Source organism: Jiulongibacter sediminis, assembly GCF_001306455.1.
In the GTDB taxonomy this organism is placed as follows: Bacteria; Bacteroidota; Bacteroidia; order Cytophagales; family Spirosomataceae; genus Jiulongibacter; species Jiulongibacter sediminis.
On sequence record NZ_LGTQ01000005.1, the window covers coordinates 172,808 to 288,150 of the forward strand.

Genomic DNA, 115,343 nt, shown 5'->3' on the forward strand with positions numbered 1-115,343 from the left:
CATCATAGAACCCATCAGTGCCTTTTGGTGACCAAAACTCTTGAGCCGTAAAAGACTCACCATTGGGCTTTCTAACAGAGTCTTTTTGGTTATTGCCTTGGTATGCAGTGAATTGACTTACAAAAAGGCTATATTTTTCATCGCCGGCTATTCCGAATTTGTCAATGCCATGAAATCGAAGAACAAAACCCACCAGCATCAAAAACAGTAAAGCCAGATATTGATTTTTTTGACAGAGGAGGTTCATTCAGGAGAGGTCTTCTTGGAGGCTTTTGATTAAGATGCAGGCAAAGCTAATCACATTTTGAGAATGGTAAACTCTACGCGTCGGTTTTTCTGACGAAGCTCTGGGGTGGCATTGCTGGAGACTGGCCGCATGGGCCCCCATGATTTGGTTTCTATTCTTGTCTCATCAATCTGACCACGTTTTACCATATAATCCCTGACAGCGTTCACCCGGTTTTCTGCCAACTGCACGTTTAGTGTAAAGTCTCCCTGATTATCGGTGTATCCCTCCAAAAGTATCTCCATATCAGGGTACTGTTTCATAAGCTTGATCAATTTGTCGACTTCGGCAAAAGACTCCGGCCGGATATCATAAAGACCCTGATCAAAGTTTACATTTTTCAGGATCATATTATAACCCGCCTTGAGAGGTATCATCTCAAAGTCTTTAATAATTTCTTTGTAATCAGTAATAGCCGCGAGGTCAAGTGAATCTTCTATTTCCATGTAACCATCTTTGTCAAGATCAAAATCATAAACGCTGCCTGCCGGTATCATTGCGGAATATTCGCCGGTTTCACGATTGAATTTGAGGTCAATATTTGACTTGCTTATGCTGTCATTTCGAGCGACAATTTGCAAAGGCAAATTCACTCCATCACCTGTAGAGGCATCAAAAATACGGCCTTTGACAATGACCATTGCCTCCGGCTTAATTGACTCAAATAGTTCAATTTTGAAAATGTCTTCTCCTCCGATTGAATTGTCTTTTGAGCTTAGATAGGCGTAATCTCCGGAAGCCGGTATTGAAAAATAACCATCCCATTTTGAGGAGTTAATCTGTGGGCCAAGATTTAGTGGTTCTGACCAGTTTGTCCAGGTATCGTCAAGTCTTCGACTAACAAAAATATCTGCTTCCCCATAGCCCGGATGTCCTTTGCTATTGAAATACAGTGTTTTCATATCCGCCGAAAGAAATGGTGATCCTTCATTATCGGCGGTATTGATTACATTACCCATGTTTACCGGAGTGGAGTAACTTCCATTGGCTTCCAGAAAGCTGACATATAGGTCTTTGCCACCAAATGTCTGACTTCTCTGCAAACCCATAATTAAAACTTTTTCGTCATGGCTGATGGCGTATTCGGTGCGGATTTCAGTAAGATTGGTTATAGGATTTCGCTCGCCGATAGCCTGAAAATTATTGATTTCAACTTTCTCGGGCATACTCCAACTATTGCCTGAGAAACGGGTTTTTGAGAGACCTGCCAATAATTTGCCGCTGGGGTGATAAACGTTTAGAATGAAGAGCGAATTGCCATCGGCTGAGGCGGTGGCAGCGGCATTATCTAATTCATTATTGATCGGTTTTCCTATGTTTTCAGGCCTGTTCCAATGACCTGTATCGTTCAATTTTGAAAACCAGATGTCTTGCCCAACAGGACCGTCGTCATTTTTTTTTGTTTTCAGGTTTTCGGGATGATCGAGACGTGTAAAGTATAGCGTTTGCCCATCTGGAGTAATAATGGGAGCAACCTCACCGTAAGCAGAATTGACTATATCGCCAAGGTTTTGCTTTTTCAAACCCTTTGGTATGTCGTTGGCCAAATTTATTTCGAACTCAATAGGTTTATCTGAATCAGAAATGGCGATGGCATCATATTGTTTTAACCCCTTTGAGATTCTGTGATTAATTAAAAGCTTGATCGCATTAATTTTTTCTGCCGGCGGTTCATCTACATTAACTCGCCAAAACCTCTTTCTGGCATTGGGGACATTACCTTTACTTTGATAAAGCAGGTACTCCTGACCTGCTTCGTCATAGCCAAAAATACGGGCTACAGCACCGGGGTTCCAGTTCTCTATGACTGCAACTTGCCTTATGTTAATTGCTTTTTCAAAACCTACCTTGACGTAATCTTCACCAAAATCAGACCCGTTAGGTTGCCATGCACAAGGGGTTTCTGTCATTTGTGGATAAATACTCGGTTTGCCAAGAAGTTGAATAGCCCGGTTTTTAGGACTGTAGAATTGATCAGTATGCTCAGAGGAAACCTCAAGAACCTTGTCTGCCCATAATACCTCTTGTGCAAATGTGGCAGGTATGACCAGTAAGAGGAAGATTATTTTTTTTAGCATTTTTCCTGTGGGCAAAAAACAACGATAGACACAAAAGTAAAAAAAGGATGTCAATCGATTTTCAATAAAATAGACGTAAAACTCTTAAGATTGTTACACTTTTATCAGAAAACCTTCGTGAAACTCGGTGATGATGGATTTGTAAACGGGTTTTCTGAAATTTTAACGTTTAAAATAGCTTTTGTGTGACTTACACGGGACCTTTTAAAAGTTGGTTGTAAAAAAGACAGTTTTTTGTTGATTGCTCGTTAATTTCATTGTTGATCAGCCAGTTTGACCTTGAGAATACTGTTTCTTCTATGTTTTTGCTTTCCTGCGTTTTCGCAGGTGTCGCTTCAGCTAAAATCTGAGGTGTACAGCTTTGAGGCTGAGGATTATTACATTGCGGCTGTTCAAGACGAACGTGTTTCTCAATATTTTCTGGGTAAGGTGTTTTTAAGAAATCAATCTTTGACTGATCTACTGATTGACGGTGGGACTGAAAATGCTTTCCTCAATAATACCCGCCAAGGTTTCAGGCAAAATCGCAATGGCGTTCCTTTAATTATTAAAATTGAGGTGCTGGCCTTCAGCGAAAAAAGAAATAGCAATGGGCTCATTGATGGCTACTCAGAAATGAAGCTAAAGGTTTTTGGTGTGCTGGAGCAAGATACCCTTGAACTCTGTTCGCCACGAAGTAGCAACAGGTATAATCGCTCTTTGGGTACTGCTCATGAGCTGGCTTATGAGCCTCTATTGAGACAAATGTGGGTCTCCTGTATCGAATACTTGAATGGCTATGTTGCAAATTCTGTCAATCGCCTTGAGCTTTTCAATACCGGTTCTGAAATCATTATTGAGCCTTTTTCTACTCAAAATAGAGGTGATACCGTTCATTATTTTTCCCGGAAGGTAACCTGGAATGATTTCAAAGGAAGACCGCCGATGGCCTCAAAATTTGCTGCTGCCATTTTTCCGAGTATTGGAATTGGCACCAAACTAACGATCCGTAATCGTAAACTTGTAGCGATTATTAAGCCTCAGGTGTTTATGATTCCCAGCCAAAGCTGGGTTAAATCGGGGAGTTTGAATTCTTCAGCTTTAAGACATGAGCAACTCCATTTTGATATCACTAAAGTTGTGATGGACAGGCTTATTGAAAAGTTAAAAAAGATTGAAGCAAATACTATGGATGATCTCAGTAGTATGATTCAGTATGAATATTTACAATCTTTCAGAGAGATGAATAAGCTTCAGCAACAGTATGATGATGAGTCAAGGCATAATCTTGACAGGGCGGGTCAGGCGAAATGGGAGGAGAAAGTTCAGAATTGGCTTAGAGAGGGCTCCTGACATTTAATCAATCAAATAATTTTCATGACAAAAGCTGATCAGGTGAGCTACGCCATTGACATCAAATCGCTTAAAAAGTGGAGCAATTCTCTTTTCAATTGCTGAAATAGTTACATTTTGCTCCGCGGCAATCTGCTTATAACTTTTACCTTGAGCCAATAGGCCAACGGTTTCCTTTTCTTTTAATGAAATGGTTAGGTTACTGAAAAGGTCTTTGTTGAGTTTATCTTCAAAATTATCCTTTTTTGGGCCATAGGTAGAATACTGCATTACCTTTCCGAATTTCAGATTTCGGTTGATCATTGAGCGGCAAATGATTTCTGTTATTTTTCCATCAAGTGTCTTAAAGACATTGACATTGGCCACCAGAGGAACCTCCCGTCCGTCTTTATGATATTTTTTGAGTTGCATGGAGTAACCGTGAAGTTCCAGATCCTCTGATTGAATTGCAATGTATTGCAAAGCCTGCTGATTAAGCTCATTAGTGAAACTTGCAAATTCTTCAGTGGTTATGGCAATGTAGAGGTGCATGTTCATTTCCTCATTACCATACCCCAAAACCTCGGGCCACCCGTCAGCGTAAACAATCCGATCTTCGATGAAAGAATAGATAAAAATAGCTTCCTCCGGGAATCGGAAAAATTTCTTGCTCAGCTCCTTATTTCGGGGACTTCTGGAATCCGCGGTTAAATCGGTAAGAATGGTGGAAAGGCTGCTGGAGTAGTTATTAATTCTTTGCTGCATTCAAACGTAGTGGTTTTGTATAGCTAATCTATAGATTAAAACTGAGGAAATCCACAGTTGTTTTACGTTATGATCAGTGCCTACCTTTGAGGCACAATCCAGAAACACCTCTTCAATGTTTCCAGAGTAGCCTTCCTGCTTACTTTACACAACGACTTTTTCCTTCATCTTTATAGCCATGAGACTCTCATCCGACGGTTGTCGGTATTCCTGAAAAGGAATTTTTAAGAGGTTAGGTATTCTATTGTTTTCAATTTCATCCATATGTGTATCAATGCCATAAACCAGTTTATCACGGTTTAGTGTCATATACGTACCAAAAAGCCTATCCCAAATCGAGAAAATATTGCCGTAGTTTGAATTTGTATACGGCAAAACATAATGATGATGTACCTTATGCATATCCGGCGAAATGATCACATAGCTAATCAATTTATCAAGCCATTTAGGAAGTGAAATATTGGCATGATTAAACTGAGAAAGTAACACAGAAATACTCTGGTACATAAAAACGAGCCACATGGGCGTACCTACTAGCAATACTCCGAGAGTCGTGAAAGCGAATCTGAAAACACTTTCTCCGGGGTGATGTCTGTTAGCAGATGTGGTGTCAATCCAGGTGTCTGTATGATGAATTAGATGGAAACGCCACATCCATTTTACCTTGTGCTCGGCCCAGTGTACAAGATAGGCTCCAATGAGGTCAAGCAAAAGCAAACCTATCAGAGCATAAGCCCAAAGTGGTAATTCAGGAATCCATTGAAGAATACCGAAATCATTCTCGACAGTCCAGTCAGCTGTTTTGAGAAGGATAAAGGCTAAAGCAAAATTGATGACGATTGTGGTTAGCGTAAAAAAGATATTCAGGCCCGCGTGCTGCCATTTTTTGTATTTAAAAGTAAACAGAGGTACAGCACTCTCAATAAGCCAAAAGAGGGTTATTCCCCCGACTAAAATTAGACTTCGATGCGAAGAAGGAATAGTTTCAAAATAAGAAATAATGCTTTCCATAGATCATATTACTTTGCTAGTAAATATAAGGAAAGTAAGATAAAATATAAGTTGCTATAGCTTATCAAACTCAAAACGATCATAAATAGCCTCCAGGTATCTAGGGAGCACATATTCAAGATTTTTTCGGGCTTTGAGGCTATCATGGAAAAGAATTATGGAACCGGGTTCAGTGGCCTTCAGAGTTTCTTCCAGACATTTTTCGGGCGAAATGCTTTGATCGTAATCCTTGGAAAGGGCAGTCCACATAATGATGTCAAACTCAGTTGTAAGTTCGCTGATAACTTTTCTCCTGATTCTGCCATAAGGAGGCCTGAATAACTTTTTTGTGGTCTTCGAGTGATTTAACTGGATCACTTCGTCGCAACCTTTAACTTCTTTTAAATAAAGGTCATTGGTGGTTTGCCAGCCATTGACATGATGCATAGTATGATTACCTACAGAATGGCCTTCTGAAATTACTCTTTGAAATATATCAGGATGTTTCTTAATGTTATCCCCGATACAGAAAAAGGTGGCTTTGATCTTAAAATCGTTTAATGTCTTAAGTACAAAGTCTGTCACCTCGGGGATAGGACCATCATCAAAAGTCAGGCAAACTTTTTCCGTTTTCTTCCAGGTGAGATCGGGGTAAAGCTTCTGAAGAATTAAAGGTGTTTTGTGTGGTATCATTTGAGCTTTCTGTTTTTCCAGGTGTAGGTTTTTTTATCAAGCGAACTTAGCCCAAAAAACAAAACATAAAAAGGGTAGATCACCTGGAGGAACGGCACCAGAATAAGGTTTGAGGCACTTTTGAAAAATAACAACAGGCCTCCAAGAAAAAGGAATTCAGGCCATAATTTTATAAAAGCCAGATAAAAGTTACCGGTAACAAAGGCATAAACTAAGGCGGTATTACAAAGAAAGATAAAAGCTGCCATGGCTTTAGGGGCAAATGAAGTGTAATGAGACCATTTGCCCGCCCAGCGTTTTCGTTGATAATAAAAACTTTTAAGATCAGACAGTGCATTGGTGAGAACAATGGCTTCTTTTGATTTCAGGTAATGCACTCTTCCTTTGAACTCTTTTGCCATTTTGTGCATCAGAAATTCATCATCACCACTGGCAATGTGTTCGTTTCCTTCGAAACCTCGTACTTCCTTAAAGGCACTCTTTTGGTAGGCAATATTAGCTCCACTGCACATATTAGGGTAGCCCATTTTGATAGATACGGCACCGGAAACTATAAGACTGGCAAATTCAATTTGCTGCAAACGAACCCATATTCTTTGAAAGAAAGTCAACTCATTATGAGGGCTGAGAAAGTAAACAGGGCTGCTCAAAAACACCGGCTGTTTCGCCTCAAAATAATTTGAGATACTCATTAACCAGTTTGCACCCACACGACAATCACCATCAGTACAGACAATGATTTCGCCCGAAGCCATTTTCATCGTTTCAGTGATCGCTCGTTTTTTTGGTGAGGTGTTTTGATAGCGAGGAGGTAATTGGTTTATTTTTAGGTCTATAGATAATGTGCTTTGCAGCTTTTTGACGATTTCTACAGTATTATCGGTGCTATCGTCATCTGCAATAATGACTTCAAAAAGCCATTTGTTGAGAGTCTGAGAATTGAGGTCTTTGAGTAAATTCTCAATATTTGCAGCCTCGTTTCTGACAGGAATGATAACGGTCAGTCTTCGACGTTTTTCAATGAAATTGAGCGGTCTGAAATCTGGCCAGGCCCACCATTGGTACAGCAAAACAAAGCAAAAGGTGCCATAAAGTGCGATCAGTAATGTTGCGAAATAGCTCAATTTTGCCTGTTTTGAAATCAAATTTAGTGAATGCGGCCGGTTTGGTACACTTTAAAAAGCCTTACCTTTATGCTGATGTCAAAAACGGAGAAAATTATTTTAGGAATTGACCCCGGAACCCGCATTATGGGCTATGGTTTGGTCGGTGTTACGGGGAATCAACTTCGGATAGTTCAATATGGAGTATTGAGATTGGAGAAGCTCGGCTCTCATGAGCTAAAGCTTAAGAAAATCTATGAACGAATCAGCGGAATTGTTGAGGAGTTTTTGCCTGACGAAATGGCCATAGAGGCCCCTTTTTATGCTAAGAATGTGCAATCCATGTTAAAATTGGGTCGGGCTCAAGGGGTGGCTATGGCGGCCGCTTTGGCGAGGGAAGTGCCTATTGTGGAATATCTGCCAAAAAAGGTAAAACAAAGCGTAACCGGAAACGGAAATGCCAGTAAAGAGCAAGTAGCATATATGCTGGAGCGGCTTTTCAATCAAACTCTGGATGGAAAGTTTAACGATGCCACCGATGCTTTAGGAGTGGCTGTTTGCCATTATATGCATGGAAAAACCAAGGCTCTCACAGGTAATAATAGTGGAAAATCAGGATGGGCAGCTTTCGTGAGCGAAAATAAGGACAGAATTGTTTGAGAGGGAAAGCTTAAGACCTAATAAGATTACTCAAATTGTTGAATTTCCAGGTTTCACGAGCCCAGATACTCCTTCTTCCGTTCAACCTTTAACCTTTCTCCAAAAAAGAATTAAAGCTGCTTCAAACCCGAAATTTTCGCTTCAGGATTTTCTGCTCCAAAAACATAGCTTCCCGCCACTAAAACATCGGCTCCGGCTCCTACGAGTTGTTTGCCTGTTTCCTGATTGACTCCACCATCTATCTCAATAAGCGTATTCAAACCCTTCGTCTGAATCATAGCTTTGAGTTTTCTGACTTTCTCCAAGGTTTGAGGAATAAACTTCTGACCTCCATAACCAGGATTGACTGACATTAGGAGTACCATGTAACAGTCGGCAAGAACATCTTCCAAAACAGACACCGGAGTGGAGGGATTGAGAACAACACCTGCTTTGCAGCCCGCTTCTTTAATCTGGGCTAGAGTACGGTGCAAATGAATACTGGCTTCCTGATGCACGGTAATGATTTCGGCACCCAGTTTAGCAAACTCCTCGATATATCGCTCGGGCTGAACAATCATCAGATGAACATCCAGTGGTTTTTGAGCATGTTTAGCAATAGCCTGAATTACAGGCATCCCGAAAGAGATATTAGGAACAAACACACCATCCATCACATCAATATGAAACCAGTCCGCTTCTGAGGCATTGACCATTTCAATATCACGTTGAAGGTTCGCAAAATCGGCTGCTAATAATGAAGGGGATATGACAGGCATGTATTTTCTGATGTTTTGTGCAAAAATAGGAATTTGCGAGGCAATTAAACTTCGGAAAGCTCAAAAGTCTTAAGTGAAAGGCAAGAGATTATTATTTCTCAAAATTGTTTTTTAGTTCTGACTCTGCACATTGAGCTTAGACAATTCTGTTTTAAACAGGGTAATAGCCAATTGCAGGCAGTTTCCGGCCATTTGATAGAATGAAATTTCCCATATACACAGAAAACTATACCATCCACACAATTCTCCGGTATGCTCTGAAATCGTTTTCTATGTTTGAAGCGTGTTAAAACCACAACCCGAAAAAATACCTAAGGCATTCTCAGTATTTGTAGCCATTGAAATACCGAAATAGTGCTCTAAAAAATAAAAGTGTCCGTTGTGATCTTTGTCAAACATTAAACATTCAATAGCATGAAAACTTCAACATCTACAGCCAATACCATCACTTTTGACTATGGAAAAAGAAAAGTAGCCTATAAAAACATTAACTATTTTAAGAGTGAATTCGGTAACTACACTAAAATCCACCTGGCAGAGAATAAAAACTTTCTTACCGCCTTTACCTTAAAACATTATGTGCAACAGCTGGAAGAAACTGATTCTTTCGTTGTGCCTCGCAAGGGCCTGATGGTGAATAAAGAATATGTCAAAAAACTGGATAATAGTTCTGATGGCGTGTTTGTGATTCTGAAAAACGGCGAACGATATAAAGTAAGTCGCAGACGTATGCAGGAGATGGTAAGGATGTTTGCCTGAGAAACCGATTATTGTTGAAATCGAAATGACTAATTGGCTTTTTTAGCTTGACAGTCATTGCATATGACCTTTGCTCTCAATAGTTTTGACAAAACTATTAGACAATGACCTCTTCCGAAAGAATCAATCAGCTTACTGATCAACTCAATCATTATAATCAGAAATACTATCAGGAGGCTATTTCTGAAATCTCTGATCAGGAGTTTGATCTACTTTTAAAAGAGCTTGAAAAGCTTGAAAATGAGCATCCCGATCTCAAAAGAGAGGATTCACCAACACATCGCGTAGGAGGAACCATTACTAAGGAGTTTCCAACTGTTGTTCATAAATACCCCATGCTCTCGCTGTCAAACACTTACAGTGAAGAGGAATTGCTCGAATGGGATGAACGCATCAAAAAAGTCCTGACCGACAGGCCCTACGAGTATATCTGTGAAATAAAATTTGACGGGATTTCACTTTCGATGACCTATGAAGACGGTTATTTGAGAAAGGGGGTAACCCGTGGAGATGGAACACAGGGCGATGATATTACCACCAACGTAAAAACCATCAGAAGTCTTCCTTTAAAAACTTCAAAACAAGCAGAGAAGTTGGGTTTAGGGGCTCAATTTGAGATCAGGGGCGAAGGTTTTATGCCGACCAAAGTTTTTGAGAGAATCAATGAAGATTTAATTGCTGAAGGCAAAGAGCCACTGGCGAATCCCCGAAACTCTGCAGCCGGAACTTTCAAAATGCAGGATTCTGCTGTCGTAGCTTCGCGAGATTTGGATTGTTATGTTTATCAATACTTAAGTGAAGACGATCATTTCAAAACCCATGAAGAGAGCCTGCTGGCATTGAAAAAAGCGGGTTTCAATGTCTCTGACTCATGGAAAAAAGTTTCAACAATTGAGGAGGCGATTTCCTATATCAATGAGTGGTCTGATAAACGCCATAGTTTACCTTGTGCCACTGATGGCATCGTGATCAAAATCAATGATTATGCACAGCGTGAAGAACTTGGTTTTACCGCCAAAAGCCCAAGGTGGGCCATTGCTTACAAATACAAGGCCGAGTCTAAATCCACCAAATTACTCGGAGTGACTTATCAGGTAGGTCGTACCGGAGCTGTGACTCCTGTAGCCGAGCTTGAGCCGGTAATTCTTTCTATGACCACCGTCAAACGTGCCACGCTTCACAATGCAGATGAAATTGAACGACTTGGTATTTCCATCGGTGACTATGTTTTTGTGGAGAAGGCTGGTGAGATTATTCCTAAAATTACCGCGGTAGATGAGCAACGGTCATCAAACGAACTGTTCAGGCAGAAAGTGGAGTTCGTTAAAAACTGCCCGGCATGCCATACTGAATTGATCAGAAATGAAGGTGAGGCTGCTTGGGTTTGCCCCAATGAAAAGGGCTGTCCACCTCAAATTAAGGGAAGAATAGAGCATTTTATTCAGCGGAAAGCCCTTGATATCGATAGTCTGGGTGAGGGTAAAATTGAGATTTTGATTGAGAATGGTCTCATAGAGGATGCAGCTGATTTGTACAGTCTCACTTTTGACCAACTCTTAGGTCTTGAAAAAGTACATGTTGACGAACTGACAGGCAAAGCCCGTAAAGTTTCTTTCAAAGAAAAGACGGTTGAGAATATCTTAAAAGGTATTGAAGCCTCAAAAAATCAGCCTTTTTCCAAAGTTCTTTTTGGTATCGGGATTCGTTTTGTAGGTCAAACTACCGGAGAGAAACTGGCTGATTATTTCATGAACATTGAGACCTTGCAGAACGCCACTTTTGAGCAGTTAATTGCTGTGCCGGATGTTGGTGAAAAAGTAGCTCAAAGTATAATCGACTTCTTCAAGGATGAAGACAACCTCAGGTTCATTGAAAAACTTAAAGTTGCCGGTTTACAGTTGGAAGCCCAAAATGTGGTGAAGGAAGTGGAAGGCAATGCCCTCGAAGGGATGACTCTACTTTATACGGGTACGTTCAAAAATTACAGTCGCGAAGAACTTGAACAAAAAATTGCGGCCAATGGGGGGAAATTTGTGAAGAGCTTATCCAAAAAATTGACTTACCTCATTGTTGGAGAATCCGCAGGCCCGTCAAAACTGGCTAAAGCTGAAAAATTAGGTGTAAAAATGATTTCAGAGGAGGAGTTTGAGGCATTGGTGTCTGCGTAATTCCGTCGGATTTCTTATATTAGACTCAGCTTCAATCCTTAATTCCGTTTTCCATGAAAACCCTTAACCTTCTATGGCTTGGCGTAGCCTTAGCCTTTTCTAATGTTTCAATAGCCCAAGACCTTCCTTCAGGCACTCAATTTCAGTTGGATGTGCAACAACTGAAAACACAGTTTAATACTGCTGAAACCGGCTCTTTTTTTTCTATGAATCTCCCTTTGCCTGACGGTTCCCTGGTTCCGTATAAGATGAAAAGCAGCCATATCATGGAAAGTCAGCCCGAAGAAATCATTACTCTGACCGGAGAAACTGCAGACGGGCTTTCCCTGATTAGATTAAGCATTACACCAACTGGTTTGACGGGAATTATCAGATCTAATAACGCTTATTTTCTTATTGAACCGATAGATAAAAAGACCGACACTTTTGTTCTTTATAATATTAATGATTCCGGTCGTGGTGAATGCAACGCGGAGGAACCCGAACCACAAAAGTTTACCAATGAAAATGGGAAAATATTAAGTACGGGGGCTTTTCCAATAGGAAGCCAGATGCGAAGTTACAGGTTCGCAGGAGCTGCCACGGGAGAGATGACCTCAGCATTGGGATCACAGACAGCAGCTAGGGATAAAATTATTGCCATCATGAATGCGACAAATCTCATTTATGAGGTAGAAGCTTCCACCCAGTTTTCTTTGATAGCAAAAACGACAGACCTTAGTCTAATATTTACAAATGCTGCTACTGATCCATTTTCAGTAAATCCTAATTTTGGTTCAGCCAATGATTCTCAGAATGGTTTTGATTCCATGAACCCCGGAGTTCTTTCTTATAACGAATATGACATGGGGCATACATTTAATGTTATAAGCTCAGGTGGAGCACGAGGAACTGGAGGTGGATCCCCGTGTGTAGATAATTCCAAATCTGCAGGCTGGACAGAGTTTAACTCTGCCGCATCTCTTGGACTAATTGTCGGTATTTTTGCTCATGAAGTAGGGCACCAGTTCAATGCCTGGCATACCTATAATGCAATCGGAGGTTCCAGTTCAAGTCCCACATTTTGTACCTCGGGCTGGAGTAGCACTACAGCCGTAGAACCTGGAAGTGGATCTACCCTCATGGCTTATGGAAATAATTGTTCAAACAATTCCAGTGGCACACTGTCAAGTTATGTTCTTACAAGCCCAAACAATGAATCTTACTTTCATGTGAAAAGTCTTGATCAAATTTTTACAAAAATGAGTGGAGTGAGCAACTGTTTCACAACCTCAGCTACTGGCAATACGCCACCTGTAGCCACGGTAGGATCTAATGCCACAATTCCTAAAGGGACACCCTTTCGACTTACCGGATCTGGCTCAGACAATGATGCTGCTGCCAACCTTAGCTACGCATGGGAGCAAATTGACGTCGCCACCTCGAATGACCAGGGAGCATTAGGAAGTAGTATAAACGGGACGGGAGGTTACCCTGCTGTAAACAGTGCTGCCTCTGCACCGCTTTTCAGAAGTAAGATAAGTAGCAGCCCATCGAGGGTTTTTCCTGATATAAATTTCATTCTGAATAATGCTAATAATCCTGCGGATAATGAAGGTGAAGATTTGCCGCAAGTCGCCAGAACCATGAATTTCCGGTTCACTGTTCGTGACAATCAGCCTTCTGGTGGTGGTCTTGACTCCGAAGCTTTGGTGGTGACTGTCAGCAATACGGGTCCTTTTGAGATAACTAGTCATAGTACCACTTCAACCATAGCAGCCGGAAGCTCTTTTGCGGTCGCATGGGCTGTAAACGGTACTCAAGCTTTGTCAGCAAATGTTAAAATTTCCATGTCTGTTGATGGTTATGATTATCCAATAGAACTATTGGCATCTACACCTAATGACGGTTCGGCCTCAGTCACAATTCCAGGTAATTTTCCAGCCACTACCAAAGCAAGAATTAAGATCTCCAGCCTCGGAGGAAATGGTTATGAATGGTTTGATGTCAATAATGCAAATTTGACGATTACTTCAGCCTGCTCTGCCGTTACCAATTTTATTTGTCCTCCTAATGCTTTAACGAGTACTTCAGGAAATGGAGCTTTGAATATGGGGCTGGGTAATTTTACCGGAGATAAACTGAATTCTCCTCTAACAAATGGATTTCCGGGACCGTCAAGTAAAGGAATGTATGTCTATACGGATCAGACTAAAACAGCTTGCCATCTGGCCTGGTCATTAAATGCTATTGTTGTCAAAATTCGTGTGGCTACTACCGGAGAGTATACCATTGGGGCAGGAACAACTGGCTCATCTTCGGCTTCAACTACTGTATCTTCCATTTATAACTCATCAACGTTTTCTTGTTCTTCTTTTTTAGGTTCAAACGGTTCTGGGGCGGTTAGCTGGTCCGGTTCTTATTCGTTAACATTGAATGCCTGTACAGACTACTGGGTTGCTTTTTACAGGGTATTTGGTGATGAGACTGCTCTAAATGCTACCATAAGTGGACCGGGAGAAATTTATAATGTAGGAAACACTCCCGCTGGCTTCAGCTATACTTATGTAGCCTTTAATAATAGTACTGGAAAAGCCGCGGCCATTTCGTCGACTTCTAACTTTACCAGTCTGGGGGGCGGCAACTTTTCAATAAAAGGCCTTCTTTATGAAAATGCTTTTAACCCAGCTACTTATAATGGTAATTCCGAGTCCAAATTTTATCAGTCGGGTTCTTGTATGCTTTTCAGTTCAAATACAAAACCAGTCACGGTGATTGCCCCTCCTTGTCCGACAAGCACTTCACTAGTGAGTGCTTCCAATGATATTTCATCAGGTACTTTGGTCTATCAAACCAGTAATTCCACCGCCCCTGGTCTCATTCAGGCAACGAATCAAATCACTGGTGGAAATGTAACCTACGATGCCGGTATGAAGGTGGAAATGAATCCTGGATTTAAAGTAGAAAATGCAGTTTTCGAAGCAAAGATTGGTGGCTGTAATTAATTGGTCTGTGTGTCAAAATTGAAGTCTGCCTCCTTTAAAAAGTGCAATTAATTGCCGTATTTTGCAGCCTGTTTTCAAAGGAAAGGAAATCTATGAGTACAAAACTAAAAGGAGTAGGAGCTGCATTAATCACGCCATTTAATGAAGACCTGAGTATTGATTTTGATGGCCTCAAAAAGGTCATCGATTTTATTTCAAACGAAGGTTGTGATTACTTGGTGGTTAATGGTACCACGGGAGAATCGGCAACGACAACAGCTGCTGAAAAGGCTGAGCTTCTGGCTTTTGTTAAGGCCAATAATCCCAAAAACCTTCCTTTAGTTTATGGTGCCGGTGGGAATAATACGGCCGCCGTTATTGAGCACATTAAGAATACCGACTTTGAGGGTGTAGAAGCTCTATTAAGTGTTTGCCCGTATTATAATAAGCCACCTCAGGCGGGCCTAATAGCCCACTTTGAAGCCATTGCGGATGCTTCTCCGGTTCCTGTGATTCTATATAACGTACCAGGAAGAACGGTCACTTCGTTGTCTTTGGAGACCATTCTTCATCTGGCAAAACACCCGAATATTATCGCCTTAAAAGATGCTACCAGCTCCCTGGAGCAGGCAATGACATTAACCTATTCTGTGCCAAAAGACTTTATCCTGCTTTCAGGCGATGATAATTTGGTAACACCTCAGGTTTCTATGGGCTATCAGGGTGTAATTTCCGTGATTGCCAACGGCTTCCCGAAAGAGTTTCATGAGATGACCTGGGCAGCTCTGAATGGAGACTTTGAAAAGGCAGCGGCCTATCAAAGACGCTTCCTCATTTTTGATGATCTGTTGTACAGAGAGTCAAACCCAGTTGGTATCAAGAAAGTCTGTGCAATCAGAGGACTATGCGATGCCCGCTTGCGACTACCATTAGTAGAAGCTTCAAAAGGCTTGGGTGAACTACTAGAAAAAGCTATGAAAGACGAAGGCTTCCTGGCATAATATGCGATTTCTCCTGCCATTTATGCTTCTGACTGGCTTTTGGGCAAAGGCCCAAAGTCTTGATGAACGAATGGTACTTGATATAAATACCAACCGGAATACGGCCTTCGACGAATTCAATTTTCATTTGAGTCAATCCGCTGATTACGTGGCTGTGGCTACACCGGCTTCACTTTTGTTAGTTGGTTTTATTCGTGATGATCAAACCTTGAAACGTAGAGGTCTTGAATCTGCCATAGCTGTTCTGGGTTCCTACGGAGCCGGTTATATCATGAAAAACAGCATCAAGCTTGAGCGTCCTTTTATCACTAATTCCTTAATAATTCCAGTTAGAAGAAAGGATGGATACTCTATGCCATCCGGCAGTGCAGCTGTTGCCTTTGCTTCCGCCACTTCACTGACCCATACTTTCCCGAAATGGTATGTAGCTGTGCCTTCATTTGGCTATGCCGGAGCCGTGGCTTATGCCCGGGTACGCTCTGGTGAGCATTATCCTTCTGATGCTTTGGTTGGGGCAGTTATTGGGACTGGCTCCGTGTGGATCAGCCATAAATTGATGAAGCTGATTAATAAGAATTAGGCTATCCGCTGGGGCCTATCCTCCCAGAGTAAAACATCCACTTCCACTTCATTCCCGGCCTGTGATTTTTCAAAGTGGGTATCAATGACTTTCCCGCCTAAATTCAGATAGAATTGTTTTGAGGCTTTGTTTTCTGAAAGAACACTAAGGTAGAGCGATTGTTCAGGTCGCTGTGATTTTACCCAATCAAAACTTTGTTGCATGAGCTGAAGGCCAAGTCCCCGTCCATGAAAGTCACTTCGGACGTGGAGATTATCCAGCAAAGCTCCGTTTTGAGGGTCATGATCTAGAAAGGTGCACGCAAAAGCCACAAGCTCATTGTTTTCCTCAACAAGGATAACCTTTCTCAGTGAATTACCTTTTGAGAATCGCTCTTTCCAGACGTTTAAGCGGTCTTTTTCAATGGCTTTACCAAAATAATCCTCATCGAAAATGCCACTGTAGTGCTCTCGCCAGCTTCGGGTATGCAGAGCTGCAATGCTGGTAAAATCACCGGAAAGAGCATCTCTGAAGATCATTTGAAAAGAATTTAATCTAGAATACGTGGACCGCTCTGATTGATTTTTGAGACAAAAAGATTGGTGTCAATTTCACCCTGATTGAAAACCTTTTTCATCGCCTGTCCGACTTTTTCGGCCGTTTCTTTGCCCTCGCTAAAAGCAAAAATTGATGGACCCGCACCTGAAATACTGGCTCCCAAAGCTCCGTTAGAGATCGCCGTTTCCTTTACTTCATTGAAATAAGGAATCAGGATAGAGCGGTTGGGCTCAATCAGATAGTCGGTCATCGAGCGACCTATTAAAGGATAATCATCGGTCATTAATCCAACCACTAAGCCAGCCACATTACCCGTTTGAGCGATGATTTTTTTGAGGATAGCCTCCTGCTTTAAGATGATGCGGGCGTCTTTGGTATTGACCTCAATATCAGGGTGTACAATGGAAACGTAAAGGTTCTCAGGCGTATTGATTTTGACAAAATCAAGTGGTTCATAACTTCGGATGATCACAAAACCACCAAGTAGGGCTGGGGCCACGTTATCGGCATGAGCCGCACCACAGGCTACACGCTCGCCTTCCATGCTAAACGGAAGAAGCTCACCTGTGGCCATTGGTTCGCCCAATAATTTATTGGCTCCAAAAACACCGGCTACCGAGCTGGCTGAACTACTGCCCAAGCCGCTACCAAGAGGCATTTTCTTATGGAGTTTGATGTCAAAACCCTGCTTAATTCCAAGTTTTTCTAAATATCGAAGAATAGGAACGCTTACGGTGTTTTTCTCAGGATCTTTGGTCAGTTTGCCCTCATCTCCGGTAATTTCGGTGATAACGATTTGGTCGTCATCTCTTTTGGTGAGAACTACCTCATCACCGGGATTATCAACGGCCAGGCCGAAAATATCAAAACCGCAGGCGACGTTCGCTACAGTAGCAGGGGCAAATATTCTTATACTTTCGGCCAAGTTTTTATTTCTTTTTGAATACAATTTATTTCAGCATGGAGCTCAGGCTGATGATATCAGCAAAGACGCCCATGGCTGTTACCTCAGCACCAGCTCCCGGTCCTTTTACCACCAAAGGATTTGTTCTGTAACGCTCTGTTGTAAAAGCAATAATGTTCTCAGAACCAGCCAGATTGAAGAATGGGTGAGCTCTGCCGATGGCCTCAAGACCAATCGATGCTTTTCCGTCTTTTAAACGGGCAATGTACCTCAATACCTCACCACGTTCTTTGGCTTCATTGATCAGGCTCTCAAAACGACTGTTATCTTTTGCCAGCTCGACATAAAAATCCTCCACAGAAGCGGCTTTGACACTGTCGTCATTCAATAATGGCTCGATTTTTACATCCTCCGGCTCCAGTTTTAAACCGGACTCGCGGGCGAGAATCAAAATCTTACGAGCCACGTCCATTCCACTCAAATCTTCACGCGGGTCAGGTTCGGTAAAGCCTTGAGCTTTTGCTTCCTTAACTACGTCTACAAAGCTTTGACCAGCTTCAAAATTATTGAAAATAAAGGCCAACGTGCCTGAAAGTACAGCCTCTATCTGATGAATTTCATCACCGCTGTTAATCAATCCCTGAAGCGTATTGATAATCGGTAAGCCGGCTCCCACGTTGGTTTCGTAGAGAAACTGAACGTTATGTCTTCGGGCTGTGGTCTTCAGTTCATCATAAGCCTCCTGTGTGCTGCTATTTGCAACTTTATTTGGGGTAATGATGGAGATGTTGCTTTGCAGAATGCCTTTATAATGCTGTACGATGTCTTTATTGGCTGTAGAGTCAATGAAAACAGAGTTGGCGAGGTTGAGTTCTTTAACATCTGAGATAAATTCGCTCAGGTTGGCCTTTTCACCTTTCACTAATTCCTCTTTCCACGAGCCTAGCTCAATACCTTCTTCGTTAATCACCATCTGGCGACTGTTGATGAGGCCGGTAATTTTGATATTGAGATTATTATTGGCTTTGAGATAGGCTGACTGCTTATTGATTTGACTCAAAAGCGTTTTGCCGATCAGGCCCGTCGGTCCAACAATAAATACATTAAGGGTAAAGCCATCGACCTCAAAGAAGCGTTCGTGAATAGCATTTAGGGCCTTGCTGATATCTTTTTTGCTGATCACCACAGAGATATTCAGCTCAGAAGAGCCCTGTGCCACGGCAACTACATTGATGCCGTTTCTTCCGAGAACAGAGAATAGTTTCCCTGAAGTGCCTGAACTTGATTTCATGCCTTCGCCTACAACAGCAATGATGGAAAGGTGCTCCTGAACTACGACTTTATCGATGTCACCGGCGGCGATTTCCTGCTCAAAACCTTCTTCGATTAAATCTTTCACCCGCTCAGCGTCCGTCGGGTTAATGGCAAAACAAATGGAATGCTCAGATGAAGCCTGAGAGATCAGGATCACAGAAATATGGTTTGCAGCCAACAGGCTGAAAAGTTTCGCCGAAACACCGGCAACGCCAATCATTCCATTCCCTTGCAAATTCACAAGGCTGATATCATCAATAGATGAAATGCCGGTTATAGAGTACGCCGTGCTGCCACTGTGTGATGAAACTGTAGTGCCGGGGTGCTCAGCATTGAACGTATTTAAAACTTTGACCGGAATCTGCTTTTGAAAAGCCGGTGTAAGGGAAGGTGGATAAATCACCTTTGCCCCGAAATGCGAAAGCTCCATCGCCTCGGCATAGGAAATCTGAGGAATGGTAAAGGCTTTTTTGACTTTTCTTGGGTCAGAAGTCATCATTCCGTTTACATCTGTCCAGATTTCTATAAGATCTGCGTTTAAAGCAGCTCCAATAATGGAAGCCGTATAGTCTGAACCACCTCTTCCTAATGTTGTAGTAACGCCAAGATCGTTTGTAGCTACAAAACCCGTTACACAAAGAACTCCGGAGTTCTCATTCGCCATTTTTTGAATGTTGGCGTCTGTAACCTCGAAATTGACGTTTGCGTTATTGAAATTGCTGTCTGTTTTAATGACCTCACGGGCATCAATAAAGCTGGCCTCTGTGCCTCTGGCATTCAGCGTCGCCGAAATGATGGTGGTGGAGAGTCTTTCTCCAAAACTCAAAAGCAGGTCCATCGTTCGCGGAGAAATGTCTCTGATCAGCGAGATTCCTCTCAACAAATCTTCAATTTCGTTGAAAATGACCTTGATTTTGGCGATCAAGCTGCTTTGTTGTTTTACTCCTATGAGTCCACGAATGGCATTGAAATGCCTTTCTTCTACAGAATGAAGGTGCTCTGAATACTCAGTATCGCCACTGGCCGCCATTTTGCCTATTTCAATGAAACGGTTGGTTACTCCACCCATAGCCGAGAAAACCACAGCCATACTGTGCCCTTCTTTTACATTGTTTTGGATGATCTCAATGACCTGGTTGATGCTTTCAACCGTACCGACAGAAGTGCCGCCAAATTTTAAAACCTTCATTCTTAGCGTTTAGAATATATATGAGCTTTAAAAGAATCATGCCATTTTGGGTAGCTGATTCACATTTTTAGCCCTGAAAAGCAAACGGCTGCAAATATAGGAATTATAGGTCTTCTGCTTTGCTAATCTTTTGAATTATCATGCTTTTTAGATGCTTTGCAAAACGCTTTTAAGTCGCATTTGTATTATTCAATATCTAATTCGATATTTGTTGAACTAATTAATGCTTTCCTTAAAATGATAACGACTACATTCAAAGCCTTGAATGATGACACCCGACGCTCTATTATGGAGCTTTTGAAGCAAGGCGAAAAATCTGCCGGCGATATTGCCGGGGAGTTTAACATCTCGAAACCAAGTATTTCTCATCACCTTGATCTGCTCAAGCAGGCCAATCTTATCAAAGCTAAAAAGAAGGGACAGTACATCTATTATTCTCTGCATACCCGCTCTTTAGAAGAGGTTTTCAGATGGTTTGTTCAGTTTAAGCCTGATGAAAGGGTGCACTTGAGAAAACCTAAAATCAGATTAGTGGCTTCCTGATTAATTAAGCCCTTTCGGTTCTGGAAGGGCTTTTTTTTGGTTTAGAAAGGATATCCTATACCCAAATTGAAGTTAAGCCGGTAAGGGTTATTTACCGTATTACCTTCAGCGTTTGTTATTTGTCGTTTAAAACGGAACTCATCGAGGACAAAACGGTCACCTTCATCTCTTGAAGGGTCCATGACTTTTATACCCCAGTCAAATCTGAACTGGAAATAGGAGAGGTCGTACCGGATACCAAAACCGGTACCCACTGCAAATTCTTTGTAGAAGCGTTTGAAATCAAAATTAGCCTTATCAAACTTCGCAGGAGTATTGATTTGATGCCATTTCCAGATGTTACCTGCATCCACAAAAGCTGCCAGTTGTATATCCCCGAAGAAACGGGCTACTTTCTTACGGACTTCAAGGCTTCCTTCCAGTAAGATATCTCCAGCCTGAGGAATAATGTTTCCACTTGCTGTATCCGGAAAAGCTGAGCCAACCCCCAAAGCTCTGGGTGACCAGGCTCTAACTGAGTTACTACCTCCTACAAAAAAGTTCTTTTCATAGGGCAAGGATTTGTTTCCGTAGGGGTTGGCTACGCCAAAATTCAGGCGATATGCGAGACTGCTGCTTGGAGCCAGATTAACGTATCTGCGGTAGTCCACATTAAGCTTGATAAACCTGAAATACTTTCTGACGGTATCGGGTGAATTGAAGTCAGACCGTAAAGGAAACAGCTTCTCGATAAAACCAATCTGATCCTTATTTTGAGAAAGATTAAGCAAGGTTCCGCCGGATTCGATACTGATTCTCAGGAACTTTGAGCTTCCGTAGGGTTCCTGTAAATTTTGGTCGTTATAAACGTAAGATCCGTTGATGCTGCTTACAAATTGTGGGTCAAAAGTGGTTTTGATATTATTTCCCAGATTGGCTTGGTTGACCAATTCATCATAGAAACTTTTGCCGGCCGGGTCATTCAGGTTGTAGTTGGTATTAATCAGGTTAGCGTCAAGTGGAGAAAAAATGATGGTGGTATGTCTGGAAGGCTGCCAGCGGTAAGTGCTGGTTAATCTGAAGTTTAATCGATTACCCCAAAAGGGCTCAGAATAATTAAATCCGGCTCCGAATTGAGATCTTGGGTTTTTCAGTTTGAGTTTCTCAATGTCTTTACCGAAAAAACTGATATTCGGATAAGTTACACTCAGGTTAGTGCCTATTTCCCAGCTACCTCTCACGTCTGTTGTACCCAAGGGGGAAGGCTGCCCTTCTCTGAAAATTCGGCCGCTAGCCTCAAAAAGTTCAAGTCTTTTCGTCCAGTTTCTGGCTGTCAATGTTACCGGTACACCAAAGCCTAGGAAGCTGGAGCCACTGTTATAAACGTGGTTTAAACCAGGACCGGTGCTAAAGGAGTACTTTGGCATTTGAGGGGCGAAATACTCAAGTGTTACTTCATCGTCGTTGATCGGGAAAACCTGTGAGCTCGCGAAAGAGAACTGATTTAAAAGTCCGATTTGCCTTTGTGTTTCAGAAACTGAACTGACGTCATAAAGCTCGCCCGGGCGGGTGGTGACTTTATTATCCAGGAGTCTTTCATTGAGGCTTTTATTCAGCGTAATATACTTAACGCCATTGATGACAGTGGTATCCGCGGAAACATTGACGTCTGTATTATAAGGGTCAAATCCTTTGAAAATAACCTCACTAACCCGATAGCTTTTGTGTCTCGCATTCCCCGGCGGGTTTAAAACCATTATTCTCAGGTTTCCGTGTTTTTCCTCTTCGAACTTCTGCAAATCATAAGAATGATTGAAAGCTTCATGCTCGATATATTGACTTAAAAACTCAAAGTATCCGTTTTCCTTGGCTAAAAGTTCAAGTCGGGCTTTTTCGGCCTGAACTTTACGAATATCAAAAAGATCTCCGGTTTTTATTCTTCTTTCATCCTTATGGGCTGTAATAAGGCTGTCCAGTTTTCGGTCGGGGATGTCGTAAAAAACGGTATCTATTCTATAGCCCCGGCCTTCTTTTATTTCATAGGTTAATTTATATTTTTCAGTCGTGATCAGAGTGTCCAGATCATAAGCAACTGAGGCATCTCTATATCCGATATCTTTGAGGTAACGCTCAATTCGCCCTGAGGTTTCTTTCATGTCCTCCTCACTGAGAACCGTTTGAGGTTCGCCTATATTTCTCCAAAACCATCCGTTTTCCTTTTCAATATTCTCTTCAAGTCTGCTCGTTTTGCGTTTAAGCTTAGTTTTCGCCCTTTCAGTTTTTTGATTTCCGGTATATTCTGTCGGGTATTGGGCTAATTGACGTTCGGCATTGAGTAATTTCTGAGCTTGTTTTGTAGAATCATAGGTATTCAAACCAAAATTGTACATCCAAACCCTTGGAGTGAATTGTATAAATGGAAGATTTAGCGGCTTGCTGTTTGGTCGCTGTTCTAAGGGTATAAGGTCAGCCAAATCTTCGCTATGAATGGCCGAGTTGCCACTGAAATCTTGTTCTGCTAAAAGGTATTCGTTTTCTTTGAGCTGAATCTGGCGACTGCAGGAAAAGGCTGTGATGCTAAAGGCCAGCAGCAATATGTAGTTGATAGATGTTTTCAATACCTCCTGATAGAAAAAGAAAGCTTTATTTTGATAACGTTAAAGTGCTAAAAAAGTGATTGGCCTTAGTAAACAAAAGCAAAAATACATTCAATCATTGCATAATAAAAAATACCGTAATCAATATGGTGTTTTTCTGGTCGAGGGGCAAAAATCGATCCACGAGCTTCTGAATTCTGATTTTGAGATCGATGAGGCTTTCCTGACAGCAGAAGCCTCGGAAAGTTTAGGCTTAAAGTTGAATGTAACAATCTGTAAAGCAGATGAAATATCAAAGGTGAGCTCCTTCAGGTCAAATAGCTTTGGCGTATTAGTGGTCAAAATGAAAGAAAATATACCTCCTGACCTCAATGTCAAAGGCTGGATACTTGTCTTAGACCAAATCAATGATCCCGGAAATCTTGGTACAATTATTAGAACAGCCGATTGGTATGGTGTTAAGCATATTGTGTGTTCAGAAAACACGGTGGAGTTTTATAATCCAAAAGTAATCAGCTCTACCATGGGTTCGTTCAGTCGAATTACTCCTTATTATGCAGATATTTCTTCATTTTTGGAGCAATGCAGTTTGCCTGTTTACGGAGCCTACCTGAACGGTGAAAACGTGCACAGGCATCAATTTCCGGAATCGGGTGTGTTAGTGATAGGTTCTGAATCGCATGGTATTGATCGGCAACTGGAAAGCCTGATCACTCGAAAAATAACAATACCTTCTTTCGGAAAAGCAGAATCACTTAATGCCGGCGTGGCCACGGCCATTTTACTTGATAATATTAGTAGAGGCTGATCATGGGCTGAGTCGCTCTCTTATCCAGTAATTTTCTTTCTTCGTATAAATCAAACGGTCATGAAGACGACTTGGTCGACCCTGCCAAAACTCTATGCTCTCAGGCAATAACCTGTAACCGCCCCAATAAGGTGGTTTCGGAATAGGGTTGACTTCCCTGAATTTCTCCTCCAGTAGTGCATTTTTTTCTTCCAGAACCGCTCTTGAATGTATAACCGAGCTTTGATTACTCACCCAGGCTCCGATTTGGCTACCTCGGGGGCGACTATTGAAATATTGGATAGACTCTTCTTCCGATACTTTTTCAATTTGGCCTTCAATCCTCACCTGACGTTCCATATGATCCCAAAAGAAAGTTATAGCAGCCACGGGGTTTTGAGCCATTTCTTCACCTTTATGGCTGAGATAATTGGAGAAAAATACAAACCCCGCGTCATCAAGACCCTTTAAAAGGAGAATTCTGGCAGATGGCTTTTGATTTTTAATGGTTGAAAGTGTAAAAGCATTGGGTTCTTTTACCTCGCTTTCTTTGGCCTCTTGCATCCATTGATGAAATAGAGCAAATGGCTCCATTCCCGCTTCAGATTCCAGAAGTTGTCCTTTGGTGTAATTGACCCTCATCCCAGAGAGTTGTTCATCTTTATTCTTCATTCCAACCATTTCTGTCATTTCGGCGTATTATTAATAAATTGCAGCCCAAATATAGAACCAAGATTCTGGTGAAAACAACTCCGGTGGGTCGGAGCCGATTTTTTTCGGATTGATTAAAACTTAAGAAATGAACGTAAACGAAGAGAACAAAGACGAGCTGGCTAATATGCCTGAAGAGACAAAAGGTAAAGAAGGCGTGATTAATGAGGCTGTAAATGGTGGAGAAAACCAGGCTGTAGAAGAAAAGGCAGAAGAGCCGTCAGTTGAGAAAAAAGAAGAGGAGGTGCCTAAAGAAAAAGAAGCTACTCCGGAACCGGAGGTTATAGAAGGGGAGGAAACAGAAGAATCTGTCCTTGTTGAAGCTTTCTCAGAAGAACCAACAAAGGTTGAATCTGTAGTGGAAAAAGAGCCGGAAGTTGCTTCCGTAGAATCTGCTGAAGAAGATAAAGGTAAAGAAGAAGCTTCCGGTGAGGATATTGAGGAACTGGAAGATGATACTGCAGAGCATTTCTCTTCGGATGACATAGATGTTGACGGTTACGATAAAAAGGACTTTGTAGCTTTGGCAGAACGCATGGCCGATGCTATCAAAAAATCAACCGTCAATATTAATGACGTTCGTAATATTGACGCAGTATATAAGGATATCAGAAGTGCCTATGATGAAATTCACGGTTCAGAGGTAGACGAGGCCAAAGAAGCCTATATCAAAGCCAACGGTTCTGACGATGGTTTCGCTTACAAAAACGATAATTACGATATTCGTTTCGAGTCTTTGATGATTCAGATCAGAGATGAAAGACGTGATTTCTACAAAAAGTATGACGCTCTTCGCGAGGATTATTTTGAGCGAAAAACCAAATTACTTGATCGCCTCAGAGAGGTTGTAGATCAGGAAGAAAAAGGAGGCTCAAAAGAAAACTGGGAAGCATTTAAGGCCATACAGAATGAGTGGCGTGATGCCGGCAATGTGAGCTCACCGCATAATGGAGCCCTTTGGTCTGCTTATAATGCTTTGCTTGATCGTTATTTTGACATCAGAAGTATTCAGAATGAACTGAAAGAGCTTGACAGAAAGAAAAACCTGGAAGTTCGGGAAGGTTTTGTAGAGAAGGTTGAGGAGATTGCCAAAAGCCTGGCAAATCAGGAGCTGACTGGTTCTATCATGAAAATGGCCAATGAGCACCTGAATGAGTACAAACATACCGGACCGGGGCCAAGAGCTGAGCAGGAGAAGCTCTGGGAGCGAATGAAGGCTGCGTTTGATGTCATTTATGATAAAAAAAGAGCTCAGGATACTGAGGGGCAGAAGCTCATGGAGGAAATTTATACCGCTAAAGCCTCGCTGGTTGAAAAACTAAAGCCTTATGTTGAATTCGCGAGTGACCGGATTAATGACTGGAACGCCAAAACCAAGGAGGTTCTTGAGATTCAGGAACAATGGAATAAGCTGAAAGGCCCGATGCCTCGTGATAAAGCAAAAGATACAAGTAAGGCTTTTTGGGGAGCTTTGAAGGGTTTCTTTAAAGCTAAGTCGAACTTCTTTAACGAACTTGAAGCAGAGCGGAAGGTTAACCTTGAGGCCAAAGAGAAGTTATGTAAAGAGGTGGAAGATCTTGTAAAAGAGGGTGACGTTTCCGCCGATAATACCAACCGGGTGATTCAGCTTCAAAAGGAATGGAAAGGCGTTGGTCATGTACCTCAAAAGCAAAAAGACAGTATTTACAAAAGATTTAAAAAAGCTTGTGATGCATTTTTTGATCTGAAAAGAGCCGGAAGTGCCGAGCAGCAGAAAGAATACGAGGAAAACCTCAAGGCTAAACAAGATTTGTGTGCGTCTATAGAGAAAGAGGTCAAAGAAAAGGATACAGACTTATCTAAACTGCCGGAGTACAAAAAGCAATTTAATGAGATCGGATTTGTGCCCAGAAAGGACATGAAGAAGATTCAGAAACGTTTTGTAGATGCCATCAACTCTTATGTGGTAAATACGACTGAAATCGATAAAGACGAAAAAGATAAACTGCTTTTGAAAAATGAAGTTGATGTTACCCTTAAAACCGGTGGTAATCCGAAAGCGATGCATCGTCAGGAAAATGATTTGAGAAGAAAGCTGAAATCCCTTGAAGATGAAATCAATCAGCTGAAAACAAACATTGAGTTCTTTGGTCGTTCAAAAGGTGCAGAGAAAATCAAAGCTGAATATGAGAAGAAAATCAGTAAAGCTGAGGATGAGGCGGTTAAGATCAAGGATAAGATTGATCTGATTAGAGCTGCCACAGAATGAAGAGAAAGCTGTGGATAACTCGCATTAATTTTTTTAAGTAAAAGGTTTGCATTGTTATTCTGAGCTTATACTTTTGCATCACAATTTCAAAACGGCATCAAAATTGTAGTTTGAAACTGTGAAAAAGCCTCCTTAGCTCAGCTGGTAGAGCAACTGACTTGTAATCAGTAGGTCGTTGGTTCGATCCCGACAGGAGGCTCTTAAAAATGAAGGAGTTACAGAAATGTAACTCCTTTTTGTTGTGCCCGTTGCGTAACAAATTGCGTAACAAAAGACTCAATACCAAAACTTGTGGAGAGGTCATTATTCGGAGAGGTTTGAAAAAGCCTAAATAGGTAAAAATCAATAGTTCTAGGACCGCGGAAATGAGGTCTGAATGCATTGATTTTGGTATTGAATAACCTCAAAGGATCCTTTGTACTAAAGTAAATCAAGATGGTCTAATAGTGGATTTAGATGGTCCTTGCTGACGTATTTGGGATTTTTGGGTCCCGCTGTCTCTGCTGTCTCATTTTGATTTCAATTCTTCCTCTTTTTGAGTCTTTCAGGTCTGTCTTATTCGTGTTCCTCATCAGAATTCTTTAACCTTGTGTTACCAATATTTTTCTGGCCTTAAGCCTTTCGATTTATTAATAACCTTACCCTATGAAATTTGTTAGATTTCTGACTCTATTTATCAGTTTCAGCTTTTTTACTCGGGTTCAGGCCCAGCAATGGGAGACCTTAGACCTTTCTACCAGCTGTACCAAAAGACACGAGGCCTCTTTGGTTTCTGTGGGCGATAAAGTGTTTTTGCTCGGTGGCCGGGGTATTAAACCGGTAGAAATTCTGGATACAAAAACCCAAACCTGGACCAAAGGGGCTGATACGCCTATAGAATTCCACCACTTTCAGGCCGTGGCCTATGATAATGAAATCTACGTGGCTGCGGCGTTTACGGGGACTCAATTGTTTCCTCATGAGACGCCTATTGAGCATATGTACATTTATAATGTTGATTCAGATACCTGGCGAGAAGGTCCGTCTTTACCTAAAGATCGCCTGAGAGGGGCTGCCGGCTGTGTGGTGTATGATGATAAATTATACTTTGTTGGCGGAGCTTTGGATGGCCATTGGGACGGGCACGTTACCTGGGTGGATGTCTTTAATCCGGAAACCCAAAGCTGGCAAAAGCTTGCCGATGCTCCTAATGCCCGGGATCATGTAAGTATTGGGGTAATTGATGGTAAAATCTACGTGGCGGGCGGCAGACGTACTTCCGGAAAAATCGGGAAGTTTCTGGATTTAACAGAAGCCGTGGTGGACGTCTATGATATAGCAAACAATAGCTGGGAAACCTTGCCTGCGAGCTCAAATATCCCTACCCAAAGAGCAGGTGCATCTGCTGTGGTGATGGATCAGCAATTGCTCATTATCGGTGGCGAAAGTGGTGTTCAAAAGCAAGCTCATAATGAAGTGGAAGCCTTTGATCCTGAAACAGGGCAATGGAAGAAATTGTCTAGTCTGAACCGTGGACGACATGGCACCGGGGCGGCTCTCATCAACGGTAAAATATACACAGCAGCCGGTTGCGGAAACAGCGGAGGAACTCCTGAGCTGGATTCGGTGGAGGTGTACGAATAAAAGGTTCTGCCAAAGAAACTTTGATTTGTCGTATCCCAACCCCTTTAACCCTATGAAATTGAAAATACAACTGACTATCTTTTTTGCCTTTGTATATACCTCTCTGACTTTTGCTCAGCAGGTTGATCCACCCGGCCTTGAGTTTGTTTGTGAACTCAAAGTCACCACCGACCCTACCATGATAGTCGGTCAAACGACTCATGGCGAGAGACGTATTATTCCTATCACTGGCGGAACGTTTGAAGGACCAAACATGAAAGGCGATGTGCTTGCCGGCGGTGCTGATTATCAGTTTGTCAATGAAACCGGAAGCCGAACAGAGATAGAAGCCATTTACAGTATCAAGACCGATGATGGCGTTTTGATTCATATCCGTAATGTAGGTCTGGTTTATCGTAACCCTGAAGTGATGGCTGCCTTGAAGGCCGGTGAGCCCATCGATTGGTCAAAAGTCTATTTCAGAGCTGCACCGAAATTTGAGGCACCGGCCGATAGTCGATACGATTGGCTTAATAATGCTCTTTTCGTTTGCAAAGGTATCCCTACCGGGCAGGGTTATGTTAGAATCGTTGTCTGGAAAGTATTATGAAATACGTCCTTCTACTTGTTTCCGCACTGCTGTTTTCCTTTATCACCTTTACGGAGGTGGATTGGATAGAGGCGGGTTCCGGTGAAACGCTTCCTGTTGCTTTTGAAATTGAGAATCCCGGCGGGAAATTGGGCTTTGTCAATGCTTTGGGAGAGTTGGAAACGAAAAAACATCCTTTCTTTGAGCCTCTGGGAACCAACGGCCGTGCCTGTGTCACCTGCCATCAGCCGAAAAACGGTATGAGTCTTTCGGTAGAAACGTTGAACGAGCGATGGGAACAAACACAAGGCAAAGATCCCGTTTTTGCTGCCATTGATGGTTCTGATAATCCCAAGTTGCCTCAACATTTGAGAGAATCGCATTCACTTTTACTCAACCGAGGCCTTTTCCGTGTGGCTTTGCCCTGGCCGGTCAAAGAAGATCAGGGTCTGCCGGTAGAGCCTGAATTTACCATTGAAGTGGTCTCTGATCCCACAGGAGTTAACCTTGATCCTGATTTGGGACTGTATAGCTCCAATCCGAAAATATCAGTTTATAGAAGACCCCGACCGGTGGCTAACATGACCTACGTGATGTCGCCAGACCCCCGCTTTAATATCAAAACAGGTATTTTAGCCGCCACCGACCCTGAAACCGGAAAGACCGTAGGCATGAACATGCTGGCGGATAGTCGCTTTTACACGCAAAAAGAGCAGGCTTTGGATGCCTATTTCGGGCATATGGAAGGAGTGAATGGCCTCACTCCAGAGGAGTTAAATCAGCTCGTTGATTTTGAAAATAACCTGTTTATGGCTCAAAGCCATGATCGTTGGGGCAATCCGTTGGTGGTCAATGGTAAACCCGAAGGTCTTGGTCCTTTAGCCATGAAAAATAGTCCTGTCCATATTTTGGGCAACAGATCTGAGAGCCCCATTTTCCATTATTTTAATGAATGGCTGACGGATTCAGAGCAAACTAAAGACTTAACGGAAGAACAAAAGGAATTCAGACGCTCAGTGGCTCGTGGTAATGATATTTTTATGTTCCGTGAATTCTGGATCAGGGATGTGACGCATATCAACAGTATCGGACTGGCGAATCCTATTCGACGCAGCTGTTCCACCTGCCACAATGGTCAGATGACTGGCATGGACATTGCCCCCGGCTGGGTGGATTTGGGCACCACCAATTATCCCACCTGGACGGATAATGTGATGGCCATGGAGGAGTCGGAATTGCCGGTTTTTAAATGTACTTGTAAAGAAGACGCCCCGGCCCACCCATATTTGGGCAGGGTGATTTACACCACTGATCCCGGTCGGGCCCTGGCTACGGGCAAATGCACTGATATCGGTGCCATCACCATGCAGCAGTTCAGGGGACTTTCGGCCCGTGCCCCGTATTTTGTGAACGGCTCGGCAGCTACTTTACTGGAGCTGGTTGACTATTACGACCGCCGTTTTGATATGAAACTAAAGGAGCAGGAGAAAACGGATTTGGTCAATTTTTTAAGTGTATTATGAGACAGACATTACTTCTTATTCTCAGCCTCCTTGTCTGTGGTTCTGTTTTTGCTCAGCAAACACCACCTGAAAATCGTCGTGTTTTTGTGGCTTGTCCGGTTGTCAAAGATTCGGAAACTTTGCCCTGTTGGCTGGCTGAATATGAGGGAGAGACTTATTATTTGGGACAACAGGGTCGAACTTCTTCCGTGTTTTACCCACCACAGCTGAAACACAAAGTGCTGGTGGAAGGGACGGTTAATGAAGATCTTCAATACTGCGGAGGTCTTTTTCTCGAGGACGTCGTGATCTCCGTTTTACCCGAATTGAGCTTGGAATGCAATACCATTTTGCCCGCAACACCCGGAGTGAAACCACCGCCGCCATTGCCTAGAGCCTTACGACCACAATTTGAGGACAGCACCCGGCATTTTAGTATTTACATGGATTTTGATAGCGATTTTCTGACCTATCACCGTTCAGGAATCATTGACGAGGCCGACCGAATTGCAAAGATTTACGGACTGAAGAAAGTCAAAATCAGGATTTCAAAAGGGGCAGTATTGCTCTCTAATGCTGAGGTGATGATTGAGAAAGATATTACCCTAAAAAGACGAGCAGATAAACTCAAAACCATTTTTGAGCAATTGGGCTATCAGCCGGAAGTCCATACTATAGCTGAAGCCATAAAACCTGATGGACGGGCTGATCACCTTAATCGCCGAATTGATATTGAATTAATAAATTAACGACCTTTCCCTTCTTTCCCTTCGACAGGCTCAGGGAACGAAGGAAGCATAAGCTATGAAACACTTTTTATCCCTTTTCTTTCTGTTGCTAATCGGGCAGGCTGAAGCTCAGCAAATCTACCGTCTGTATAACGGACCGGCTCCCGGCAGCGAAAACTGGAATTTTGAGGAGCAGCGAAATCTCGACAAGGACGGTAGCCTGCTTTCATATACCGATGTGGTGAATCCTGAGATACAGGTTTATTTGCCGAAGGCAGAAAAGAGTACCGGTACGGCCGTGGTGGTGCTTCCCGGTGGAGGAATGCGACAGCTTTTTGTGGGGCGTGGTTTTATGCATATTGCTGATTGGCTCAATGAAAAAGGTATCGCTGTCATCTTTTTGAAATATAGGCTGAACAGCGATAAAATTCCCGGAGAGTTCAATGACCCGCCGTTTTCAATGGAGAATATGCCTCGGGTAAAGGTGCATGAATTTGAAAAATTCAAAAAAGGCAATGCCAATCCCGCTCCCGGTGAAAAAGGAGATATGGTGGCGACGATGGCGGGCGATGATCTCAAAAAGGCGATACAAATGATCCGTGAAAATTCGGTCGACTGGCATATCGACCCTGAGAAAGTAGGTGTTATGGGTTTTTCTGCCGGCGGTGGCGTTATTCTCAATTCCATAACCCGACCAGAGCATCTGCCTGATTTTATCGCTTCCATTTACGGCCCGGCCTTGAATGAAGTGGTGGTGCCTCAGCCCACCATGCCGCTTTTTATTGCGGTAGAGGCAGGCCACATGAATGTGGCCGCAGGCTGCTTGGGCTTATTTAAAGAATGGAAAGCCGCCGGTGGCTCCGCCGAGCTGCACATCTATGCCGAAGGCGGCGGCCCGTTCCCTTTTGAAGGAAATGAAAATACCTCAGATAGCTGGAAAGATTCTTTTTTACTTTGGCTTACTCACCTTGGATTTTGAATCGATGAAAAAAATATTAGTCTCCTTCTTTTTTAGTTTATCCATTGCTGTTTCAGCTCAGACTGAATTGACCGTTGAAAACGGAGGTCAGGGAGCTCACAAAGCCATCATTACTTCTGATGAAAATCTCAAAGGTCATACCATCTACCGACCGGCAGAAATGAGTTCGTCAGCACCTCTACCCATCGTTTTGTTTGGAAATGGCGGCTGCATGAACAATTCAGAAGGTTATCAGAACTACCTGAATGAGATTGCCTCTCAGGGCTATTTGGTACTTGCTGTGGGGCCATTTGAGTATTTTCTGGATGATTCGCTGACCTCTGTGCGTGAGTTTACCAAGACCGAAAAGCTAATTGAGGCTCTGGACTGGGCTATCAAAGAAAATGGAACTTCAGGCAGTGCTTATTATCAGAAACTAGATACCAAAAACGTGGCTACCATGGGTCATTCTTGCGGAGGACTTCAGGCCATTGAGGCGTCTTTTGACCTACGAGTGAAAACAACCATTGTATTGAACAGCGGCATTTTGGCCAGCCCGCCACCGGAGCAATTAAGAGCCACGTTGCCTGCTCTGAGCATGGATGATCTTCAAAAGATAAAAGTGCCCGCCCTGTATCTGATTGGTGGCGAAAAAGACATCGCCTACCCAAATGCAGAGGAGAATTTTAAACTTGTAAATCATATTCCTATGGTTTTGGCCAATTACCCTGATGGTCATGGCGGCACTTATCGCGAATCACATGGTGGTGAGTTTGTTTTACCAACTATTGCCTGGTTGAACTGGCAGTTAAAAGGCCAAACTGAATCTAAAATTTACTTTGTAGGAGAGGATTGTGGTTTGTGTCAAAGAAAAGACTGGGAGGTGAAGACTAAGGGTTTGTAGTAGGGGCGAGGGTTCACCGGCCGCAGGGTCTGTGACCAAGCCACGAGGCTGCTAAGGCTTTCTGATAATTTCAGCCAATTAGAGTGCTCTAAGAAGGTTCCACCAGCGTTGCCGCGAAAGCCAGGTTTTGCCCGGTGGAGGAAGTATCGCATATAGGATTTAAGTTATAAGAACTCCTTTTTGCAGGATTAATCTCAGCGAGTAAAACTCGCTTATCGCCCCTGCAAAGGTGGAACCTTTGCAGAGCAGATGAAGACGAAGGGTTTATAGTAGAGGAAGGGTTTACCGCCCCCAGGGTTTGTGACCAAGCCGCGATGCCGCCAGGCTTCTTGATTATCTCAGCCAATAAAAGTGCTCTACGAAGGTTCCACCTTAGTTACTGCGATACCCGGGTTTCACCTGGAGGAGGATTGTCACACAGAATTGAGGGCAAGGGCAGATTTTTAGAGGACTGATCTCAGCGAGTAAAACTCGCCTGACGCTCCTGCAAAATTGGAACCATTGCAGAGCGGATTGTAAAGGAAATGGATCACTATGGAAGGCTAATATACTTTGGTACAGATTACTTGCCGCAATCAGCATTTTTATTCATTTACACTCCAAAAATCCTGAGCAAAGTCACATCTTCCTTTGACCAACTCCCTGTTCATTCTCAGATGGTTTTCTCAGCTTAGTCAACCTAAAGGCTATATCAATGAAAACCACTATAAAAATTGGAGTACTGGCACTCCTGACCATTTCCATTCAAAGCTGTTCTCTTTTCAATTTCGAAAAAGACCCTAAGACTGCAGAACCTGTTACAGGCGAATTAGTTACAGGAGCTCAAGTCGGTTTGTTAGACCTCACACTTCCCGCCACTGGAAAGGTAACTATAGGTAGTCAGGGTTCTTCGGTTTCCTTAGAAGGTATGAGTATTCGGCAAAGTGGCCCTGCTCCCTCTCAAATCAGCATTTCTGCTGCAGAAATCACCTCGCACAGTTTTGGAGAACTTATAAATCCTGTCAGTGCCCTGATCAGTATTCATGCCGTGCCACAGAATACAGACTCGCCTACCTTTTATGAAATCGTAATTCCAATTTCAGAACCCGTGGCAGATGATGAATTCATGATGGCGTTTTATTATTCGCCTGAAACGGGGAAACTGGAAGGCATACCTACGACACGCTACCGTACTGATGAACTTACCATATCTACTTCTCATTTCAGTGATATGTTTATTTCCAAAGTAAAACTGGCTTTACTTCCTGATAAAATCTTCACCGGGTTCAAACCCGAAGTAGATGGCTGGCCTTTTGTCAACTGGGGCACAGCATATAATCCCGAAGGCATCTGTGCAGGTATGTCCCTAACTGCCATGTATGCTTTTGGCACAAAAGGTGGTGGACTTTACGCCAAAGCTGATAATGACCAGAACCCGGGAAACTCTACTCCAGAGTTTTGGCAAGATGACGTCAATGGAATCATTTTCTCAAATGCTGCCCAAAACTTATACGCCCGGTTTTTCTATCAGTGGTATTCCGATTTTTGGTTAGAGGGGCTGGATGATGCCATTACTTATCGTTGTTTCGCCTACAGTATGGCTGTAACAGCTGAGCCACAATATGTAGGTATAGGTCAAAGCGGAGGCACCGGCGGCCATGCCATGGTGGTATATGCCATTGACGAAAACCAACTATTTGTTTACGATCCAAACTACCCGGCACACACCGCCAGAATCATCAATTTCAAAGCAAATACTACCGGAAGTTTTGACCCCTATAACAGCGGATCAGACGCAGAGGCCATTGCAAACGGTTATGGTGCAGCCTATGATATCATTACCTATGCTTCAAAAACCGCTATTCTGCCCTATGATCAGCTGGAACAATACTACGGCTACTATCTCAGCGGCAATTTGCATGTCAATGATTACGCCAATAAGACCCTGGAGCTGGTAATTAAGAATGAAAAGGACGTGGAACTAGTGAGAAGCAAAGAACAGAAGATAGTAGTCAATGCAAAGAATATCAAACTTGCTTATAACACTACTCCAAATTTCTCGGGAAGACTGGGAGCCTACTATTATGACTCTGATTTTAAGAGAATTACAGATGGAAACGTGACACTAGATGAAAACAAGGAAACCATCATAGGTGTGAATGTGGTGGGTAAGCTAACGGGTGAGTCTGGGTACGACTGGCTGGGATTTAAGTGGTTCTCGCTGGAATACTCAGAATTAGACCCCAATCTTTTTGGTACCTGGTATTTTGGGGAAGGTGATACTTATCAAAGCTGGACTTTCAATGAAAACGGAACTGCAAAACAAGTAGTAGCTGGCAACTCATACGACTGGAACTGGATCATAGAAGAAGGTCAAATCAAACTGTTTCTTCCAAACGCCAAACCAGCCTATTACACTTACAAAATTGAAAACGGAAAGCTCTATCTCTGGGTGGATAGTTTGAACGTATGGTCATTGCCGTTTACGAAGGCTTGATGATTTTTGAATTAATTTCTTACTAGAATAAATAGGACTTGATTTAAAAAAGTCATTATGTAAAAAACATCAAACAGAGACTAAACTGACGGCTGCCAGGAATTCCTGAGAATTCCAGCAAAGTACTATGCTTTACGAAGGTTCCACCGTCGTAGCTGCGATAGCCGAGTTCCACCCGGCGGCGGAAGTTTTATATTGAATTGAGACAGCAAGAACTACCTATTACAGAAAAGATCTCAGCGAGTAAAACTCTCCTGACGCCCCTGTAAAGGTGGAACCTTTGCAGGGCAGAATTAAGAATGATCACCCGAGGCCGGCATTTTTATTTCCTTTCCAAACCTTACAATACAATGCCATAAATATTTCAACATCTGCAAATCATCATGCTCTTTACTCATTTGCTTTGATGCTTTGCCGATTAAATAAGCATTCAGCTTCCCATACATGCCAAACTTACTGGCGTATGTGGGGACTTCTGGACCTCTGAAGTTATTTGGGAATTCAGCAACCTCTAATTCCAATCCAGAATTCCATATGAGCCCGATAGCATATTTATCACACAGATTTTCTATTTGAATGGCGATATCCGTTCCCCAATAGGAATAATCAACCACAAGGCTATCAATATCTCTATCGAGAGATATATCCCCATGAACCTGTGCCTCAATATAAAAATCAAGGTTTTGTGATCTTTTCCTGAAGTGTTTTTTGTCCTTTGCCTGAGGAAGGATTCTGTTCACTAATTGCAAGAAATCATTGACATTGGTATCCGTCTCTCCTAAAGCCGATCCCCGTATAAACAAGTCCTTTTATAATGAGGCATTTATTAATTCAAAGCTGTCAATCGTTCCTAATTCCTGAGGTAAATCGTAGGTGTCTCCATAGGAAAAAGTGGCTCTTTTCTTTACTTCCGGTCTGACTAAAAAATAACACGAACCAAATCTTGGTGAAGGTCCATCTTCTCTCAATGTTAAATTTAGAGAACCATATTTCGGACGCTCCGAAGGCTTTGCGAATTGATAAGCTTCTTTGAAAATTTCCTTTTCCCAGTTATCACGGTGACCTCCTGTAAAAGCAGAAACACTGCCTGAAGAAATACTCGTCTCAAACTGGTTTTTGTATATGTCGGATTGTAACATACCCTCAATAACGTTGGTGTCTTTGGAGAAAATGCGGTCAGGATGAAAATGCAAAGCAATTTGTGAGTACTCAATCACATTTTTACGATACGCTTCGAAAACGCCCTTGTCAATATTCGATTGACTCAGAATCATTTCTGTCATATCCATGTACTTATCCTTTCTCTCATGGATATATTCAGTGACCTTACTGATTGCACTATATTGTGATTCCGTTAATTTCATTGGTCTGGCCTTCTCAGGTGCGTTTTTAGCTTACTTCATCCGGTTCCAAGCTTTAAGTTCATGCCTGTTTCTCTGTCTAAAAGGAGTAGAATCATTCAATTTAAAACGAAAATTCTTTTCAATCACAATCCTGGCGGTTATCGGGATCAGGTTTTGCAGCGTTCGGCACCTAAGCCGGGAATGAAAGAAATGATTAGAAGGCTAAAGTCCCCAATTCCTCAACTATGAATTCAAATTCGGGGAATTTGCGTTTGATATTGCCGAAATGAAACGTGAATTCCACGATTTCGTATTTGATATCGGCGAATTTGAATTCAAATTCCATGATTTGGCGTTTGATATTGCCGAAATGAAACGTGAATTCCACGATTTCGTATTTGATATCGACGAATTTGAATTTAAAATCCAGGAATTTGAATTTGTTTTCCCCGAATTGAAACGCAAACTCTACGATCTCGGATTTGAGATTGGCGATTTCGGACTTGAGTCCATGCCCAGTGCTCTACGAAGGTTTCACCTTCGTTGTGGCAGTTTCCGGGTTTCACCCGGAGGAATGAAAATCAGCGGAGTATATCATTAACTGATTTTCAAAAGTATAGTTGAAAGCGGCTAAAGCTTGCCCAAGACCCCTGCAAAGGTGGAACCTTTGCAGAGCGTCTGGTCAAATGATTAAGGAGAGCTGGAAGAACGACTGTAAATAAGAAGCGTGGAAAGTATCTTCAGATTAAACTTATTAACTTCATTGAAATTCACTTTGAAACTTAATGAAAACGAAAAGAAATGACCCCTGTCCATGCGGCTCTGGTAAGAAATTTAAAAAATGTTGCATTGATAAGGTGACACAGGAAAAATCACCTAGCAATCATTTTGACAATTACGATCCTGTTTCAGTACTTACTGGGATGGCTGCAATAACTCTTGTTCCACAAAATCAGGATAAAATTGTTAGAGTTGAAGGAGCTATGAATGATGCTTTGAAAGATCGTAAACGTGGTTCAAAACAGATTTTCGCTACGGAAATCTCAAAAATACTAAAGGGTCACTATCCTTTAAACTCCAAGGAGGATCCAGCTGAAAACTGTTTTATCGACTTGATTACTTTTTATGGTGGTGATTATTTAATCTTTCCAGGTATAACAGAATATGGAAGCTTTGTGCTGCAACAAGTATTGCAGGTAATTTTCCTAGGTCAAGATTTTGACGATTTTCCAGAGTTCAAAGACTTTGTTTCTAAGGTGACTCAATTTATACTGGAATGTTCTAATGAGATTGCAAGGCAAAACGGAATTGCGAGATATGAGTTTATTCAATCAGATTCAACAGAATTGATAGTCCCGGATAATGACTCCCTGAATAAAACTCGGGATTATCTAAAACTCTCAAACTTAAACCTTCCATCCTTTAGTAATACCTCGCCCATTATTCCAGAAATTCTAGACCGATTTAGCTTTAGTTTAGATGAGAAGAATCAAGAAAACATTTTTGTTGATAGACCTTTCATTGAAATTGAAGGCGAGTATTATTTAATCTCTCCGACGAACTTAAGCTACTCTCTGACAAATTATATATGGAAATATGCAGATGAATTTGGCCTTAATCATAGGCTCTTAAAACTCTATAATTTACACTGTTGGAGGGATGTTCAAAAAGCATTGAGAAAGATGGGGTTTCTCAAAGGAGATGCCCGAGGTGTAAATATTGGAGATGATCAACTGGCAAGTTTCTTTCAATTTGATAGTGACAAGTTCGCTTATATTTATCTTGAAACTGAAGGAAACAATAAAGTTGAACACATAGCCAAATTTCGGGGAAAACTATCAACAAAAGATAATACTGAACAACTTAAGATATTTGAAATCGCCATAATTCCAGTATATGGCCAAGATAAGTTTAATCTCATTGAGAAAAGTGAAGCTGATATTCAACTGAGTATTCCATTACCTGAACTACTTATTCTAAATTCTTTGAAGCTGGCAGACGCTCTTGACTTATGGAAATTTGCGAGTTTGAAAATGTCAATGCTTTTAAATGGTTTTATGTTTAATTCAGTCTCTTTTCTAGACGAGTACAAAACATATGTGGATAACGATCACAGTTTCTATTCCGGTGACTATCCAATCAATGGATTGATCATTGCTCCTGGTACCGCAGTGGACTGGCGAATTAATTACAGGCAGTTAAAAGATGAACATTCTGAATATTACAATCTTGATGGGAAGATAGTAATCGTAAATGTTCGAAGAAAGAATAGATCTGAGAAGGTATACTTTGCACTTGGCTTTAAATATCTACTACTAGTACCAAATTTTAACCAACCTGTGTGGGTACAAGCTGAGGATAAAACTTATCCAAAAGAAGTCAGCTCAATTGCCCACGGTTTAACTGATACGATAGCATTTTGGTTAACTGAATTGGCTCCTTTCCTATCTGAAAAACTAGCGTTAATAGAAGATAGACCATTAAACTTCTTCTTCAAAGTTGAAGATTGGAAGCTATTTATAGGAGATATTGAAAAAATAAGTAGAGATGAGCTAGCGGCTAAAGATTTTAAACCAAGCGTTACCGAAGATTCAGTTACATTAACAATTCCTTTCCAATTCGTCCACTATGCTTACGGACCTGATAATTTAGGAGAAGCAAAATTGGTCGAGGTACTATTAGTCTCAATAATTAAATTGATGAGTATAAATGGAAATGATGTTAAACTCGATATCACTTCAATTGTTCGTAAAGTAGCTCCTCCAGGACAAAAGAAAATATTCACTACTTCATTTGGGAGTGAGAATTTATTAAGAGATCCAACAAATGTTACTGGTTTAAGGTTATTACAGAGTTTTGACATTAATAACATTTTAGACAAGCTTACTGATCTATTGGGTGAAAATTGCCCTCCAATTGGAGAAATTGAAAACAAAAATGAAAAACTAAGTCTTTTAAATAATGTAGTTCAAACAGCTCTTTTACCCTTGTTAAGAGAGCGAATTAAGGTTTTTGACTATAGCGTTTTGCTAAGAAAACTAATTCGGTTCAACGAGGCTGTTCTTTTAAGGAGAAATCAAATTGCCTTTGAGATACCCACGAAATTAGCATGTGGTTTCATGGATTCGGAATCTGAGAAGGAGCTGGAAGAGTTATTAGGGAACATTGACAAAACGGCAATTGCTCTTAGGTGTCTGATTGAGCATTTGGCTGCGGAGCCTCATTCAGGATATCGAAACCCTTCGATGACCGACATAGATGAATTGATCGCTATTATGAATCAAATTACTGAATGGTCGTCATTATTAGATCAGGTTCATTTCGACTTTTACAAGGAAAATATTGGCATACTTCCTTCAAAACGAATAGGAACTAGTAAAGAATTCCAAAAGCTAACTTTGCAATATAGAAAGATAAAGTCTCAAGAGAGAGTCAATGATGCATTGGATAATTTTCAACATTCTTTTCCAATGTTTCAAAATACTAAAAGTAATCCTCTTCCCAATGGGTTGGATTTAGCTTTTGAATACGATTATAACATATCCTTTACAAAACTATGCCTAATAATTGATGGATTTGTCGAAATCGGTTTAGCTCAAAATTCTGGTTATTGCGAATTTGACAAAACCGATTTGTATGAAAATTTGAAGAAACATGATTCAGCAATTTCTGAAAACGAAATCAATTTTGCTTTAGAATATTTGAGCTTAACTCAAAGGGGGACTGTCGACCGACTTCCAAAAGATCATAAGTTCTATGATATTATGCCTTGGAGATTTAATAGGCGACTTTCATTACTAAGAAAGCCGTTGATTCAAGTTGAAAATCCTGTTAACTCGGATGTAACTTTTTTCTGGGGAACCAAGCAATTGCTGACTAGCCGACTTTATTATCAAGAACAGTTCGAAACAAATAGATTTCGAACCATTACAAACGGGAAAATGAGCAAATACTTAGGCAAATTAGTGAAACAAAGGGATAAAAGGTTATTAAAAAATATAACTAGTATACTTAATCAAAAGCAACATTTAATAATTGATACAGAAGTTCCAATTGATGAACATTCACCTCTATATTCAAAAATTACTAAAGGCGACATTGACGTACTAGTCATTGATAATCAAAATAAAGTGATTTTAAGTTTGGAGTGTAAAAGCATCGCAGAGTCAAGAAACATTATGGAAATGGTCGGCGAGTACAATAAGTTTTATGATGGAGATCACTACATAGAAAAGCATCTCAAAAGAGATACCTGGATAAAGGAAAATCTAAAAACAATTGGAGATAACTACAAAGTTGATCTTGAAGGTTATTCTGTTCAGTCCATAATGATTACAAGTGAACAGATGTTCACTCCAATACTAAAAGGGAATCAAATAGAAATTCCGTTTTGTACTCTACTTGATATTAAGAACCGAGGTTACTCTGTGCTTTTGGAAATAGCAAATAAAGTAATCCATTAAGAAGCTCAATTTACATATTGTTACTCTTGCCCATCAATGTCCCTTCTCTACAAGGATTGACCCACAAAGTCCCCGCGTCTTTGGCGGTTATACAAATATCAGCAACCCAAAACTCACCACTTCATCGGCATCTCATAAATCCGTTTACCTGTGGCGGCATAGATGGCATTGGCCAGGGCCGGGGCGAAAGGCGGTACCGGTGGCTCACCTACCCCGGTGGGTTTGGCGGTGCTTTCCATGATGTGTACGTGAATGTTTTTCGGGGATTCCGGCATGCGGATGATTTCGTAGCCGTCGAAATTATTCTGTACTACACGGCCTTCCTTAAACGTAATGGCACTTTTCAGAGCAAAACTGGCCGCAAACTGTGCCCCACCTTCAAACTGCGATTTAATACGGTCGGTATTGACACCTGTGCCGCAATCCAAAGCATAATAGACATTCGGAATCTCCACGCTACTTCCATTCACTTTGACCTCAACGATGCAGGCCACATAAGTCAGGAAGCTTTTGTGAGCGGCAAAACCCAGAGCTGAGCCGGAAGGCAGTTTTCGGCCCCAATTGGCGTCTTCCGCTACTTTTTTGATCACCGCTTTCATACGGGCTGTTTCCCAGGGGTAATCTTCAATGCTTTCGCCGTAGTTAGGATAACCGCCGTCGGTGATTTCTTCCGCAAAGGTCAGATTCTGGTCTTCGCCTAAAAGGTCCAGAATGTTTTGCACAGGATCCATTCCTCTGGCTTCAGCGACTTCATCCAGCATAGTGCAGATGGCATAGGCCTGAGGGATATTCCGTACCGAACGCAGCCAACCGACCCGCAGGTGCGATTTGGCATCATGCGTTTCTATCTGAATGGCCGGTACCTGATAAGCGAAATCAATGGCTCCCAACATCATTTCACCTACACTTGGCTGTAGTACGGAAGTATCGGTAGTTGCCGAAATGGAAGGGTAGGCAATATGATGATTCCAGCCGGAAAGCTTGTTTTGGCTGTCAATGGTTGCCACCACCCGCTGCACACTCAAGGCGTGGAAATAATCATGATGAATATCGTCTTCACGGGTCCAGGTGACTTTGACCGGGTAACCGGATTCCTTGGCCAACAGAGCGGCTTCCACAATGAAATCGGGTTTTGATTTACGGCCAAAACCACCGCCTAATAGGGTGACATGGATGGTGATATTGCCTTTTTCCATACCCAATTCTTCTGCCAAAACATCTCTGGCTCCCTGAGGATTTTGGGTGGGTGCCCATACTTCACATTTGCCGTCTTTCACTACAGCGAGTGCCGCCGGTGGCTCCATGGTGGCGTGGGCCAAATGCGGGGCTACATAAGTATGTTCTATTACTTTTTTGGCTGAGGCTTTGGCCTGAGTAAAATTACCTCTGACGCGGCGGTCTGTTCCTTTCTTTTTAACGGATTCCTTTAATTCTGCTATTTGTTGATCAGAGTCGTATGTGGCATTGGGGCCTAAGTCCCATTCCACTTCCAGGGCTTCGCGACCTTTTATGGCCGCCCATGTATTTTCAGCGATAACGGCCACGCCACTAAGCGGTTTGCTCAATGTGGCCGGCAAACCGGGCCCTTTAATTTCAATCACCTCCAGAACCCCTGGAATAGCTTTCGCTTTTTCGGCATCAAAAGAAACTACCGAGCCACCAACTACGGGGCAACGCTTCACAACTGCGATTTTCATTCCTTCCACTGCGGCGTCAATACCATACACGGCCTTACCCGAGGCGATGTTATGACCGTCAACAATTGGTGTCGCTTTACCGATCAGCTCAAAATCTTCTACTGCTTTGAGTTGAATTTCAGAGGCTTCAGGAACTTCCAATTTTGAGGCATCTTCTACCAGTTCGCCAAAGCTTATGGATTTGCCACTGGCGGTGTGTAAAACCTCACTTTTTGCCGTGCTGCATTCGTCTTCGTTGACCTTCCATTTGGCGGCTGCTGCACGCACCAGCATTTGTCTGGCTGTAGCACCGGCTTCGCGGAAAGGTTTATAAAACATACGAATAGAGTACGAACCGTCCGTGTTTTGATCTCCGTATTTTTCGTCCGCCAAAGCCTGTTCGATATTCACTTTCTCCCAGTCGGCTCCTAATTCATCCGCTAAAACGAGTGGGAGGGAGGTTCTGATTCCCTGACCCATTTCGGTACGGTGGGCCATGATAGTGACTATGCCGTCGGTACCTATTGTGAGATAGACGTTGGGCTCAAATAAGGCCGTTTTGGCTCCTTTGGAATCGCAGCTCCAGAAACTAACTCCCAGAGCCAGTCCGCCTGAAAGTAAACTTCCGGCTTTGAGGAAATCCCGGCGGCTGGGCTTAAAAACATCGGCTTTTATCTCCTGAATATTATCTTTTGCGTATTTCATGGGTTGAAGATTAATCGTTGGATACACTTAAAATGGCAGATTTGATACGGGTATAGGTGCCGCATCGGCAAAGGTTACCCTGCATGGCTTTTTCCACTTCTGTTTCTGAAGGTTTCGGATTTTGTTTCAGCAGGGCTGCTGCGTTCATGATCTGGCCGGTCTGGCAATAACCGCATTGCGGTACTCCATGTTCCTGCCAGGCCTTTTGCAAGGGATGGTCCCCGTTTTCGGAAAGACCTTCTATGGTGGTGATTGCCTGACTTCCAACGGCGGAAACAGGAAAACTACAAGAGCGAATAGCAGCACCTTCCAAATGGACTGTGCAGGCTCCGCAGAGGCCAGCTCCGCAGCCAAATTTAGTGCCTCTTAATTCAAGAAGGTCTCTCAGTACCCAAAGTAAGGGCATGTCTTCCGGGGCATTGGTTGTATAAGACTTGCCGTTGATCTTTAATGTATATTCAGCCATTGACAATGAAATTTGAATAACGAATTTAGGGAAAATAGTCCTGAAATTGATTTCGGTAGGAGAAACTACTTTTCTGTTGATTTCAAGGTTCAATTGTACACGATTCGCTATGCTTAAAGAAAATGACCACCTCTTCGGTTCTGAAAAAGAGGTGGTCAGCTCAAAAGGTTATTCGTATACGATGTTGATTACACCAACTTCATCTTCACCGGATCCCAGTTTATGATCTCTTTAGTAAAGTAACTCTCATTACAAGCCAAAGCAGGGGCTGCTGCTCTGAAACCGAACTCGGCATCTTCTGTGACAGGCTTACCATCTCTGATAGCATCAAAGAAATTGGTAAAGTGATCTAAATGATCGCTGTAACCTTGAGGAGCCTTGAAAACGATATCTTCCTTTGTTGGTCTTTTCCGTTGGGCGGTAGTCCATTTCGCGTCGTATTCCTTCTGCATTTTCTCCCGCATGTCTTTTGAGAAAGTAAACAGTGAATCATAGCCACCGAAACCAGGAGCTTCAGGCATCAGGCTGTGTTTCACCGTAATGTCATTTCCGATCACGTCAATGGTTCCTTCAGAACCCACCAGTCGAATCACTTCCTGACCACCTGTACCGCTGATGAAGTTCACCTGGAGTGTCAACTGATAAGCTTGGTGTTCAGGGCTGTCCGGATATTGCATCACACCAGACATCACATCAGGTAGGTTTCGACCGTCTTTCCAATAACTGAATTGACCGGTACTGTAAATGCTTTCAGGTCCTTTAGAACCTGTAATTAAATGCGAACCACTGAGGAGATGAATGAAAAGATCGCCGGCTACTCCGGTACCTACTTCTTTGAAAGCTCTCCACCAGAAGAATTTTTTGGCGTCAAAGGCCATCCTCTCTGTAGCCTCTATGAACATATCCCAGTTGGTGGTCAAAGCACTGGCGTCATCCGGGATGGTATATTCCCAGGCACCAATGGAGCTTTGACGGTCATAAACCGCATTTACCATATTGAGGTCACCAATCTCTCCGGCGGCTAAAAGTTCTTTTGCCTTAGCATAGCCAATACTACTCACCCGCTGACTACCTACCTGAAAAACCTTACCTGATTTTTTGGCGGCTTCCATCACCGGATAACCCTCTTCAATTTTATACACCATTGGCTTCTCGCAGTACACGTGTTTGCCTTTGGCCAAAGCGTCAATGGCGATTCTGGCATGCCAAACGTCTGTGGTACAAATGAGAACAGCGTCAATATCTGGCCTGTCCAGTAGGTCTTTATAGTTTGTAGTTACAAACAAGTCATTGCCATGTTCTTCCTTTGCATTTTGAATACGACCGGTATACAAATCACAAATGCCGGCCAGTTCAACTCCAGGAACTCTGAGAGCGGTTCTCAGGTCAAAGTGCCCCTGAACGCCATAACCTATGACACCGATTCTAACGGTATCGTTTGAACTGAAACCTTTTTCGTAGCGAAGAATTCTTTCTTCTGCTTTGGCTTGATTTGCGAATGAACTTAACGGAGAAGCGGCTGCCACCAGACTTGTGGCACCAATCTGCTGTAAAAACTTACGTCTTGAATTCGAGTTATTATTTTTCATTATGATTATAAAATTCAGGTTGAACTATTAATTAATGGAGTAGCTCACAAAAGCTACTTTCTTGCTGTCAGCACTCCAGGATGGAACATTAAACGTTCCCTGGCCACCGTAAAATACAGGAGTTAAATCAGTGATTACTTTTGACTCAAGATTCATCAAACGGAGCTTGACTTGTTTCCCAAACGGGTGCGACTGTTTTTCATCGGATACATAAGCAATGTAGGCAATCCACTTTCCATCCGGTGATGGGTGTGGAAACCAGTTGGAGTTTTCGTCGTTCGTTAATTGTATTGGGTCAGAACCATCGGCATTCATACGCCAGATTTGCATGTGGCCTGTTCTGTACGAATGGAAATAAATGTATTTTCCATCCGGAGAATAATCAGGACCATCATCCAGGCCTTCTGTATCTGTCAATCTTTTTTCCTGGCCTCCATCTATGCTGATGGAATAGACATCGTAGTTTCCGTTTCGCTCACCGCAATAGGCCAGCGTTTTGCTGTCGGGGGTCCAGCCATGCCAGAAAGACATGACCTCTGAAGTGACCTGTTTGGGTACACCTCCATTGATTGGCATCACATAGACCTTAGATTTGTAAGGCTTTGGTGATGGATCATTTCTGTCCACATTGCTGATGGCCAGCCATTTCAGATCTGGTGAAATACCGTGGTCGTTATTATTATAAATGGCGAAATCTGAATTGATAACACTTACATCTTTTGTCTTCAGGTCAAATTTGTAAAGCTTACCATAGCTATTCAGAATCAGGTAATTATCCGGGTGCCAGTTAGGAGCTTCAAAGTGTTTACCCACGGAATATATTGTTTCAACATGCCCATCCGTAATATCCACGGTGTGGAAGTAGTTGGTGGTATCTTTTTTAGGTTCAGGGCGATTATAAAAGTGTGCCGAACGACCAACTATTTTCCATTCACCACCGATTTTTTCTATCAACTGAACCTCACGAGAAAGTGTTTCTTTCCCTTCTTTGCTGATAGAAACCTCGTCATGACTTACCCAGGCCGTATTGCCACTGAAGCTCATATCGTGATTTGAATGCACTGAAAAACCACCATTTCCCATGATATTGGCAGGTGGATTCTGCATAAAAGAAGAGGGGATGATACTTGTTGTTCCGTCCGCTGAAGTATTGATAATTCGACCCTTTGGTCTGGCTGCCCAGCAGTCTTTAAAGGCTTGAACGTCCCCTTTTCTCCAGGCTGTTCCTTCTTTTTCCAATAAATGAATAATAGCCAATGAGTCCTGGCTAAAGGCGACCTGGTTGAAGAATAACAGCAGGCCAAAGGCGAGTAATTTTTTCACAATAGTCAAAAGGTTTAATTTTTATTTCCGCACAAATGAAAGCAGAATATCTATTATCTCAAAAAAAGATAATAAAATATTTTTAAACTTAATATTGATATAGTGCAAACATGGCAATTTTAAAATTCCATTTGCAAATCCTAAGTTTGCGGCTGTTATAAAAGGTATTTTTCATTTGTATGAGTGATTTCGGGACCCATAATTACATAGCCAACTTGTCTATCGACTGTGTCATTTTTGGCTATGAAGAGCAGGAATTAAAAGTGTTGATCGCCAAATGCATTTACGGAGATAATTTATGGAATCTTCCCGGTGGGCATATTCTTCGAACCGAAAGCATTGAAGCTGCTGCCAGCCGTATTCTGGAACAAAGAACCGGCTTAAAGGATATTTACCTGGAGCAGTTCAGGGTCTTTGGACATGAAAACCGTATTCTTGAAAGTAAGTATCGGGATATTCTGCACGCCCATTTAACTAATAAATATGACGAATCTACAGCCAACTGGATCACCGATCGATTCGTCTGCATCGGGTTTTACGCTCTGGTGGATATCAGTAAGGTAAATCCACAGAAAGGAGAACTGGATGAAAAGCTTGAGTTGCGAGGCATAAAGGATATTCCGGAAATGCTGCATGACCACCAGGAGATTCTGAATTATGCTTTAGAGGCACTTCGTCAGAATCTTGATCAAAAGCTCATAGGTTTTAATCTACTCCCTGAAACCTTTACGATGAAGGAAGTACAGGAGCTCTATGAGGCCGTTTATGACAGGGAATTTCCCATGAATAATTTTCAGCGAAAAATGCTTCAGCTGGGTATTCTGGAGCGGTTGGAGAAGAAATTTACAGGGGCGTCAAATAAGGCTCCGTACTTGTATCGATTTAAGAAGTAGAATTCTAACTAATCTTTTTCAAGACCTTTGCAGGCACTCCACCCACCACGGTATTAAAGGGTACATCTTTGTTCACTAATGCTCCGGCAGCCACAATGGAATTTTCACCAACGGTAACGCCGGGTAGAATAGTAGCACCGGCACCTATCCATGCATTTTTCTTAATAGTCACTTTACCGGGAACCAACGTTTTACGATCGGCTACTGAAACCGGGTGATTTTCTGAGGTAATGTTCACCCGAGGACCTATCATCACTTCATCCTCAATTTCAATACCGCCCAAATCCAGAAAGCTGCAGGCGTGATTGATAAATACATTTTTGCCGAGCTTGATATTTAGACCAATGTTGGTGTAAAACGGAATAAAAACAGTGGTGCTGTCGTCGACTTTTTCTCCGATAATTTGCCCCAAAAAGTCACGTGCTTCCTCCACACTTGTCGATGAATTTAATTTAGCCGAAAGCTCCATTGTTCGCTTCACGGCTGCACCGATATGTGCGTATTCGGGGTCGTTCATTGGAATTGCTTCCCCAAGGGTCATTCTTTTAAAGATATTGGCTTTGTCTTCGGTCATAAAGAAAAGTTTGGTTATTGATACTGTAGATCAAATTTAGGGGAAAACCCTGTTAATATCCGGAGTAACCTTAAAAGGGGGGCAGAAACCAGCTGACAGTAAAAAAATAAAGGCTCAACAATGTTGAGCCGATATCCTGACAAATTGAAACTTTACTACTATATCTTTACTAACTATCCGATTTATTATCGGATTGAGGCCGTTAAATGACCATTTAGAAATACCATTTTGTTTTGATTTACGTGAACGATAATACGTTCAGGCTTTGACTCAACGTCCATTTCAAGAGCCAAAGATTCTTCGCCAAACGCATTCACGAAATAATACACATTATTAATTTTAGCAGCGGCCAGTCCATCTGAAAAACCATCTACAGAATCGTAGATAATCGGTACCGCTACATCTCCTTTGTCATTAATAAAACCGAACTTATCACCGAGTTTTACCAAGGCCATACCTTCATTAAAGTCTCCCACATGATCATATATTGGGGTAATCACTTCATTTCCGTTTTCATCCATAAAGCCCCATAGGTTGTTTCTTTGGAAAGCAAAAAGGTTATTGCTTGAAGTCATTAGTCTTTGGAAACCTTCCACTTTAACTCTACCCTTAGAGTTGATAATTCCAAATTTCCCATCAAGACTAAAAAGTGCATGACCATTTTTAAATTCTGAAATATTGTCAAAGCCTTTTTTTGTAATCTTTTGTCCTTCAATATCTATCATGTAAGCTTTACCTTCTGATCTGACTGTGGCAATTCCTTCGCTAAAGTTTGAAGCAAAATCATATTGGAAATCAATAACCTGTTCTCCTTTATCATTGATATAGCCCCACTTACCATCCAAACTTACAGGTGCCACTCCTTCAGTGAAGTTCAATCCAAAATCGTATTTTGGTTCTACAACCACATTACCACTTTTATCGATATAACCCGTTTTGTTATTCTTTTTGATGGCGGCATAGTCACCTTCAAATCCCAAGGCAAAATCAAAATTTGCTCCTATTACCTCTTTACCCTCTTTATTTAGATAACCGAACTTATTATCCTTTCTAAATAGTGCAAGGTCGCCCTGAAAGTTCTCTATGTGATCATATTGAGGTCTGACAAGTACGTTGCCGTTGTGTTTAATGATACCAAACTTATTATCAGCCTTCACTACGGCATAACCGTCTTTAAAGTCTGAAGCTGATTGGTATTTACAAGCTACCACCAACAAGCCCTCTTTGTTTAGGAAACCATATTGGCTGTTGATTTTAATCTTTACCAGTCCTTCGTTAAATGAATACCTGGCATTGAATGTTGAGAGTGGCAAAACTGAAGGGTTTGCCGCTTGTACGAACATAGCAGACAGTAAAAAGAAAACTGTGGCTATTGTTTTTGTTTGCTGGGTTATGATTTTATTCATGAGCTTTTGTTTTACGCAAATGGTATCCCAAAAGCTGTGCCATAAAATTTATTGAACGGTACTTTTCAAGAAAAAAAGCTGAAAATTTTGACAAAAATCATTTTTCGAGGGATGAAAAGATTTTAGCTACGATACCATTCGATGATTTGCTGGTGGTGTTTTTGTAAAGTTTAGTATCTACTAGCATCTATTGTGCCAAACTTTCCTGGTACTGCATTTCATAGAGGTTAGCATAATGCCCATTCTGACGGAGAAGCTCGTCGTGCGACCCACTTTCTACAATACGTCCGGCGTTGACTACCAGTATCTTATCTGCTTTTTGGATAGTGCTCAATCGGTGAGCAATAACTATTGCAGTACGGCCTTTCATTAATTTTGAAATGGCGTTTTGTATCAATTCCTCAGATTCGGTGTCTACAGAGGACGTGGCTTCATCAAGAACAATAATATTGGGGTTTTGCACCATAGCACGTACAAAAGAGATCAATTGACGCTGACCAACAGAAAGAGTAGAGCCACGCTCCATAACATTATAGTCGTAGTTGCCCGGTAATTGCATAATGAAATTATGAACTCCCACCATTTTTGCCGCCTCGGCAATTTGCTCGTCAGAAATAGAAGTATCACCTAAAGTGATATTATTCCTTATGGTATCAGAAAAGAGGAAAACATCCTGCAAAACCATGCCGATCTGTTGACGAAGATGATACTTGTCAAAGTCTTTGATATCAATACCATCGATAAGGATATTACCTTTATTTATTTCATAGAAGCGGGTGAGGAGGTTTATGATTGAGCTTTTTCCGGCTCCGGTGGCTCCAACAAAGGCTATGGTTTCTCCTTCTTTCACCTTAAAAGAAATGTCCTTTAAAACATAGTTGTCATCAATATATGCGAAAGAAACGTCCTGAAATTCCACAGCTCCTTTAACAATGTCTTTTCGTGTTCCCTTATTTTCAATGGTTTCGTCACTATCCAGTACTTTAATGATACGGTCTGTGCTTACAATACCCATTTGTAGTGTGTTCACACGGTCAGCGATCATTCTGATAGGCCTGAAAAACTGATTAATGAACATGATGAATGCGGTGATGGTACCGAAAGTCACATCCATTTCAGGGTTAATGATCTGTTTTGCACCATACCATACTACCAAACCTGTACCTAAGGCAGAGATGACTTCAGCCACCGGGTAATAGATGGAGTAATAAAGAATAGATCGAATATTAGCCTGACGATGCTTTTTATTGATTTCAACGAACTTCTTATAGGATATATCTTCAGAATTGAAAATCTGAACCAGACTCATTCCTGTGATTTGTTCCTGAACAAAACTGTTAAGGTTTGAAACGGCGTTTCGTACATGATTAAACGACTTTTTAATTTTCTCTTTGAAAACATAGGTCGCAAAAAGCATCAGCGGAATTGTACTCAAACTGATTAGCGATAGCCTCCAGTCGGTATAAAACATCACCGAAATGATAAGAACCAGTTGAAGAATATCTCCGGCAATAGCGGCAAAGCCCGAACTGAAAACATTGGAGAGCGTCTCAATATCAGAAATCGTTCTCGTAACTAACCTGCCTATGGGAGTTTGATCAAAATAAGAGAGTTTAAGTCCCATTATTTTCTCATACAACTGAATCCTGATATCACGAATGATGCTCTGCCCCAGCCATCCAGCCAGGTAGGTATTAAAAAAGGCGAGGAGGGAGGACGCGAAAAGCAGACCGATCATAATCAACAGCATTCGGGTCAAACCCTGCTGATCGCCCTGACTTATTGGCGTGTCAATGGTATACTTAATTAGGAGGGGTAATGCGGGCGAAAGACCTGCACTTATCAGGATTATCACTACCAGAAGAGTGAATTTACCCTTATACGGACTAATAAAGGTGATCAGGCGTTTCAAAACCGCCCGGTCAAAGATCTTACCGCTAACCTTTTCTTCTTTCAATGTAAACTGATTAACCCTTTTAAAACCCGAACTTAGAAAAAAATGTTCTCTGAACTGTCAATTGATGACAAGAGTATTGTTTTCGAAGATTATTCTTTCAGCCTGAAACCTTTCCCGGCTTCTTCGATAAAACCCAGCCCGTAAGCAAATAGCTGAATAAAACAGGCCGGAACACTCAAAATAGCTACCCAGATTGATTTGCTTAATCGTAATGAGTCAATGAACAATAAGGTAAAATAAGCCAGAAGCATGAGAAAGCTAATATTGAACAATGGCATGTAAAATACATAGGTAAACGGAACACTCATTATAAAGAGTGTAAACACCATCGGGAAAGTATGTACTAGCTTTAGCTGCTCCGGGAAAAAACGAGTGATATTTATTCTGGCCCTGCCAAAAAAGTGAAGCTGTTTGAAAAACTGCAGAAAGGAGGTTCGTCTTTTATGATAAATGAAAGCATCTTCAATAAAACCGACATTGAATCCAGCTTTAATTATTCGATGACTAAACTCAATATCTTCACCGAGTCTCGTGATCTTGTATCCACCAACGGTTTCCCAAACTTTTCTACTTAAGCCGAAATTAAAGCTCCGGGGTGTGTATTTACCACCCATATTTTTCTTTTTCCCGCGAATCCCTCCTGTGGTAAAAACCGAAGTCATTGCGTAATTGACTGCCTTTTGGATAGCGGTGAAATCTACATGAGCTTTATCCGGCCCACCGAAGGCATCCCATTTGTATTCATGGATGGCCTGAGCAACAGCCTCAAAATAGGTTTCAGGTAAAATGGCGTCTGAGTCAAGCTGAACAAAGTAGTCTGAGTTGGCTTTCTCAAAACCAAAGTTTCTGGAAAAACCCTGACCGCTGTTTTCTTTGAAATAATAATGAATGTCTAAAGTACCCCGGTATTTGGCACAAACTTCATCACACTTTTGTGTAGAGCCATCTTCAATAATGATGACTTCAAAGTCTTTAAAAGTTTGTGCTGCCAAACTTTCAAGAAGTTCGTCAACCTCATCCGGCCGGTTGTAAACAGGGGTTATGACACTGTATTTCGGCATCTTATTGAATTTCCGCCAAACTTTCCCGGTTTGCTTTCAAAATGGCTTTGATATGTTTCTTTTTTAAAGCGGTAGAAAGGAAAAGACTTTCGAATTGAGAAGGAGCCAGATAAATACCTCTTTTTAACATCGCCTGAAAGTACTTTCCGAAAAGTTCAGTATTCGTGCTTTTCGCTGTTTCCAGATCTTTCACCTTTTGATTGGTGAAGAAAAGGCTGTACATAGAGCCTACATGATTCATGGTATAAACAAGGCCGAGTTCAGTGAGGGAGTCCTTAATCCCTGAGACGATTTCCTCACCCGTTTCTTCCAGCTTTTTGTACAAGTTGGGGTTTTCCTGAATATGTTTGAGCATAGCATAACCAGCTGCCATAGCCATAGGATTACCAGATAAGGTGCCCGCCTGATAAACCGGCCCTGCCGGACTCACAAATTCCATGATCTCGGCTTTTCCACCGTAAGCACCAACGGGCATCCCGCCACCAATAATTTTACCGAGAGTGGTCATGTCAGGAGTGATGCCAAAACGCTCCTGAGCACCACCAGGTGCTAATCTGAAACCAGTCATGACCTCATCAAAAATGAGGACTATTTTTTCCTGATCACAGATATCGCGAAGTCCCTGAAGGTAGCCATCTTCAGGAAGTACACAGCCCATATTACCAACTACCGGTTCAAGAATGATAGCCGCAATTTCACCTTTATTGGCTTCGACAAGCTTTCTGACCGCTTCAAGGTCATTATATGGAGCTAAAAGTGTATCTTTTGCCGTTCCTTTTGTAACGCCCGGGCTGTCAGGTTCCCCCATTGTAATTGCTCCGCTACCGGCAGAAATCAGGAAAGAGTCGCCATGGCCGTGATAACATCCTTCAAATTTGATGATTTTGTCTCTTCCGGTATAGCCTCTGGCTACTCTGATGGCAGACATGGTTGCTTCAGTTCCTGAATTCACCATGCGTACTTTTTCTACAGAAGGAACCATCTCTGTGATGATTTTGGCCATATCTACCTCAAGGGCAGTTGGGGCTCCAAAGGAAAATGAGTTTTTGAGAGTTTTTCTTACCTGCTTCTCCACAGGCTCAAAGGCATGACCCAGTATCATTGGACCCCATGAATTGATCATGTCGATGTACTGATTGTCATCTTCATCAATCAAATAGGCACCTTTGGCTTTTTTGATAAATAATGGATTTCCGCCAACGGCTTTAAATGCACGTACCGGCGAGTTTACTCCACCCGGAATATAGTTTTGAGCCTTTGCAAATAACTTTGCACTCTTCTTTCCCACAGTATTTATTGATTTACGATTTCAAACAAACCGTGATTGTACTTCACGATCGGTACACTTTTATTTTCAGAACTTTTATTAGAGTAGTCAAACCCTGAAAGCAGAAGGTCATCCATTCGCGGGCTTTCATCCATGTTTAACCTGAAAATTTCCTTTCCATCTTTCATCATACGGCCATAAAACTTCACAAAATCATAGCCCAGATAAGTGTAGTATGATGGAAGAGCTTTCATTTTAGCGATGTAGGCCTTCTTGAACTCTTTCAAATTCGGACTCTGAGGATCAGCAAACTCCGGATAAACCAAATAAAGCTCTCTTCTTAGATTACTTCTGCTTATTGTTTCGAGATTGAACGAAGAGGCTGTAGAAAGAATAACATTATTGATATTTTTCTGAGCCAGTGCCCGCATCATGGTTGTGCCAAAACCTGAATTTCCGGCAATGAAGACATGACCCAGATCCTCTATTTCCTTGATATTTTCAACGTCTGTAAATCTTCCGGATTGTTCAACAGTGAAACCCCGGGCTTTTGCCGTTGCTTCATAAACACTAGCCATTAGCGAATCATTGCGACTGCCATCATGAAAGATGCTAACCGTCTTTGGCCTTTCAAGGCTCTCTACAAAATCAAGTGAAGCTTCAGCAATTGTTTTATTTGAAGGTTGCAACAGGAAACGAGCGTCAGAGTCGGCTAATAAAGCACTGTTATTTGAAATAGGGTGAACCTGGTAGATTTTGTTTTTCTCGGCAAAACTTTCAATGACTCTGTTTGGTCTGCCATATAAAGGGCCTACCAGAATATCGAGTTTCTTAAAATCAGGGTCTTTGAGATAGTTTTCTGCACTTTCGGCAGTGCGATCAACGTCGAAACCAGAAACTCGTACACGTATGTTTTCATCATTTAGCTCTTTCTCGGCCATTTTCATGCCGCTGTAAAGATCAAAAACGTAGCGTTTTGTAGAGGCAGCTTCCGAAACCTTGAAGTCATTAAGGTCAAACGGCAAAAGAAGTCCGATGTCCGTTACTTCATCATCGTAGGCTCGAACAAAGTCTTTCTCTACGGCAGCATTTTTCTTTTCATCTGTTTTGAGATTAAACCGGTTAGTCAGTAAATCAGAGAGTTCAAGATCGCTTCTGGTGTTATAAGAGCGTTTCTGAATATTTTTTACCAACGTCTCCGCAATCAATCTATCCGCCGGGAATTGCTCATTGAGTTCTTTAAGCAAGGTTACATTCTCCATACCCGGAATATACTTTTGCTTTAGCTTTTGAACATCCTCCGAAAGCCCTGATGACGTTATTCTTTCAAGGTATGAAAGACCTTCTCCAAAGTAGTTATCAACGAAATTGGCATAGCCGTATAAGTAGTATGCGTCGTCTATTTTCTCCCATGTTTCAAATCTTGCAAAAAGGTCTCTTAGCGTAGCTCTTGCCTGATAGCTCTTATTTTGATCAATAGAAGCAAGTGCAAAATAGTAAAGAGCGTATGGGCTTACGGCGTTATTGTAAGTTCGTGAAGTAAGTGGTGTGAAAAGGTCAATTGCTTTGTCAGAGTTGCCTGATGCATAAGCCTGTACTCCTTCTTTGTATCTGAGCAAATAGTCTTCTTCTGTAAGCTGGCCAATGGCCGAAAAACTCACCAAAAAAGCAAGCACATAAGTAAATCGCATAGATGCCGTGTAATGTGAAACTGTAAAAAAACAAAAATGTTCTGTGTCAATCAAACACAGAACATCTTTTGTTATCTCTTTTTCTTCTTCTCTTTCAGTTCCTTGGCCTTTTGACGGTTGGCCTCTTCCTGAGCCTGAAGTTGTTTTTCCAGATAGCTCGAGAACTTATTTTTCTTTTTCGGTTTACTGGCGTAATTCCGTTTGTTTTCATCCAGTACCTTCCTGATTTTGTCTTCGTCCACAAATCGTCTTACAATCAACTGTTGAGCAATAGTAACAAGGTTAGAAACCAGGTAATAGAAACTCAAAGCGGCAGGGAAGCTATTCAAAACAAAAAAGAAGACCAATGGGAAGATGTATGACAACTTCTTCATGTCAATTGGCCCCGGCTGAGAAGGTGTGATCTGATTGTTATAATAGGTAAACGCCAAACTTGAGAGGGTCATCAAAACCACAAACAAACTCAGGTGATTTCCAATTACCGGAAGGTCAAACCCCCAGCTGATGGGTGCATCATATGTTGAAAGGTCACTTGCCCATAAGAAGCTTTTCTGACGGAACATCTCCATATTCGGGAACAGGAAGAAGACCGACATCAAAATTGGCATCTGAAGAAGCATTGGGACACAGCCACTCAGCGGACTAACCCCGACCTGCTTGTACAGGTTCATGGTCTCCTGCTGCTGTTTTACCTGATCGTCACCTACTTTCTCTTTAATCTCTGCAATTTCAGGAGCCAGAATTCTCATTTTGGCTGAGCTCACGTAAGATTTATAAAGCAGAGGTGTTAAGGTTGTTTTTATCAATAACACAACCGCGATAATCAGGAAACCGTAGTTGGAGAAGAATTTCTCAAGCCAGTTAAATAGCGGTACAAAAACAAAACGGTTAATTGGCTTTACAATATCATAACCCAAATAAAGGTTTTTGTGAAAGTCCGGAGCCACATCTTTGAGCTCTTTCATTTCATTCGGGCCAAAATAGAACTTCAGGCTGTTAGCACTTTGCATTGGTAACTGAGCCGTAACAATCGCATCCTTAACAATGGTTGTGTCGTTTTGAGGAGTATTCAGAACCAACGCCAGATTTTGAAAAGCCTGATTTTCACTGATCAAACCGGTTGTAAAGTATTTCTGCTTAAACGTAAACCAGTTTACATTGTCTTCTGCTGTCTCTTCAATATCACCTGTGCTTCCTAAACCATAATCTTCAAAATCTCCATCCGTTTCGTAGAAGTTGATCTGAGCAGCTTTTCGGTTTTCTTCGAGATCATTTTCAAGCTTTTTTAGTTTGTTTTCCCATTTAACATTGATCGGCTGATTTTGAATAGAACGGGATGTGCCATTGAAATTCAGATCATAATCCAATGCAAAGCCTTCATCTGCAAGCGTGTAGGTTTGCTCTATGCTTTCTCCATTTGCTAAAGTCAGGTTGAAAACAGCTGACTTGTTATCGTTTGAGTTTACTTGAAAATAAAGATCTGTCAGGTTTAGAGGACCGGTTGGTGTCTGAACTTCCAGGTCCAGTTTTGAACTATTTTCATCTATCAGAACCAACGCAGACTCTTCATTATTGATGAAGTTGTCGTATGTCTTATGATCCTTCAGTTCTACTCTTTTGATGGCACCGCCTTTTGAAGACAATGTTACGAAGAGGTCCTTGTTTTCAAGGACAATTTCTTTGTCTTCGCCACTCACTGCACCTGAGAAATCTCCAAATTTGGCCTTGATGGCTGCAGTATCTAAAACAGCCTGAGCAGGAGTTGAAGCGGCTTGTGCTGAAGCTTCTACAGCCTGCTCGGTAACAGCGGTTTCGGTTACAGGCTCAGGAGTGGTAGGGGGGTAAAAGTACATGTACCCACCATACATTAGAAAGAGCAAAACGAATCCTATGATGTAATTTTTATCGAATTTTTCCATTTAGGAGGTTTGTTGTAACAAATTTTCGTGCAAAAGTCGTAAAAAACTTTGAGCTGGCAGAAGTAAAAAGTGATTAAGTGAAGTCAGGCTTGATAATCGGTAAGGGCATCCGGCACCAGAGCAAAGCTATCTTGTTAAAGTACAAAAAGAGAGGCTTCAAATTTAAATAGCATCCGGCATTGGTCCCAGATTTACCCAGCCACCATCCACAATAATGTTTTGCCCGGTGATTTGGTCAGCACCCTCAGAAAGAAGAAAAAGTGCGGCAGCAGCTATATCAGTGGTTCGGGAAATTCGCCGTGTAGGAATGATGCGATCCCAGCCTTCTTCATAGTCTGGCTGGCTCATGGTTCTTTCAGTGGCGGTGGCACCAGGCGAAATGCAGTTTACGTTGATGCCTTTGGGGGCTAATTGAGTCCCCAATGATTTAGCCATAAAAGCAATCGCAGCTTTGGTCATTCCATAGGCTTCGAGTTCATCATGCGGCTTTTGACCTGTGGTGCTGGAGAGTAGAATGATTTTTCCTCTTTTCTTTTGCTCAATAAGAGCTTTGGCAACTCGCTGACATAAAAAGAAGGTTCCTTTGATGTTGAGGTTTATCAACTTCTGAAAAGCGTCCTCCTGATATTCCAGAAAAGGTCCAAAAGTGGTGATTCCGGCATTTGCAATAGCAAAGTCTAAAGTACCGAACGTCTCAAAAGCAGTATCAATTAATTGGTCAATAAGTTTTAAGTCTCCCGCATCACCGGGTATAAAAACACAATGATCACCCAACTGTCGCTGAGCCTGTTGACCCAGATTAGAGTCAACATCATTTAATACCACACGGGCTCCTTTCTCTATCAACTCTTTAGCCATCTCAAAACCAATGCCTTGGGCAGCACCTGTTATTATGACAGATTTATTTTCAAAATTCATTGTACCAGCCACTTCATCATTTCTTCTAAAACCCTCACATAGTCCTCATTTTCATAGGCTCCTGAGTCATGGCCTAAAGCAGAATAAAAGGTCTTTCCCTTACCAATTTCTTTAAACCATATATTAGGGTGTTCAGGGCCCATACCAAAACCCTTATTCTTTATCCAAAGCATATTTCCGCTGGGGTCAATAGCTTCACCATCCATTTGAAACAAGACAGTAAAACCAGCCTTCTCAGGTGTTTCATTAAAAACGTACCATTCGTCGTCGTGGTTGATGGACTTCGGTAAATTCTGAGTGACAAATGTACTATCTGTAATATTTTGCAATTGGAGAGTCGCTTCCTGAATATGATTTTCTATTGGGTGATGTGAAAAATCGGCTCCGATGAGGTTTTGTGTGTACCAATCCCAGTGATGAGAACCGTCACCGGCGGCATGAAGCCCCATAAAACTTCCTCCATTTTCAATATAGTGCTGAAAATCAGACCTCTGTTGATTAGTCAAAACTTTACCACTGACATTGTTCCAGATGACGAGATCAAACTCTTTTAGCTGTTTTTCATTGAAAATGCCCCCTTCATCAAACTGATATAAAAACCAATTGTTTTGCTCAGCAATCTTCTCAAAGGCTGGCTTGGCAGCTTCTATTCCTTCGGAATGCACAAAGGCATTAGCTTTTGAAAAGAGCAATATTCTTTTTTGATTTTCAGGGAATTCAATTGTCGGAGCTTTTTCCTCAAAATAGGGAAACCCGTTTTTGACCTTGTACATGAAAACAGCAAATGCTGCTGCAAAAAGAATAATAAGGGAAGCCAGTACTGCGACTATTCTTTTTAACCATTTCCTTTTCTTTTTTCGCGGTCTGTGACTCATTAGAGGTGTTTTATATAGGGTGCGAGGCAACTTACAAAATTTAGAGGAATTAATAATTTTGTGCCGCTGTTTTACTTCAAATTCGAAAAAATGACAAAGATAAAATCGACGACCGTTCTCGGTATCATACATAACGGCAAGGTAGCTCTTGGAGCCGACGGGCAGGCGACCATGGGCAATACCGTGGCGAAATCAAATGTAAGAAAGGTAAGAAAACTGGCAGGAGGTAAAATTCTGGCTGGTTTTGCAGGTAGCACAGCTGATGCGTTTACCCTAATTGAGAAATTTGAAGAAAAGCTGGGTGCATATGGTGGTAATATGAAAAGGGCGGCAATTGAGTTGGCCAAGGATTGGCGTACAGATCGCTATCTCAGAAAGCTTGAGGCAATGATGGTTGTGGCCAATGCTGATGAAATGCTGGTGATTTCCGGTACCGGCGATGTATTGGAGCCAGATCATCAGATTGCAGCCATAGGTTCAGGAAGTATGTATGCCCAGAGTGCGGCTGTTGCTTTAAAAAAGCATGCGAAAGAAATGTCAGCCAAAGAAATGGTGGAAGAAGGCCTACACATTGCGGCTGACATCTGTATCTATACAAACCACAATCTAGTGATTGAGACGCTGGATTAAGCAAGGTATTTCATGGCGAAATTCAAGAGTTTTTTCACCTTCGGAGTGTAAGGGGGATAGAAAATGGAACTGGGGTTAAAGTGATTCTTAATCACAGGTTTCAAATGACTGAATTCCAGAAAGCCTTCATAACCGCCACTAACACCAATTCCTGAATTATTAATGCCACCAAAAGGCACGCCATGATAAATGAACTGGATGCCAAAATCATTATGAACTATCGGCCCTGAGCTCGTTTTTTGCTCCAGGGCCTTTTTTGTGGCTGAAGAACCACCAAACATATAGATCGCCAAAGGTTTTTCACCCTGATTTATGAGGTTGATGGCTTCATCAAAATTTTCATACGTCAAAACCGGTAATACCGGCCCGAAAATCTCTTCTTCCATCAGGGGCATATTTAAGTTAATATCGGTCAGTATAGTAGGAGGGATAAAGCAATCTGATTGTTCTCTTTTAGAACCATAAACTATGCTGGCACCTTCTTGTACACTTTTGTCAATCAGGTCATCAATTCGCTCAAAATGCTTTTCATTGATGATTCTGCAGAAGTCACTATTGTTTCGGTAATCCGTTCCCGAAAGGTTTTCAAAGGCCTCTTTCAGAGTCTGAATAAACGGTTCTTTCAGGTCTTCTTTGACCAAAATATAGTCAGGGGCAATACAGGTTTGTCCTGCATTGAGAAATTTTCCAAAAGCAATTTTTTTTGCAGCCGCTTTAAGATTCACACCACTATCCACCACACATGGCGATTTACCCCCCAACTCTAAAGTCACTGAAGCCAAATGTTCAGAGGCTGCTTTCATAACCAGTTTTCCTACAGTGGGGCTGCCGGTAAAGAATACATGATTGAAAGGGAGTTTTTGCAAGGCAATGGCCATTTCTGCTCCTCCAGTAAAAACGCAAACTTCATCTTCGGGGAACAATTCTTCAATCATTCTGTGGAGCAGGTCAGAGGTGTTGGGCGTGAGCTCTGATGGCTTGATGATGGCCGTACAACCTGCGGAAATTGCTGCCATAAGAGGTTTGAGAGCCAATAATAAAGGGTAGTTCCAAGGCGAAATGATAAGGGCATTACCTTTCGGCTGAGCCAGTAACTTGTTGGATGTTCCAAGAAATAGAAGAGGTACACTTACGGATTTGGGAGCCATCCAGGCTTTCAGATTTTTAATGATAAACCTGGCTTCGCTGATTACGGGCATGATCTCGCTGATCTTTACCTCGGTTTCGCTCTTTCTGAAATCCTTATATAGTGCCTCAGCGATGCCTGATTGATTCTTTTCGACCCAACTTTTTATGGCTTTGATTTTTGAAATCCTTTCAGAAGCTTTAGAACTTCTTAGTTCCAGCGACTTAGCCTTTTGTTTCTCAAAAACAGAATTGAAGTCAGGGTTATTTGAGGGCATAGGTTTTGTTGATGTTTTCTTCTGCAATTTAAATTTTTCTGTTTGGGATTCTCTAATTTTAGGTCGCTTAACCGACCTGCTTATCAGTACTCTTGCCGAAAATATTGAATTCCTGAGGAAACTCGATGACCTGACACAAAAAGAGCTTGGCACTGAACTGGGAATGACCCGGGCGGCCATCGACTCCTATGAAGGTGGCAGAGCTATTCCTCCGTACAGCAAGCTGAAAATCATTGCGGAATACTTCGGGAGAAAGGTGGAGGAACTCACAGAAAAGAAACTTTGGCTGCAAAGTACGGATCAGCAGGAAATCTGGAAGGACAGGTCTGAAGAGGAAACTTTTGAACAGCCAATTTCTGAAATGGTCGTTTCATCATTAGGTAAAATTCCCATTCTGAGCGGAAAGCAGTTTGAACAGTTCTCTAGCCCAGATTTTGATGTCAGTAGTGAAGCGAAAGACTTTTTGTCGATTCCGGTGAATAGGCAATTTGCAGGTGAATTAGTGGCTTTTGAAGCAACAAAAGATTTTCCTATTGCGGGTTCACTCCTTGTTGCAGAGAAGCTTCCAAATATTCAGGAAGTTGTGGATAGTGATTGTTATTTGTTGGTCACAAAAGGGGGGCTAATTTACAGGCGAGTCTACAATCAACTAAGAACCAGAGGGGTTCTTGTACTTACGCCCGAGGTTGCGGACTTGGCAACAATTGATTTACCCACTCTTGAGATTCATAGCGTTTGGAAACCTCAGGCCGTGATTTCATATCAGGCTCCTGAGATGAAGCCGGATCCTTCAGAAGCTAAAAGGTTAGTTAATCAATTGAAAGCAGAGATAGACCGGCTGGGGTAAAAACTTATGGTATCAAACGACTTCAAATTTTATTTAGGTGGCCAGAAGTCGCTGGAGAAACTCAAATCTTCGGAACGATCAATTAATAAAAGCTGGTTCATATTATTCTTCAAAAAATGGATAAGCGAACCGAGTCAAAAATTCTTTATCAATCAAGATATTGTTTGACTTTGGAGGGTTGTATAAGGTAGCTCTTACCGAGCTCATACCAGAGTCCATCTCCCAGATTTATATAAAGACCCGTTTTTTTCGGAGTTTTCTGTAAGGCCTGGTCAGGCCTGAATTCTCCTGAGAAAATATCTTTTAAAAAGGGATTTAACTCTTCCCATTTTTTTGAAGATGATTCTTTGCCAACATTCTTATGGAAGGTTCTGTTTTTAAAAGAGGCCTCAAAGTTTATTTCCTGATGCTCTTGCTTATCAATTCTTAATACGGTGATCAGTAGGGGAGCCTCAGTTTCAGTAGCTTCAAAAATGGCCTGTTGTAATTCTTGGGTAAATTGTAAGGCATCTTCCTCATTCGCAGGATAGCCGGTTTTACCTTCATGAGCGATATTCCAGTAAAATTCTTCTTCCTCCAGCGTTTCCTTTGAAGTTAAAGTAAGCTTCTTTGAAAAGTTCTTAAAATGAGATAACCAATTTTTGCCAAGTTTCCCATTCCATTGAAGATCGTCGTTCTCAGTAAAGCCTTCCTGGAAAATCTCATCGGGTTCCAGTTCCTCCCGGCCCAGATAGGTGATTTCAAAATTGACTTTTAGCTCGTTTTCCTCTTCTTTCAGTTGAATCTCAATGGCGTGTGCGTAGGGTGCGGGGGTTAATTCATTCGTCTGAAACTGAATATGCATGAGCTGTTTTGAGTTTGTCTGTTTTGCCGGTAATGGTCAGTTTAAATTCCTTTAGGAAAATAACTTCTTTTGGAGCCTCAAATTTAGCCATTTTGCTTTTTAAAGTGCTGACAATGGTTGGGTCTTTTTGGCTGGTCTCAATGAATAAAACCAGTTTTTCGCCCAACTTGTTATCAGGTAAACCAATACAGAAGAAGGGTATTTTGAGTTTTAAAATTTTATCAATCCTTTGCTCGATTTCGTCAAGGTGAAGTTTAACCCCGCCGCTATTAATTACTCTGTCTGCCCGGCCTTTCAAAAGAAACTGATCGTTATTGACGATTTCAGCTAAGTCATTTGTGATTAACCAATTTTGATCAGTGCATTCATTTTTGACGCATAACTTTCCCTCTTCATCAAGTTTAATTTTTGTGCCTTGAAGTACTCTGAAATAATCATCGGGTTGGTCTCCGTTCAGCCTTTTTATGGCAAAATGAGTGATCGTTTCGGTCATTCCAAAGGTAGCATAGACCGGAGATGAAATCTCTTTTATTTGCTTTTCCAGTTGTGCTGAAACGGCAGCACCACCAATAATGATACTTCCGGCCATAGCCAAAAGATTATACCCCCGTGAATCTTCCAGTAAATTCTGCAATTGCAGGGGTACAAATGCCATAAAACACCTACCCCTTTTTTGGTCAATCATATAGCCGAAAGAGCCAAGGTTATCACTCAGGTTTCCATCCGGTTTAACAATCAGGAGTTCTGCTCTCAATTCCAAAGCTCTGATAATCATTAGTTTGCCCGCTATGAAATGAACGGATAGATTACATAAAAAAAAGCTTTCCTCGTTAAGAGAAAAAGCTTTTTGACTTTGATGAACTGAAGCTAAAATTTGCTTTCGGCTCAGTGAAATTGCTTTCGGTGTACCAGTAGAGCCGGAGGTTTTAACTGTTAAATGGTCAACCCCACCTTGCCATTCAAGAATGAATTCTTTGACTTCATGAAAATAGGTGTCATTGGGCTGCGAATTGATGATGTCACCCTCCTGGCTTACAAAAATCATTTATGAGAAAATTCTGATCGTATTGGCGGTTTCGTCAAAAGAAGTGTTGTACTTCTTTAGGGCTGAAGTGGCCGGACCATTGGTCACTGCACCTGTGTTTGAAAATTCGGAACCATGGTTAGGGCAACGAAAATCATTAGTATTCGCACGATAGTTTACCGTTGTACCCTGATGGGTGCAGGAAGAGCTAACTGCGATGAAGGTGTCATTCAAGGTCCTTGCCACAATAATGTTTCTTGAGCTTACCACCAAAAAGCCACCTTGCGTTTTCAACGAGCTATTGGCAGCGGCATTCAGGTCAAGAGTGAAGTCAACTCCTGTTGAACCTCCGGGATTAGGATTAGGATCAGGAATTTCTCCTTCACTACAGCTTTGCAGGCAATTCATCAGCATGATAGCCCCAAAGCCAATACCCATTTGCTTCATGAAGTCCTTTCTATCAATCGTGCTCTTTTCTGATTTTTCTTTAGTTAACTCTGCCATTTTTAAGTCGTTTTGAATGATTGTTTTGCAATATATGTTTCAGATACGTTAAAACAGAGGCGATGGTGGCAAACCCCGCCGAAAAAGATGATTTTTTGTAAACAGGTGTCTGAAAAAGATAAATTCTCTCATTTCAGAATCTGATTTGGATAATAAATCCTCATTAAAGAGTTTTGAATCATGAATTCTGAAGAGTTTAAAGAAAACCCAATTGACGATTTTAAGGCCGCTGAAAATCCGGGTCTTATGGAGTACGCTCATACTGCCGGAGGTGCGGTAATCAGGCCTGAAGATATGGGTAAGGTCAAAGGTAAAGCCCAAATGGCCATGCGTCAGCAGACTTTTGATCAGTTGGAGAAGATTTACCGTCAAATGGAGTTTCTTAACAAACAGGCTGAAGGCATCAAAAGCCGTATAGAAGTTTCAGAACGCATTTATAATGCTCAGATGAGTTTTGAACCTGTCATAAATCATCACTACTATCTATATGAACGAAAGGATGGAACTGACATGCTCTCAATGGTTTCCCCGGAAGAATGGGGACGGAAAATTCCTTTTAACCGATTCTTAGCCAAAGTCTTCCTTTTAGCTGACCACACCTGGAAAGTTGACTTTGTGGAGGTGGAAAGAGAGAGTATTGAAATCTAAAACCTTCGCACTTAGAGTACTTTTTGTTTTCAAAAACTCCTGTAAAGGGTTCTAGTCCTTCATCAACTTTAATTAAACTGAATTTCAGAATTGCATTTGTCATGATGAACTAACGGAATTCAATTTAACGGTCAAAAAATACCTATTTACATTATGTTATGCCTCTCGTGGGATACGGAACTTTGTTTAGTTCATTCATTGAAACAAGATTCAATGGAAGCTATCTCAAAAGCTCCGAATTTAAATTGTTAAACATCAGGCAATTATCCCATGAAAATTAAATTAGTACTTCTGCTTTTCAGCTTTTCGTTTCTCGATTCTAATGCACAGGAATTTTTAGACGTTGCCGGGGGCAATGCTTCAATTGTAAACACAGGAACCACAAAGCTTGAGATATTGTCAAAAAGTCCTTCTGGCTCCGCAGGGGTTGGTTTTGGCGATGATAATACTGTCAAAGCAGTAACAGGCTATAGCGGGGGAGATGATTTGTTCAAGATTAATCACACTCCTGAATTGACTTCGAATCACCTTACCATTGATAATTCCGGGATGATCGGATTGAATTCTGTACCGGCTAATGCCCGGTTATTTATCAAACACAATTCTACTTCAGGTTTATCCGGGTCGGCACATTTAGAGCTTCAGGAGACAGGTCCTTCTGACTTTGCCAGATTAAAATTTACAAACGAGGGAAATACAGCCCAATGGACAATGGCCGCCCGAAGTGAGGATGGAAGTGCCTTGCTGAACTTTTTCTATAACGATGGGACAGACTTCGCAAATATTCTTTCTTTAGATGGAGATCTCTTTAGGGTTGGGATAAGACAAACAGAGCCCGAAGCCTATTTACACATCAGGCAGGTGGATGCCAATGTAGATGCCCTTATCCTGGAAAACGATGACCAGACAGGAGGAGAAAAGTGGGGTTTGCGAATAGAGGACGACGATTTGGAATTCAGGTTTGAGGGTGACTTAAGGGCCTATATTTCTTCAGCTACAGGGGCATACACGGCGGTTCCGCCTGTTAGTTCCGCTTCAAATTTAAGAAAAGCCAGTGGTACTTCTGAAGATGAAATTATGAATACGATATCTCAATTTGATCTCAGAAATCCTGAGGATTTAAAAGAGATGGAAACTGTTTTGCCGGGGCTTTTCCACCAGGCAGAGGGGTCTGAGAATTTGTTACTTGATTACTCACAGTTAAACGTAATCTCATTATCGGCTCTGAAAAAACAGAAAGCTCTTTATGAAAAGCAGTCGGAACAGCTCATCGAAATAGACCAAAAGACAAAGAGTCTTGAAAGCAGGTTGGCTAAGCTAGAAGAAACCCTAAATAGAAATTAATCATGAAGAAGTTTAAAAGTCTATTGCTTTGTCTTTTTGTAATGAGTCATCTCAGTGCTCAAAACTATTTGGAGATCGTTGGCGACTCTAAAATCACCAATGAAAGTATGGCTTTGTTATCCATTCTTTCAACCGGGACAGATGAAAACTCCAGAATTGAAACGGGCAGTGATCTTACCTATAAAGCTGGTATTGCTTATAACGGAGTTAATGACGTTGTCATACTAAGAGGTAAGCTCGGCGAAGGCGGTTTAATGATGAATCAAAACGGTAAAATCGGGATTAATGAGGTGCCGGGTGATGCCCGATTATTTATAAAGCAAAACTCCACCTCAGGTTATTCCGGGTTTTCGCAGTTACATCTTGAAGAGGCATTCGCTGGTGGTGAATCATTTATTAAAATGAAAAATGAAGGTAGTTCGGATGCATGGGGAATCACCGCCAATGCAGGTGTTGTGACAGGAAAGTTTAAATTAACCAAGTTTGACGCAACTCAATCAGTTGATTTAATAACTCTGGACGGTGATACATTCAGAGCAGGAATTCATAATACCTCACCTGAAGCTTATCTACATCTTAAACAGCAATTTGCGGGTATAGATGCGATGGCCTTTGAAGAACCCGCCAGTCAGGGCTCTGATAAATGGAGCTTTAGGATTGGTGATAATGACATTCTAATATATTTCAACGGAGGTATCAGAGGAGGTTTTGATTCTGCTACAGGCAATTATAATAATTTCCCTCCATCAAGTTCGGTTCCGGAAAAAAATAAAGGACGGCTGGTTCAGGTAGCCAACATTTGTGAACTGGAACCCATGCTTTTTGCCACAAAAAGAGGCATGACGTTTTCATATGATCTAAGTTCCGTTTCAGAATCAAATTCTTTGGTCACCTATAAAAATGGGAGACCAGGTTATCTACCAAATGAGGTAGCTCGTGCGACTGCTGAAGCCTGGAGTAAACTTCAGAACGAGATTCTTCAACGAGCAGAAGAGATCGAGAATAAAAGACAAACGCTTCTGCTTCTGGAGGAAAGAGTTACCAAACTTGAAAAGCAAACCCATTAGGTTTATTAGCCCAATACAAAAAGGTTCTCTTTTATAAGTTTGATGGCGATGGCCAAAAGGATCAAACCAAAAACCTTTTGTAAGACCTCAATACTAGCAGCACTGATTTTCTTTTCGAGCCATTTCGAAGATTTTAAAACAGCGTAGACCAAAACAAGGTTAATTAAAATACCAATGATAATGCTCTCCACATGATAGGCAGCCTTTAAAGAAAGGAGGGAGGTCATAGTACCGGCACCGGCAATAATAGGAAAAGCCAGCGGAACAATAGAGCTGCTTCTGGCCCCCGTGGTGGGGTTATGTTTGAAGATTTCTCTACCCAGTATCATCTCAAAGCCCATCAGTAAAAGAATAATAGCACCAGCAACTGCAAAAGAGCTAACATCAACACCAAATAAAGCCAGAATCTGGGTTCCCAGATAGAGGTAACCAAACATCAGTAAACCTGATACAAGGGTAGTGCGTTCTGCATGAATTTCTCCGGTTTTCTTCCTGATATTCAATATGATAGGTATAGATCCCAGAATATCAATGATAGAAAATAGAATTAGGGAAACGGAGAGGATTTCTTTAGGATCTAATTTCATGAGCAGTTTGTTTTATGAAGTTTTTTAATTGTTCGGTTTCTTCATCGGTGATGGCCGGGAAGTTGGCTATTCGGAAAGAATTTTCTTTCCATTCTCCGTAACCGTTGCCGAGTAAAATACCGTGTTCGTTTGCTTTATTTTTGAGTTTGCTGAGTTGAGCAGGATTAATTTCAAAAGCCAACACTGACTGCGACCGGCAAAGTTCATTTTTGACTAACGAAAAATAGCCTTCTTTCTCGAAGAAAGCATAGAGATCTGCCGCTCTTTGCTTAAGCTTTTGATCAATATGCTCAATCGTCTCAACTTCCTTAGATATTCCATTCAGAAGGAAAATATTGAGAATGTTTGGCGTGTAGTTTGTTTGGTACTTTTTAAAGTTCTCGCGAATGAAGTTCAGGCTGTTATAGTGGTTCCTTTCATTCACTTTTTCGGCTTCCTTAAGTCCTTTTGGCGAACATATCAATATACCCATTCCTGAGGGCAAACCGAGTCCTTTCTGTACCGAGGCCAACCAGAAATCACCTTCTGTGAAGTCAATTTTCTGAGCACCTAATGATGAGGTTATGTCAAAGCACCTTAAACTTTTTGAAGGTAAAACCTCAATAAACTGATTTTGAATTACTGTACCATTACTGGTTTCGTTTTGAACTGCACAGTAAAAGTTAGCGTCAGGATCAAGTTCTACCTTTTCTATGGTCTCATCCAGTTTATATCTGGAACCTCTGATAACGGTTGAGGCTTCTGCCGCCGGATTTGTGACCGTATATTTAAACCATTTTTTACCAAAGGCTCCGTTGTATAAAAATTGTACTCTTCCACCAATGACCGACTGAGCCAAAATCTCCCAGGCCTCAGTTGCCGAGGAGGTGAAAAAGACCTCATATTCATACGGGATGCCCTGCTTTTCTTTAAAGATCTCAATCGTTTCTTTGAGCAAATCCATGAAAGCCGGACTACGGTGATTCATTTGAAGAATCCCCGAATCAAAAGCCTCATTCAGGTATTTTTTTACCTGAGGGTATATTTTTGATGGGCCCGGATAAAAAGTAATCATACAGCTCTAAATTCTCCGCAAAGGTCTTAAAATTCTATGGATAGCCCTTGGGTTTCACCTTAAAATAAGTTTATAGTTTGATGATACAACCTTTCTGCTAATCATCTCATTTTGAGAGGGTAAATTGTTGAATCTGATTACAGGATTATGCGAAAACTCTACCTATTTCTTTTATTCTTGCCGTTCATTGAGGCCTGTGAGACTTCTGCCGGTCTTGCTGATGAGACCGTCGAGGCTTATGTACCGGTCTATAAATCCTATGAAGAAATGAGTCAGGTTAGGCTTGATCCTTCCAAAAAGCTTGAAAAATCCGGTAAAATATACATCTACAAAACCGCACTTTTGATTAGTGAGCCGGGTCAGGGTGTTCATATTTTCGATAACCGGGATTCCCGAAAACCAAAACGCCTGAATTTCATTGCTGTGCCCGGGAACAGGGATATGGAGTTAAAGGATAATATTCTTTATGTAGACAATGGGCTGGATTTAGTAACTATTGATATTTCTGACATTGAAAATATGAAAGTGTTGAACCGAACCAAAGATGTTTTCCCGTATCCGATGTACCCTGATAGGGAAGGGGTAAAATTTGTGTGCCCTGATCCGTCAAAGGGATATGTGGTTGATTGGGTTTTGGATAATGTTGAGGATCCTAAATGTTACAGATAATGAAGAAGTTAGCTTTACTTTTTGTCGCTATTTCAGCGTGGTCCTGTACAGGCGATGTGGGTTTTGCAAATTCTGATTCCGGTTTTGAATCGGGAGCTCCGGGTAACACCGGCAGAGGTGGAAGTCTGGCAAGGTTTACGATCATTGATGACTTTCTTTACACGGTAAATGGAAATGATCTGAAGTTTTTTCAGCTGAACGGAGCTGAAACTCTACCTAAAGGGTCGATTACGCTGAATGCCTTTGCTGAAACTATCTTTCCTTTCCGAAATCATCTACTGATTGGTACCCGAACGGGGATGCATATTTATGGTTTGGAGAATCCTGAAAATCCAAATTATGTATCACAATATCAGCATTTCGCCAGTTGTGATCCGGTAGTGGCTCAAGGCAATCATGCCTACGTAACTTTGAGAAACGGAACACCATGCATGTGGGGGCAGAATCAACTTGATATTCTGGATATCAGCTCTTTTTCAAACCCGATTCATCGTAACTCGGTACAGATGCAAAATCCGCAAGGGCTGGCCGCTGATGGGGACAAACTTTATGTGTGTGAAGGGCAAAACGGGATGGCAATTTTTGATATTACTGATCCTGAGTTTCCACAGCTTGAAGATTATAAAACGGACGTAAAGCCCTTTGATGTTATTGCTTTTGGCAATAAACTTATTCTTACCGGAGAAAATGGAATAAGCCAGTACGCAACTAATGAAACGGATCAGTTACAACTTTTAAGTACCATACAATTAGGTGAATAAATTTGTCTTCTTTCTGTTGTTTGTTCTTGCTCAATTCACTTTTGCTCAGCAGGATACCACTTCTTTTAAATTGTTAAAAGTAAGTCCTTTACATGTGTTTGATCTCGACAACGGGATAAGTCTGGCGTTTGAAAATTCAAAGGACGGAATCAGGTCATTTCAGCTGGAGGCAGGGTATGGCCATTCTGACGCGAATCTTTGGTTGGCTATGGATGATTTCGCAGACTATGAACAGTTCGGAGGGTATCAGCTTTTCAGGGTACGGGCCGAGTGGCGAAAGTATTTCAAAAAGCCCGACACCACGCCACCGAGTGGATTGTACTACGCTTTTGATTTTTTAGGGAAACATGTCTTCAAAAATGAAGATTTCAATGTTGGCAGGCAGCCTATTGCCGGTCAACCCCAATATTTTGAAAAAGTTGAGGGAAAGGTGAAAAAGACAGTAGGTGGTTTCCATTTCAAAATTGGTAATCAAATACCGCTGAACTCCGGGTACTCAGCCAAAACCGATTGGTACCTTGACCTTTTTGCAGGCCTCGGTTTCAGAGTTGTTTACAATTCTTTTACCTACCCTTTTGAGGAGGCTTCTGACCAAATCAACACCTTCAATGTTAGAAGCCTGGGTACTATTATCACCCGAAAAGATCGACCTGTTCCGGTTGTTAGTGGAGCCTTTGGTCTCAAAATTGGGAAGGTCTTGTAGCCAGTACTTTACTTAGTCTTTCTCCCCTCTTAATTATCTATTTTACTCTTTTGGCACGGTCATTGAATCTTAATTGATTAGTCAGAGCTCACTACTCTGATCAGGAGTTAACTCTCCGGATCAAGGATGCCGGTTTTTCTGGTTCAAGGATCTTTTCAAGAAGTAAAAGATAGGTGATTAAAAACGATCAAAAGATATATAGTCCGCTAGCGGTAACTTATAGCCTTCCATTATGGAGGGTTTTGGCGTTTGTATTCGTCCTTTTTGCTCAAAACAGCTTTTCGCAAAACGTTCAGAGAGAGCTTGTAGAAAACGGAGACTTTGATAGCAATAACACTTACAGGGGTTACAATTCAGATGTACCGACCAACTATTCAAACGGCGGTAGTGGCGGTAGTCATGAGATAACCAGCAATCCAAACAATGAGTGGAACTGGGCACCCAATTTTGGGGACCATACTCCGGGAAACAATATGATGATCGTGGACGGTGCCAGCTGGGCCGGTCATCGAATTTGGTACAATAACTTTTATCTGGAAGCCGGGCGAACCTATACTTTTTCGGTATGGGTTCGTGACTTTTGGGGTGGTTCTAATGCCGGTGAGTTATACTGGTCGGTAGGTGGTTCTCAAGTCGGAACAACTGTTAAAGCTGTTGATGGTGTATGGACACAATTGGAAGTAACTTTTGTTGCCACAACCACTGGTTTTCAAACGATCGCGATTCATAACAATCAGGGAGGAAATTCAGGCAATGACTTTGCCATTGACGATGTCTCTATTATCGAAGAAATTTCGCCAACCTGTTCAGGCAATTTTTACGATACCGGTGGGCCCTTCAATGATTATTCGCCCAATGAAGACTATTACGTGACCTACTGTGCTCCCTATGGTCAACGCATTCGGTTTACTTTTAATAGTTTTAATACACAAAACAGAGATCGTCTTGAGATTTTTGACGGCATTGATCAAAATGCTGATAGGATAGCCAGAATTGATAAAAATCATGATGGCGACGTTTATACTTCCTCAGACAATTGTTTGACTTTCAGATTTAGATCAAACAGTAATGGAGAAGGCAGCGGCTGGAATGCCACAATCTCCTGTGTAGATGATAATGAATGTGAAGATCTGAGTCAGCTCGTTATAAATGATTTAGGTGGTGGAGCTGATATTGACATTACCGCAGGGGCAACAATTTATTCCAATCAGTTGCCAACTTCCTGGAATCTGGAGGCTATCGTGAATGGTTTGAGCGGCTCTGATGATAATAATGGTGTAAGTGTAACCTTCGATATTACCGGAGACGCAAATACATCAAATACTGAAAACACCCAACCTTACCGTAGCCCGAATGACAACAACCCTTACAACTGGGGGGAAGGAACCTATTACATTACAACCACGCTCTATGAAGACAACGGAGCTGGTGGGAAAGTCTGTGGTTTGCTTGAGACCGAACTAATCATTAACGAATGTAATCTGGTTGGTTTAAATCCAACCTCTAACGGGCCATTATGTGCCGGGGCAACTTTGAATTTTACCTCAGGAACTCTTCCCGGAGGATCTACCTACAGTTGGGTAGGACCAAATGGGTTTACAAGTTCAAATGAGACGCCTTCAATTCCGAATGTAACCACATCGGCTACAGGAATCTATACGGTTACAGCCGAGTATGATGGCTGCACGGCCACAGCTACTGTGGCGGTTCTTGTTGAGCAGGTTCCTCAGGCTATCGTCGGCCTGACTGAGGCTACCTGTGGATTAAATGATGGTGCAATCACCTTTACTTTTCCGGACGTAAGTGGGAGAAGCGGACTTGAGTTTAGTTTAAACGGAGGGAGTTCTTACTTGGCTCAGGTTCCTGATAACAGTGGTTCTGTTACCTATTCAGGTCAGGCACCGGGTACCTATTCACTTTGGGTTCGATGGGATAACGATGAATGTCCGGTCTATCTGGGTGATTATACCATTCTGCAATCAAGAGGTACGATGAATGTGACCGGTGACCTTGGGATTTGTATTGGAGAAAGTACAACGTTGACGGCCACGCTTCAAAATGGAGTTTCGCCGGTAAATTATTCATGGGGAAGTGGTTTAGGGACAGGTGCTTCAAAAACTGTAACTCCTAACATGAGTACGGTGTACAATGTAACCGCCACAGATGCCAGCGGTTGTTCAGCAACAGCCACGGTTCAGGTGGTGGTTCATAATTTACCAGTAGTTTTCCCGTCCAGTAACAGTCCGGTTTGTGGTGGAGGTACTTTAAATCTGACCTCAAACAGTGGTTTTGTCTCTTATTTGTGGACAGATCCATTAAACAATACCTATACGGTGAAGGATCCGACGATCTCACCGGTAAACGTTACCTATTCGGGGTCGTATAAAGTTGAAGTTGTGGATGTAAACGGTTGTGTCAACTCAGATTCGACCAATGTGACCGTAACATCCACCATGAACCCTACGGCTTCCAATACCGGACCATTCTGTGAGGGACAGACCATCAATTTAAATGCAACGGGTGGCAATAGTTACGGCTGGGTCGGCCCTGATGCTTTTTCTTCTTCCGGAGCCTCAGTTTCAGCCGGTCTGGCGACCATCTCAAAGTCAGGTGTCTATACTGTGACCGCGACGCAATCCGGATCAGGATGTTCGGCGACAGCCACCACAAATGTCATTGTGCTGAGCTCTTCCATAACGGCTTCAAATGACGGCCCTGAATGTAGCGGAGGAAGTGTACAGTTATCAGTAAGCGGAGGTGGTACCACCTTTACCTGGGCAGGACCAAACGGCTTCAGCTCTACTCAGCAAAATCCACTGATCAGTAATATTAACTCAAATAAGGAAGGGACATATACGGTGACCAGTAATGTTACCTCTTCTTGTCCTGTTTCAGCAACTACGGAAATAACGGTTTTCAGTTTGCCGAATGCATCTGTAATGGACACGGTAAAAGTTTGCACAGGTGACGATGCCAATCTTACGGCTTCCGGAGGTATCTCTTACCAATGGGTGGGGCCTGGTGGGTTCAGCGAGACCAATACCAGCGGAAATATTACCGTAACTAATGTTACGAATGCCAAATCAGGTATATATACAGTTACTGTTTTCAATGCCGCCGGATGTTCTGCCACAGCAACCATTTCGCTTACACTGGCCTTGCCGGCTCTCACAGTAAGTTCAAATTCGCCGGTTTGCGTCGGGAATTCCATTCAATTGAATTCAAGTGGGGGAATTAGCTATTCATGGCTGGGGCCGGGAGGGTTCTCGTCCGGAACAGCCAACACAACAATTTCGAGTGCTACTACAGCCAATGAAGGCTTTTACACACTCACTGTGGCCAACTCGCTGGGTTGTACGGCTACATCTACGGTAGAAGTCAATATTCTGACCAGTTCACCTACGATCACAGGTACACCTGAAATTTGTGCCGGCGATACCCTGAAACTGGCTGGTGAAAACTGGATAGATTATTCGTGGACAGGCCCGAATGGTTTCTCTTCAACATTAGAAGAACCATTTATTGCCGATGCTTCCACAGCAGCTGATGGTACCTACTCGGTAACCGTCTCAAAGCCAGGCGGATGTACGGCTACGGCTACTTTTGCGGTTATTGTGAATCCTTTGCCCACGATTACAATATCGGGTTCATCAACCCTTTGTCAGTTTGATGACCTTTCATTAACAGCCACGGGTGGAATTTCATATACATGGACAGGACCTGAGGCATTTTCATCTTCTTCCTCAGGAGCATCCGTGAGTTCTATTGATACCTTGGAGCAGGGGTATTATGTAGTTGAAGTGACTGATGCAGAGGGTTGTGTAAATAAAGATTCCGTGAATGTTGTGGTCAATTATACCTTGGCAGAAGCAACAGGTAGCGAGATTGTTTGTTACGGTTCTACCATAAGTCTGGCTTCTAATACTGGTCAGAGTTACAGCTGGTCAGGCCCCAATGGTTTTAGTTCAACCGCTCAGACGGCTTCAATTTCGAATGTCGGGACGGTTAATTCCGGTGATTATATACTTGAAATAACTGGTACTAATTCCTGTGTCAACAGAGATACACTTTCGGTTGTGGTATCTGAGCCTAATGCTCAGATTGTAGCTGATTCAATTTATTGCGATCAGGAGTCGGTGGTTCTTGGTGGTCTTGGAGGTAACAGCTTTCAATGGTCGGGTCCTGCAGGTTTTAGTTCAACACTCCAAAACCCGGCAATAGCCAAAATTATTCCTTCAAGATCAGGGTATTATTACCTTACAGTGACGGATTCAGCCTCTTGTGTGGATACAGATACCCTGTATATCACCATCAGAAACCTGCCCAATATCTCTGCATCTTCAAGCAATAATCCCGTTTGTTTGAATGAAACGTTGAATTTGAGTGCTTCCGGAGGAATCTCCTATTTATGGTCTGGTCCAGATGGTTATGCCTCTGGTGATCAAAACGCCACTTTACCCAATATTCAGAATATTCATGCCGGCATGTTCTATGTACAGGGGACAGATGCTTACGGTTGTCAGAATATTGACAGCGTAGATGTAACTGTGAATCCTCTTCCAACAGTTATTGCTTTTGCAACTAATAATGATGTCTGTGTTGAAGATGTGATTGACCTTACGGCCTCCGGAGCTCAGTCATATTCCTGGCTATCGCCTGACGGAGCTACAAAGACTGGTTCAACCTGGGGGCGTAATAACGTTACGCCGGCCATGTCCGGAAGTTACCTTGTAACAGGTACAAGTAGTCTGGGCTGTACTAATACGGCCACCACTTTTGTAACGGTTCACCCGTTCCCTGATCCACCAGCTGCTGCTGATGTCAATATCTGCGGTGCCGGAACGGCTACTCTTACAGCGTCAGGCTGTGTAGGGACGATCAATTGGTACGCCACCAATAACACCAATACAGTTTTAGCAACTGGAAACACTTATACCACGCCGTATATGAACATCGGTGATGTGGAATATTATTATGCTGACTGCATCATTTACACCTGTGAAAGCCAGACCCGTTCCGAAGTCAGAGTAGAAGCTTTACAGCCTCCTTTTAATGTACAGGCGTCCACTACGGGTATCCATTGTGCTTATACAACGGCTATTCTTTTTGGTAGTGCGGATAATGCTGTGGCTTACCGATGGGATGGCCCGAATGGTTTTACCAGTAATGCCCAGTCTCCCAAATTTGTAACATCACCGAGCTCGGATGGAATTTACACACTCACAGCCACTGCAGCGAACGGATGTACAGAAACGGCCACAACTGAATTGGTCATCAATACCGATTGTGGTAGTATTTGTGGAACCTGGTTGGGTCTGTTACCGACTAATCCAAGTAATTGTGGTGCTACTGACGGTTATATTCTGGCTCAGGATTATGGTAACGGGAGGTTTGAAGTTAGTATCGATGGCATCAACTGGATACGAAGTACCCACAGTACTTCAACAGGTAGAATTAATAATCTTGGTGTAGGTTCTCATTTGGTTTTTGTGAAAGATCGGAGTAGCCAGAATATTTGTAGAACAGTCATTATCACTCTTACCTCAAACGGGGGTAACTTCTTTACAGGAAGTAGTGTTACCGCGGCATCCGAATGTTTTGCCTTCGATGGTTCCATTACGCTACAAGGTGTTGCGGAGACAGATGAAGTGAGCTGGATTGGTCTGCAAGACAGGGAATATGTTCCTGTTTCTTCTCTTTCTCCCGCAAATACCATCGACAGCCTCCAGCCAGGCTCCTACTATGTTCGTGTGAAGCGATATAACAGTGCATTTTGTTATAAAGAGCAGGTTATTACCGTTCCAAATTCCGGGACTCCGTGTCAAATTTCTACCTTCTGTGAGGTAGGTCCTGAAGGAAATAAGTTTGTGAATGGTGATTTTGGTTCAGGTGTTGATGTTCAGGGCCCGCCGCTGCCGGAGGAGCAAACAGGTTATGGATATGTATTCATGAACTGTAACTCTCCGAACGACGGATTTTATACTATTGTCAATGAACTGGATTGTAATGGAAGTTCAAACCCGGGTGGAGGTATTTTCGGAGGTTCATGGCAAACCCTTCCGGAAGATCATACGCCGGGAGACACCGGAGGCTACATGATGGTGGTTAACGCTTCCTATGAGCCAAATGTAGTTGTAGAACAACAGATCGGAGATCTTTGCCCAAATTCAAAATATAACTTCACAGCCTGGATAAGAGACACGCACGCACCTGGTTATAACGGCATCAGGGCAAATCTTGCCTTTTTGATTGATGGTGTTTCAAAATATACAACTGGTAATATCACTGTTTTCGGCGAGTGGATTCAAGTGGGATTCTCCTTCCAGACCGGAAACATTAGTGAGGCAGTCTTCAGTATTCGGAATAATGCTCCTGGTGGTGGAGGAAATGACTGGATTATTGATGATATCGTCGTAAGTAAATGTCCTCTGGAAATAGAGTTGAGTGGTACCACGATCGCTTGTTTAGGTGGGTTAAACGAGCAGATTTCTGCCACGATAACTGATCAGCTTGAAGAATATACGTACTATAAATGGCAGGAAAGCACCGACGATGGTCTTACCTGGACTGACGTTTCGGCGGTACAGCAGGGAACCTACAATTCAAATGTAATGGATGTGAGCTTCTCATTGCCAACTCCGGTTCCTTCAGCAATTAGCGGTGTTGACTACCAAATTATTCTGTCTACTACTTCAGACGGATTTAATAGCCCGGGTTGTGTTGTGACAAGCGGTTTGACCAAAATATTGGTACCACCTCTGGAAATGTCACTAACTGAGGACACGATTAAATGTATTGGTAGTGGCAGCCTCACCCTTGAGTCGATTCCGTCCGGCGGAGGATCACCTTATACTTTTGAATGGAGTACCGGAGAAACAACACAATCTATTCTGGTTAATCCTTCAGTGACTACAGAGTATATCGTAACCGCACGTGACTCGGCGGGTTGTCCGGTAACAGATACAGTTTTGGTGGAGGTAGAAGACCAGCCAACTTTAACCGTCTCGATTGATGAAGATTCAGTCTGTATAGACGGGGTAGGTGACATCACGGCTCATGTCATTGGAGGCTCGGGTAATTTTGAGTTTACCTGGTTCACCACCTTAGATACCAATGGTACCTGGACGGAAGTGGTTGGCGAAAAAGACTCAGTTTACATGCCACCTACGAATGTTGCCGGTGACAGATACTATCGTGTTTTTGTTGAGGACTTAACGTTTGACTGTAATGATGCGATGTCTAATGCGGTCTTGTTCACAGTCGTCTCTGATCCATTTGTTTCTGTCAATGTTGCGGATACCACTCTTTGTGCCAGCGGAACTGTAACACTTATACCGACGATTTCCGGTGGAACAGGTAATCTTACCTATCAATGGCAATCCAGTGCCAGCGGGAATGCACCCTGGACGGATTTAGCCGGAGAAACCAGTCAAAATTTGACTGTGCCATCTTCAACTTTAGGAGTTTCATTCTACCGCATGGTTGTGAATTCTGATGGGAATGGCTGTAACTATCCGCCATCCGATTCTGCGAGAGTTGAAGTACTGCCTAATTTTTCTGTTGATGTTGTAATTGACAGCAGTTTAGTATGTGCTGATGGTTTGGTAGAATTGGTTGCTGATACCAGTTCCGGAACCGGAACAATCACATATCAGTGGTTCAGTTCTACAGACGCGGTAACTTTTAATCCGATTACCGACAGTACAAATGTTAATCTGTTCCCATCAACCTCATCTGAAGGTATTATGTACTATCAGGTGCAGGCTACAGCTTCTGGGGAAGGCTGCGGAACAGTCTCTTCTGATACTGCCATGGTTCAGGTTCTGCCAGAATTTATTGTAGATCTGGTAACTGATGATGCGGTCGTCTGTATAGGTGGATTGGTAGAGTTGGAAGGTCAAAGTATCAGCGGCTTTGGTACGATTACCTATCAATGGTTTGTTTCAGCCAATGAAGCTGGCCCTTATACTCTGTTGAGTGGGGCTGTGAATGACACTTACACACCAGCTACGGGCTTCCCGGGTATCCGTTATTTCCAGATAGAGGCTACAGCAAGCGGTGCAGGGTGTGGTATGGATACTTCAGAAGTAGTTTCGGTACAGGTATTGCCTGAGTTTTCAGTAGATGTTACCTTGAATAACAGCACTATCTGTTTGGGTGGTGAGGTGGAATTAGTGTCTGATACCACCAATGGGACGGGTGATGTTACTTACAGATGGTTTGAATCAACAAACCCTGCCGGACCATTTACTGAAATGGTTGGTCAAACTGATTCTGCTTTGACGGTTACACCTACTACTGCAGGAATTCATTATTATTTTATCGAAGCTACGGCCAGCGGGCCAGGTTGTGGATCTGTGAATTCAGATACGGCATCTGTTGAAGTGTTACCAAACTTCTCGGTTGATGTTGCCGCTGACGATAATATTGTTTGTATTGGAGGTCTTGTCGAAATTGTAGCTGATACTAATTCAGGTACCGGCACAGTAAGCTACCAATGGTATCAGTCGGCAGACGGCATCACTTTCACTACAATGACCGACAGCACTGGTAGTAGTATTTTCCCGAATACCAGTTCCGAAGGAGTGAATTATTATAAAGTAATTGCCACTTCAGACGGAGAAGGTTGTGGAACTGCTGAATCCGATACAGCAAGGGTGGAAGTACTTCCGGTATTTGATGTTGATGTTACAGTAAATAATGCTCTTGTATGTATTGGCGGAGCAGTACAGCTTGAAGCAGATACGGTTAATGGTACGGGAAATATCACTTACCAATGGTTTAGCTCTTCAAATTCAGGTGGTCCGTTTACTGCCATTTCCGGCGAAACGGATTCGGTTTATGTCCCTTCTACCGCCGCTGATGGGATAATTTACTATCAGGTTCAGGCTACTGCCTCAGGAGCTGGATGTGGTACGGTTACTTCAGATGTGGCTACCGTAGAAGTTCTTCCTGTATTCTCAGTTGATGTAACTGCTAATGGTAATGTCATTTGTCTGGGAGGTACCGTAGAACTACTGGCGGATACCACAAATGGAACCGGAAATATCACTTACAAGTGGTTTAGCTCAACCAGTGCAGGCGGGCCTTTTAATGAGATTACCACTGATACGGATAGTCTTCTGACTATTACTCCTACTGTAGAGGGTATGTACTACTATTATGTGGAGGTAACCTCTGATGGCCCGGGCTGTGGTACCGTTAGTTCTGCGGTGGCAGCGATTGAAGTTCTGCCAAACTTTGATGTGGAGATAGTAGTCAACAACGCAATGGTGTGTACCGATGGTTTTGTTGAGCTTGAAGCAGATACTATTTCAGGAACAGGCACTATTACTTATCAATGGCAATACGCTTCTGATGGTGTTTCATTCTCAGATATCACAGATTCTACCGGAACAAGTTTAATTCCGTCAACAGCAGATACTGGTGTGTTCTATTACAGGGTAATTGCGGTAGCTCAGGGTAATGGTTGTGGAACGGCTACCTCAGACGTTGCAGTAGTTGAAATTGAGCCGCAAGTCAGGGTTGAACTGGTTCCAAGTGCTTTGAATATTTGTGAAGGAGAACCGGTTGTTTTTGAGGCGAATCCTCAGGAAGGTATCGGTCCATTTACCTTCCAATGGCAGTCATTTGACGGTACTTCATGGAATGATATTATCGGAGAAAATGATACATTATACACCCCTTCAACGGCTGTTCCTGGTCAATTTACTTACAGAGTTCTGGCTGATGCCAATGGAGTTGGCTGCGATCAGGCTACATCGACTCAATACACACTTACGGTCTATGATTTACCAGATGTAACGGTTACATCAACAGACCCATTATGTGTTCCGAATAACGGACAAATAACATTCACCTTCAATGATGAGGCGAACAGAGATTCAATTCAGTTCAGTCTCGATGGAGGTTTGACATATCCGTATCATATAGCTGATGACCTTGGTTCATTCAGTATTGATACGCTTTCAGAAGGTACCTATCTACTATTTGCACGTTGGGATGGTGATTACTGCCCTCAAGACCTGGGTTCAGTGACGATTAGTGACCGTCCTGCTCCTGTGGTTGCAGTTTCTTTCACCGATCCCACGTGTACAATAGATAACGGTACAATAACATTTAGTTTTCCTGATGAGTCTACCCGTAGTCAGCTGGAATTTAGCTGGGATGGCGGCACCACTTTCCAAACGCCTGTCAACGACAATTCAGGAAGCATTGTTTACAGCAATTTTGCTCCCGGTACCTATGACCTTTGGGTAAGATGGGAGAATGATGAATGTCCTGTAGATCTGGGATCAGTCATCATGGTTGATCATCCGTCACCAGTTGTTTCTGTAAATCAGGATACGACTATATGTATTGGTGTAACGGTGAACTTATTGGCTTCTAGTACCGGTGGAGATGCTCCAATTATTTACAGCTGGGATAACGGTCTTTCAGATGGCAGTGCTCAGGCTGTGACGCCTTCTGTAACTACAACCTATATAGTTACAGCCACTGATACCAATAGCTGTTTTGATCAGGATACCGTAACGATAACTGTAAACCCTTTACCGGTGGTAGTTGCTAACGGCGGTATTTTCTGTGAAGGCGAGGATATCACGCTGATTTCGAGCGGGGGAGATACCTATAACTGGAGCGGTCCGGATAGTTTTTCTTCTACTGATCAAAACCCAATAAGAGCTAACGGACTTACCAGTTATCAGGGCACCTATACCGTTAATGTTTTAGATGTCAATGGCTGTTCAAGCTCTGATACCGCTGCGGTCGTGGTGAATGCAGCACCTTCATCTCCAAATATTTCAGATCAATTTTTATGTGGTCCGGGTGAAATAACTTTTTCAGCATCAGGATGTTCCGGAGGAACGTTGAGCTGGTATAGTAGTTATGACGCACTTAATCCAATTGGCTTTGGCACAACATTTGTGACGGATTCACTGAATGCTACGAGCTACTATTATGTAAGTTGTACAGATGCCAATGATTGCCAGAATTTTGAAAGATCAAGAGGAGTGGCTGAGATAAGAGACTTATCAAATGCAGAGGCAATTCCAATCAACACTACATGTGCAGGAGCAATAGCATTGAATAACGGAGTAATCTTGATAAACGGGTTCAGATCCGGCGAGACCTACTCCTTCAGTCAGGGTAGTACATACAATGCGGCTACCGCCATACCAGCGGTACCGGCTGTGATTCCTGAAGACGGCAGAATCTATGAAGATGTAGGTAACCCGTCAGGTGCGACAGAAACATATACTGTCAGAATTTACAGCCTTGATAACTGCCCGGTTGATCACACAGTTGAGTATCAGCGTCAGTGCGACGTTTGTTTCCCATACTGCGAACCAACCAGGATTGAAAAAGTAAAATAGACCAAAAAGTAAACCGTACCTCGACTTGTCGGGAAAACAAAAAGTAAAAATGAATTTCTTCAACAAGCAGCTTCCGTTTTGTCCTCAGTTGATTGATTCAAGCGAGAATCGGAAAGAGAGTGCAGTTTTCGTAAGAAATATGATGGATCACATAACTACTATAAATAAGTAAAACGAACGTTAAATTTTTCGATTATCATGAAAAACAATTATTTAATTAAAAAATGGAATAATCCTCGAGAGGGACTATTTCGGGCACTCAGCACGGCCGTCTCAATGGTTCTGCTGATGATGTCTGCAACGGTCTCCTTTGGGCAGTCTCCCTGTGCTACACCTATTGATTTTACAGTGCAGTCCATTGACCAATCGGCTGAAGGCGTAAACGATGGTAAAATGATTATTTCAGGTGTTCCAGATTCAGTTTTAGTTGGGTTTGAATTATCTTCAGCCACACCTTATTCAGGTACTTTAACTAATCCGGCAAATGCTTTTAGTAATCTGACAACAGCAACGGAGACAAATACCATTGGTGGGTACCTTTCACAAACACTAGCGAACCCTGCTGACGAAAACGGGACTAACTATGTGGTAAGAGCTCAGTATCCAAATGGTTGTTACACAGATGTCGTTTACAATCACCCAAGAGTAAACTGGTCAGAAACACCAGACTATACTGACCTTGCTGTTTCAATCACCAGTTCTCCAAGTTATGCTGTAGAACCAGGCGAAACAGTAACTATCAATATTGCCGTAACTAACGTTGATACCAATACTAACGTAAATACAGTAACTGCAACAGGTGTTCAAATTACGGTTTATGATGCAGTTAGTGGATTAACATACACTTCAACTGTTAGTGGTGATGGTACTTTTGATGATCCATCAAATATCTGGACTGTTGGCGATATTCTTCCGGGTGAAACTAAGAGTATAACGCTGGAATATACTTTAACAGACAGAGGTATTTACCAAATTCAGGCGGAGGTATCAACGGTTACCAATACAGAAGATGAGTACGATTCAACTCCTGCTGAAGATGCTATTTTAATGAATGAGGATGACGAAGGTTCAGTGTGTATCTCTGCTCCATGGGACTGGTGTGATACTGATTCTTACTCTTTTGAATTCTCTGGTCTTGATGCTAATATCATTACCTGGCAATACAGTACTGACGGTGGTAGCAACTGGACTGATATTCCGGGCGGTACTACTGTTCCAAACATTGGTTCTGTTCCTCTTTCTAAAGATTCTTTGATCATTTTGGGGCCGGCCATGTTTAGTTATTACTATACAGATGGTGCTACTGATGATTGCCAACCAGACGAGCCTTGTTGTCCTATTGAAATTGTACCGGGTGTAATTCCTGATTTACCTGATTTGACTCCTGAAGCAATTTGCTACGGTGAGCCTTTTCCTTCAAAGCAGGCTGTTGATGGCACGCCTTTGACAGATTACGATATTGACAGAGGTGATGTTCAGTACCAGTGGTACCAGTGGGATGGTTCAGATCCTTCCAGTATGGTGGCCATCGCTGGTGATACTACAGTTTTTGACTGGACTGGCCTTGCTGATACAGCGGGTACATATTACTACAAAATTGTTGGTTGGGATGATCTTCATGAAACATGTCGTGATTCAGCTGATTTTACTTTCCAGGTTCTTGACATTGAAAAGCCAGTGGCTTCAAGCAACTCTCCACTATGTGAAAGAGATCAGTTAGAACTTACGGTTGCTAACCTATCTGAATACCCGAACCCTACAGATTATACTTTCAACTGGTGGCATGCTCCTGACTCATCAAGAGCTCAGACAGGTGATAGCGTAGGTGTTGCGAGTGTTGTTTACAATGCTGACTCAGGAATGTACGTTGTTCAGGTTTCTCAAACCTTTACCACCATTTCTTCTCCTGTCTATTGTGAAAAGAAAGATACAGTTGATGTAATTGTATACCCTTTACCAGATGCACCTACGGTAGTAGATGCGGAGTATTGTCAGTTTGATACTGTTGACCCGGTAGTGAACCAAGTGACTGACTCTACTACCAATTCTTATCCATATGCCGTGACTAACCTTGTGTGGTATTATCAGGATACGACTGGTGCACCTCGATATACCGGAGACCCTGCATTGGATAACTTCATTGATAATACGCAACCAGACACCTATGGTCCGTTCATAGTTCAAAATGAGGATGTCAATGGGTGTATTTCTGATACGGTAAGTTTCAATATTAATATCAATGGACTGCCTGAACCTCCGACGGTTGCTGACTTGGCCTATTGTGAGTTTACTGATCCTGTTCCTGCTCTTACCGCAGGTAAAACCACTGAAAATGACGATTACGGTCTGATCTGGTGGATTGGGACGGATACAACAACTGTTCCGGGAGACCCTGGTGCAGCACCAACCCCAAGTACTGCCTTGATTGATACGTTGACATATTATGTGAGCCAGGTTGACTCAACATTGAGTACAAACTGCGTGTCCTTCACAGCACAAATAGATGTGTATATCAGAGACGTGCCTGAGGCACCAACTATGGTTAACCCGGAGTACTGTCAGGATGAGACCGCTACTCCACTTGATGATGTGGCTTGGTTTACACCGTCTGTATTGAGTACAACGAGCCCATCTGATCAGGATACACTATGGACTTTTGATGGTGTTGTTGATGTCACTACGGCTCCTACACCAACTACCACAGAAGCTGGTTCAGAGTACGGAATTGTTAGCCAGGTCTGGAGTTATGACCACCCAGATGGAGTCTCCTCCCCAACGGTCTGTCCTGGTCCGGTTGAAGACTTTATTGTGATCGTTAACCCGACTCCGGTCTTCTCTCTTGTAGCTGTAAATGGTCTTTGTGACGGTTTGACACCACTAAATAATGGAGAGCTTTACATCAGTGATTACCGTGATAGTGATACTATCCGATATACAGTAGGGCCTACATTTGATATCAATAATCAGGCGGAACCACAACAAACTGGTTTTAATGTCGATACCAACGATGGTGTCTTCGCCTCAGGTTTAACGAACCCAACTGTTGGAAGCTCGGCTACGACATATGCGGTTCAGGTTGAAACCGAATTTGGCTGTACTTTCGAAGATACAGTTGATCTTGCACCTAAGGATTGTGATTGCCCTGGCGGGTATTGTGAACCTGCAAGTGTTTCTAAGATCCTCTAGCGTAGGCTATAAAAAAAGCATGATAATCAATATACCAGTCTGGCCTTTTGGTCAGGCTGGTTTTATTGGAAATCCACGATTTAAAAAATATCAGATTTAATCTTTTCCTAATTAACCGCAAAAAGCTGCCACTATGAGCTTTTTCAGATCATCCAAAATCATTTTTTTTATAGTTTCGGCTTTTTTGATCTCGCAGATCTCAAAGGCTCAGGTGAACTATGAAAATGATTTAGTTGTAAAGTGCTCTGTACCGGTTTATGGTGTAACCGGTAAGGATGTAAGCGGAGATGGGAGAAATGATGGAGAAATTAAGATCTCAGGTATCATCAATGCCACACATTATGAGATACTGAAAGACAACAGAAACTTTGATTTTGAGATGGCCTCTCCTCTAGATTCGGGCCAGACCAGAGTTACCATTTCCGGCTTAGGAAATCCAGATGCCAACACAATTTACAATATTCGACTTTATAACAAGGGCGAAGACTGCTACACTGACCAATCCATTCACCTTTCTCATATTAATTATACCAGGCAGCTTGAATATACAGAGTTGCAGGTTATTCAGGGAGTAGATAACCCTTCTCCCCAAATTGGTGACATTGTCACTTTCACCACAGTTTTACAAAACACCAGCAATCAGGCCGCTACTAATGTCCAGGTCTCACAGTTTTATTCTCAATCGCTGGAAATAATATACTTCTATGCTGACATTGGTACTTATTCGCCAATTACCAGCAGCTGGGATGTCGGAAATGTAAAAGTGGGAACGAATCCAAAACTGGTAATCAGAGCCCGTGTTTCTAAAAACGGACTTTCTTATCTGACTTCTTTTATTTCAAAGGCAAACGGAGAAAATCTGAAGTATGGTCAGACCATTTCTACTCAGGACAGCTCGTTACCTACAGCTCAAACAAGCTGTGTAACAGTACCCATAGAAATCAAAAAAGATGAGGTTTATAAAGTAACTCTTCAGGATTACAGAGGGCTTACCTGGTACTATAAAGATGCTGCTGGTAATTTCTCAGAGATCAATGAGTTTACGAATCCGGCTATTGCTGAAATTAATCCGGATAGCTCACTGAGTATAAAGCAAAGCGGTGAGTTTACGTATACAAAACAAACGGCCACCTGTACTTATAATGCCTGTTGTCCTATTATTGTACAAGGCTGTAAGGGGCCACCAATTATCGTGGATTCCGTTTATTGTAATACAAACGTGGATAGTTATAATATTCAGGTTCATTTGGTTAATGATAACTGGAGTCTGGTAGAGCGGGTTTTCTACGCACTTTCCAATCTAAATTATCCGATACTCTCAAACTTCCTTCGCAAGTTGAATGTTCTGCCACTTACTTCAAGTGCTGGTTTTGTAACATCTCTGGGTGGTGGGAGCTACTTAATTGAGAACGTTCCGTCATTTATGCCGAATGTTACTTTGGTTTCCACTGATATTAATGGCGATTGCCGAAATGTCAAGATTATTAATGCACCTAACTGTGAAGTTGGCATTTTGCCACAGCCGCAGCTGGTGTCTACTTTGGAGTTTTTCTCTCCTGGTCAAATGATGCCAAACCTGAAAGTTGAAAACCCTCAACCAAAGGTTAAAACCTACTGGTATGCTGATGAACTTGGCGAAAAAAGAATAGGAAAGGGAAGCTCTTTCAGACCATCCGAGTCTGGTACTTATTATGTCGCTTTTGTCGATAAGAGAAACGATAGAAGTAGCCAGTTGGTCAAGGCGGAGGTACGCGATATTGTGTCTGAACAAAGAGGACAGTTTGTTAATGTTCAGGTATGTGACTGTAAGAATCCAAGTATGCTGCCTGGTACTGTCGATCAGGTGGTAACAGTAGCCAGAATTTTTCCAAATCCTGTTCAGGATAACCTACATGTAGAATTTGAGATGCCATCTTTAAGTAAAACTGCAGATATCATGGTCTTTAATATGAGTGGCAGACTGGTCAGTGTTTATGCTCTTGAAGGTAAAACCGGAGAACTGAATGCTGATATTTCTTCATGGGATGACGGTCTTTACATCATGACTATGGTAGTAGATGGCCAGAAAAAGTTGACTCAGCGTTTTGTGAAGAGATAAAAGGTCCTGATTCAGGCTTATTCAACTGCGGTCGCTACTTTTGTAGTGCATATGCCAGAAACTAATTTGATCGCCAGATACTTTCCTTTTTTTCTTTTTCTTATTTCTGCTTCCTCATTTTCACAGGTGAATCTTACGCACTTCCCCGAAGATATGCAGCTTTTTACCCGTAATGACAGTGATACGGCTTTTGTTTCTGTTTCCGGGGAGTTGCAATCTGATGAGTACTCTCAAGCCGTTGTGAAGCTTTATGAAGAGAAAAAGCTTTTCTCTACATATCCTAAAACTATAAGCCAGGAACAAAATTTTGATTTTTCAATCCCCATTAGGGCTCAGATGAAGGAATATGCCTTTGAGCTTTGGTTGTATAACGGAGCTGACTCCGTTCTTATCAAACGGGCTGAGAAAGTGATATGTGGTGACGCTTTTATTCTTTACGGGCAGTCAAATGCTGTTTCTTATGCTCAGTATTGGGTTTTGAATGATAGTATTTCAAAAAAGTTTACCCGAAATTATATTCACTATTTTTCTGAGACACACGAAAATGACGGTTGGCATGACGGTACTTATCCGGAAATAGGTACGCTGGGGAAAAGGTTTTGTTTGGATTACACGAGAAAACTAAAAATTCCCATACTCATCATAAATGGTGCGGTAGGCGGAGTAAGCCTAAGCTATTTAATGCATAGGGAGGAGTCTGATCCTGAAAGTCTGAACACAACTTATGGACTACTGCTAAAAAGGACCCTGAAGAGTTCGGTAGATAGAATCCGCGGATTTATTTTTTTTCAGGGAGAATCAGAAGCGAATGCCAGTGCGGAAGCGGTTAAAGAATACCCATTGCTTTTTGATTTGTTCAAACAAAATGTGGAGAAAGATTTTCCTTCAATAGATCGCTTTTACGTGTTCCAGGTTGGAATCATGAATTCTCATGCCTTATGGGAAGCAGCCGAGCTCAGAGAGTACAAACGGAGTTTGTCGACTTTATACAATAATATCTCAGTTATTCCCGCTACCGGTATTGTTTGGTGGGACTACGACGGTCTTCATTACAGTTTTAAGGGATACAATATCTTGGCGGAACGCCTGTTTGATAGTTTCCTTGCTTTTGAAAAGGGAAAGGAGAAAGACCATACTCCGGATTTGAAAAAACTCGTTGACGAAAAAGTAAAGCACAGGCTAAAATTGATTTTCAATCAGGAGGTATATGTTCCTGATAGCGTTGACTTTGGCTATTACGTAAATTATATGAAGCACCACTTTTATGCGGGAAGAGACTGGGGCTTTATTGATTCATTAGAAACGGTGGGGAATTCCATTTATCTGTATTATAACCGTCTCCCTTCAAATCAGCTGACTTACCTTCCCGGGTTCTATGTTGACCCAATGGGAAGACCCTATGGAGGACCTTTCATTAGAAATCTTACAGGTACGCCAGCCCTTACTTTTTATAATGTGGCCATTGAAGATCAGTTGCCAAATCCGGTAATCGACAGTTCCTACTATTTATCCGGGCTTATTCATTTTGATATCAATAATACACCTGTTTTAGATTGTCATAACTGTACACTTGAAGTTTCACAACTGACCTCAAACGGGCAAATCCCTTTGGCCAGTTTTAACTCAAATACTACTTCAGTTGATTTTAGAGAAGCTGACTATAATTCTCTGAACGAAACTTCAACTCTGGTTTTTAAATATGTTAATCAAGTTTCAGAATCAGATCAGGTGATTATAGGAATAGGAGGAAAGAGTGTAAAAGATACAGATTTTGATGCCATTCCTGATGGGGTTGACAATTGCCCTCTCACATCAAATCCGGGTCAGACTGACTTTGACAAAGACGGCTTGGGAGACGCCTGCGATGATGATGATGATGATGATGGTATTGCGGATGCGGATGATAACTGTTTGTTGAGGAAAAATCCGGAACAACCGGAACTTCTGATTGAAGATGGCTATCTCGTTACTTCAAATATCCCTGGAAAACAGTACCATTGGGTAGTCAATGGAGCCTACAGTGAAACAACCAACGATAACCTCTACATTGTCAGAAATACAGGAGAATATGCTGTTTACATAACAGACGAACTAGGTTGTGAAAGTAAAACCTCTGAACCCCTTCAGGTTTCTATTTTAGCTATTGAGCGAGATTTCGAAATTGAAGTATATCCTGTGCCTTTTTCAGACCGTTTGAACTTTAAGACGGATATGGCAGTGAGCAAGGCAGAACTTATTGGAATGTCTGGCAAAATCATGAAGAGTTTTAATTTGCAAAACGGTCAGTCCTACATTTCTACCAAGTCCTTATTGGCGGGTTCATATATTTTTAGATTGATAGACGCTAAAGGCAAACCTGTTTTGTCTCAAAAAGTGACGAAATCGGAGTAATCAGCCTGAAGAAGCGAAATCTTTCCTTCTGTCATTGCGTTTAACTAGAGATCGCTTGCTTTGCAAGACCATTATTTTTGAAAAAGACTAGAATGAAGAAAACCATAGAGAATCTTACTCCAAAACAAATTGTAGAAGAGCTTGATAAATATATAATCGGCCAAACGGACGCCAAGAAAAACGTCGCTATTGCTTTAAGAAACCGCTGGCGTAGAATGAATGCCTCCGAAGAAATGAAGGCTGAAATCGTCCCGAATAACATTCTCATGATCGGTTCTACAGGTGTCGGTAAAACCGAGATTGCCAGGCGTTTGGCTAAAGTAGCTGATGCCCCTTTTACCAAAGTGGAAGCCTCGAAATTCACTGAGGTAGGTTATGTGGGTCGTGATGTGGAAAGCATGGTTCGTGATTTGGTGGAGCAATCTGTCAATATGGTAAAAACGGCCAAAAAGGAAGAGGTGCAGGTTAAAGCTGCTCAGGCGGTTGAAGATATTATTTTAGATATCCTTATTCCGCCAATTACCAAAAAGGCGGAGCGGGCAAGGGTTGGAATTCCTGAGGAGGTCGGCCAAACCGAAGACGAGCAACTCAACGAACGAACCCGCGAGTCTTTCCGGAAGAAATTGAAAAATGGCGAATTGGAAGACCGGAAAATTGAGATTGATGTGAAAAGTTCAAATTCTGCCCCAATCGGTGTGATGGGTGGACCTATTGATGACGTTTCCATGATGAATATTCAGGAAATGATCGGTGGCATGATGCCTCGTAAGAACAAGAAACGTAAACTTCCGATTTCTGAGGCTCGTAAAATCCTGATTGAAGAGGAATCTTCAAAGCTCATTGATATGGATGAGGTAAAAGATGAAGCCATCTGGAAAGCTGAGAATCTTGGGATGATCTTCATCGATGAAATTGACAAAATTGCTGCCAGTGGAGGTAAAAACGGAGCTGATGTGAGCAGGGAAGGTGTACAGCGTGATCTGTTGCCCATTGTTGAAGGTTCAACCGTAAATACCAAACATGGTACCATCAAAACCGATCATATCTTGTTCATTGCTGCCGGTGCTTTTCATGTAAGCAAACCTTCGGACCTTATTCCTGAGCTTCAAGGGCGTTTCCCAATCCGTGTGGAATTAGAATCGCTGACAGAAGAGAACTTCTTCCAGATTTTGAGCAAGCCCAAAAATGCTTTGACGAAGCAATATACCGCTATGATGGAGGCAGAAGATGTGGAGTTAAGCTTCAATGAGAAAGCTTTAAGGGAGTTGGCCAGAATCGCTTTCGAGGCGAACTCAGAAGTGGAAAATATTGGAGCAAGAAGACTACAAACGGTAATGAGTCACTTACTGAATGAAATTCTTTTTGACGTACCAGATAAAATCGGTCCTAACGCCAAAATTGTGATTGACGACAAAATGGTACAGGAAAGATTGGCCGGTTTGGTTCAGAACAAAGACCTTAGTCAATACATTTTATAGAGAGAGTTATTCAGATTTAAAGCCGACCTTAAAAGTCGGCTTTTTGTGTTTTTGGCCTAAATAGCTATTTTATTTTGTGATATTTTGGAGACCCCTGAAGACCGCCACTATGGTAAACAACCAGTTTACTGTTCGGGGGGAATTGGTCTTTACGAATCAGATCCATGACCGCAAAAAGTAGCTTGCCCGTATAAACCGGGTCAAGAGGTATATTAAAGTCATGTTCAAAACTTTCAATAAAATCTGAAAGTTTGGTATTCCATTTTCCGTAGCCTCCAAAATGATAGTCAGTAAATAATTGTATTCGATCTTCGGATTGATGAAGTAAGCTCTCAATTTCCTGCTTAATAAAGCCTCCATTTTTCAGAACAGGGACCACCCAGCATTCGCCTCTATAGTTTTCATTTGAGAGTATTCCGGCGGCAGTGCCACCCGTTCCAGCGGCGGTAATTAGGTGTGTCGGTTGAATTTCGTTAAGAATTTCATCCACCATCTCTGAAACTCCTTTAAGAGCTAGTTCATTGCTGCCACCTTCAGGAATCAAAAAGTATTTGTCATCGAGTTTTCGAACGACTTCCTCTTTTTCTCTGTAGGCTGATCTGCTAACGAAATGAAGTTTCATACCCATTTTAGAAGCAAAAGAAAGGGTAGGGCTTGAGTGCTCATTGAGTTCATCACCTCTGATAATTCCGATAGACTTAAAACCCAATTCTTTCGCTGCTGATGCTACAGCGTAGATATGGTTTGAATAGGCTCCACCAAAAGTCAAGAGTGTTTCAAAGCCTTTATTCTGAGCTTCAATCAGGTTATATTTTAACTTTCTGAATTTATTGCCGGAAACAGCCTCATGCGTTTTATAGTCTTCCTTAAGCCAAACTTCCACTTCTTTTTCCTCAAAAAGAGGATGGCACAAGCGTTTCAGGGGAGTGGGAATATTGATAAATGAACTGAAATCAACGGCGGAGACTTGCATGTCTCAAATTTGAGACTTTTCTACCACTTTTCTGAAGAATAAGCCAGATCAAGAATGTCCGCCTCCAAATTCAGGTCAAGGTTGTTTTGCTCAATATAGTTTCGGGCCTTTTTGCCAATAATTTGATAGAACTTCTTGCGGCTGCTGATGTAGGTCAGCTTGTTTTTACTGGCCACAAAAAATTCATTATCATCAGTATACTCGCTATCAAATCGAATGTTTCTGTTCACTTGATATGCACTTAGTTTGGTTTCTTTTAAATCTGTGAATTGTTTATGGTGTCTTTTGTAAATCTGTATTTTTTTATTGCTGTAAATGGGTTCAAAATAATAATCACCAGCTTCTTTATATTGATGGTTCAAACGTTCAAGCCTATGGCCGTTAATTTCAATCAAGTGCGGCTTTAAAGTCAAAATTTTCATTGAAGAACTTTCAATGACGTATAGCACATTTTTATTGACGTCCAGTGCCATATGGCCTTTCATTACTTTTCCGCCGGAGAGGTTAAACTGACCGTCGTACCAATCTCCCTGAAAATAAGGACTGCCGGCAAAAGACTCATTCGACTTTACACTCGATTTTAGCTGATCAAACTTCAGCTCCTGTTCTTCTTTATTTGACCGGTTGGTAAAATTGAAAGCCACAGATTCCACCGCTTCAAAAAAGCTAAGATCTTTCCTGATGAAATAGCTATCCCCCTGAGCTAAAAGTGGTTCTGCCAGGAAGACGAGAAGGATTGTAATTGATGTTAACCGCATATCTTTGAACATTGGTTTCCATCAAAATTTAGAAAAGCAGTTTTATTTTGTAAATATTTCGTTTTGAAAAATTAAAATTCTAAAAATGTTTATATGTCAAAATTTAAATTTTTCTATTTCTGAGTATTCGGAAGTAAATCCTGTAAAATTTTGGGGGCTCAATTTGAGTTTTATTTACAGTCTTAAATATTGACCTTTGCACAAAGAATTTTCTAAACAGTGGCAGACGACAATACGCAGGATTTTGATCAGGAAGATGATGAGATGTACGAGCACCTCGTTATCAAAGCTGATCCGGGTCAAAATCCTTTAAGGCTTGATAAGTTCATCACGCATCACTCCAATTATTCCAGAAATAAAATTCAGGACGCCATTGACAGCGAATCGGTAAAGGTGAATGGAAAGCCGGCAAAGTCCAGTTATAAAATAAAGCCTGGCGATACCGTCAATATATATGTGGCTAAGCCACCTAAAGAACCTACTGAAATTCTACCGGAAGATATTCCTTTGAATATCATGTATGAAGATGACTCCGTTTTGATCATCAATAAAGATGCAGATATGGTAGTGCATCCGGGTTATAATAACTGGAATGGAACGCTTGTAAATGCTCTGGTGCATCATTTTGACAATTTGCCGACATCAAAAAACGGGGCCATTCGGCCCGGTCTGGTTCATAGAATTGATAAGGGAACAACGGGGCTTTTGGTGATTGCCAAAACAGAATATGCCATGCAATATCTGGCCAGGCAGTTTGCCGATCATAGTACCGAGCGTACCTATTATGCCGTTGTTTGGGGTGAGCCTAAAGAAGATAAAGGCACTATAGATGCGAATCTGGGAAGAGGTTTTAAAGACCGCCGGGTTACCGATGTTTTCCCTGAAGGAGACCATGGCAGAACGGCCGTGACCCATTACGAAGTGCTCAAAAGATTACGATACGTTAGTTTGGTTAAATGTAACCTGGAAACCGGCCGTACGCACCAAATCAGAGCTCATATGAAATACCTGGGTCATCCGCTTTTTGGTGATAGTACCTATGGCGGAGATAAGGCTTTGAGAGGAAATATGTTTTCTAAATACAAGCAATTTGTAGATAATTGCTTTCAAATCATGCCGCGGCAGGCTTTGCACGCCAAAACATTGGGTTTTGAACACCCTCAAACTAAAGAATGGATGCAGTTTGACTCAGAGTTACCCGAAGACATGGTGGAGCTATGGGAAAAATGGGAGCATTATGTACAATTTAATTAAGCACTAAATACCTAACCGAAATGGATCTAATTATAAGAAAAGGAGAAAAAGAGGATATACCGGCGATGATGCGTCTGGTTAAAGAACTTGCAGAGTATGAAAAAGCAGCCGATCAGGTTAGTAATACCGAGGAGCAAATGCTGATTGATGGCTTTGGCGATCATCCCATTTTCGGGTCTTTCGTTGCAGTACTTGACGGTGAAATTGTTGGTACTTCAATCTATTATAATCGTTACTCCACCTGGAAAGGCAAGAGGCTCTATCTGGAAGATATCGTTGTCAATGAAGAATGCCGTGGAAAAGGTGTAGGTAAGGCACTTTTTGAGGCCACCATCGCCAAGGCCAAAGAAGAAAGCTGCACAGGTATGATGTGGCAGGTGCTGGACTGGAACGAATCAGCTATCTCTTTTTACAAACAATACGGCACCCGTTTCGATGACGACTGGGTGAATTGCAAGTTGGATTTTTGATAATTCAAATAGAGACCTTAAGGACTGCCGTTTCAATTTATTGGAACGGCTTTTTTGTGTCTGCACAACTCAAATGTTAAAAATCTTCGATCTGGCAGATGAATAGGTTAACTTGTGATAGTTACTCTTATAACCTATCAATCTTTTATGAAATCTACATTGACACTTCTGTTTGGCCTTTTAGGCTGTGGTGCTTTTGCCCAGAGTATTCAATATTCAGATGAATCAGGTATTCATTATTCCACTAAACCAGTCCTGGAAAGTGAAATTTTTCAGTTAGAGGACTATCTGGTAAGCAAGAATTCTGATTCAAAGACTTTTGGTTCAACAATGCCGGTGATAGACGTGCGAGTGGTAGACCCACAGATGGCGATTAAAGTAGAGTCTGATGACAAAATGCCGAATCTGTTTTTTGAGAAGAAAAGGAAGTAATTTACCTCAGTGGTAACAATTGTTACCTGAATGCTGTTGTTTCCTTTGTAATCTTGTATCTCACAAAATATTTGACTTTGGGAAAGAAAGTACTCATTCTTGTTTCTGTTCTTGTTTTTGCGGCGGCTGTGATTTACGCCGTTTTCTTTTATGAAAAGAGAGAGATAACTCCGCTGACGAACTCATGGGATACCCCCATCCCACATCAGGAAGTGCCGCAAAATCTGGTTTCATTAAAAGCTGAAGATTGCGGTGTTTGTCATAAAGAGCATTATAAAGAATGGAAATTGGCGACTCATGCCCATGCTTGGACTGATCTGCAGTTTCAGGCCGAGTTAAAAAAGGAAAGCAGCCCTTTCATGTGTATCAATTGCCATATTCCCCTGCAAAACCAACAGGAGTTTATTGTTACTGGTTTGATTAATGGTGACATCTACCAACCGGTCAAAGAAAAGAATCCGCATTTTGATCCGATTCTCAGAGAGGAAGGCATCACTTGTGCCAGTTGCCATGTCAGGAACGGCGAAATTATAGGGGCTAATGGCTCAGAGTTGGCTCCGCACCCCGTAAAGAAAGCTCCGGCGGTGCTTGACGAGAGCTTGTGCATTGGCTGCCATAATGCCAATGCTGTCATTACTCCGACGCTGGCTTGTACTTTCGAGACCGGAGATGAGTGGAAGGCAGGCCCATATTTTGGAGAGAAAAACTGTATCAGTTGCCACATGCAAGAGGTGGAGAGGCCACTTGTTGAGGGTTATCAGGCCAGAAAAAGCCACCGCCATTGGTTTACGGGTTCAGGTATACCCAAATTTGATACTGTGCAAACCACGATTCAAAATGGCTTGGAGTTTTATCCCAGGATTCTGACTAAAACACTATCTGCTAAGGACAGTCTGAATTTTGAATTCATGGTTAAAAATGAAAATGCTGGTCACAGAGTGCCTTCTGGTGATCCTGAGCGTTTTATTTTAACAGAAATAAGTGTCATTAATTCAAAAGGAGCTGTTTTTGTAAAAGATACTTTCAGAATAGGAGAGGAGTGGGAATGGTACCCTGAGGCTAAAAAGATATCTGACAATAATATGTACCCCGGGGAGGAGAGGACTTATGCCCTTAATGCCAAATTAACTCAACCGGGAGATTATAGAGTGAAAATAAAAGTGACGAAGCATCGTCTTAATGCTAAGAACGCCGCGTATAACAAGCTGGGGGATAATTATCCGTTGTTTATTACCATTTATGACAAGGAAATACCTTTTGCGGTGAAATAGTACTTACCACCGTTCCCAAGGATATCTTTTCTTCGGCTTTTTCTTTTTGCCGCCTGAGTTAGAGCCTGGCACAAACTCGGTATCAGGGTTTTCCTCTCCTTTGTCTTTATCCCATAGGAAATGCATTTTGTGAGGTACACCAAAACGTGGTGAAAACACTCCACTCACCAGATCATCATGACGATGTTCGTATTTCGACCGACAGGTATCCATAGGGCAGCGGGGTGCCCAGCAAGAACTTAGGAAAAAACTGAGCAAAGCAACTATACTGAGTTCTTTTATTCCCCAGTAGGCTGGCTTTTGATATTTTTGATTTCGTGTCATATCGGTAAACAAAATCTTATTCCGGCTGTTTTACTTAAAAAGAGGCCGGTGGTATTAAAGTCTCTTTCCGGCTTTTTAAAGCTGAAGGGAAGTTTCTCCTTTTCAATTTCCATGTCAACTGGTTGGCCACTGAAATGCCCAACTCCAATTCCCGCAAAGGCGTCAATAAAAAACCATCGGGAAACGATAAAGTGATTGCCAAATTTCACATGAACAGCCTTCTCATTCCAGGCCACATCTAAAGCGTTGGCGGCAGGGATAGTAATGCCTGAATACAAATTGATGTCAGGGGTATAGCCGTAAGTAAGGTCACGCTGAACATATTCCAGAGCATAATATCGGCCAAAAGGTTTTTTGTCCAAAGCATAAAATGGATACCAGTCAGAAAAATAACCTCTGATTTCACCTCTGATAATTCGTGTCTCCTGGTCTGGAAACTGAGCCTTGTACTCTTTATTAAAGCCCCAGCTACTTTTCCCGGTTCCATAATCAAACCCAAAACTGAACTTACCAAAAGGTGGTGCCAGCTCCACGCCGTATTGTAAAACATTATCTCTGCCTAAAACGGCAGTGGGGGTTACTTTCAATAATAGAAATGGTTGGTGCGAGAAGGAAACAGGCCTTTTTCGTGCCGTAAAATCCGTCTCAGCATTCATTTTTGCTTTAAACTGAGCAAAGCCGGAGTAGCCGACAGCCAGAAAAATTAAAAGAAAAATCCGCTTGATCATGAAAGCTTTTTGGTACAGTGTCTACAACGATTACCTCTGTTTGGTTATTTCCAAACACAGTGCCAAATCCCGATAATTTTATAAATGGCGAGGAAATTGATGTAAACTATCTGTCAACCTGATTCGTTACCTTTGTAACATGAAGAAACAGCTCCTTCGTATTTTCTCTTTCGCTATGGCTCTGAACATCTTGTTCAGTAGCATGGGGCTGGCTTTTTATGAGCATACCTGTGATGTACTGCAGGAAACCACCGTGAATATCGGTCACGACAAAGACTGCTGTGGCGAAGCTTTTATTATTGAAAGCGATTATGAAGGTACTCAACTCAAGCAGGGAGAATGCTGCCACACAGATATTGAACTGAAAAAAGTTGATACCAATGCTGGTTTTGCTTTAAAGAAGGTTGATCAAAAGTCTGTTGTTTATATCAACACTACCGTTGATCCTTCATTTAGTTTTGTATTGGTCGTCTCAGAGGAGCTTTCTCAAAGCTTTCTTCGGCCACCACCTTTACCACAAAGGCCACTTCATTTACTTTACGACGTCTTTTTGATTTAAAATTCATTTTTATTCTGTTGTTAATCAATGGTTTAATGAAAGTGAATTAAAAATCAATGAAATATATTATATCCTCTTTTCTGCTGCTTTTTGCTTGGCAGCTTAATGCACAAACGATTTCAGGGAAAATCCTTGAAAAACCTGATGAACCACTAATCGGAGCTAGTGTTCGTTGGGTGCAAAATCCTCAAAACGCCACTTTCACGGATGAAAATGGCGAATTCGAAATCCTGAGAAATAATCACCAGCATCAGTTGGTTATCAGCTATATTGGCTACGTCACTGACTCCGTTATGGCTCATGGCGATGGTCCTTTTACTTTTTACCTAAGTCCTGATAATCAGAATCTTGACGAAGTTGTGGTGAAAAGTTCTTCGACGGCCATCGACCGAATTTCACCAATGCAAACTCAGATAATCACAACTAAGGAGCTGGCCAAGGCCGCTTGCTGTAATCTATCTGAGAGTTTTGAAACCAATGCCTCGGTTTCTGTTAGTTATGCCGATGCTATCACTGGTGCCCGTCAGATTCAAATGATGGGGCTGGCTGGTAAATACGTGCAAACCAATATTGAAAATATGCCGGGTGTTCGGGGCCTCAGCATTCCCTTTGGCCTGAGTTATGTGCCGGGAACCTGGATTCAGTCGATTGACGTAGCTAAGGGAGTTTCTTCCGTAATCAATGGTTATGAGTCAATGTCTGGTGCTATTAACGTAGAGCTTCAGAAACCAGACCTTGCCGAAAGGTTGTACGCCAATGCCTATGTCAATGAGGTGGGTAGGGGAGAATTGAACCTGAACGCAGCTAAGACACTGAGCGATAAATGGTCGGTGGGTTTATTAACTCATGCTTCTGCCTTAAAAAATGAAGTGGATCGTAATGGAGACTCCTTCATGGATTTGCCTACTTATGATCAAATCAATCTGCTCAATCGTTGGAAGTACAGTGGAGAGCGGTTCATGGGCCAGGTGGGGATCAACTATCTCAATGAAAACCGTGAGGGTGGCGAAATCATTAATCCTGCTTTATCCAGATCCAGCTATAGATTCCTGAACAAAACACAAAAGTTTACTGCTTTCTCCAAAACAGCGATACTTTTTCCTGAAACCCCTTACAGGGGATTAGGCCTCATCATGAATGCCAGTTTTCTGGACGGAAATTCGCAGTTTGGTTTGAATAACTATGACTCAAAAGAGAATTCGTTTTATGCCAATCTCATCTATCAGGATATTTTTGGTAATACTCAACATACCTATAAAACGGGTCTGAGTTTTCTGGCTGATCAATACGATGAATCCTTTGATAATTTTGGAGATGCTCTGTTATTGAATCGTAATGAGATTGTGCCTGGAGCCTTTTTTGAGTACACCTATAATAAGCTTGATAAAACGATTTTAGTTGCCGGTCTAAGAGCAGACGCTCATAATCTGTTTGGTCTTCAAATTACACCGAGACTGCACCTGAAACAGGATTTAGGTTCATCTACAGTTATGCGATTGTCCGTAGGAAAAGGCATGCGGGTACCCACCCCGCTTGCTGAGAATTATGGAAAATTGGTGAGCTCAAGAAAAGTGGAATTGCAGGATGCGATTCAGCCGGAATATAGTTGGAATTTTGGGGGAAGTATCATACAATCCTTCGGCAAAAACACGTTGATTCTTGATGCCTACCATAGTTTGTTTACTTCTCAGCAAATTATGGATATGGAAACACCGGGCTCTCTGCTATTTTATCAAAGCTTTGACAAGTCTTACGCTACCAGTGCTCAGGCTGAGCTGATTTTGGTGCCTTCTGATCGTTGGGAGGTAAAAGCGGCCTGGCGTTTACTGGATGTGAAACAAACCATGAAAACAGGTGATGGTGGTACTCTTTTAGTGGATAAGCCTTTTGTTCCTCGTTCATTTGCGTTGCTAAATGTGGGTTATGCCATGCCTTATAATAAATGGAAAGCCGATGCCACCTTACAATACCGTGGTAAACAAAGGCTGCCCGGAAGTGATGAAAGGATTGATGGATTTGTGACCCTGAATACGCAGCTTAGCCGGAACTTCGTGAATTGGGAGTATTATTTAGGCGTTGAAAATTTGACTAATTTTAGACAGTCAAATCCAATTATTAATCCTCAAAATCCTTTTGATCAGGCTTTTGACGCAGGTCAAATTTGGGGACCAGTATTAGGAAGAATGGTTTATGCAGGAGCAAGATTCAGGATCAGATGAGCATGACAGAGTTACATATCAAAAACATGGTTTGCGACCGCTGTATTTTCACGGTCTCTGAATTACTCAATCAGTTAAAGGCCGATGTTAGTGGTGTAGAAATGGGGCGGGTTATTTTGAGTTCACCGCTCTCTGCCGATCAATCCGTTTTGTTTGAGCAAAAACTGAAGGCACTGGGTTTTGAGTTATTGAAAGACAAAGAATTGCAGCTGATTGAAAACCTAAAAACAGTCATTATTGATCTTGTCAGAAATCAGGAAGATGCCCTCCGGAAATATACGGTTTCGGCCTATATTGAGAAAGAAATAGGGAGGGACTATAAAACCCTCAGCACACTTTTCTCGTCTAAAGAAGGGCAGACGATCGAACATTTTCTGATTGCCCAAAAAGTGGAGCGGGTGAAGGAACTGATCAGTTATAATGAGTTAAGCATCAGTGAAATTGCAGATCGTTTGCATTACAGTAGTGTGGCTCATCTGTCAAATCAATTCAAAAAAATGACGGGTCTCACCCCCAGTCAGTTCAGACAAAAAGGTGAACGGAAAGCATTGGATAAAATTTAAAAAGATAAACATGAACAAAATTAAAATTGGCCTGATGGCCCTTCTGATGGCCTCTTTTGTGGCTTGTACCAATTCTGAAACGCAGGAAACTGCCGCCGAAGAACACATACACGAGCATGGTGATATGGATCATCATGATATGGAGGCCACTGAAATGGCAGAAGGGAAATACAGCTGCCCTATGGCTTGTGAAGGAGATAAAACCTATGACGAAGCTGGCAAATGCCCGGTTTGCGAAATGGACCTGGAGTTGGCATCAGCTGAGTAAAGAAAATAGGGGGTGAAGTCTTAATCTACTTCACCCCTTAATGCCTTAATATTTCCAAAAAAAACGACTCCAAATGCCTTCTTTGCCCTGTGGTACCCTGAGCTTGTCGAAGGGAGCCTGTCGAAGGGTGTCGAAGGGAGCCTATCAGACAATAAAAAATAGAAAAATGAAAAAGTTAATAACAATCTTACTGGCAACCATTCTTTTCAGCTTTTCGGCTGAGGCTCAAAGCCTCGGGCAATATGATGATGTGGTAAAAATCAAAACTTCGGCTATCTGCAAAATGTGCAAAAAGCGTATTGAAAGAGACCTGAGCCTGACAAAAGGAATTGAAAAAGCGGAACTCAACCTTGACAGTAAAGTGGTAACTGTGGCGTACAATGCGAAACGTACTGACCCAACAAAGATCAAAGAAGCGATCTCAAATATTGGCTATGATGCCGATGAGGTAGTAGCCGATCCAAAAGCTCATGATCGTCTGCCGGACTGCTGTCAGAAAGATGTGAAGCCGCATTAAGAGATAAACTCTATCACTTACTCAATTTCAAAATCCGGCGGGCTCCCTGAATCACAAGAATAAAAACAATAGTTCCAATGATGAGGTCAGGAGCGGCTGAATGCAGCCAATTGACCAGTAAACCAGCGACTATCACACCAAGGTTGATGATGACATCATTGGACGTGAAAATCATGCTGGCTTTCATGTGAGCTTCTTCTTTGCTTTTCGATTTTTGGAGTAAATACAGACAGACACCGTTTGCAATCAGGGCCAACACAGAAACCAGAATCATCGTACTGAAATCGGGAAGTTCTTCCTGACCCCAAAAACGTCTCAAAACCTCCAGAAAACCAATCAAAGCCAATGTGATCTGAAAGTAACCGGCTAGCTTGGCTATTTTCTTTTTTCTGACCAATGTGCCGCCAACAGCAAATAAGCTCAGACCATACACAAAACTATCAGCGAGCATATCCAGGCTGTCAGCCACCAATCCCATAGATTTAGAAAGAAGACCGGTACTCATTTCCAGTAAGAAAAAAACGAAATTGATTCCCAGAACAGCCCAAAGAAGCTTTTTCTGTTCGGTATTCTCTTCAAAATTACCTTCTTCAGTGGTTTCTGTGGAAAGAGGTTGGTCTCCAAGGTTTAGTTCATGAATAGCCGCCTCAAGTGGTGCAGGTTCGCCTTCATGATAAATAGTCAGTTTCCGTTTTTCAAGATCAAAATCAAGTTGTTTTACTCCCTCAAAACCATCCAGTTTCATCCTGATCAGGTTTTCTTCTGACGGGCAATCCATTTGACTGATTTTGAAGATGGTTTTGTTCATTTCAGTAATTAATATTGACTGGAAACTGCTGCTTTTTCAAAAATAGACATTAATTCAGGTTCAATAGGAAAAGGTTTAAGTGGCGGGACATTGGCTCCGCCCGGATTTCCAACAGGAATTTTTCCAACGAAGGACTTCACTCCACCAAAAATCAGTCGTGGTATTTGTCCGAGTATCTCTTTTCCGCTTTTGATTTTAAATCCGAATTGTAGCATCTTCCAATGAACGTAGCTATGTGCATACGGATATTTTTGTCCGATGATGTGGGCACGCTCTAAATGTTTCCACGCTTGGTTCAGGTTCCCCTCCAAATATTCAGACTGATAGTCCAATAGCTCTTTTTGGTAAAACGGTTTTAAACTTTTCGGTATGGTTGTATTGAATTTCATATCATCATTTTACGACAAGTATCAATTAGTTCACACTTTCCAGTAGTTTATTTCAAATGTTCCTCAACGTACCGAATATGAATCGTGGTGTGCTGCAAGCCACTATGATTTATATTCATTGTTAGGTGTTTTAAAAATCTGTTTTTATTCTCTCTGCAGAAATAACCCTTGTCATTAATGTACTTTTCTCATTGTCCGTAAATCTATCCATTTTTGTTATTGACTTAATCAAACTGGGAATTTGATTGTCATGTTTTACAATTAAATAGTTTACATCACCAGCATCAAAAATTAGAGATTTAGCTGATATTATTTTATTTTCTGTTTCGAGGATTTTCTTGTTTGTATATTTTTTAAAATCTAGTTGGAGCCTATTAAAATTATCTTCATAGGATAAAACATATCTCCATTCGCGTTCATCATAGAACTTATAATTCTTCAGTATTTTGCCCTTCCGCTTAAAGTCATCTCTGAAAGGTTTTATATACCTTAATAACTGTTTAATTTCGAAAAAAACATCATTTCTTCCGGTTGTAAACTCTAATTTCAAATCATTTCCTAACGAATTCAATCTCATCATAACATCCATAATTGTTTGGGCTGATTGCGAATTTGAGTCTAAATAAAAAATAGGGTTTAATCTATTTTTAACAGCCCAATTCATGGATAATCCGACTCCATAATATCCATAAACATCCAAATGTTTAGATATTTTTGACAATGGTATATCACAAAAGCATACCATTGGAAATGGAATTTCGAGATGAATGTGTTTTATCTTAATGTCTTCAAGTGAATACCGAGGCATAAATCCATTCTCGATTATGCCTTCGAGATTTTTTATAGTATTTGTAAAATGATATAGAGAATTACTACTTATTGCCACCTTCCATTTTAGTTTGTTTGAAAATTATTAGACCCAACGGTCTCGGGTATGAAACTTAGGGCATTTCAAAGCTCTTCATTGTCCGCATGAAACGAGCTTGGATAAGAGCCGAAAACGTTTCGAAACCACAATCTGCCCTATGTTTTATACCCATTGTTAGCAGCACGCCTTTTTCTTTTTTATAATGATACGTATTCAATTATTCGAGAAATGAATTGTCCTGCCGCACCGCCACTTTTATAACTGTCGGCTATTGTTGTTAAACTAGAAGCGACTCCTGTTCCATTCATTAAAAGAGTGCCAATTCTGTTCAATAAGGATTTGCTCTTTTCTTTTTGTCCTGATTTAACTGCGTCCAATAATTCATTTAGTGTTTTATGAAGGTCAGTTATATCAGTTTGATTAAGCGTTTCATTAATTAGCTTCAAATCTTCATTTGATATAGTTTCTACATTTAAGAATTCTCTACTGAGCGTTATATCAAATAGGTCATCTGCGATTACACTTTCATTTCTTGGAAACTCTTCTTCACTAATCTTTTTGGCGATACATTTAAAGCCAAAACAAACATAGTCGTAAATATTAAAGATGATTGAGCACCTTTTTTCTAAATGATTATATAATATCTGAATTTGTCCGGGTGGACGAGTAGAAAACTGCCCTGCAAAGCCCACAGGAATGAACGGTTTATCTTTAAACTTGATGATGTCGGGAATGTAGTTTTTAGGAAATAAAATTCCGACTACTGTACCACCTGGGACTCCATAATCATCACAAAAAGTAATTTCATTTTCCTTAGAGTATGTTCTGGTTTCCGCCCCTGGCTGTCTTTTCAAAACATTAATGTCTCCAAATAGTCCAAAAGGAAAGAACTCAGAGTCACTATCAATCTTAGTTCTTCTGTTTTCAAAAGTCCATTGAAAGTTGTCTGACGTGACTTGAAATACTTCTACTTTGCCGTCTTCGTTGACTTTCTGTATGACCATTAATTTCGTTATCATCTGTGTCGTCTATTTAGGTGGCTGCTAACGTACGAATATATGCAATTGCACATACCCTGCATACATGGACATATGTTTGATAACGAATAATGTTTGTATTTTCCTTAAAATAAGGTGGTTATGCTATTTCTAAAGTATCCGTTATTAACGGTTAAGTAACGGCTACAAAGAAAACCTATATTTTCTCCCCCTCATACCCCGCCTCTTTCAAAGCTGAGATGATTTCTTCGGCTGTAAAGATTTCGCCTTCTACGGTGAGGATTTTATCGGGGTTATCAGTGTCGACTTTCCACTCGTCTACTTCTTCCAGTTTATTGAGAAATGGAGTGACGGTTTTGACACAGTTACCGCAGTTGATGTTTGTTTTAAATTGTTGTTTCATTTTTTTTAAGATATAAGATTTAAGACAAAAGACGTAAGACAAGAGACTTTTTTTATTTTATCAAGTGTACCCACCTCGCCCTTTGGGCACTCCTCCCAGGAGGAGAATTTATTTCGGCTATCTGTCATCGGTCATCCCTGTCTGCCGACAGGCAGGCGTCAACGGTCATCGGTCAAAGACTTCCAACCTCAAACACCTGACAACAGACACCCAACATCAGACACCTAACACCCAACATCACGCTCCCCGCAACCTCAAACTATTCAACACCACACTCACCGAGCTGAAGGCCATGGCTCCGCCGGCGATCATAGGGTTAATCATAAAGCCGTTTATGGGATACAACAGTCCGGCTGCCAGCGGAATTCCGATCACGTTATAAATAAAGGCCCAGAAAAGGTTTTGGTTGACCGTTCGCATGGTTTGTTTTCCAATTTTCAAGGCCTGAGGTACTTTCAGTAAGTCGTTAGAGACAATCGCAATTTTGGCGACTTCCAGAGAGACGTCAGCTCCTGAGCCCATGGCTATACCAAGATCGGCCTGGGCCAGAGAAACGGAGTCATTGATGCCATCACCCACCATCGCTACTTTTCGACCAGCCTTTTGTTCTTCTTTGATGAAATCACTTTTGTCTGTTGGCAGGCAGGAGGCTTTGAAATGTTCAAGTCCGACTTCATTAGCCACAGCTTTGGCTGTTCCGGCGTTATCACCGGTCAGCATCACTACTTTATGTCCTGTTTGTTGAAGTAACTGTATGGCTTCTTTTGAGTTGGCTTTGACTTTGTCCTGAAGGGCCGCTATCGCCAAAAGAGTTTTTTGTTTTTCAGCCAGAAGGATAACCGTTTTACCTTCGTTTTGCCATTGAGAAACCAAGTGTTTTTGAGATTCATCAAAACTCACTCCAGACTCAACGATGAATTCAGGTGTACCTACTAAATAGGTTTTGTTTTCTATAACACCTTCTATTCCTTTTCCGGTCACTGATTCAAAAGAGCTCACATCCAATTTTTCAGTATCAATTGCAGAAGTGATCGCCTTGGCCAACGGGTGCTCAGAGAGGGCTTCCAGACTTTTTAAGATGCTTTTGGCATCGTCATGGTAGGTCTCAATATCTGAGAGACCGGGTTTCCCTTCGGTAATCGTTCCTGTTTTGTCCAAAATGATGGTATCAATTTCTTTGGCCGCTTCCAGACTTTCGGCGTCTTTGACCAAAATACCAGCATTGGCTGCTTTCCCAACTCCCACCATAATGGCCGTTGGTGTGGCTAGACCAAGAGCACATGGGCAGGCAATCACCAAAACCGACAAAGTAGAAACGAGGCCTAAGGCCAATTTATGCTCTCCCCCGAATAGCTGCCAAATCACAAAGGTCAGTACTGCGATGAGTAGAACAACCGGCACAAAAATAGAGGCAACTTTATCGACCATTTTCTGAACAGGAGCCTTGCTGCCCTGAGCGGCTTCCACACTGGAGATAATTTGAGAGAGATAGGTGTCTTTTCCTATTTTCTGAGCCAAAATCCGCAGGTTTCCGTTCTGATTGAGTGTTCCGGCAAAGACCTCCGATTTCTTTTCTTTCAACACCGGAACCGGCTCGCCGCTGATACTGCTTTCATCTACATACGATTCCCCCTTTTTAACTTTTCCGTCGACGGGTATCTTTTCTCCCGGCTTTACGATGACCAGATCTCCTTGAATCAATTCCTCCAATGGAACAGTTTCTTCTTCTCCATTACGAATTACGGTAACCTCTTTGGCCTGCAAAGACATGAGTTTTTTTAGTGCAGCCGAGGTTCCGCTTTTAGCTTTCTCTTCCAGAAACTTTCCGATCAGAATAAAGAAAATGACCACGCCTGCCGCTTCATAATAGACATGGGCTTCTATTCCTCGATCTAGAAAATAGGCTGGCGAAAAAGTATTGAAAAGACTAAAAACATAGGCGATTCCGGTACTTAGAGCCACCAGCGTGTCCATATTCACTGAACGATTCTTAGCTTGTTTCCAGGCATTGATAAAGAAATGTTTCCCGAAAACAAAAAGAATGGGAGTTGATAAGGCCAACATGATGTATTGAGAGTAGGGCCAGTGCATGCCGAACATCCCCACGATAAGCAAAGGCACAGAGAAAATTCCGGCCCAAATCATATTGGACTTCGCCTTTTGCACTTTCTCTGATTTGATCTCTTCGGCCTTTTCTTCTGAGTTTTCCTGTTCGATAAAAAGGTCGTAACCAATAGCCTGAACCTGCTTTTTCAGCAGCTCCAGATTTGTTTTATCCGGGTCAATTTTGACTCTGGCTTTTTCATTGGCATAGTTTACATCAGCGGTAATTACCCCTGGTGTTTCTCTTAAGACCTTTTCGATGCTGCCGGCACAGGCTGCACAAGACATTCCCAAAACCGGTATTTGAACTTCATTTTCCATACACAAATTTACGACGTACAGGTGCCTTCTGTTTATATCTATTTCGTTGGCTTTTGTATAATTTCACGTCAGGCTTTATTCGTTTATTTGACAAACCGAAAATTCGCAGTCACGCAAATTCTGCTATGAGAGTTATCCTGAGTATTTTTTTCTTCTTTTTTCTGATGAGTTGCTCCTGCAAAAACACGGAGAAAGTTTCATCTGAAAAGACTGTTTTGCAGTTGCCTCAAGACTCAAATCTCAGGAAGACGTCGGAAGCTCTTAATCAACAGGAAGCCACCGTGAAAGGTGAACTGAAATATGAGGGGAACAGAGCTCAGGAGCTTTCTGTATTGCGTTTTGAGAATCAAAACGAACTTAGAATTGAGGATCCGCTTTGGGATTCATCTTTTTTGCCTTCCACCAACGAAGAAAAGGTAGTTTTTTGGTCAACCGATCATTATCAAAAGGTTCGGGAAAATAAGCTCAGAAATGAGTCTATGGAGGAAATGAAAGGTTTTGATTTCGCTCCATTGATTATTCAAATGAAGAAATTACCACCCTGGGAGGCGGGTACTTTTGTACAGCACTATATCCATGTGCCTGATGGTGAACAGAAAAGAACGCAATGGACAGAGGGTAACCTTACTTACTTTTTCAGGCCTGAGAGTTACCAACATAATTTCGAATCTCACTTGCCTCAGTTTATTCATTCTTTCCCTGATTACAGTCTGCCTTCTAACAAATGGGGAGCTACTAACTTTTTTGCGGCAGAGGATCTTCAAAATTTGGCTTTAAGAAAAGGTTATCGTCTTACTGGCAGTTTCAGTACCCCTCCCTCTAACCGTATTGCCTATGATTATGATGAGTGGCTGTACAAAAGCGGAGCTCCACCAGCCTATGCTGTAAGTCAGGATAAGGTCAATGAATGGTTAAATCAGGTTGATGAAAAGCTTTTGCGTCGCAATTTTAAGACCTATGTGATTGATCGCCATCAGAATGTCAAACATTTGGTACTGAATTGGGAAGCCTTACGAAATCCTTACGGAGAGGGTATTGGCAAATTACAACGCACCCTTAAAATGTGGAAAGAGGCTTATCCTGACAAAACGCTTTCCATTTGGCCGCATGGACTCATGGAGCTAAACCGGGTCAATATTGAAGGGAATAATTATAAGTATAACCTGACCAAAGATTTGAATTTCAAAGGAAACCTCGATCAGTGGTACGGGCTATTAAATGAGCAAAGTCCGTTTACAATCAATGCCTTTTTCAAAGAAAATGCTGATCTCAATTATATTGGCGGTTATCTGAATTACCCCACAAACTACGGCTATGTACATCATTTTGTGATGCAGCATATAATGAACAAGAAATTTCAGCCTCGAAAACCGAGTGTGCTGATGTGGTGGCATAATCAGGAATATGTAGGTGGTTTTGATCTGGGAGAGAAATGGTTTAGTGGAGCTGATGGTCAGCCCTTAATGACCAGAATAAAGCCTATGGTTTTTCCTTCAACCATGCATAATGCCGCAGTTTGGGCCTTTGCTTTTTGTGATGGCGGCGAACTCTGGTCTGAACCCTGGGGGCGTTCAGATGATAAGACTTATTTGGGGGGGATGACCGAGGCTTTTGATACGAAAGGTCGGAAAGTGCCAACAAAATATGGACCTGTTCAGACCTCACAATATGCCATTCAGAATTATCAAAACATCGACCGGTGGGAGGCCGGGAAATGGGCGGTGAGTATGAATAAAGATATTATTGAGGCTCAAACAGAATGGACCTTTGTATCTTCGGCCCGAGAGGGAGAACGTTTTACACAAAATGACCAGCGATTACCTTCTTTTTCCCTGTATAAAAAAACGCCTTTAGTTGCTGCCAAAATGAACCAAGCACAAACTGAGGCTCTGATTTTGGTTTATGACGCATGGAATGATCCATTGAAGCAGGAAATTATTAAAGTTAAGCTCGGTGATCAGGTTTTTGACACCAAAGTTTTCGGGCGGTATACCTCAGTAGTAAGAGTACAATTATAGTAGAATGTTAATGAAAAATATCAAATGCCGGTACCTGTATGATGACGGCAAAGTCGCTGAGAATAAAGAGATTGTTTGTAAAGACGGAAAAGTATTAGAAGTCAAGGATTGCGAAGCTCCTTTTGATGTGGAGTGCCTTTCGGCTGCTTTTTTTGATACGCATATCAATGGGGGAGAAGAGTATTATTTGACGGAAAGTAATAGTGCAGAAGCTATAGAAGATATCTTTCAATCTTCAGTTAAAACCGGGACTTTCTACGTTTTACCCACCTTGATTACTTCTTCACAGGAGAACATCCTGAAGGGTATAGGCGTCATGAAAAAGTATATGGCAGATCATCAGGAGTCTGGCGTTTTGGGTCTGCATTTGGAAGGCCCTTTTCTGAATCCTGAAAAAAGGGGAGCTCATCTGGCAAAATATGTTAGAAAACCGACGGATCAGGAGATTGATGAAATTCTGGAGGCAGGCAAAAATGTAATACAGATCTGGACCATCGCTCCGGAACAGTTTACGGCTGAGCAAATTGAAAAAATAAAGTCAGCGGGTGTTACTATTTCTTTTGGTCATTCTAATGCCACTTTTGACCAAGCTCAGACTGGTTTTGAACAGGGTGTAACACTAGTAACACACCTTTTTAATGCCATGAGCGGGCTGCACCATCGTAAACCAGGTCTAGTGGGGGCGGCTCTTTCAAATGCTAAAGTTTGGGCTCCAATTATTCCTGATGGAAAACATGTTCAGTACGGAGCAGTTAAAGCTGCATATAAAGCCAAGGGGGAGAAATTATTTATCATTTCTGATGCCCTTTTTCTGGGAAGGAAAAAACTTGAGTTTCAATGGGAAGAGTTCGATGCCAAACTTGTAAATGGCGAATATGTGAATTCAGAGGGTAATCTGGCCGGATCTGCCATTTCAGTAGGGGAGGCGGTTAAGAACATGGTGGAGGAGGTTGGCGTTACTCTTCCAGAGGCGATAGAAATGGCTACGTTAAGACCAGCTACAGCGGTAGGGTTGGAGCATAAAGTTGGCCGCATTGCGAAAGGCTACCCCGCAGTGTTTACCGTTTTTGATCAAAGTCTGGAGAATTTTGAAGTTCTAAAATAAACCTATTTGATCTCAAATACCTAAGTGGTTTAAAATCAGCAGCATTCTTCCATTCCACAATCTTCATCAGCGTTTTCGGTTTCGATGGTTACGTGCTCAATTTCAAGATGCTGAAGTTCGTGGCGTATCTCATCTTTGATTTTGACAGTCTCAAAACCCTCTTCTAAAACGGCATGGAGGCTCATGATATTTTTCTGGCCATCCACCGTCCAAAGGTGAACGTCGTGAATCTCTTTGATACCCTCTAAACCTGTGACCTTTTCTTTGACTTCCTCCATGTTAACTCCTTCCGGGGTCCCCTGAAGAATTACCCTGAATACCCCCTTCAGGTTGCCATAAACATTAAATAAGATAAAAACGGTAATACCTATTGAAAGCAAAGGATCAATGATGGTCCAGCCGGTGAAGTACATGATAATACTTCCTATTAAAACTGCTGCCCAACCAAGCACATCTTCCATAAGATGTAGCATGACGGCCCTCTCATTCAGGCTGTCTCCTTTTTTTAGTTTGAAAACGGCTGCTCCGTTGACCACAATTCCCAATATCGCCAGCCAGAACATTCCCTGAGCATCACTTTCTTCAGGATTCAGGATTCTCGGAATAGCCTCTGTGAGCATATAAACCGAGCCTACAATCAGGATGATGGAATTAATTAAGGCACCAACAAGCGAAAAGCGACCGTATCCATAAGTGTAAACGGAATCACTTCTTTTGCCCGATTTTTTCTGGAAATACCAGGCCAGTCCCAAAGACAGGCTATCGCCCAAATCATGCAGGGCATCGGAAAGAATAGCCACCGAGTTGGTAAAAAAGCCACCAATAACTTCAATGATGGTAAAACTAATGTTCAGCCAAAAGGCGGTTGAAATATTTCCGGTTCCATGATGATGGTGGTGATGAGAATGTCCGTGAGTATGGGAATGATCGTGAGCCATAGTATTATAAAGTGATAGGGCAAAAGTATTGCCCAAACCACTGCAACAGGGCTGCAAGGAAGGAATATTCAATTATCCCGCTTTTAACGAAGCACAATTTTACTTTCTCAATCCTCCGAAAAACCTTTACTTTGAGCCCATGGAAGAGAAAAAAGACCTCATTCTTCGGGATTGGCTGGCCATAGAAAGAACTAAGCTGGCCAATGAACGTACTTTTCTGGCTTATTTCAGAACAGCTTTTGTCTTTCTGGCTACAGGAATGACTTTCCTAAAGCTTGATTATTTTGAGGACTTCAGATGGCTTGGAGTAATTTTTCTTGCTCTTTTCCCGGTCATGTTGATTCTTGGCATTATCAGGTTATTCAAAGTCAAAAGGAATATTGATCGCTATTATCAATGAGTCAGTTTCAGCCGCCTTTTTACCAGTTTAACGGTCACATTCAAACCATTTACCCAAGCCTTTTCCGGAAAGTGCCTGTTCCTTATGAAAGGGAAAGAATTGAGTTACCCGATGGAGATTTTCTTGATCTTGACTGGCTCAAAACCGGTAGTAAAAAGCTGGTCATAGTAACCCACGGTCTTGAAGGTGATTCCACAAGACATTATGTGACCGGGCTTCTCAAATTATTCTCAGAACATGGTTTCGACGGCCTTGGCTGGAACTCCCGAAGCTGTAGCGGCGAGCTTAACCGACTTCCTCGTTTTTATCATCATGGCGATGCGGAGGACTTACGATATGTTCTTGAATATGCAATTGCCGAAGGCGGTTATGAGGAAGTTTTTCTGGCTGGTTACAGTATGGGCGGTAGCCTGACTTTGAGACTTCTGGGTGAATTTCCGGAGAAACTACCAAAGGAAGTTTCAGGGGCTATGGTAGCTTCAGTACCCTTGGATATTTATTCTTCGGTGTTGGAATTGCAAAAGCCAGGGAAGACCTTCTATATGAACCGCTTTATTAAAAAACTGGCGGTTAAAATTGAGGCAAAATCAAAATTATTCCCTGATCATCCGCATCTCAAATTTGAGGGTTATTTTGACCGCATTAAAAACTTTGAAGATTTCGACGGGACTTATACCGCTCCATTGCACGGTTATAAAAGTGCACACGATTTTTACGCCAGAGCCTCTACCAAACCTTTATTGAAAAACATCCGGGTTCCTGTTAAAATTGTACAGGCTTTAAATGATCCTTTTCTAGGTCAGGAGTGTCTTGCTTTGCCTGATGATTCTCCTTTAAATGTAGAATTACTCATGCCTAAAAAAGGTGGTCACGTTGGATTTATGATATCAGGAGAGCCTTTTTCTTTTACAGAACAGCTGGCTCTTGATTTTGCACTGAAGGCATAAAAAAACACCCCTGATCTCAGCAGGAGTGTCTTTCCAATAAACCTCTTAATAAACTGTATGCGAAATCTTAGTTGTTGTTGCCACCGGCTCTTTGCTTCAGATCGTCTGTAGCAGTACTTCTTCTTCGGCTGGCTTTAACGTTTTGGTTTCCAAAATTATAGGTGAAGGTCAGCGTTGCTCTGCGACTGGTCCATCTGTTGGTTACCTTCAAGTCAACATTTTGATAATCAATATCTCCGGCGAAAAACGAGGTAAGGAAAAGATCGTTCACGTTCAGTTTCAACTTTCCTTTCTTCTCCCAGAATGACTTCTGAGCTCCCACATTTACCGCATATTGCGGCTTGGTGGTTCTGATAATTCCTAAAGCCTGAGGTGAGTTAAACCACATATTTGCTTCGGCCGACCAGCCTTTTTTCAAGCTGAATGTACTACCTGTGTAGAAGTTATAAGCTGCCTGACCTACGTCAAGTACTCCACCACTTACATTGCTATCTCTGAATCTTGCGTAATATACGCTGATGTTATTGTGCATGTTCCACCACTTAGTCACAGGAACAGGGAAAGATAAATTAGCTGAATAATTCTCAACTTTTTCCAGGTTTTTCTCTGTCTGGTAGGTAATTCTGGTTTGGTCATCCTGCTCAATAATGTCAAACATATTGTCTTTCGTATGAGCATAGCCGAGTGAAAGATTGATGGCATTTTTGAACGTATAAGTCAACTCCAGATTATCGGTAAACTGTGGGTTTAGGTATTCGTTTCCACGCTGGAAAGTGTAAGGGTCCAGGAAGAAAAGGAACGGGTTTAGTTGTTGATAATTAGGGCGACCAATTCTACGGCTATAAGAGTAACGGAGTGAGTTGTTATCATTAATCTTCTGATTCAAAAACATCGTAGGGAAAAGACTCAGGTATTGTCTTGGCACCACCTGATCAAGGGTAATTGAATTCCCTTCAGAAGTGGTGTGTTCTGCTCTCAATCCTGTTTGCAATCCAATTTTATCCCATTGCTTTCCAATATTGAAATAGGCCGCGTTCACAAACTCAGTGTACACAAAGTGGTTGGTTTTGCCATCGTCAACAAGCCAACGGCCGTCTTCCTGTACCTCAAAAAGGAAATTGTTATCCGTTTTTACATAGCTTGTTTTGGCTCCAAACTCAATTTTAACCTTGCTTTCGGTCGGGATTACGAAATCTACTTTAGCGGCATAAATGTCAATATCCGATGGAGTGGTGTTTTGTTGAATCAGATTATTAGTCAATTGACCTTCGGCATCATAGAAGGCTG

General features: G+C 41.9%; 90 protein-coding genes, 1 tRNA gene and 1 pseudogene (2 of these 92 running past the window's edge). 47 read left to right on the forward strand and 45 right to left on the reverse strand.

Annotated features, from left to right (window positions below):
- Nucleotides 1-247, reverse strand: partial view of a glycosyltransferase family 39 protein gene (locus AFM12_RS00750; protein ID WP_055143187.1) — the start only. The gene continues 1,484 nt to the left of window position 1, outside the view; 247 of the gene's 1,731 nt are visible here — the first part of the coding sequence; its start codon is at nucleotides 245-247; the stop codon falls past the left edge of the window.
- 50 nt (nucleotides 248-297) lie between these two features.
- Nucleotides 298-2,364: an OmpA family protein gene (locus tag AFM12_RS00755; RefSeq protein WP_055143189.1), complete on the reverse strand. Its 2,067-nt coding sequence runs from the start codon at nucleotides 2,362-2,364 to the stop codon at nucleotides 298-300.
- 327 nt (nucleotides 2,365-2,691) lie between these two features.
- Here AFM12_RS00755 and AFM12_RS00760 point away from each other — a divergent pair, with 327 nt between their 5' ends.
- Nucleotides 2,692-3,696, forward strand: a complete 1,005-nt coding sequence (locus tag AFM12_RS00760) for a hypothetical protein (RefSeq protein ID WP_055143191.1) — start codon at nucleotides 2,692-2,694, stop codon at nucleotides 3,694-3,696.
- Nucleotides 3,697-3,699: 3 nt separating this feature from the next.
- Here the strand turns inward: AFM12_RS00760 and AFM12_RS00765 are convergent, their stop codons facing one another.
- The 4 genes from AFM12_RS00765 to AFM12_RS00780 all read right to left on the reverse strand — a co-directional run bounded on the left by AFM12_RS00765 (nucleotide 3,700) and on the right by AFM12_RS00780 (nucleotide 7,247).
- A complete protein-coding gene (locus AFM12_RS00765; protein ID WP_055143193.1) occupies nucleotides 3,700-4,440 on the reverse strand; it encodes a helix-turn-helix transcriptional regulator in 741 nt (246 codons plus the stop codon).
- A 144-nt stretch (nucleotides 4,441-4,584) separates the two neighbouring features.
- A complete protein-coding gene (locus tag AFM12_RS00770; protein WP_055143195.1) occupies nucleotides 4,585-5,451 on the reverse strand; it encodes a sterol desaturase family protein in 867 nt (288 codons plus the stop codon).
- Nucleotides 5,452-5,505: 54 nt separating this feature from the next.
- The gene (locus tag AFM12_RS00775; protein ID WP_055143197.1) at nucleotides 5,506-6,123 is read right to left on the reverse strand and encodes a polysaccharide deacetylase family protein; all 618 of its coding nucleotides are present in this window, start codon (nucleotides 6,121-6,123) and stop codon (nucleotides 5,506-5,508) included.
- On the reverse strand, nucleotides 6,120-7,247 hold the full coding sequence (locus tag AFM12_RS00780) for a glycosyltransferase (protein WP_157687247.1): 1,128 nt from the start codon (nucleotides 7,245-7,247) through the stop codon (nucleotides 6,120-6,122). Before AFM12_RS00780 ends, AFM12_RS00775 begins: the two co-directional genes overlap by 4 nt.
- A gap of 75 nt (nucleotides 7,248-7,322) precedes the next feature.
- On the opposite strand from AFM12_RS00780, the gene ruvC reads away from it, so the two are divergent.
- On the forward strand, nucleotides 7,323-7,886 hold the full coding sequence (gene ruvC, locus AFM12_RS00785; protein WP_055145014.1) for a crossover junction endodeoxyribonuclease RuvC: 564 nt from the start codon (nucleotides 7,323-7,325) through the stop codon (nucleotides 7,884-7,886).
- Between the two features lie 110 nt (nucleotides 7,887-7,996).
- On the opposite strand, the gene rpe is transcribed toward ruvC, so the two are convergent.
- Complete coding sequence (gene rpe / locus AFM12_RS00790; RefSeq protein ID WP_055143201.1) at nucleotides 7,997-8,644, reverse strand: ribulose-phosphate 3-epimerase; 648 nt, start codon at nucleotides 8,642-8,644, stop codon at nucleotides 7,997-7,999.
- Nucleotides 8,645-9,058: 414 nt separating this feature from the next.
- Between rpe and AFM12_RS00795 the strand changes: the two genes are divergently transcribed.
- The 5 genes from AFM12_RS00795 to AFM12_RS00815 all read left to right on the forward strand — a co-directional run bounded on the left by AFM12_RS00795 (nucleotide 9,059) and on the right by AFM12_RS00815 (nucleotide 16,115).
- Nucleotides 9,059-9,403, forward strand: coding sequence for a LytR/AlgR family response regulator transcription factor (locus AFM12_RS00795; RefSeq protein WP_055143203.1), 345 nt, complete (start codon nucleotides 9,059-9,061; stop codon nucleotides 9,401-9,403).
- Nucleotides 9,404-9,507: 104 nt separating this feature from the next.
- Nucleotides 9,508-11,571, forward strand: a complete 2,064-nt coding sequence (gene ligA, locus AFM12_RS00800; RefSeq protein WP_055143205.1) for an NAD-dependent DNA ligase LigA — start codon at nucleotides 9,508-9,510, stop codon at nucleotides 11,569-11,571.
- A 53-nt stretch (nucleotides 11,572-11,624) separates the two neighbouring features.
- On the forward strand, nucleotides 11,625-14,555 hold the full coding sequence (locus AFM12_RS00805; protein ID WP_055143207.1) for a reprolysin-like metallopeptidase: 2,931 nt from the start codon (nucleotides 11,625-11,627) through the stop codon (nucleotides 14,553-14,555).
- 92 nt (nucleotides 14,556-14,647) lie between these two features.
- On the forward strand, nucleotides 14,648-15,535 hold the full coding sequence (gene dapA / locus AFM12_RS00810; RefSeq protein WP_055143209.1) for a 4-hydroxy-tetrahydrodipicolinate synthase: 888 nt from the start codon (nucleotides 14,648-14,650) through the stop codon (nucleotides 15,533-15,535).
- A gap of 1 nt (nucleotide 15,536) precedes the next feature.
- Nucleotides 15,537-16,115 (forward strand): phosphatase PAP2 family protein, encoded by a 579-nt coding sequence (locus tag AFM12_RS00815; RefSeq protein WP_082391142.1) that lies wholly within the window; start codon nucleotides 15,537-15,539, stop codon nucleotides 16,113-16,115.
- Here the strand turns inward: AFM12_RS00815 and AFM12_RS00820 are convergent.
- Genes AFM12_RS00820 through thrA form a run of 3 tightly spaced genes read right to left on the reverse strand, consistent with a single transcriptional unit; the run spans nucleotide 16,112 to nucleotide 20,059 of the window.
- Nucleotides 16,112-16,633: a GNAT family N-acetyltransferase gene (locus tag AFM12_RS00820; RefSeq protein ID WP_055143213.1), complete on the reverse strand. Its 522-nt coding sequence runs from the start codon at nucleotides 16,631-16,633 to the stop codon at nucleotides 16,112-16,114. The two genes, AFM12_RS00815 and AFM12_RS00820, sit on opposite strands and share 4 nt — an antisense overlap.
- A gap of 11 nt (nucleotides 16,634-16,644) precedes the next feature.
- Entirely contained in the window at nucleotides 16,645-17,577 is a 933-nt protein-coding gene (locus AFM12_RS00825; RefSeq protein WP_055143216.1) for a homoserine kinase, read from the reverse strand.
- 25 nt (nucleotides 17,578-17,602) lie between these two features.
- Complete coding sequence (gene thrA, locus AFM12_RS00830; RefSeq protein WP_055143218.1) at nucleotides 17,603-20,059, reverse strand: bifunctional aspartate kinase/homoserine dehydrogenase I; 2,457 nt, start codon at nucleotides 20,057-20,059, stop codon at nucleotides 17,603-17,605.
- 237 nt (nucleotides 20,060-20,296) lie between these two features.
- On the opposite strand from thrA, the gene AFM12_RS00835 reads away from it, so the two are divergent.
- Entirely contained in the window at nucleotides 20,297-20,602 is a 306-nt protein-coding gene (locus tag AFM12_RS00835) for an autorepressor SdpR family transcription factor (protein ID WP_055143220.1), read from the forward strand.
- A 41-nt stretch (nucleotides 20,603-20,643) separates the two neighbouring features.
- On the opposite strand, the gene tamL is transcribed toward AFM12_RS00835, so the two are convergent.
- The gene (gene tamL / locus AFM12_RS00840) at nucleotides 20,644-23,199 is read right to left on the reverse strand and encodes a translocation and assembly module lipoprotein TamL (RefSeq protein WP_131458140.1); all 2,556 of its coding nucleotides are present in this window, start codon (nucleotides 23,197-23,199) and stop codon (nucleotides 20,644-20,646) included.
- A gap of 55 nt (nucleotides 23,200-23,254) precedes the next feature.
- On the opposite strand from tamL, the gene AFM12_RS00845 reads away from it, so the two are divergent.
- Nucleotides 23,255-23,986 (forward strand): RNA methyltransferase, encoded by a 732-nt coding sequence (locus AFM12_RS00845; RefSeq protein WP_374754260.1) that lies wholly within the window; start codon nucleotides 23,255-23,257, stop codon nucleotides 23,984-23,986.
- Here the strand turns inward: AFM12_RS00845 and pdxH are convergent, their stop codons facing one another.
- Nucleotides 23,987-24,655 carry a pyridoxamine 5'-phosphate oxidase gene (gene pdxH, locus AFM12_RS00850; RefSeq protein ID WP_229308443.1) on the reverse strand — a complete coding sequence of 223 codons (669 nt, stop codon included), beginning with the start codon at nucleotides 24,653-24,655 and terminating at the stop codon, nucleotides 23,987-23,989.
- 109 nt (nucleotides 24,656-24,764) lie between these two features.
- Between pdxH and AFM12_RS00855 the strand changes: the two genes are divergently transcribed.
- The 8 genes from AFM12_RS00855 (at nucleotide 24,765) to AFM12_RS00890 (ending at nucleotide 33,207) form a co-directional block, all read left to right on the forward strand.
- A complete protein-coding gene (locus AFM12_RS00855; RefSeq protein WP_055143224.1) occupies nucleotides 24,765-26,924 on the forward strand; it encodes a DUF349 domain-containing protein in 2,160 nt (719 codons plus the stop codon).
- A 126-nt stretch (nucleotides 26,925-27,050) separates the two neighbouring features.
- Nucleotides 27,051-27,123 (forward strand) — tRNA-Thr (locus AFM12_RS00860).
- Between the two features lie 446 nt (nucleotides 27,124-27,569).
- Nucleotides 27,570-28,547: a Kelch repeat-containing protein gene (locus AFM12_RS00865; protein WP_055143226.1), complete on the forward strand. Its 978-nt coding sequence runs from the start codon at nucleotides 27,570-27,572 to the stop codon at nucleotides 28,545-28,547.
- A 52-nt stretch (nucleotides 28,548-28,599) separates the two neighbouring features.
- Nucleotides 28,600-29,136, forward strand: a complete 537-nt coding sequence (locus AFM12_RS00870; protein WP_055143228.1) for a DUF3237 domain-containing protein — start codon at nucleotides 28,600-28,602, stop codon at nucleotides 29,134-29,136.
- Nucleotides 29,133-30,638 carry a hypothetical protein gene (locus AFM12_RS00875; RefSeq protein ID WP_055143230.1) on the forward strand — a complete coding sequence of 502 codons (1,506 nt, stop codon included), beginning with the start codon at nucleotides 29,133-29,135 and terminating at the stop codon, nucleotides 30,636-30,638. The genes AFM12_RS00870 and AFM12_RS00875 overlap by 4 nt, the downstream gene beginning before the upstream one ends.
- Nucleotides 30,635-31,366 carry a hypothetical protein gene (locus AFM12_RS00880; RefSeq protein ID WP_055143232.1) on the forward strand — a complete coding sequence of 244 codons (732 nt, stop codon included), beginning with the start codon at nucleotides 30,635-30,637 and terminating at the stop codon, nucleotides 31,364-31,366. The genes AFM12_RS00875 and AFM12_RS00880 overlap by 4 nt, the downstream gene beginning before the upstream one ends.
- 55 nt (nucleotides 31,367-31,421) lie before the next feature.
- Entirely contained in the window at nucleotides 31,422-32,324 is a 903-nt protein-coding gene (locus tag AFM12_RS00885) for an alpha/beta hydrolase (protein ID WP_157687249.1), read from the forward strand.
- A gap of 4 nt (nucleotides 32,325-32,328) precedes the next feature.
- Complete coding sequence (locus AFM12_RS00890) at nucleotides 32,329-33,207, forward strand: poly(ethylene terephthalate) hydrolase family protein (protein ID WP_157687251.1); 879 nt, start codon at nucleotides 32,329-32,331, stop codon at nucleotides 33,205-33,207.
- An 88-nt stretch (nucleotides 33,208-33,295) separates the two neighbouring features.
- Here AFM12_RS00890 and AFM12_RS19645 read toward each other — a convergent pair whose 3' ends face one another.
- Nucleotides 33,296-33,553: a hypothetical protein gene (locus AFM12_RS19645; protein ID WP_131458144.1), complete on the reverse strand. Its 258-nt coding sequence runs from the start codon at nucleotides 33,551-33,553 to the stop codon at nucleotides 33,296-33,298.
- Nucleotides 33,554-33,901: 348 nt separating this feature from the next.
- Between AFM12_RS19645 and AFM12_RS00895 the strand changes: the two genes are divergently transcribed.
- On the forward strand, nucleotides 33,902-35,683 hold the full coding sequence (locus AFM12_RS00895; protein ID WP_055143238.1) for a DUF5640 domain-containing protein: 1,782 nt from the start codon (nucleotides 33,902-33,904) through the stop codon (nucleotides 35,681-35,683).
- Nucleotides 35,684-35,976: 293 nt separating this feature from the next.
- Here AFM12_RS00895 and AFM12_RS19885 read toward each other — a convergent pair.
- A pseudogene (locus AFM12_RS19885) lies at nucleotides 35,977-37,047 on the reverse strand (DUF3626 domain-containing protein).
- Between the two features lie 265 nt (nucleotides 37,048-37,312).
- Here AFM12_RS19885 and AFM12_RS00910 point away from each other — a divergent pair.
- Together AFM12_RS00910 and AFM12_RS19865 are read left to right on the forward strand one after the other, a co-directional pair.
- On the forward strand, nucleotides 37,313-37,627 hold the full coding sequence (locus AFM12_RS00910; RefSeq protein WP_055143244.1) for a hypothetical protein: 315 nt from the start codon (nucleotides 37,313-37,315) through the stop codon (nucleotides 37,625-37,627).
- Nucleotides 37,628-37,811: 184 nt separating this feature from the next.
- Nucleotides 37,812-41,489, forward strand: coding sequence for a YecA family protein (locus AFM12_RS19865; RefSeq protein WP_055143246.1), 3,678 nt, complete (start codon nucleotides 37,812-37,814; stop codon nucleotides 41,487-41,489).
- 113 nt (nucleotides 41,490-41,602) lie between these two features.
- On the opposite strand, the gene AFM12_RS00920 is transcribed toward AFM12_RS19865, so the two are convergent.
- From AFM12_RS00920 to AFM12_RS00935, 4 genes are all read right to left on the reverse strand, one after another.
- Nucleotides 41,603-43,870 (reverse strand): xanthine dehydrogenase family protein molybdopterin-binding subunit, encoded by a 2,268-nt coding sequence (locus tag AFM12_RS00920; protein WP_055143248.1) that lies wholly within the window; start codon nucleotides 43,868-43,870, stop codon nucleotides 41,603-41,605.
- A 10-nt stretch (nucleotides 43,871-43,880) separates the two neighbouring features.
- Nucleotides 43,881-44,336: a (2Fe-2S)-binding protein gene (locus AFM12_RS00925; RefSeq protein ID WP_055145022.1), complete on the reverse strand. Its 456-nt coding sequence runs from the start codon at nucleotides 44,334-44,336 to the stop codon at nucleotides 43,881-43,883.
- 188 nt (nucleotides 44,337-44,524) lie between these two features.
- Nucleotides 44,525-45,925, reverse strand: a complete 1,401-nt coding sequence (locus tag AFM12_RS00930; protein WP_055143250.1) for a Gfo/Idh/MocA family protein — start codon at nucleotides 45,923-45,925, stop codon at nucleotides 44,525-44,527.
- A gap of 27 nt (nucleotides 45,926-45,952) precedes the next feature.
- A complete protein-coding gene (locus AFM12_RS00935) occupies nucleotides 45,953-47,248 on the reverse strand; it encodes a TolB family protein (RefSeq protein WP_055145025.1) in 1,296 nt (431 codons plus the stop codon).
- Between the two features lie 179 nt (nucleotides 47,249-47,427).
- On the opposite strand from AFM12_RS00935, the gene AFM12_RS00940 reads away from it, so the two are divergent.
- A complete protein-coding gene (locus AFM12_RS00940) occupies nucleotides 47,428-48,141 on the forward strand; it encodes an NUDIX hydrolase (protein WP_055143252.1) in 714 nt (237 codons plus the stop codon).
- A gap of 4 nt (nucleotides 48,142-48,145) precedes the next feature.
- Here the strand turns inward: AFM12_RS00940 and AFM12_RS00945 are convergent, their stop codons facing one another.
- From AFM12_RS00945 to AFM12_RS00985, 9 genes are all read right to left on the reverse strand, one after another.
- Entirely contained in the window at nucleotides 48,146-48,715 is a 570-nt protein-coding gene (locus tag AFM12_RS00945; protein WP_055143254.1) for a DapH/DapD/GlmU-related protein, read from the reverse strand.
- A gap of 185 nt (nucleotides 48,716-48,900) precedes the next feature.
- Nucleotides 48,901-50,121, reverse strand: a complete 1,221-nt coding sequence (locus tag AFM12_RS00950) for a WG repeat-containing protein (protein WP_055143256.1) — start codon at nucleotides 50,119-50,121, stop codon at nucleotides 48,901-48,903.
- Between the two features lie 187 nt (nucleotides 50,122-50,308).
- Nucleotides 50,309-52,078: an ABC transporter ATP-binding protein gene (locus AFM12_RS00955; protein WP_055143258.1), complete on the reverse strand. Its 1,770-nt coding sequence runs from the start codon at nucleotides 52,076-52,078 to the stop codon at nucleotides 50,309-50,311.
- A gap of 89 nt (nucleotides 52,079-52,167) precedes the next feature.
- On the reverse strand, nucleotides 52,168-53,139 hold the full coding sequence (locus tag AFM12_RS00960) for a glycosyltransferase family 2 protein (RefSeq protein ID WP_055143260.1): 972 nt from the start codon (nucleotides 53,137-53,139) through the stop codon (nucleotides 52,168-52,170).
- A gap of 1 nt (nucleotide 53,140) precedes the next feature.
- The gene (hemL, locus tag AFM12_RS00965) at nucleotides 53,141-54,436 is read right to left on the reverse strand and encodes a glutamate-1-semialdehyde 2,1-aminomutase (protein WP_082391144.1); all 1,296 of its coding nucleotides are present in this window, start codon (nucleotides 54,434-54,436) and stop codon (nucleotides 53,141-53,143) included.
- Nucleotides 54,433-56,097, reverse strand: coding sequence for an ABC transporter substrate-binding protein (locus AFM12_RS00970; RefSeq protein WP_055143265.1), 1,665 nt, complete (start codon nucleotides 56,095-56,097; stop codon nucleotides 54,433-54,435). The genes hemL and AFM12_RS00970 overlap by 4 nt, the downstream gene beginning before the upstream one ends.
- Nucleotides 56,098-56,168: 71 nt before the next feature.
- Entirely contained in the window at nucleotides 56,169-58,016 is a 1,848-nt protein-coding gene (yidC, locus tag AFM12_RS00975; RefSeq protein ID WP_055143267.1) for a membrane protein insertase YidC, read from the reverse strand.
- A gap of 162 nt (nucleotides 58,017-58,178) precedes the next feature.
- Nucleotides 58,179-58,934, reverse strand: a complete 756-nt coding sequence (locus tag AFM12_RS00980; RefSeq protein ID WP_055143268.1) for an SDR family NAD(P)-dependent oxidoreductase — start codon at nucleotides 58,932-58,934, stop codon at nucleotides 58,179-58,181.
- Entirely contained in the window at nucleotides 58,931-59,809 is an 879-nt protein-coding gene (locus AFM12_RS00985) for a ThuA domain-containing protein (RefSeq protein WP_055143269.1), read from the reverse strand. The genes AFM12_RS00980 and AFM12_RS00985 overlap by 4 nt, the downstream gene beginning before the upstream one ends.
- A gap of 90 nt (nucleotides 59,810-59,899) precedes the next feature.
- Here AFM12_RS00985 and hslV point away from each other — a divergent pair, with 90 nt between their 5' ends.
- Complete coding sequence (gene hslV, locus AFM12_RS00990) at nucleotides 59,900-60,439, forward strand: ATP-dependent protease subunit HslV (protein ID WP_055143271.1); 540 nt, start codon at nucleotides 59,900-59,902, stop codon at nucleotides 60,437-60,439.
- On the opposite strand, the gene AFM12_RS00995 is transcribed toward hslV, so the two are convergent.
- Nucleotides 60,436-61,842 carry an aldehyde dehydrogenase family protein gene (locus AFM12_RS00995; RefSeq protein ID WP_055143273.1) on the reverse strand — a complete coding sequence of 469 codons (1,407 nt, stop codon included), beginning with the start codon at nucleotides 61,840-61,842 and terminating at the stop codon, nucleotides 60,436-60,438. The genes hslV and AFM12_RS00995 overlap by 4 nt on opposite strands.
- Here AFM12_RS00995 and AFM12_RS01000 point away from each other — a divergent pair.
- Nucleotides 61,817-62,689 carry a helix-turn-helix domain-containing protein gene (locus tag AFM12_RS01000; protein ID WP_055143276.1) on the forward strand — a complete coding sequence of 291 codons (873 nt, stop codon included), beginning with the start codon at nucleotides 61,817-61,819 and terminating at the stop codon, nucleotides 62,687-62,689. The genes AFM12_RS00995 and AFM12_RS01000 overlap by 26 nt on opposite strands.
- 148 nt (nucleotides 62,690-62,837) lie before the next feature.
- Here AFM12_RS01000 and AFM12_RS01005 read toward each other — a convergent pair whose 3' ends face one another.
- Genes AFM12_RS01005 through AFM12_RS01015 form a run of 3 tightly spaced genes read right to left on the reverse strand, consistent with a single transcriptional unit; the run spans nucleotide 62,838 to nucleotide 65,061 of the window.
- Nucleotides 62,838-63,533 (reverse strand): hypothetical protein, encoded by a 696-nt coding sequence (locus AFM12_RS01005; RefSeq protein ID WP_055143278.1) that lies wholly within the window; start codon nucleotides 63,531-63,533, stop codon nucleotides 62,838-62,840.
- Entirely contained in the window at nucleotides 63,508-64,578 is a 1,071-nt protein-coding gene (locus AFM12_RS01010; protein ID WP_055143280.1) for an AMP-binding protein, read from the reverse strand. Before AFM12_RS01010 ends, AFM12_RS01005 begins: the two co-directional genes overlap by 26 nt.
- Nucleotides 64,579-65,061 (reverse strand): QcrA and Rieske domain-containing protein, encoded by a 483-nt coding sequence (locus AFM12_RS01015; protein WP_055143282.1) that lies wholly within the window; start codon nucleotides 65,059-65,061, stop codon nucleotides 64,579-64,581. It abuts the gene before it with no gap.
- 180 nt (nucleotides 65,062-65,241) lie between these two features.
- Here AFM12_RS01015 and AFM12_RS01020 point away from each other — a divergent pair, with 180 nt between their 5' ends.
- The 3 genes from AFM12_RS01020 (at nucleotide 65,242) to AFM12_RS01030 (ending at nucleotide 68,120) form a co-directional block, all read left to right on the forward strand.
- Nucleotides 65,242-65,709 carry a DUF2452 domain-containing protein gene (locus AFM12_RS01020; RefSeq protein ID WP_055143284.1) on the forward strand — a complete coding sequence of 156 codons (468 nt, stop codon included), beginning with the start codon at nucleotides 65,242-65,244 and terminating at the stop codon, nucleotides 65,707-65,709.
- 270 nt (nucleotides 65,710-65,979) lie between these two features.
- Nucleotides 65,980-67,053 carry a hypothetical protein gene (locus AFM12_RS01025; RefSeq protein WP_055143286.1) on the forward strand — a complete coding sequence of 358 codons (1,074 nt, stop codon included), beginning with the start codon at nucleotides 65,980-65,982 and terminating at the stop codon, nucleotides 67,051-67,053.
- Nucleotides 67,054-67,055: 2 nt separating this feature from the next.
- Nucleotides 67,056-68,120 carry a hypothetical protein gene (locus tag AFM12_RS01030; protein WP_131458146.1) on the forward strand — a complete coding sequence of 355 codons (1,065 nt, stop codon included), beginning with the start codon at nucleotides 67,056-67,058 and terminating at the stop codon, nucleotides 68,118-68,120.
- A gap of 5 nt (nucleotides 68,121-68,125) precedes the next feature.
- Here AFM12_RS01030 and AFM12_RS01035 read toward each other — a convergent pair whose 3' ends face one another.
- Both AFM12_RS01035 and AFM12_RS01040 read right to left on the reverse strand, forming a co-directional pair.
- Nucleotides 68,126-68,707 carry a MarC family protein gene (locus tag AFM12_RS01035; protein ID WP_055143291.1) on the reverse strand — a complete coding sequence of 194 codons (582 nt, stop codon included), beginning with the start codon at nucleotides 68,705-68,707 and terminating at the stop codon, nucleotides 68,126-68,128.
- Entirely contained in the window at nucleotides 68,691-69,761 is a 1,071-nt protein-coding gene (locus AFM12_RS01040; protein ID WP_055143293.1) for an aminotransferase class V-fold PLP-dependent enzyme, read from the reverse strand. Before AFM12_RS01040 ends, AFM12_RS01035 begins: the two co-directional genes overlap by 17 nt.
- Nucleotides 69,762-69,908: 147 nt before the next feature.
- Here AFM12_RS01040 and AFM12_RS01045 point away from each other — a divergent pair, with 147 nt between their 5' ends.
- From AFM12_RS01045 to hslU, 8 genes are all read left to right on the forward strand, one after another.
- Nucleotides 69,909-70,430 (forward strand): LVIVD repeat-containing protein, encoded by a 522-nt coding sequence (locus AFM12_RS01045; RefSeq protein WP_055143295.1) that lies wholly within the window; start codon nucleotides 69,909-69,911, stop codon nucleotides 70,428-70,430.
- Nucleotides 70,430-71,191: an LVIVD repeat-containing protein gene (locus AFM12_RS01050; RefSeq protein WP_055143297.1), complete on the forward strand. Its 762-nt coding sequence runs from the start codon at nucleotides 70,430-70,432 to the stop codon at nucleotides 71,189-71,191. The genes AFM12_RS01045 and AFM12_RS01050 overlap by 1 nt, the downstream gene beginning before the upstream one ends.
- Entirely contained in the window at nucleotides 71,184-71,894 is a 711-nt protein-coding gene (locus tag AFM12_RS01055) for a hypothetical protein (protein ID WP_055143299.1), read from the forward strand. The genes AFM12_RS01050 and AFM12_RS01055 overlap by 8 nt, the downstream gene beginning before the upstream one ends.
- Nucleotides 71,895-72,067: 173 nt before the next feature.
- The gene (locus tag AFM12_RS01060; RefSeq protein WP_055143301.1) at nucleotides 72,068-83,269 is read left to right on the forward strand and encodes an Ig-like domain-containing protein; all 11,202 of its coding nucleotides are present in this window, start codon (nucleotides 72,068-72,070) and stop codon (nucleotides 83,267-83,269) included.
- 198 nt (nucleotides 83,270-83,467) lie between these two features.
- Entirely contained in the window at nucleotides 83,468-86,455 is a 2,988-nt protein-coding gene (locus AFM12_RS01065; RefSeq protein WP_055143303.1) for a DUF11 domain-containing protein, read from the forward strand.
- Between the two features lie 133 nt (nucleotides 86,456-86,588).
- Nucleotides 86,589-88,553: a T9SS type A sorting domain-containing protein gene (locus AFM12_RS01070; RefSeq protein WP_055143305.1), complete on the forward strand. Its 1,965-nt coding sequence runs from the start codon at nucleotides 86,589-86,591 to the stop codon at nucleotides 88,551-88,553.
- A gap of 51 nt (nucleotides 88,554-88,604) precedes the next feature.
- Entirely contained in the window at nucleotides 88,605-90,944 is a 2,340-nt protein-coding gene (locus AFM12_RS01075) for a sialate O-acetylesterase (RefSeq protein ID WP_055143307.1), read from the forward strand.
- Between the two features lie 92 nt (nucleotides 90,945-91,036).
- Nucleotides 91,037-92,422: an ATP-dependent protease ATPase subunit HslU gene (hslU, locus tag AFM12_RS01080; RefSeq protein WP_055143309.1), complete on the forward strand. Its 1,386-nt coding sequence runs from the start codon at nucleotides 91,037-91,039 to the stop codon at nucleotides 92,420-92,422.
- A 64-nt stretch (nucleotides 92,423-92,486) separates the two neighbouring features.
- On the opposite strand, the gene AFM12_RS01085 is transcribed toward hslU, so the two are convergent.
- Together AFM12_RS01085 and AFM12_RS01090 are read right to left on the reverse strand one after the other, a co-directional pair.
- A complete protein-coding gene (locus tag AFM12_RS01085; RefSeq protein WP_082391147.1) occupies nucleotides 92,487-93,395 on the reverse strand; it encodes a 1-aminocyclopropane-1-carboxylate deaminase/D-cysteine desulfhydrase in 909 nt (302 codons plus the stop codon).
- Between the two features lie 20 nt (nucleotides 93,396-93,415).
- Complete coding sequence (locus AFM12_RS01090; RefSeq protein WP_131458150.1) at nucleotides 93,416-94,153, reverse strand: hypothetical protein; 738 nt, start codon at nucleotides 94,151-94,153, stop codon at nucleotides 93,416-93,418.
- Nucleotides 94,154-94,417: 264 nt separating this feature from the next.
- On the opposite strand from AFM12_RS01090, the gene AFM12_RS01095 reads away from it, so the two are divergent.
- The 4 genes from AFM12_RS01095 (at nucleotide 94,418) to AFM12_RS01110 (ending at nucleotide 97,580) form a co-directional block, all read left to right on the forward strand.
- Complete coding sequence (locus tag AFM12_RS01095; RefSeq protein ID WP_055145031.1) at nucleotides 94,418-95,407, forward strand: RluA family pseudouridine synthase; 990 nt, start codon at nucleotides 94,418-94,420, stop codon at nucleotides 95,405-95,407.
- 20 nt (nucleotides 95,408-95,427) lie between these two features.
- Entirely contained in the window at nucleotides 95,428-95,877 is a 450-nt protein-coding gene (locus tag AFM12_RS01100) for a GNAT family N-acetyltransferase (RefSeq protein WP_055143313.1), read from the forward strand.
- 147 nt (nucleotides 95,878-96,024) lie between these two features.
- Nucleotides 96,025-96,309: a hypothetical protein gene (locus AFM12_RS01105; RefSeq protein ID WP_055143315.1), complete on the forward strand. Its 285-nt coding sequence runs from the start codon at nucleotides 96,025-96,027 to the stop codon at nucleotides 96,307-96,309.
- Nucleotides 96,310-96,386: 77 nt separating this feature from the next.
- Nucleotides 96,387-97,580, forward strand: a complete 1,194-nt coding sequence (locus AFM12_RS01110; RefSeq protein ID WP_157687253.1) for a multiheme c-type cytochrome — start codon at nucleotides 96,387-96,389, stop codon at nucleotides 97,578-97,580.
- A 3-nt stretch (nucleotides 97,581-97,583) separates the two neighbouring features.
- On the opposite strand, the gene AFM12_RS01115 is transcribed toward AFM12_RS01110, so the two are convergent.
- Entirely contained in the window at nucleotides 97,584-97,904 is a 321-nt protein-coding gene (locus AFM12_RS01115) for a hypothetical protein (protein WP_055143319.1), read from the reverse strand.
- Complete coding sequence (locus AFM12_RS01120) at nucleotides 97,901-98,632, reverse strand: hypothetical protein (RefSeq protein ID WP_055143321.1); 732 nt, start codon at nucleotides 98,630-98,632, stop codon at nucleotides 97,901-97,903. The genes AFM12_RS01115 and AFM12_RS01120 overlap by 4 nt, the downstream gene beginning before the upstream one ends.
- A gap of 139 nt (nucleotides 98,633-98,771) precedes the next feature.
- Here AFM12_RS01120 and AFM12_RS01125 point away from each other — a divergent pair, with 139 nt between their 5' ends.
- The 5 genes from AFM12_RS01125 to AFM12_RS01145 all read left to right on the forward strand — a co-directional run bounded on the left by AFM12_RS01125 (nucleotide 98,772) and on the right by AFM12_RS01145 (nucleotide 102,758).
- Complete coding sequence (locus tag AFM12_RS01125; protein WP_055143323.1) at nucleotides 98,772-99,191, forward strand: HYC_CC_PP family protein; 420 nt, start codon at nucleotides 98,772-98,774, stop codon at nucleotides 99,189-99,191.
- Between the two features lie 56 nt (nucleotides 99,192-99,247).
- Nucleotides 99,248-101,410 (forward strand): TonB-dependent receptor, encoded by a 2,163-nt coding sequence (locus AFM12_RS01130; protein WP_055143325.1) that lies wholly within the window; start codon nucleotides 99,248-99,250, stop codon nucleotides 101,408-101,410.
- A 2-nt stretch (nucleotides 101,411-101,412) separates the two neighbouring features.
- Nucleotides 101,413-101,973, forward strand: a complete 561-nt coding sequence (locus tag AFM12_RS01135) for a helix-turn-helix domain-containing protein (protein ID WP_055145033.1) — start codon at nucleotides 101,413-101,415, stop codon at nucleotides 101,971-101,973.
- Between the two features lie 10 nt (nucleotides 101,974-101,983).
- Entirely contained in the window at nucleotides 101,984-102,241 is a 258-nt protein-coding gene (locus AFM12_RS01140; protein WP_055143327.1) for a heavy metal-binding domain-containing protein, read from the forward strand.
- 166 nt (nucleotides 102,242-102,407) lie between these two features.
- Nucleotides 102,408-102,758 carry a heavy-metal-associated domain-containing protein gene (locus tag AFM12_RS01145; RefSeq protein ID WP_055145035.1) on the forward strand — a complete coding sequence of 117 codons (351 nt, stop codon included), beginning with the start codon at nucleotides 102,408-102,410 and terminating at the stop codon, nucleotides 102,756-102,758.
- Between the two features lie 13 nt (nucleotides 102,759-102,771).
- Here AFM12_RS01145 and AFM12_RS01150 read toward each other — a convergent pair whose 3' ends face one another.
- The 6 genes from AFM12_RS01150 to AFM12_RS01175 form a co-directional block, all read right to left on the reverse strand.
- Nucleotides 102,772-103,566 (reverse strand): cation efflux transmembrane domain-containing protein, encoded by a 795-nt coding sequence (locus AFM12_RS01150; RefSeq protein WP_055143329.1) that lies wholly within the window; start codon nucleotides 103,564-103,566, stop codon nucleotides 102,772-102,774.
- 8 nt (nucleotides 103,567-103,574) lie between these two features.
- Nucleotides 103,575-103,955 (reverse strand): DUF3703 domain-containing protein, encoded by a 381-nt coding sequence (locus AFM12_RS01155; protein ID WP_055143331.1) that lies wholly within the window; start codon nucleotides 103,953-103,955, stop codon nucleotides 103,575-103,577.
- Between the two features lie 130 nt (nucleotides 103,956-104,085).
- Nucleotides 104,086-104,841 carry an abortive infection system antitoxin AbiGi family protein gene (locus AFM12_RS01160; protein ID WP_055143333.1) on the reverse strand — a complete coding sequence of 252 codons (756 nt, stop codon included), beginning with the start codon at nucleotides 104,839-104,841 and terminating at the stop codon, nucleotides 104,086-104,088.
- Between the two features lie 179 nt (nucleotides 104,842-105,020).
- Nucleotides 105,021-105,842 (reverse strand): hypothetical protein, encoded by an 822-nt coding sequence (locus tag AFM12_RS01165; RefSeq protein WP_055143335.1) that lies wholly within the window; start codon nucleotides 105,840-105,842, stop codon nucleotides 105,021-105,023.
- A gap of 175 nt (nucleotides 105,843-106,017) precedes the next feature.
- The gene (locus AFM12_RS01170; RefSeq protein ID WP_055143337.1) at nucleotides 106,018-106,224 is read right to left on the reverse strand and encodes a heavy-metal-associated domain-containing protein; all 207 of its coding nucleotides are present in this window, start codon (nucleotides 106,222-106,224) and stop codon (nucleotides 106,018-106,020) included.
- Nucleotides 106,225-106,461: 237 nt separating this feature from the next.
- A complete protein-coding gene (locus AFM12_RS01175; RefSeq protein ID WP_055143339.1) occupies nucleotides 106,462-108,648 on the reverse strand; it encodes a heavy metal translocating P-type ATPase in 2,187 nt (728 codons plus the stop codon).
- A 164-nt stretch (nucleotides 108,649-108,812) separates the two neighbouring features.
- Between AFM12_RS01175 and AFM12_RS01180 the strand changes: the two genes are divergently transcribed.
- Together AFM12_RS01180 and nagA are read left to right on the forward strand one after the other, a co-directional pair.
- A complete protein-coding gene (locus tag AFM12_RS01180; RefSeq protein WP_165492333.1) occupies nucleotides 108,813-110,666 on the forward strand; it encodes a hypothetical protein in 1,854 nt (617 codons plus the stop codon).
- Between the two features lie 10 nt (nucleotides 110,667-110,676).
- Nucleotides 110,677-111,771: an N-acetylglucosamine-6-phosphate deacetylase gene (nagA, locus tag AFM12_RS01185; protein WP_055143343.1), complete on the forward strand. Its 1,095-nt coding sequence runs from the start codon at nucleotides 110,677-110,679 to the stop codon at nucleotides 111,769-111,771.
- A 35-nt stretch (nucleotides 111,772-111,806) separates the two neighbouring features.
- Here the strand turns inward: nagA and AFM12_RS01190 are convergent, their stop codons facing one another.
- A complete protein-coding gene (locus AFM12_RS01190) occupies nucleotides 111,807-112,709 on the reverse strand; it encodes a cation diffusion facilitator family transporter (protein ID WP_055143345.1) in 903 nt (300 codons plus the stop codon).
- Nucleotides 112,710-112,848: 139 nt separating this feature from the next.
- Between AFM12_RS01190 and AFM12_RS01195 the strand changes: the two genes are divergently transcribed.
- Together AFM12_RS01195 and AFM12_RS01200 are read left to right on the forward strand one after the other, a co-directional pair.
- On the forward strand, nucleotides 112,849-113,109 hold the full coding sequence (locus AFM12_RS01195; RefSeq protein ID WP_055143347.1) for a DUF202 domain-containing protein: 261 nt from the start codon (nucleotides 112,849-112,851) through the stop codon (nucleotides 113,107-113,109).
- Nucleotides 113,106-114,056, forward strand: coding sequence for a YheT family hydrolase (locus AFM12_RS01200; protein WP_055143349.1), 951 nt, complete (start codon nucleotides 113,106-113,108; stop codon nucleotides 114,054-114,056). The genes AFM12_RS01195 and AFM12_RS01200 overlap by 4 nt, the downstream gene beginning before the upstream one ends.
- 67 nt (nucleotides 114,057-114,123) lie before the next feature.
- Here the strand turns inward: AFM12_RS01200 and AFM12_RS01205 are convergent, their stop codons facing one another.
- Nucleotides 114,124-115,343, reverse strand: partial view of an outer membrane beta-barrel protein gene (locus tag AFM12_RS01205; protein ID WP_131458152.1) — the end only. Its footprint extends 1,249 nt past the window's final position; only the last 1,220 of its 2,469 coding nucleotides appear in the window; its start codon lies beyond the right edge, outside the window; the stop codon is at nucleotides 114,124-114,126.

Bases quoted from the DNA above. Each gene is read 5' to 3' on its own strand.
- AFM12_RS01045 (WP_055143295.1), top strand. From the start codon at position 69,909: ATGCGAAAACTCTACCTATTTCTTTTATTCTTGCCGTTCATTGAGGCC.
- hslU (WP_055143309.1), top strand. From the start codon at position 91,037: ATGAAGAAAACCATAGAGAATCTTACTCCAAAACAAATTGTAGAAGAG.
- AFM12_RS01005 (WP_055143278.1), bottom strand. From the start codon at position 63,533: ATGCATATTCAGTTTCAGACGAATGAATTAACCCCCGCACCCTACGCA.
- AFM12_RS19865 (WP_055143246.1), top strand. From the start codon at position 37,812: ATGAAAACGAAAAGAAATGACCCCTGTCCATGCGGCTCTGGTAAGAAA.
- AFM12_RS00775 (WP_055143197.1), bottom strand. From the start codon at position 6,123: ATGATACCACACAAAACACCTTTAATTCTTCAGAAGCTTTACCCCGAT.
- AFM12_RS01075 (WP_055143307.1), top strand. From the start codon at position 88,605: ATGCCAGAAACTAATTTGATCGCCAGATACTTTCCTTTTTTTCTTTTT.
- AFM12_RS00910 (WP_055143244.1), top strand. From the start codon at position 37,313: ATGAAACGTGAATTCCACGATTTCGTATTTGATATCGGCGAATTTGAA.
- AFM12_RS01125 (WP_055143323.1), top strand. From the start codon at position 98,772: ATGAAGAAACAGCTCCTTCGTATTTTCTCTTTCGCTATGGCTCTGAAC.
- AFM12_RS00980 (WP_055143268.1), bottom strand. From the start codon at position 58,934: ATGAATTTTGAAAATAAATCTGTCATAATAACAGGTGCTGCCCAAGGC.
- AFM12_RS01095 (WP_055145031.1), top strand. From the start codon at position 94,418: ATGTACGAGCACCTCGTTATCAAAGCTGATCCGGGTCAAAATCCTTTA.
- AFM12_RS01085 (WP_082391147.1), bottom strand. From the start codon at position 93,395: ATGCAAGTCTCCGCCGTTGATTTCAGTTCATTTATCAATATTCCCACT.
- AFM12_RS00970 (WP_055143265.1), bottom strand. From the start codon at position 56,097: ATGCGATTTACTTATGTGCTTGCTTTTTTGGTGAGTTTTTCGGCCATT.
- AFM12_RS01040 (WP_055143293.1), bottom strand. From the start codon at position 69,761: ATGATTACTTTTTATCCGGGCCCATCAAAAATATACCCTCAGGTAAAA.
- AFM12_RS01020 (WP_055143284.1), top strand. From the start codon at position 65,242: ATGAATTCTGAAGAGTTTAAAGAAAACCCAATTGACGATTTTAAGGCC.
- ligA (WP_055143205.1), top strand. From the start codon at position 9,508: ATGACCTCTTCCGAAAGAATCAATCAGCTTACTGATCAACTCAATCAT.
- AFM12_RS00995 (WP_055143273.1), bottom strand. From the start codon at position 61,842: ATGCCCTCAAATAACCCTGACTTCAATTCTGTTTTTGAGAAACAAAAG.
- AFM12_RS01090 (WP_131458150.1), bottom strand. From the start codon at position 94,153: ATGCGGTTAACATCAATTACAATCCTTCTCGTCTTCCTGGCAGAACCA.
- AFM12_RS01175 (WP_055143339.1), bottom strand. From the start codon at position 108,648: ATGGAAAATGAAGTTCAAATACCGGTTTTGGGAATGTCTTGTGCAGCC.
- ruvC (WP_055145014.1), top strand. From the start codon at position 7,323: ATGTCAAAAACGGAGAAAATTATTTTAGGAATTGACCCCGGAACCCGC.
- AFM12_RS01120 (WP_055143321.1), bottom strand. From the start codon at position 98,632: ATGATCAAGCGGATTTTTCTTTTAATTTTTCTGGCTGTCGGCTACTCC.
- nagA (WP_055143343.1), top strand. From the start codon at position 110,677: ATGAAAAATATCAAATGCCGGTACCTGTATGATGACGGCAAAGTCGCT.
- AFM12_RS00805 (WP_055143207.1), top strand. From the start codon at position 11,625: ATGAAAACCCTTAACCTTCTATGGCTTGGCGTAGCCTTAGCCTTTTCT.
- rpe (WP_055143201.1), bottom strand. From the start codon at position 8,644: ATGCCTGTCATATCCCCTTCATTATTAGCAGCCGATTTTGCGAACCTT.
- AFM12_RS01195 (WP_055143347.1), top strand. From the start codon at position 112,849: ATGGAAGAGAAAAAAGACCTCATTCTTCGGGATTGGCTGGCCATAGAA.
- hslV (WP_055143271.1), top strand. From the start codon at position 59,900: ATGACAAAGATAAAATCGACGACCGTTCTCGGTATCATACATAACGGC.
- AFM12_RS01140 (WP_055143327.1), top strand. From the start codon at position 101,984: ATGAACAAAATTAAAATTGGCCTGATGGCCCTTCTGATGGCCTCTTTT.
- AFM12_RS01145 (WP_055145035.1), top strand. From the start codon at position 102,408: ATGAAAAAGTTAATAACAATCTTACTGGCAACCATTCTTTTCAGCTTT.
- AFM12_RS01010 (WP_055143280.1), bottom strand. From the start codon at position 64,578: ATGATTTTTGTAAGCCAGGAGGGTGACATCATCAATTCGCAGCCCAAT.
- yidC (WP_055143267.1), bottom strand. From the start codon at position 58,016: ATGGAAAAATTCGATAAAAATTACATCATAGGATTCGTTTTGCTCTTT.
- AFM12_RS01200 (WP_055143349.1), top strand. From the start codon at position 113,106: ATGAGTCAGTTTCAGCCGCCTTTTTACCAGTTTAACGGTCACATTCAA.
- AFM12_RS00920 (WP_055143248.1), bottom strand. From the start codon at position 43,870: ATGAAATACGCAAAAGATAATATTCAGGAGATAAAAGCCGATGTTTTT.
- AFM12_RS01070 (WP_055143305.1), top strand. From the start codon at position 86,589: ATGAGCTTTTTCAGATCATCCAAAATCATTTTTTTTATAGTTTCGGCT.
- AFM12_RS01030 (WP_131458146.1), top strand. From the start codon at position 67,056: ATGAAGAAGTTTAAAAGTCTATTGCTTTGTCTTTTTGTAATGAGTCAT.
- AFM12_RS01190 (WP_055143345.1), bottom strand. From the start codon at position 112,709: ATGGCTCACGATCATTCCCATACTCACGGACATTCTCATCACCACCAT.
- AFM12_RS00755 (WP_055143189.1), bottom strand. From the start codon at position 2,364: ATGCTAAAAAAAATAATCTTCCTCTTACTGGTCATACCTGCCACATTT.
- AFM12_RS00945 (WP_055143254.1), bottom strand. From the start codon at position 48,715: ATGACCGAAGACAAAGCCAATATCTTTAAAAGAATGACCCTTGGGGAA.
- AFM12_RS01155 (WP_055143331.1), bottom strand. From the start codon at position 103,955: ATGAAATTCAATACAACCATACCGAAAAGTTTAAAACCGTTTTACCAA.
- AFM12_RS00880 (WP_055143232.1), top strand. From the start codon at position 30,635: ATGAGACAGACATTACTTCTTATTCTCAGCCTCCTTGTCTGTGGTTCT.
- AFM12_RS00890 (WP_157687251.1), top strand. From the start codon at position 32,329: ATGAAAAAAATATTAGTCTCCTTCTTTTTTAGTTTATCCATTGCTGTT.
- AFM12_RS00960 (WP_055143260.1), bottom strand. From the start codon at position 53,139: ATGCCGAAATACAGTGTCATAACCCCTGTTTACAACCGGCCGGATGAG.
- AFM12_RS00885 (WP_157687249.1), top strand. From the start codon at position 31,422: ATGAAACACTTTTTATCCCTTTTCTTTCTGTTGCTAATCGGGCAGGCT.
- AFM12_RS00770 (WP_055143195.1), bottom strand. From the start codon at position 5,451: ATGGAAAGCATTATTTCTTATTTTGAAACTATTCCTTCTTCGCATCGA.
- AFM12_RS00820 (WP_055143213.1), bottom strand. From the start codon at position 16,633: ATGATCTTCAGAGATGCTCTTTCCGGTGATTTTACCAGCATTGCAGCT.
- AFM12_RS00930 (WP_055143250.1), bottom strand. From the start codon at position 45,925: ATGAAAAATAATAACTCGAATTCAAGACGTAAGTTTTTACAGCAGATT.
- AFM12_RS00875 (WP_055143230.1), top strand. From the start codon at position 29,133: ATGAAATACGTCCTTCTACTTGTTTCCGCACTGCTGTTTTCCTTTATC.
- AFM12_RS00870 (WP_055143228.1), top strand. From the start codon at position 28,600: ATGAAATTGAAAATACAACTGACTATCTTTTTTGCCTTTGTATATACC.
- AFM12_RS01015 (WP_055143282.1), bottom strand. From the start codon at position 65,061: ATGGCAGAGTTAACTAAAGAAAAATCAGAAAAGAGCACGATTGATAGA.
- AFM12_RS00795 (WP_055143203.1), top strand. From the start codon at position 9,059: ATGAAAACTTCAACATCTACAGCCAATACCATCACTTTTGACTATGGA.
- AFM12_RS01100 (WP_055143313.1), top strand. From the start codon at position 95,428: ATGGATCTAATTATAAGAAAAGGAGAAAAAGAGGATATACCGGCGATG.
- AFM12_RS01135 (WP_055145033.1), top strand. From the start codon at position 101,413: ATGACAGAGTTACATATCAAAAACATGGTTTGCGACCGCTGTATTTTC.
- AFM12_RS00865 (WP_055143226.1), top strand. From the start codon at position 27,570: ATGAAATTTGTTAGATTTCTGACTCTATTTATCAGTTTCAGCTTTTTT.
- AFM12_RS00950 (WP_055143256.1), bottom strand. From the start codon at position 50,121: ATGAATAAAATCATAACCCAGCAAACAAAAACAATAGCCACAGTTTTC.
- AFM12_RS00940 (WP_055143252.1), top strand. From the start codon at position 47,428: ATGAGTGATTTCGGGACCCATAATTACATAGCCAACTTGTCTATCGAC.
- AFM12_RS00765 (WP_055143193.1), bottom strand. From the start codon at position 4,440: ATGCAGCAAAGAATTAATAACTACTCCAGCAGCCTTTCCACCATTCTT.
- AFM12_RS00855 (WP_055143224.1), top strand. From the start codon at position 24,765: ATGAACGTAAACGAAGAGAACAAAGACGAGCTGGCTAATATGCCTGAA.
- AFM12_RS01035 (WP_055143291.1), bottom strand. From the start codon at position 68,707: ATGAAATTAGATCCTAAAGAAATCCTCTCCGTTTCCCTAATTCTATTT.
- AFM12_RS01025 (WP_055143286.1), top strand. From the start codon at position 65,980: ATGAAAATTAAATTAGTACTTCTGCTTTTCAGCTTTTCGTTTCTCGAT.
- AFM12_RS01170 (WP_055143337.1), bottom strand. From the start codon at position 106,224: ATGAAACAACAATTTAAAACAAACATCAACTGCGGTAACTGTGTCAAA.
- AFM12_RS00985 (WP_055143269.1), bottom strand. From the start codon at position 59,809: ATGAGTCACAGACCGCGAAAAAAGAAAAGGAAATGGTTAAAAAGAATA.
- AFM12_RS01105 (WP_055143315.1), top strand. From the start codon at position 96,025: ATGAAATCTACATTGACACTTCTGTTTGGCCTTTTAGGCTGTGGTGCT.
- pdxH (WP_229308443.1), bottom strand. From the start codon at position 24,655: ATGACAGAAATGGTTGGAATGAAGAATAAAGATGAACAACTCTCTGGG.
- AFM12_RS01130 (WP_055143325.1), top strand. From the start codon at position 99,248: ATGAAATATATTATATCCTCTTTTCTGCTGCTTTTTGCTTGGCAGCTT.
- AFM12_RS01165 (WP_055143335.1), bottom strand. From the start codon at position 105,842: ATGATAACGAAATTAATGGTCATACAGAAAGTCAACGAAGACGGCAAA.
- AFM12_RS01050 (WP_055143297.1), top strand. From the start codon at position 70,430: ATGAAGAAGTTAGCTTTACTTTTTGTCGCTATTTCAGCGTGGTCCTGT.
- AFM12_RS01065 (WP_055143303.1), top strand. From the start codon at position 83,468: ATGAAAAACAATTATTTAATTAAAAAATGGAATAATCCTCGAGAGGGA.
- AFM12_RS01180 (WP_165492333.1), top strand. From the start codon at position 108,813: ATGAGTTGCTCCTGCAAAAACACGGAGAAAGTTTCATCTGAAAAGACT.
- thrA (WP_055143218.1), bottom strand. From the start codon at position 20,059: ATGAAGGTTTTAAAATTTGGCGGCACTTCTGTCGGTACGGTTGAAAGC.
- AFM12_RS01150 (WP_055143329.1), bottom strand. From the start codon at position 103,566: ATGAACAAAACCATCTTCAAAATCAGTCAAATGGATTGCCCGTCAGAA.
- AFM12_RS00815 (WP_082391142.1), top strand. From the start codon at position 15,537: ATGCGATTTCTCCTGCCATTTATGCTTCTGACTGGCTTTTGGGCAAAG.
- AFM12_RS01115 (WP_055143319.1), bottom strand. From the start codon at position 97,904: ATGACACGAAATCAAAAATATCAAAAGCCAGCCTACTGGGGAATAAAA.
- AFM12_RS00835 (WP_055143220.1), top strand. From the start codon at position 20,297: ATGATAACGACTACATTCAAAGCCTTGAATGATGACACCCGACGCTCT.
- dapA (WP_055143209.1), top strand. From the start codon at position 14,648: ATGAGTACAAAACTAAAAGGAGTAGGAGCTGCATTAATCACGCCATTT.
- AFM12_RS00895 (WP_055143238.1), top strand. From the start codon at position 33,902: ATGAAAACCACTATAAAAATTGGAGTACTGGCACTCCTGACCATTTCC.
- AFM12_RS00925 (WP_055145022.1), bottom strand. From the start codon at position 44,336: ATGGCTGAATATACATTAAAGATCAACGGCAAGTCTTATACAACCAAT.